112 protein-coding genes and 18 pseudogenes (1 of these 130 cut by a window edge) are annotated in these 115,343 nt (G+C 34.2%); 94 read left to right on the top strand and 36 right to left on the bottom strand.

Annotation, left to right across the window (positions count from 1 at the left end; genetic code table 11):
* On the top strand, positions 1-484 hold the 3' portion of the coding sequence (locus tag DN392_RS07900) for a MerR family transcriptional regulator (RefSeq protein WP_064449548.1). It extends 335 nt beyond the left edge of the window; 484 of the gene's 819 nt are visible here — the last part of the coding sequence; the start codon falls outside the window, past its left edge; the stop codon is at positions 482-484.
* 89 nt (positions 485-573) lie between these two features.
* Here DN392_RS07900 and DN392_RS07895 read toward each other — a convergent pair whose 3' ends face one another.
* Entirely contained in the window at positions 574-1,044 is a 471-nt protein-coding gene (locus tag DN392_RS07895) for a hypothetical protein (protein WP_000955002.1), read from the bottom strand.
* A gap of 335 nt (positions 1,045-1,379) precedes the next feature.
* Here DN392_RS07895 and DN392_RS07890 point away from each other — a divergent pair, with 335 nt between their 5' ends.
* The 7 genes and pseudogenes from DN392_RS07890 (at position 1,380) to DN392_RS07860 (ending at position 8,274) form a co-directional block, all read left to right on the top strand.
* On the top strand, positions 1,380-2,858 hold the full coding sequence (locus DN392_RS07890; protein ID WP_000486647.1) for a SulP family inorganic anion transporter: 1,479 nt from the start codon (positions 1,380-1,382) through the stop codon (positions 2,856-2,858).
* 428 nt (positions 2,859-3,286) lie between these two features.
* Positions 3,287-4,075, top strand: coding sequence for an enoyl-CoA hydratase (locus DN392_RS07885; protein WP_000454176.1), 789 nt, complete (start codon positions 3,287-3,289; stop codon positions 4,073-4,075).
* Between the two features lie 113 nt (positions 4,076-4,188).
* Positions 4,189-4,506 carry a hypothetical protein gene (locus tag DN392_RS07880; protein WP_000720146.1) on the top strand — a complete coding sequence of 106 codons (318 nt, stop codon included), beginning with the start codon at positions 4,189-4,191 and terminating at the stop codon, positions 4,504-4,506.
* A gap of 17 nt (positions 4,507-4,523) precedes the next feature.
* Positions 4,524-4,850, top strand: coding sequence for a nucleoside triphosphate pyrophosphohydrolase (locus DN392_RS07875; protein WP_001277353.1), 327 nt, complete (start codon positions 4,524-4,526; stop codon positions 4,848-4,850).
* Between the two features lie 149 nt (positions 4,851-4,999).
* Positions 5,000-6,049 carry a M42 family metallopeptidase gene (locus tag DN392_RS07870; protein WP_048545609.1) on the top strand — a complete coding sequence of 350 codons (1,050 nt, stop codon included), beginning with the start codon at positions 5,000-5,002 and terminating at the stop codon, positions 6,047-6,049.
* 392 nt (positions 6,050-6,441) lie between these two features.
* Positions 6,442-7,170: pseudogene (locus DN392_RS07865) on the top strand (N-acetylmuramoyl-L-alanine amidase family protein); the annotation flags it as partial.
* Between the two features lie 150 nt (positions 7,171-7,320).
* Positions 7,321-8,274, top strand: coding sequence for a TRM11 family SAM-dependent methyltransferase (locus DN392_RS07860; protein WP_048545605.1), 954 nt, complete (start codon positions 7,321-7,323; stop codon positions 8,272-8,274).
* 182 nt (positions 8,275-8,456) lie between these two features.
* Here DN392_RS07860 and DN392_RS07855 read toward each other — a convergent pair whose 3' ends face one another.
* Positions 8,457-8,603, bottom strand: coding sequence for a YflJ family protein (locus tag DN392_RS07855; RefSeq protein WP_000291377.1), 147 nt, complete (start codon positions 8,601-8,603; stop codon positions 8,457-8,459).
* A 185-nt stretch (positions 8,604-8,788) separates the two neighbouring features.
* Between DN392_RS07855 and DN392_RS07850 the strand changes: the two genes are divergently transcribed.
* The 11 genes and pseudogenes from DN392_RS07850 to DN392_RS07805 all read left to right on the top strand — a co-directional run bounded on the left by DN392_RS07850 (position 8,789) and on the right by DN392_RS07805 (position 15,986).
* Positions 8,789-9,250, top strand: a complete 462-nt coding sequence (locus DN392_RS07850; protein ID WP_000483913.1) for a VOC family protein — start codon at positions 8,789-8,791, stop codon at positions 9,248-9,250.
* A gap of 186 nt (positions 9,251-9,436) precedes the next feature.
* A complete protein-coding gene (locus DN392_RS07845; protein WP_096001673.1) occupies positions 9,437-10,489 on the top strand; it encodes a proline racemase family protein in 1,053 nt (350 codons plus the stop codon).
* A gap of 19 nt (positions 10,490-10,508) precedes the next feature.
* Positions 10,509-11,486, top strand: a complete 978-nt coding sequence (locus DN392_RS07840; RefSeq protein ID WP_000960313.1) for an ornithine cyclodeaminase family protein — start codon at positions 10,509-10,511, stop codon at positions 11,484-11,486.
* 206 nt (positions 11,487-11,692) lie between these two features.
* Positions 11,693-11,989 (top strand): WXG100 family type VII secretion target, encoded by a 297-nt coding sequence (locus tag DN392_RS07835; RefSeq protein WP_000918588.1) that lies wholly within the window; start codon positions 11,693-11,695, stop codon positions 11,987-11,989.
* A gap of 162 nt (positions 11,990-12,151) precedes the next feature.
* The gene (locus DN392_RS07830; protein ID WP_000529668.1) at positions 12,152-12,427 is read left to right on the top strand and encodes a TIGR04197 family type VII secretion effector; all 276 of its coding nucleotides are present in this window, start codon (positions 12,152-12,154) and stop codon (positions 12,425-12,427) included.
* Between the two features lie 40 nt (positions 12,428-12,467).
* Positions 12,468-12,830: a DUF3958 family protein gene (locus tag DN392_RS07825; RefSeq protein WP_000532191.1), complete on the top strand. Its 363-nt coding sequence runs from the start codon at positions 12,468-12,470 to the stop codon at positions 12,828-12,830.
* The gene (locus DN392_RS07820) at positions 12,827-14,467 is read left to right on the top strand and encodes a T7SS effector LXG polymorphic toxin (protein WP_048566937.1); all 1,641 of its coding nucleotides are present in this window, start codon (positions 12,827-12,829) and stop codon (positions 14,465-14,467) included. Before DN392_RS07825 ends, DN392_RS07820 begins: the two co-directional genes overlap by 4 nt.
* Before the next feature lie 24 nt (positions 14,468-14,491).
* Positions 14,492-14,944: a YrhA family protein gene (locus DN392_RS07815; RefSeq protein ID WP_000265785.1), complete on the top strand. Its 453-nt coding sequence runs from the start codon at positions 14,492-14,494 to the stop codon at positions 14,942-14,944.
* 39 nt (positions 14,945-14,983) lie between these two features.
* Positions 14,984-15,181, top strand: coding sequence for a hypothetical protein (locus tag DN392_RS07810; RefSeq protein WP_000964632.1), 198 nt, complete (start codon positions 14,984-14,986; stop codon positions 15,179-15,181).
* 104 nt (positions 15,182-15,285) lie between these two features.
* A pseudogene (locus tag DN392_RS30710) lies at positions 15,286-15,435 on the top strand (hypothetical protein); the annotation flags it as partial.
* A gap of 29 nt (positions 15,436-15,464) precedes the next feature.
* Positions 15,465-15,986 carry a SecY-interacting protein Syd gene (locus tag DN392_RS07805; protein ID WP_000787241.1) on the top strand — a complete coding sequence of 174 codons (522 nt, stop codon included), beginning with the start codon at positions 15,465-15,467 and terminating at the stop codon, positions 15,984-15,986.
* 112 nt (positions 15,987-16,098) lie between these two features.
* Here DN392_RS07805 and DN392_RS30705 read toward each other — a convergent pair.
* Positions 16,099-16,360 (bottom strand): annotated as a pseudogene (locus DN392_RS30705) (tyrosine-type recombinase/integrase); the annotation flags it as partial.
* A gap of 65 nt (positions 16,361-16,425) precedes the next feature.
* On the opposite strand from DN392_RS30705, the pseudogene DN392_RS07800 reads away from it, so the two are divergent.
* The 9 genes and pseudogenes from DN392_RS07800 to DN392_RS07755 all read left to right on the top strand — a co-directional run.
* Positions 16,426-17,664, top strand: a pseudogene (locus DN392_RS07800) (HNH endonuclease signature motif containing protein); the annotation flags it as partial.
* 21 nt (positions 17,665-17,685) lie between these two features.
* The gene (locus DN392_RS07795) at positions 17,686-18,138 is read left to right on the top strand and encodes a YrhA family protein (protein ID WP_000265347.1); all 453 of its coding nucleotides are present in this window, start codon (positions 17,686-17,688) and stop codon (positions 18,136-18,138) included.
* 19 nt (positions 18,139-18,157) lie between these two features.
* Entirely contained in the window at positions 18,158-18,613 is a 456-nt protein-coding gene (locus DN392_RS07790) for an SMI1/KNR4 family protein (RefSeq protein WP_000481673.1), read from the top strand.
* A gap of 423 nt (positions 18,614-19,036) precedes the next feature.
* Positions 19,037-19,123, top strand: a pseudogene (locus DN392_RS30700) (HNH/endonuclease VII fold putative polymorphic toxin); the annotation flags it as partial.
* 11 nt (positions 19,124-19,134) lie between these two features.
* On the top strand, positions 19,135-19,527 hold the full coding sequence (locus DN392_RS07780; RefSeq protein WP_000566923.1) for an immunity 50 family protein: 393 nt from the start codon (positions 19,135-19,137) through the stop codon (positions 19,525-19,527).
* Between the two features lie 506 nt (positions 19,528-20,033).
* Positions 20,034-20,702, top strand: a complete 669-nt coding sequence (locus DN392_RS07770; protein ID WP_149238004.1) for a hypothetical protein — start codon at positions 20,034-20,036, stop codon at positions 20,700-20,702.
* Positions 20,703-20,831: 129 nt separating this feature from the next.
* Positions 20,832-20,979, top strand: a pseudogene (locus tag DN392_RS07765) (DUF4176 domain-containing protein); the annotation flags it as partial.
* Positions 20,980-21,157: 178 nt separating this feature from the next.
* Entirely contained in the window at positions 21,158-21,628 is a 471-nt protein-coding gene (locus DN392_RS07760; RefSeq protein ID WP_000595042.1) for a hypothetical protein, read from the top strand.
* Between the two features lie 3 nt (positions 21,629-21,631).
* A complete protein-coding gene (locus DN392_RS07755) occupies positions 21,632-21,841 on the top strand; it encodes a hypothetical protein (RefSeq protein WP_043308071.1) in 210 nt (69 codons plus the stop codon).
* 98 nt (positions 21,842-21,939) lie between these two features.
* Here the strand turns inward: DN392_RS07755 and DN392_RS30695 are convergent.
* Positions 21,940-22,164 (bottom strand): annotated as a pseudogene (locus DN392_RS30695) (tyrosine-type recombinase/integrase); the annotation flags it as partial.
* 115 nt (positions 22,165-22,279) lie between these two features.
* On the opposite strand from DN392_RS30695, the gene DN392_RS07750 reads away from it, so the two are divergent.
* The 3 genes from DN392_RS07750 to DN392_RS30295 all read left to right on the top strand — a co-directional run bounded on the left by DN392_RS07750 (position 22,280) and on the right by DN392_RS30295 (position 24,227).
* Positions 22,280-22,951: a hypothetical protein gene (locus DN392_RS07750; RefSeq protein WP_088321236.1), complete on the top strand. Its 672-nt coding sequence runs from the start codon at positions 22,280-22,282 to the stop codon at positions 22,949-22,951.
* A 412-nt stretch (positions 22,952-23,363) separates the two neighbouring features.
* Positions 23,364-24,014 (top strand): Yip1 family protein, encoded by a 651-nt coding sequence (locus tag DN392_RS07740; protein WP_000449732.1) that lies wholly within the window; start codon positions 23,364-23,366, stop codon positions 24,012-24,014.
* A 51-nt stretch (positions 24,015-24,065) separates the two neighbouring features.
* Positions 24,066-24,227 (top strand): hypothetical protein, encoded by a 162-nt coding sequence (locus tag DN392_RS30295; protein WP_003304587.1) that lies wholly within the window; start codon positions 24,066-24,068, stop codon positions 24,225-24,227.
* 96 nt (positions 24,228-24,323) lie between these two features.
* On the opposite strand, the gene DN392_RS07735 is transcribed toward DN392_RS30295, so the two are convergent.
* Entirely contained in the window at positions 24,324-24,662 is a 339-nt protein-coding gene (locus tag DN392_RS07735) for a hypothetical protein (RefSeq protein WP_000141760.1), read from the bottom strand.
* Between the two features lie 318 nt (positions 24,663-24,980).
* On the opposite strand from DN392_RS07735, the gene DN392_RS07730 reads away from it, so the two are divergent.
* From DN392_RS07730 to DN392_RS07705, 6 genes and pseudogenes are all read left to right on the top strand, one after another.
* A complete protein-coding gene (locus tag DN392_RS07730) occupies positions 24,981-26,567 on the top strand; it encodes an ABC transporter substrate-binding protein (protein WP_000727698.1) in 1,587 nt (528 codons plus the stop codon).
* Positions 26,568-26,668: 101 nt separating this feature from the next.
* A complete protein-coding gene (locus DN392_RS07725) occupies positions 26,669-27,619 on the top strand; it encodes an ABC transporter permease (RefSeq protein WP_088321237.1) in 951 nt (316 codons plus the stop codon).
* A gap of 6 nt (positions 27,620-27,625) precedes the next feature.
* Complete coding sequence (locus DN392_RS07720; RefSeq protein ID WP_001065305.1) at positions 27,626-28,477, top strand: ABC transporter permease; 852 nt, start codon at positions 27,626-27,628, stop codon at positions 28,475-28,477.
* Between the two features lie 26 nt (positions 28,478-28,503).
* Positions 28,504-29,496, top strand: a complete 993-nt coding sequence (locus DN392_RS07715; RefSeq protein WP_088321238.1) for an ABC transporter ATP-binding protein — start codon at positions 28,504-28,506, stop codon at positions 29,494-29,496.
* A complete protein-coding gene (locus DN392_RS07710) occupies positions 29,489-30,460 on the top strand; it encodes an ABC transporter ATP-binding protein (protein ID WP_064449533.1) in 972 nt (323 codons plus the stop codon). Before DN392_RS07715 ends, DN392_RS07710 begins: the two co-directional genes overlap by 8 nt.
* A gap of 34 nt (positions 30,461-30,494) precedes the next feature.
* Positions 30,495-30,758, top strand: a pseudogene (locus tag DN392_RS07705) (BA_1872 family lipoprotein); the annotation flags it as partial.
* Positions 30,759-30,939: 181 nt separating this feature from the next.
* On the opposite strand, the gene DN392_RS07700 reads toward DN392_RS07705, so the two are convergent.
* Positions 30,940-31,725, bottom strand: a complete 786-nt coding sequence (locus DN392_RS07700) for an ABC transporter ATP-binding protein (protein WP_088321241.1) — start codon at positions 31,723-31,725, stop codon at positions 30,940-30,942.
* Positions 31,726-31,990: 265 nt separating this feature from the next.
* Here DN392_RS07700 and DN392_RS07695 point away from each other — a divergent pair, with 265 nt between their 5' ends.
* From DN392_RS07695 to DN392_RS07665, 7 genes and pseudogenes are all read left to right on the top strand, one after another.
* Positions 31,991-32,620: a hypothetical protein gene (locus DN392_RS07695; protein WP_000913409.1), complete on the top strand. Its 630-nt coding sequence runs from the start codon at positions 31,991-31,993 to the stop codon at positions 32,618-32,620.
* A gap of 466 nt (positions 32,621-33,086) precedes the next feature.
* Positions 33,087-33,707: a DsbA family protein gene (locus DN392_RS07690; RefSeq protein ID WP_000448626.1), complete on the top strand. Its 621-nt coding sequence runs from the start codon at positions 33,087-33,089 to the stop codon at positions 33,705-33,707.
* Between the two features lie 174 nt (positions 33,708-33,881).
* Complete coding sequence (locus DN392_RS07685) at positions 33,882-34,703, top strand: MBL fold metallo-hydrolase (RefSeq protein ID WP_071743478.1); 822 nt, start codon at positions 33,882-33,884, stop codon at positions 34,701-34,703.
* 4 nt (positions 34,704-34,707) lie between these two features.
* Complete coding sequence (locus DN392_RS07680; RefSeq protein ID WP_003192952.1) at positions 34,708-35,100, top strand: nuclear transport factor 2 family protein; 393 nt, start codon at positions 34,708-34,710, stop codon at positions 35,098-35,100.
* A gap of 151 nt (positions 35,101-35,251) precedes the next feature.
* On the top strand, positions 35,252-35,776 hold the full coding sequence (locus tag DN392_RS07675; protein ID WP_071743479.1) for a nuclear transport factor 2 family protein: 525 nt from the start codon (positions 35,252-35,254) through the stop codon (positions 35,774-35,776).
* A gap of 251 nt (positions 35,777-36,027) precedes the next feature.
* Positions 36,028-36,456 (top strand): annotated as a pseudogene (locus DN392_RS07670) (alpha/beta fold hydrolase); the annotation flags it as partial.
* Entirely contained in the window at positions 36,453-37,298 is an 846-nt protein-coding gene (locus DN392_RS07665) for a DUF2785 domain-containing protein (RefSeq protein WP_001285738.1), read from the top strand. The pseudogene DN392_RS07670 and the gene DN392_RS07665, both read left to right, overlap by 4 nt.
* A 158-nt stretch (positions 37,299-37,456) precedes the next feature.
* On the opposite strand, the gene DN392_RS07660 is transcribed toward DN392_RS07665, so the two are convergent.
* Positions 37,457-38,626 carry a serine hydrolase domain-containing protein gene (locus tag DN392_RS07660; protein WP_088321243.1) on the bottom strand — a complete coding sequence of 390 codons (1,170 nt, stop codon included), beginning with the start codon at positions 38,624-38,626 and terminating at the stop codon, positions 37,457-37,459.
* Positions 38,627-39,289: 663 nt separating this feature from the next.
* Between DN392_RS07660 and DN392_RS07655 the strand changes: the two are divergent.
* The 9 genes and pseudogenes from DN392_RS07655 to DN392_RS07615 all read left to right on the top strand — a co-directional run.
* Positions 39,290-39,475: pseudogene (locus tag DN392_RS07655) on the top strand (DUF4176 domain-containing protein); the annotation flags it as partial.
* Between the two features lie 76 nt (positions 39,476-39,551).
* Positions 39,552-39,743, top strand: a pseudogene (locus DN392_RS31145) (hypothetical protein); the annotation flags it as partial.
* Positions 39,744-39,869: 126 nt separating this feature from the next.
* Positions 39,870-40,166, top strand: a complete 297-nt coding sequence (locus tag DN392_RS07645) for a WXG100 family type VII secretion target (RefSeq protein ID WP_000918591.1) — start codon at positions 39,870-39,872, stop codon at positions 40,164-40,166.
* 162 nt (positions 40,167-40,328) lie between these two features.
* Positions 40,329-40,604, top strand: coding sequence for a TIGR04197 family type VII secretion effector (locus DN392_RS07640; protein ID WP_088321244.1), 276 nt, complete (start codon positions 40,329-40,331; stop codon positions 40,602-40,604).
* A 40-nt stretch (positions 40,605-40,644) separates the two neighbouring features.
* Positions 40,645-41,007 carry a DUF3958 family protein gene (locus DN392_RS07635; RefSeq protein WP_048545593.1) on the top strand — a complete coding sequence of 121 codons (363 nt, stop codon included), beginning with the start codon at positions 40,645-40,647 and terminating at the stop codon, positions 41,005-41,007.
* On the top strand, positions 41,004-42,338 hold the full coding sequence (locus tag DN392_RS07630) for a T7SS effector LXG polymorphic toxin (RefSeq protein ID WP_088321245.1): 1,335 nt from the start codon (positions 41,004-41,006) through the stop codon (positions 42,336-42,338). The genes DN392_RS07635 and DN392_RS07630 overlap by 4 nt, the downstream gene beginning before the upstream one ends.
* Positions 42,339-42,382: 44 nt before the next feature.
* On the top strand, positions 42,383-42,577 hold the full coding sequence (locus DN392_RS07625) for a hypothetical protein (protein WP_016133759.1): 195 nt from the start codon (positions 42,383-42,385) through the stop codon (positions 42,575-42,577).
* A 28-nt stretch (positions 42,578-42,605) separates the two neighbouring features.
* Complete coding sequence (locus DN392_RS07620) at positions 42,606-42,890, top strand: DUF4176 domain-containing protein (protein ID WP_016133760.1); 285 nt, start codon at positions 42,606-42,608, stop codon at positions 42,888-42,890.
* Positions 42,891-42,911: 21 nt separating this feature from the next.
* On the top strand, positions 42,912-43,193 hold the full coding sequence (locus DN392_RS07615) for a hypothetical protein (RefSeq protein ID WP_000242739.1): 282 nt from the start codon (positions 42,912-42,914) through the stop codon (positions 43,191-43,193).
* A 103-nt stretch (positions 43,194-43,296) separates the two neighbouring features.
* Here DN392_RS07615 and DN392_RS07610 read toward each other — a convergent pair.
* Positions 43,297-43,869 (bottom strand): annotated as a pseudogene (locus tag DN392_RS07610) (tyrosine-type recombinase/integrase).
* A 359-nt stretch (positions 43,870-44,228) separates the two neighbouring features.
* A complete protein-coding gene (locus tag DN392_RS07605) occupies positions 44,229-45,551 on the bottom strand; it encodes an MFS transporter (RefSeq protein WP_088321246.1) in 1,323 nt (440 codons plus the stop codon).
* Between the two features lie 225 nt (positions 45,552-45,776).
* On the opposite strand from DN392_RS07605, the gene DN392_RS07600 reads away from it, so the two are divergent.
* The 9 genes from DN392_RS07600 (at position 45,777) to dptH (ending at position 61,635) form a co-directional block, all read left to right on the top strand.
* On the top strand, positions 45,777-47,366 hold the full coding sequence (locus DN392_RS07600) for an ATP-binding protein (protein WP_149238003.1): 1,590 nt from the start codon (positions 45,777-45,779) through the stop codon (positions 47,364-47,366).
* A gap of 19 nt (positions 47,367-47,385) precedes the next feature.
* On the top strand, positions 47,386-48,063 hold the full coding sequence (locus tag DN392_RS07595; RefSeq protein ID WP_097949991.1) for a response regulator: 678 nt from the start codon (positions 47,386-47,388) through the stop codon (positions 48,061-48,063).
* Complete coding sequence (locus DN392_RS07590) at positions 48,060-49,028, top strand: tripartite tricarboxylate transporter substrate binding protein (protein WP_149238002.1); 969 nt, start codon at positions 48,060-48,062, stop codon at positions 49,026-49,028. Before DN392_RS07595 ends, DN392_RS07590 begins: the two co-directional genes overlap by 4 nt.
* Positions 49,029-49,164: 136 nt before the next feature.
* Positions 49,165-51,018, top strand: coding sequence for a PDDEXK-like family protein (locus tag DN392_RS07585; protein WP_149238001.1), 1,854 nt, complete (start codon positions 49,165-49,167; stop codon positions 51,016-51,018).
* 68 nt (positions 51,019-51,086) lie between these two features.
* Positions 51,087-51,503 (top strand): hypothetical protein, encoded by a 417-nt coding sequence (locus tag DN392_RS07580; RefSeq protein ID WP_149238000.1) that lies wholly within the window; start codon positions 51,087-51,089, stop codon positions 51,501-51,503.
* Between the two features lie 90 nt (positions 51,504-51,593).
* A complete protein-coding gene (locus DN392_RS07575; RefSeq protein WP_149237999.1) occupies positions 51,594-52,535 on the top strand; it encodes a helix-turn-helix transcriptional regulator in 942 nt (313 codons plus the stop codon).
* 255 nt (positions 52,536-52,790) lie between these two features.
* Positions 52,791-55,067, top strand: coding sequence for a DNA phosphorothioation-dependent restriction protein DptF (gene dptF, locus DN392_RS07570; protein WP_149237998.1), 2,277 nt, complete (start codon positions 52,791-52,793; stop codon positions 55,065-55,067).
* 6 nt (positions 55,068-55,073) lie between these two features.
* Positions 55,074-56,471, top strand: coding sequence for a DNA phosphorothioation-dependent restriction protein DptG (gene dptG / locus DN392_RS07565; protein ID WP_149237997.1), 1,398 nt, complete (start codon positions 55,074-55,076; stop codon positions 56,469-56,471).
* Entirely contained in the window at positions 56,452-61,635 is a 5,184-nt protein-coding gene (dptH, locus tag DN392_RS07560; protein WP_149237996.1) for a DNA phosphorothioation-dependent restriction protein DptH, read from the top strand. The genes dptG and dptH overlap by 20 nt, the downstream gene beginning before the upstream one ends.
* A gap of 31 nt (positions 61,636-61,666) precedes the next feature.
* On the opposite strand, the gene DN392_RS07555 is transcribed toward dptH, so the two are convergent.
* From DN392_RS07555 to dndB, 8 genes are all read right to left on the bottom strand, one after another.
* A complete protein-coding gene (locus DN392_RS07555) occupies positions 61,667-62,038 on the bottom strand; it encodes a hypothetical protein (protein WP_149237995.1) in 372 nt (123 codons plus the stop codon).
* A 4-nt stretch (positions 62,039-62,042) separates the two neighbouring features.
* Entirely contained in the window at positions 62,043-64,058 is a 2,016-nt protein-coding gene (gene dndD / locus DN392_RS07550) for a DNA sulfur modification protein DndD (RefSeq protein ID WP_065704738.1), read from the bottom strand.
* An 18-nt stretch (positions 64,059-64,076) separates the two neighbouring features.
* Complete coding sequence (locus DN392_RS07545; protein ID WP_149237994.1) at positions 64,077-64,256, bottom strand: DNA modification system-associated small protein; 180 nt, start codon at positions 64,254-64,256, stop codon at positions 64,077-64,079.
* A gap of 196 nt (positions 64,257-64,452) precedes the next feature.
* Positions 64,453-65,574 carry a cysteine desulfurase DndA gene (gene dndA / locus DN392_RS07540; RefSeq protein WP_149237993.1) on the bottom strand — a complete coding sequence of 374 codons (1,122 nt, stop codon included), beginning with the start codon at positions 65,572-65,574 and terminating at the stop codon, positions 64,453-64,455.
* 5 nt (positions 65,575-65,579) lie between these two features.
* Positions 65,580-65,960, bottom strand: coding sequence for a DNA sulfur modification protein DndE (gene dndE, locus DN392_RS07535; RefSeq protein WP_149237992.1), 381 nt, complete (start codon positions 65,958-65,960; stop codon positions 65,580-65,582).
* A complete protein-coding gene (gene dndD / locus DN392_RS07530) occupies positions 65,957-67,948 on the bottom strand; it encodes a DNA sulfur modification protein DndD (protein ID WP_149237991.1) in 1,992 nt (663 codons plus the stop codon). Before dndD (DN392_RS07530) ends, dndE begins: the two co-directional genes overlap by 4 nt.
* Positions 67,949-67,963: 15 nt before the next feature.
* Complete coding sequence (gene dndC, locus DN392_RS07525) at positions 67,964-69,532, bottom strand: DNA phosphorothioation system sulfurtransferase DndC (RefSeq protein WP_149237990.1); 1,569 nt, start codon at positions 69,530-69,532, stop codon at positions 67,964-67,966.
* A gap of 2 nt (positions 69,533-69,534) precedes the next feature.
* Complete coding sequence (gene dndB, locus DN392_RS07520; RefSeq protein WP_149237989.1) at positions 69,535-70,629, bottom strand: DNA sulfur modification protein DndB; 1,095 nt, start codon at positions 70,627-70,629, stop codon at positions 69,535-69,537.
* Positions 70,630-70,815: 186 nt separating this feature from the next.
* Here dndB and DN392_RS07515 point away from each other — a divergent pair, with 186 nt between their 5' ends.
* From DN392_RS07515 to DN392_RS07500, 4 genes and pseudogenes are all read left to right on the top strand, one after another.
* Positions 70,816-71,154: a magnetosome magnetite crystal formation protein family gene (locus tag DN392_RS07515; protein ID WP_149237988.1), complete on the top strand. Its 339-nt coding sequence runs from the start codon at positions 70,816-70,818 to the stop codon at positions 71,152-71,154.
* Positions 71,155-71,157: 3 nt separating this feature from the next.
* Positions 71,158-71,408, top strand: a pseudogene (locus DN392_RS07510) (hypothetical protein).
* 8 nt (positions 71,409-71,416) lie between these two features.
* Positions 71,417-72,160: a MerR family transcriptional regulator gene (locus tag DN392_RS07505; protein ID WP_149237987.1), complete on the top strand. Its 744-nt coding sequence runs from the start codon at positions 71,417-71,419 to the stop codon at positions 72,158-72,160.
* A 52-nt stretch (positions 72,161-72,212) separates the two neighbouring features.
* Entirely contained in the window at positions 72,213-72,539 is a 327-nt protein-coding gene (locus tag DN392_RS07500; RefSeq protein ID WP_149237986.1) for a nucleoside triphosphate pyrophosphohydrolase, read from the top strand.
* 272 nt (positions 72,540-72,811) lie between these two features.
* On the opposite strand, the gene DN392_RS07495 is transcribed toward DN392_RS07500, so the two are convergent.
* Positions 72,812-73,780, bottom strand: a complete 969-nt coding sequence (locus DN392_RS07495) for a ParB/RepB/Spo0J family partition protein (RefSeq protein WP_149237985.1) — start codon at positions 73,778-73,780, stop codon at positions 72,812-72,814.
* A gap of 359 nt (positions 73,781-74,139) precedes the next feature.
* Between DN392_RS07495 and DN392_RS07490 the strand changes: the two genes are divergently transcribed.
* The 6 genes and pseudogenes from DN392_RS07490 (at position 74,140) to DN392_RS07465 (ending at position 82,766) form a co-directional block, all read left to right on the top strand.
* Positions 74,140-75,000, top strand: a complete 861-nt coding sequence (locus DN392_RS07490) for a DnaD domain-containing protein (protein WP_149237984.1) — start codon at positions 74,140-74,142, stop codon at positions 74,998-75,000.
* A pseudogene (dnaB, locus tag DN392_RS07485) lies at positions 74,997-76,286 on the top strand (replicative DNA helicase). The gene DN392_RS07490 and the pseudogene dnaB overlap by 4 nt, the downstream one beginning before the upstream one ends.
* A 251-nt stretch (positions 76,287-76,537) precedes the next feature.
* Positions 76,538-77,788 (top strand): hypothetical protein, encoded by a 1,251-nt coding sequence (locus DN392_RS07480; RefSeq protein ID WP_149237983.1) that lies wholly within the window; start codon positions 76,538-76,540, stop codon positions 77,786-77,788.
* Positions 77,785-79,446, top strand: coding sequence for a GTPase (locus DN392_RS07475; protein ID WP_149237982.1), 1,662 nt, complete (start codon positions 77,785-77,787; stop codon positions 79,444-79,446). The genes DN392_RS07480 and DN392_RS07475 overlap by 4 nt, the downstream gene beginning before the upstream one ends.
* A complete protein-coding gene (locus tag DN392_RS07470) occupies positions 79,443-81,182 on the top strand; it encodes a GTPase (protein WP_149237981.1) in 1,740 nt (579 codons plus the stop codon). The genes DN392_RS07475 and DN392_RS07470 overlap by 4 nt, the downstream gene beginning before the upstream one ends.
* A gap of 3 nt (positions 81,183-81,185) precedes the next feature.
* Complete coding sequence (locus DN392_RS07465) at positions 81,186-82,766, top strand: GTPase (RefSeq protein WP_255447884.1); 1,581 nt, start codon at positions 81,186-81,188, stop codon at positions 82,764-82,766.
* Between the two features lie 245 nt (positions 82,767-83,011).
* Here the strand turns inward: DN392_RS07465 and DN392_RS07460 are convergent, their stop codons facing one another.
* Complete coding sequence (locus DN392_RS07460; protein WP_149237980.1) at positions 83,012-83,797, bottom strand: TrmB family transcriptional regulator; 786 nt, start codon at positions 83,795-83,797, stop codon at positions 83,012-83,014.
* 110 nt (positions 83,798-83,907) lie between these two features.
* Between DN392_RS07460 and DN392_RS07455 the strand changes: the two genes are divergently transcribed.
* Positions 83,908-84,675 (top strand): TSUP family transporter, encoded by a 768-nt coding sequence (locus tag DN392_RS07455; protein ID WP_149237979.1) that lies wholly within the window; start codon positions 83,908-83,910, stop codon positions 84,673-84,675.
* Positions 84,676-84,874: 199 nt separating this feature from the next.
* Here the strand turns inward: DN392_RS07455 and DN392_RS07450 are convergent, their stop codons facing one another.
* A complete protein-coding gene (locus tag DN392_RS07450; RefSeq protein WP_098058766.1) occupies positions 84,875-85,762 on the bottom strand; it encodes a DMT family transporter in 888 nt (295 codons plus the stop codon).
* Positions 85,763-86,059: 297 nt separating this feature from the next.
* Here DN392_RS07450 and DN392_RS30290 point away from each other — a divergent pair, with 297 nt between their 5' ends.
* Positions 86,060-86,215 (top strand): hypothetical protein, encoded by a 156-nt coding sequence (locus DN392_RS30290; protein WP_179955921.1) that lies wholly within the window; start codon positions 86,060-86,062, stop codon positions 86,213-86,215.
* 148 nt (positions 86,216-86,363) lie between these two features.
* Here the strand turns inward: DN392_RS30290 and DN392_RS07445 are convergent, their stop codons facing one another.
* The 4 genes from DN392_RS07445 to DN392_RS07430 form a co-directional block, all read right to left on the bottom strand.
* Positions 86,364-86,891: a permease gene (locus DN392_RS07445; RefSeq protein ID WP_016089079.1), complete on the bottom strand. Its 528-nt coding sequence runs from the start codon at positions 86,889-86,891 to the stop codon at positions 86,364-86,366.
* A complete protein-coding gene (locus DN392_RS07440; protein WP_016133784.1) occupies positions 86,888-87,370 on the bottom strand; it encodes a hypothetical protein in 483 nt (160 codons plus the stop codon). The genes DN392_RS07445 and DN392_RS07440 overlap by 4 nt, the downstream gene beginning before the upstream one ends.
* Entirely contained in the window at positions 87,363-87,704 is a 342-nt protein-coding gene (locus DN392_RS07435) for a PadR family transcriptional regulator (protein ID WP_000683187.1), read from the bottom strand. Before DN392_RS07435 ends, DN392_RS07440 begins: the two co-directional genes overlap by 8 nt.
* A 221-nt stretch (positions 87,705-87,925) precedes the next feature.
* Positions 87,926-88,051 (bottom strand): YjcZ family sporulation protein, encoded by a 126-nt coding sequence (locus DN392_RS07430; protein ID WP_000540377.1) that lies wholly within the window; start codon positions 88,049-88,051, stop codon positions 87,926-87,928.
* Between the two features lie 199 nt (positions 88,052-88,250).
* Here DN392_RS07430 and DN392_RS07425 point away from each other — a divergent pair, with 199 nt between their 5' ends.
* The 3 genes from DN392_RS07425 (at position 88,251) to DN392_RS07415 (ending at position 90,418) form a co-directional block, all read left to right on the top strand.
* Positions 88,251-88,496 carry a hypothetical protein gene (locus DN392_RS07425; protein ID WP_149237978.1) on the top strand — a complete coding sequence of 82 codons (246 nt, stop codon included), beginning with the start codon at positions 88,251-88,253 and terminating at the stop codon, positions 88,494-88,496.
* A 664-nt stretch (positions 88,497-89,160) separates the two neighbouring features.
* Positions 89,161-89,745 carry a CGNR zinc finger domain-containing protein gene (locus DN392_RS07420; RefSeq protein WP_149237977.1) on the top strand — a complete coding sequence of 195 codons (585 nt, stop codon included), beginning with the start codon at positions 89,161-89,163 and terminating at the stop codon, positions 89,743-89,745.
* Positions 89,746-89,863: 118 nt separating this feature from the next.
* Entirely contained in the window at positions 89,864-90,418 is a 555-nt protein-coding gene (locus DN392_RS07415) for an HPP family protein (protein ID WP_000368837.1), read from the top strand.
* A 166-nt stretch (positions 90,419-90,584) separates the two neighbouring features.
* On the opposite strand, the gene DN392_RS07410 is transcribed toward DN392_RS07415, so the two are convergent.
* Positions 90,585-90,695, bottom strand: a complete 111-nt coding sequence (locus tag DN392_RS07410) for a YjcZ family sporulation protein (RefSeq protein ID WP_000505686.1) — start codon at positions 90,693-90,695, stop codon at positions 90,585-90,587.
* A gap of 153 nt (positions 90,696-90,848) precedes the next feature.
* A complete protein-coding gene (locus tag DN392_RS07405) occupies positions 90,849-91,115 on the bottom strand; it encodes a YmzC family protein (RefSeq protein ID WP_000432378.1) in 267 nt (88 codons plus the stop codon).
* A gap of 553 nt (positions 91,116-91,668) precedes the next feature.
* On the opposite strand from DN392_RS07405, the gene licT reads away from it, so the two are divergent.
* The 6 genes from licT (at position 91,669) to DN392_RS07375 (ending at position 97,681) form a co-directional block, all read left to right on the top strand.
* Entirely contained in the window at positions 91,669-92,517 is an 849-nt protein-coding gene (licT, locus tag DN392_RS07400) for a BglG family transcription antiterminator LicT (RefSeq protein WP_001219872.1), read from the top strand.
* Positions 92,518-92,663: 146 nt separating this feature from the next.
* The gene (locus DN392_RS07395; protein WP_000873087.1) at positions 92,664-94,556 is read left to right on the top strand and encodes a beta-glucoside-specific PTS transporter subunit IIABC; all 1,893 of its coding nucleotides are present in this window, start codon (positions 92,664-92,666) and stop codon (positions 94,554-94,556) included.
* 95 nt (positions 94,557-94,651) lie between these two features.
* Positions 94,652-96,091: a 6-phospho-beta-glucosidase gene (locus tag DN392_RS07390; protein WP_000049021.1), complete on the top strand. Its 1,440-nt coding sequence runs from the start codon at positions 94,652-94,654 to the stop codon at positions 96,089-96,091.
* Positions 96,092-96,251: 160 nt separating this feature from the next.
* On the top strand, positions 96,252-96,710 hold the full coding sequence (locus DN392_RS07385) for a MarR family winged helix-turn-helix transcriptional regulator (protein ID WP_000198930.1): 459 nt from the start codon (positions 96,252-96,254) through the stop codon (positions 96,708-96,710).
* Complete coding sequence (pssA, locus tag DN392_RS07380) at positions 96,703-97,287, top strand: CDP-diacylglycerol--serine O-phosphatidyltransferase (protein ID WP_149237976.1); 585 nt, start codon at positions 96,703-96,705, stop codon at positions 97,285-97,287. Before DN392_RS07385 ends, pssA begins: the two co-directional genes overlap by 8 nt.
* Positions 97,288-97,309: 22 nt before the next feature.
* Positions 97,310-97,681: an ATP synthase subunit I gene (locus DN392_RS07375; protein WP_064056335.1), complete on the top strand. Its 372-nt coding sequence runs from the start codon at positions 97,310-97,312 to the stop codon at positions 97,679-97,681.
* Between the two features lie 112 nt (positions 97,682-97,793).
* Here the strand turns inward: DN392_RS07375 and DN392_RS07370 are convergent, their stop codons facing one another.
* From DN392_RS07370 to DN392_RS07355, 4 genes and pseudogenes are all read right to left on the bottom strand, one after another.
* Positions 97,794-97,898, bottom strand: coding sequence for a YjcZ family sporulation protein (locus DN392_RS07370; protein WP_075310385.1), 105 nt, complete (start codon positions 97,896-97,898; stop codon positions 97,794-97,796).
* A gap of 745 nt (positions 97,899-98,643) precedes the next feature.
* Positions 98,644-99,819 carry an MFS transporter gene (locus DN392_RS07365; RefSeq protein ID WP_149237975.1) on the bottom strand — a complete coding sequence of 392 codons (1,176 nt, stop codon included), beginning with the start codon at positions 99,817-99,819 and terminating at the stop codon, positions 98,644-98,646.
* A gap of 288 nt (positions 99,820-100,107) precedes the next feature.
* Complete coding sequence (locus tag DN392_RS07360; RefSeq protein WP_149238007.1) at positions 100,108-100,419, bottom strand: ArsR/SmtB family transcription factor; 312 nt, start codon at positions 100,417-100,419, stop codon at positions 100,108-100,110.
* A gap of 91 nt (positions 100,420-100,510) precedes the next feature.
* Positions 100,511-100,661, bottom strand: a pseudogene (locus DN392_RS07355) (IS3 family transposase); the annotation flags it as partial.
* A 244-nt stretch (positions 100,662-100,905) separates the two neighbouring features.
* On the opposite strand from DN392_RS07355, the gene DN392_RS07350 reads away from it, so the two are divergent.
* The 3 genes and pseudogenes from DN392_RS07350 to DN392_RS07340 all read left to right on the top strand — a co-directional run bounded on the left by DN392_RS07350 (position 100,906) and on the right by DN392_RS07340 (position 102,646).
* Positions 100,906-101,541 (top strand): VanZ family protein, encoded by a 636-nt coding sequence (locus DN392_RS07350; RefSeq protein ID WP_064471011.1) that lies wholly within the window; start codon positions 100,906-100,908, stop codon positions 101,539-101,541.
* Between the two features lie 47 nt (positions 101,542-101,588).
* Positions 101,589-101,843 (top strand): annotated as a pseudogene (locus tag DN392_RS07345) (hypothetical protein); the annotation flags it as partial.
* Positions 101,844-101,992: 149 nt separating this feature from the next.
* Complete coding sequence (locus DN392_RS07340) at positions 101,993-102,646, top strand: DUF2306 domain-containing protein (RefSeq protein WP_001080298.1); 654 nt, start codon at positions 101,993-101,995, stop codon at positions 102,644-102,646.
* Between the two features lie 92 nt (positions 102,647-102,738).
* Here DN392_RS07340 and dhaQ read toward each other — a convergent pair whose 3' ends face one another.
* Positions 102,739-103,737 (bottom strand): DhaKLM operon coactivator DhaQ, encoded by a 999-nt coding sequence (dhaQ, locus tag DN392_RS07335; protein WP_000723329.1) that lies wholly within the window; start codon positions 103,735-103,737, stop codon positions 102,739-102,741.
* A 19-nt stretch (positions 103,738-103,756) separates the two neighbouring features.
* Positions 103,757-104,323 (bottom strand): dihydroxyacetone kinase transcriptional activator DhaS, encoded by a 567-nt coding sequence (gene dhaS / locus DN392_RS07330; RefSeq protein WP_000204216.1) that lies wholly within the window; start codon positions 104,321-104,323, stop codon positions 103,757-103,759.
* Positions 104,324-104,501: 178 nt separating this feature from the next.
* On the opposite strand from dhaS, the gene dhaK reads away from it, so the two are divergent.
* Positions 104,502-106,253, top strand: a complete 1,752-nt coding sequence (gene dhaK / locus DN392_RS07320) for a dihydroxyacetone kinase subunit DhaK (protein ID WP_149237974.1) — start codon at positions 104,502-104,504, stop codon at positions 106,251-106,253.
* A 120-nt stretch (positions 106,254-106,373) separates the two neighbouring features.
* On the opposite strand, the gene DN392_RS07315 is transcribed toward dhaK, so the two are convergent.
* Positions 106,374-106,925 carry a DUF4352 domain-containing protein gene (locus DN392_RS07315; protein WP_064471013.1) on the bottom strand — a complete coding sequence of 184 codons (552 nt, stop codon included), beginning with the start codon at positions 106,923-106,925 and terminating at the stop codon, positions 106,374-106,376.
* A 292-nt stretch (positions 106,926-107,217) separates the two neighbouring features.
* On the opposite strand from DN392_RS07315, the gene DN392_RS07310 reads away from it, so the two are divergent.
* The 4 genes from DN392_RS07310 (at position 107,218) to DN392_RS07290 (ending at position 111,827) form a co-directional block, all read left to right on the top strand.
* On the top strand, positions 107,218-107,607 hold the full coding sequence (locus DN392_RS07310; RefSeq protein WP_029437700.1) for a hypothetical protein: 390 nt from the start codon (positions 107,218-107,220) through the stop codon (positions 107,605-107,607).
* Between the two features lie 408 nt (positions 107,608-108,015).
* The gene (locus DN392_RS07305; RefSeq protein WP_000288219.1) at positions 108,016-109,752 is read left to right on the top strand and encodes an S-layer homology domain-containing protein; all 1,737 of its coding nucleotides are present in this window, start codon (positions 108,016-108,018) and stop codon (positions 109,750-109,752) included.
* A gap of 147 nt (positions 109,753-109,899) precedes the next feature.
* Positions 109,900-110,499, top strand: coding sequence for a DUF6241 domain-containing protein (locus DN392_RS07300; protein WP_064471015.1), 600 nt, complete (start codon positions 109,900-109,902; stop codon positions 110,497-110,499).
* A gap of 419 nt (positions 110,500-110,918) precedes the next feature.
* The gene (locus DN392_RS07290; RefSeq protein ID WP_061672072.1) at positions 110,919-111,827 is read left to right on the top strand and encodes an alpha/beta fold hydrolase; all 909 of its coding nucleotides are present in this window, start codon (positions 110,919-110,921) and stop codon (positions 111,825-111,827) included.
* Between the two features lie 289 nt (positions 111,828-112,116).
* On the opposite strand, the pseudogene DN392_RS07285 reads toward DN392_RS07290, so the two are convergent.
* Positions 112,117-112,303 (bottom strand): annotated as a pseudogene (locus tag DN392_RS07285) (IS4 family transposase); the annotation flags it as partial.
* 96 nt (positions 112,304-112,399) lie between these two features.
* On the opposite strand from DN392_RS07285, the gene DN392_RS07280 reads away from it, so the two are divergent.
* Entirely contained in the window at positions 112,400-112,972 is a 573-nt protein-coding gene (locus tag DN392_RS07280; RefSeq protein WP_016133814.1) for a histidine phosphatase family protein, read from the top strand.
* Between the two features lie 188 nt (positions 112,973-113,160).
* On the top strand, positions 113,161-113,544 hold the full coding sequence (locus DN392_RS07275; RefSeq protein WP_016089050.1) for a hypothetical protein: 384 nt from the start codon (positions 113,161-113,163) through the stop codon (positions 113,542-113,544).
* A 318-nt stretch (positions 113,545-113,862) separates the two neighbouring features.
* Here DN392_RS07275 and DN392_RS07270 read toward each other — a convergent pair whose 3' ends face one another.
* Positions 113,863-113,970 (bottom strand): YjcZ family sporulation protein, encoded by a 108-nt coding sequence (locus DN392_RS07270; protein ID WP_000505670.1) that lies wholly within the window; start codon positions 113,968-113,970, stop codon positions 113,863-113,865.
* 310 nt (positions 113,971-114,280) lie between these two features.
* Here DN392_RS07270 and DN392_RS07265 point away from each other — a divergent pair, with 310 nt between their 5' ends.
* Positions 114,281-114,694 carry a hypothetical protein gene (locus DN392_RS07265; protein WP_000120201.1) on the top strand — a complete coding sequence of 138 codons (414 nt, stop codon included), beginning with the start codon at positions 114,281-114,283 and terminating at the stop codon, positions 114,692-114,694.
* Positions 114,695-114,772: 78 nt separating this feature from the next.
* Here DN392_RS07265 and DN392_RS07260 read toward each other — a convergent pair.
* A pseudogene (locus DN392_RS07260) lies at positions 114,773-115,240 on the bottom strand (hypothetical protein).
* Between the last annotated feature and the right edge of the window lie 103 nt (positions 115,241-115,343).

Raw genomic sequence — 115,343 nt, 5'->3', positions numbered from 1 at the left:
AGTGAGTTCACAGGAAATATTAAAGAATGATGAAATATCTATTGAATTTTTTGAACAGCGTTATGTCGTTGTTGCGCCTTGTAAAGAAGTAGGGAGTTTACAGGAGTTACTGTATTATTCCGATTTAGAGAAAATCGTGCAAGATTATGAAGAGAAGATGGAAATGGAGATGGGGATTCTCTACAACGTAAATGCAAATTGGGATGTAGAACCGAAGTATGTTTTTAATAAAGTACGAGATGATGTACATATGGAAGAAATACAAAATATAAAAGTATTACCGAGCGGAAAATATATAACGTTAGCGTATAGTAAAGAAAATGAGGAAGAACGTCGAAATACCATGATTAAATACATAAAAGAAAATAATATAGAAGTAGAGAGTTTTATTGAAGTGGAGTTAGTTAGTGATATTTTTAATGCGGAGACGTATAGTTGTCAAATTCAAATTTTGATAGGGGATAGTGAGAATAAGAAGTTTTGATGCTATAAATTTAGGGAGACGATCCAAAAAGTCTACTTATTAATAAGAGAGACCATCCCTAAAAAATGGGACGGCCTCCTTAAATCGTATTACTTACGTGAAAATCCTTCTTCATCAAGGTATTCCGCAGCTTCTGGATAAGAGTTGAATGTACCGTCTAAGTTTACACCAGCGTACACGTTCCACATATCATCCTCTTGAATAAGAGTTAGGATGTGACCGTCTTCGTTCTTCCATTCTTCTTCTGCAGCAGGTTCCATTGGTGTAACAATTTCTTCTGGCTCCTGTGATAGACGTTCAATTACTTTTTCAATTAATGAACGCAGTTCTTCTTCTGAAAACTCACGGATGTTAATCATGCCTTTATCATCTGTTTTATAACCTTTAATGAAGTTTGCATATACAAAGCCGTTTCCATTTGGATGTAAGTGATAAACAACGTTCTTTTTATCTAAACGACTTTCTTCAAAGTGAAAGTTCACGCGTTTTAATGATACGTTTTTTCTTTCTAATTCAGGGAAAGATTCAATAATCGATAATTTTTCTTCAAAAGTTAGCATAGTGCCTCCAAATATATAATAAAAGATTTAATTTGTTCATTATAACATAGTTATAATAGTTTCCAAAGGTAAGGAGAGGCTTATAATTGAATGCGTTTACGTCACGATACTGTAAAAAGTGGGCTAACGAATATATTCTTTTAGGTGTACAATGGAACGTGGACTTAATCCCGCATTAACGGGCAGTAAGATTCCCACCTTAAATTTCGACGAATGCGAGGAAGTTAGGTGGGAGATCAACTGCCCGTAAAAGCCCGATTGGTTCAACTAATAATCAGTGGGGGAGGAACACACCCACTGATTAAAGTTTCACTTTATATGAAGGTGGTTATTATATGTTTCAAAAAATAGCAAAGGAATGTTTAGCAGGTTTTACTGTTGCGATTGTTGCGTTGCCACTTGCCATTGCATTTGGTATTGCTGCAACAGGAACGTCTGAGGGAGCACTAGTCGGATTGTATGGTGCGATTTTTGCAGGTTTATTTGCGGCTTTATTTGGCGGGACACCGGGGCAGGTTACCGGGCCAACTGGACCGATTACGGTAATTGCGACAGGGGTAATTGCGACGCACGGGTTAGAGGCGAGTTTTATAGCCTTTATGATGGCGGGACTGTTTCAAATTTTATTCGGTGTATGTAAGCTTGGCTCTTACGTGCGATATATTCCGTATCCTGTCGTTTCAGGATTTATGAACGGTATCGCATTAATTATTATTTTAGGTGAAATAAAGCATGTGCAAAATAGTTTTCTACTCGTAGTATTAACGATTATTGTAATGATTGTTTCTGGAAAATGGATTAAAGCCATTCCATCTAGTTTAGTTGCATTAGTTGGTGTGACGGCTTTGCTTCCTTTATTTTCTTCTGCGTTAGAAGGGCTTACAGTGAAGTTGCCGATTATCGGAAACTTATCATTAAATAAGATGATTGAGAAGATTGGGACGATTCCAGAAGCGATGCCGACACTTCATATTCCATCTTTAAGTGGAACAGGCATCGCAGAACTTATTTTACCAGCGCTTAGTATTGCTTTATTAGGATCGATTGACTCGTTGTTAACATCGGTCGTAATGGATAATGTGACGGGTACACGTCATAAAAGTAATAAAGAACTGGTCGGACAAGGTATCGGTAATATGATGAGCGGGTTGTTTGGCGGATTAGCAGGGGCAGGGGCGACTGTACGATCTATCGTTAATATAAGAAGCGGTGGTAAAACAGCGCTTTCGGCATGTATGCATAGTGTTATATTATTTATTTTCATTATGGGACTTGGATCGGTCGTACAATACATTCCGCTTGCTGTATTATCAGGTATTTTAATTTTAACTGGTATTGGCATGTTTGATTGGGAAAGCATGAAGAAAATGCATGTAGCACCAAAAGGTGATGTCATTGTTATGCTTGTAACGATGGTTGTCACAGTGAAGTTTGATTTAATGATCGCTGTTGCATTCGGTATTATTCTTTCGTTCATGATATACATGGTGAAATGTAAAGAACGTAAAGCTTCTATTGTAAAAGAAAAGGAAGCGACGTATAAAATTAAAGGTCCACTTTCTTTCCTAACAGTGGATCGTGTTTTTCATACTTTACAAGACGTAAAGTCTCCAGTTGTTTTACGTATGAAAGATGTGCGCTATATGGATGTATCAGGAGCGATGGCATTGTTAAACTTTGTTGAGCAATCGGATAAAGTAGGTGCGAGTGTGACGCTAGAACAAGTGCCTGCTCATATTGAAAATACGTTAGTAACGATGGCGAGTAATGAGCAGAAAGATAAATTACAGTTTGTAAAAGCTGAGGCTATATAAAAAAACACCCTCGTATGAGAGTGTTTTTTTATTGTATTCAACATCTTTATATCACAATGTTTTGTGGTCATTGAAGTTTGTTAATCTTAGCATTATAGTAACATTCTAGATTAGGAACGTGATATTATAAAAATGTATATGAATTTTGAGAATTCCTTTTTTCAGAAGGAAGAAAAATGAATTTCTATATTTGATTTTTTATATCAAACTTAAGAATACACCATTTCATTGTAATGGTAAATAGATGGAAAGTATGGATAAACCGACTTTAATTGCTATATTTTTTAACGGAATGGTATGTTTTATACGAGGCTATATACAAATTACGAGATTATTAGACAGAAAATTAAGAAAAAAAGAAGGGTTTTTCACCTGCTTTCTATAATTATATAAGTATAATCTTTATGTAGAAAAGAGGGGTATATATAATGGAAGTAACAAGTAAAACAGAATCTGTCATTGTGAAATATGAAGGGCACGTTGCAACGGTTATGGTCAATCGCCCAGAGGTGTTAAATGCATTAGATGAACCAACGTTAAAAGAGCTATTACAAAAACTGAAAGAAGTTGCGGAGAGTTCAGCGCATATTGTGGTGCTATGCGGGAACGGCCGCGGTTTTTCTGCGGGTGGAGATATTAAATCGATGCTTTCAAGTAATGATGAAAGCAAGTTTGATGGTATTATGAATACTATTTCTGAAGTTGTTGTAACTTTATATACGATGCCGAAGCTTGTGATTAGTGCGATTCATGGACCTACTGCTGGTCTTGGGTTAAGTATTGCGTTAACAGCTGACTATGTGATGGCAGATATATCATCCGTTATTGCGATGAACTTTATTGGAATCGCTTTAATTCCAGATGGTGGCGGCCATTTCTTCCTTCAAAAGCGCGTCGGTGAAAATATGACGAAGCAAATTATTTGGGAAGGAAAGAAATTATCAGCAACAGAAGCGCTTGATATCGGTTTAATTGATGAAGTAATCGGTGAGGATTTCCAAACGGCTGTGAAGCAAAAAATTAGCGAATGGTCACAAAAGCCGATTAAAGCGATGATTCAAACGAAGCAAATTTTATGTGAAGTAAATCGTTCTAATTTAGAACAAACATTGCAACTTGAAAAGCGCGGCCAATATGCGATGAGACAAACAGCGGATCATAAAGAAGGCATTGCTGCATTTTTAGAAAAACGTTTGCCTGCATTTAAAGGGGAATAAAGTGAAATTTGAATTAATGGTAGTTTTACTGCCGGTTAATTTAAGGTAAAGGGGAGAAAGTGCTAACACATTTTAGTATAATTGTGTTAGCACTTTTTTTTTAGGAGTAATGTATGAAGAAAATTATCGGTGTGATCGGCATGATTGTAATAGCATATTATGCTTTACATAGTACACCATCTATGGCGGTGCGAACTGCTTTGTTTTTTGAAGGACATCCAAGCGTTGCGTTTTCTGGCGAGGTGACGAAAGAAAAAGATGTGAAAAAAGAAGCAATTCCAGCTGAGTACCAAACTTTATATAGTAAGGAAGAAGAATCAGAGCACTATTTCTTTCCGCACGTAAGGGCACATGGATCAGGAATTGATATGCTTAGTGCGTGCGTGAAGAAAAAATGGTTTTTCTATAAAGCAGAGCTCGGATGTTATTAAATATAGGAGGTTGAATGATGTCAGCATATAACAAGTTAGTAAGAGATCGTGTTCCAGAGAAGATTTTAATGTCTGGAAAAACATATACAGCACAAAAATTAACAGGACAAGCATACATACAAGCTTTAGCGAAAATTGGAACGGAAGAAATTCGTGAATTTGCTTCTATGAAAGAACGTGAACATGCGCTAGATTCTCTTGCGGATGCACTGGAAGTGATCATTTCATTAGCGCGTGCAGAAGGTGCAACAATTGAAGATGTAGAACGTCTTCGTAAGCAAAAAGAAATAGAGCGCGGTGGATTTGAAAGAGGCATTTATTTGTTGGATGTTTCAGAAGAATAGTTTGATAGAAAGCATAGTGTTTATGAATAACGCTATGTTTTTTTGTTAAAGCGAATTTTAATACAATTTAGAAAATTAAGCTATATGAGTAGAGGATTTATAGTAAATTCGGTATACTGAATAGTAGAGAAAATGAGGAGGAAACGACAATGGCACATCATACGAAAGAAACGATGGAACTTATTAAGGAGCTTGTCTCTATTCCGAGTCCGTCTGGAAATACAGAGAAAATCATTCGTTTTATTGAAAACTATGTAAGTGAGTGGAACGTAGAAACGAAGCGTAACAATAAAGGCGCTCTTATTTTAACGGTAAAAGGGAAAAATGATGCACAGCACCGTTTATTAACGGCACACGTTGATACGTTAGGGGCGATGGTGAAAGAAATTAAGCCTGACGGTCGTCTAAGTCTTTCTATGATTGGCGGATTTCGCTGGAACTCTGTAGAGGGGGAATATTGCGAAATTGAAACATCAAGCGGTAAGACTTATACAGGAACGATTTTAATGCATCAAACATCTGTGCATGTATATAAAGATGCAGGTGAAGCGAAACGCGACGAGAAAAATATTGAGGTTCGTATTGATGAGCGTGTCTTTTCAGCTGATGAAGTACGTGAATTAGGAATTGAAGTAGGAGACTTCGTTTCATTCGATCCGCGCGTTCAAATTACAGAGAGTGGATACATAAAATCACGTCATTTAGATGACAAAGTAAGTGTTGCGATTTTATTAAAATTAATTAAGAGATTACAAGACGAAAACGTAACATTACCATATACAACGCATTTCTTAATTTCTAATAATGAAGAGATTGGATACGGTGGTAACTCTAACATTCCAGAAGAAACGGTTGAGTATTTAGCGGTTGATATGGGAGCGTTAGGTGATGGTCAAGCATCTGACGAATATACAGTATCTATTTGTGCAAAAGACTCTAGCGGTCCGTATCATTATGCACTGCGTAAACATTTAGTAGAGCTTGCGAAAACGAACAATATTGAATATAAAGTAGATATTTATCCATACTATGGATCGGATGCATCAGCTGCGATTCACGCTGGATTTGATGTGAAACATGCATTAATTGGAGCGGGTATTGATTCTTCTCATGCATTTGAGCGTACACATGAAAGTTCGATTGCACATACAGAAGCGTTAGTATATGCATATGTAATGTCTCATTTAATTGAAGAATAATTTCATAGAAAATAGAGAGGGCTGATTAAAAATATTATTTTTAATCAGCTTTTCATTTGGTGGGTAATTAATCGCTTTTTGAAATGTATTTATATTTATTATTCCTTATATGTTTATTTTAATAATATAGATAGGAAACGTATTTACTACAGTGATTGAATGTTATAAACTATTATAGGAGTTATTTACCAGTTAATATTTTTAATATTATTTTTATGAAGTACAAGGCAATAGCTGCTGGTATGTTAGCAGCAAGTTTACTAGCTTATCCAGTTAGTAGTTTAGCAGAAACGAAGAAGTTTTCAGATGTTCGAGACGACTCATTTGCAAAAGACGCAATTTACTATTTAGTAGATCGAGATGTAATTAGCGGTATGACAAGTGATACGTTTGCGCAAAAAGTAGTAGTTATTGAAGAAAAAGATAGCTGGATTCGTATCCGTACAAATAGTGGCTTCCAATGGGTGGATACAAATCAATTAAACCCAGTAAAACAAGAAAACTTCTTAGAAGGTAAAGCAATTATTATTGATCCAGGTCACGGTGGAATTGACTCGGGTAATGTTGGTTATTATGAGGAAGAAAGTAAAATCGTATTAGACACATCTTTACGATTACAAAAAATATTTGAGAAAAAGACACCATTTACTGTTAAGTTAACACGTACGAACGATACACGCCCAGGAGTAGATTCTGGCGATTCTTTAAGAAAAAGAGTAGAATTTGCTAATGAAAATAAGGGTGATATCTTCGTAAGTATTCACGGTAACGGTTCTACAGGTAAAGATGGACACGGTACAGAAACATTCTATTATGCAGCAGCACCGACAAAATCAACGAACCCGTATACGGAAGACAGTCGCTTATTAGCAGACAAAATTCAAAAACGCCTTGTAGCAGCACTTGGGACATATGACCGTGGTGTGAAAAAGGATATTTGGTACGTAGTAAAATACAATACAATGCCAGCTGTATTAACAGAATTAGCATTTGTAGATAATAAAAGTGATGCAGATAAAATTGCTACACCAAAACAGAGACAAGCTGCAGCAGAAGCAATTTATCAAGGTATTTTAGATTACTATGAAGCAAAGGGGAATAACGTATCTTCTTTCCGTTAATAAATCAAAAGAGATTGCCAATAGGCAGTCTCTTTTATTTATTAACGTTTCTCTTTATTTCCGGCATGTGATATCATTTAATTTTACGTAAAAAAGATATTCGAATAATTGTAATCATAATAATTTTAAACGATAAAGGATGATAATAGATTGAGTAATCATAGTACAACACCTGCATGTATATATACGTATGCATTTCGTGAGGAGGAGCGTGCTTTATGTTATTTGGAAATGCGCTCGTTCTTTGGAATGGAGTCTCACGTTAATATTTTGAAAAGTGATGTTAAAATTGACCCGAGTAGAAGTGCATTTATTAAAGAGCGCGTTGAGGTTATGTATGAAGGAGACGACTTAGAAAGTATTTTAAAACAAGTGGAACAAATTGATTTGGCGGGAGCGTCGTTTAAAGTTATCTTCGTTAAAATCAATGACCTGGTTGGAGAAAATAAAATTGAATATGGGGAAAGACGTCTCATTGAACGAGACCTGGGCATGCATATTGAAGGAGAAGCGGATGTTCGTAATCCAGAGCGTGTATTCGGGATTGTTCCTCTTGGAGGACGCTGGTACTTCGGACATTATGTAGAAAGTGAACCAGTTTGGTATCATCACATAAAAAAACCGCATAGTTATTCGACATCTCTTAGCACACGTGTTGCGAGATCGGTTGCAAATATCGCTGTACCAAATCCAGATGGAGTAAGAGCAATTGACCCGTGCTGCGGTATTGGAACAGTAGTAGTAGAAGCACTTTCTATGGGAATTAACATCGTTGGTAGAGATATAAACCCACTTGTAGTTCTTGGGACGAGAAAAAACATTGCACATTTCGGGTTTGAAGGAACAGTAACAAAAGGTCCAATCGAGGAAATTACTGAGAACTACGATGTTGCCATTATCGATATGCCGTACGACTTATTTACGCATGCAACACCAGAAGACCAGTTCTCCATTCTTTCAAGCGCGCGCCGCATCGCTAAAAAGGTAGTCGTTGTCACGATGGAAACAATGGACGACATGATTCATGAAGCAGGATTTGAAATTACAGATCGCTGTATTACAAGAAAAGGATCATTTACTAGACAAATTCTTGTTTGTGAATAAGAAAGGAAGGTCACCCGTTTGGGTGACCTTTTTTGTTTGATATTGATGTGTGATTGGTTGGTAGTTTAGATAGATGAATTAGCGAAATTTGTCGGTAAGTCGATATTCCATGGCGAATCGTCGATAAATTTAAAAAATCGCTGATATATTCCGAGAATCGTAGATATCGTTACATTAGTATATTACTGTTCTTTTAATTTCTCTTGTTGTACAAGTAATAAATTGCGTAAAACGTGTCCGCGGTAACTTTCTAGTTTTCGTCCTTCATGATAGCGCACACCTAATTTTTTTAATTCAGCTACGTACCAGCCTTTTGTTCCGTAGTACATTAGATCACTTCCTTTTTGCTTTTGAACAGTATATGTGGAGGGGGGAGAGAATTTTCTTTTTTATTCAGCATTAGTGCTACAAATTTGAAAAACATGTAAGAAGAATATGATATCACTTCTATTTTTAGTTTATAAAAATAGGCTTCATAGTAAGAATTTCTAAAAATATAAAGGGGGAATATGCTTTGTTTCCAGGTACTTTATATGAAACACATGTTAAAACAAGAAATTTAGAAGTAGCAAAAGAATTTTATACTAAACTTGGATTATTTCATGCTCGTACAATTGAAGAACGACGTGTAGCATTCTTTTGGTTTGATAAAGATAATAAGAAGGAACAAATGCTGGGCATTTGGGAGGTATCAGAAGAGGAATTCCATAAAAGTCACTTTGCATTCAAGGTTAATTATGAAGAAATCATTCATGCAAGAGAATGGCTTCTTAATAAAGGAATAAAACCAAGAGCTGCTTTCGGTCTTGAACCGTCTGAGCCTATGGTTCAGACGTGGACACCTACTGCGAATCTTTATTTTTATGATCCTGACGGTAATTCTTTAGAGTTTCTATGCTTACTTCCTGAAAAGAAAAACGTAAAACAAGATGTCATGTATTTAAGTGAGTGGGAAAAATTACCGAGTGAAATATAAATTTGATATTGGCTCAAATCCCGCAAAATAATTTAAAAAGGAACCATAACTTTGCTCAAGTAGTGACGTTATGGCTTTTTTGTTTTGTGCGGGCTAAGAGTCACTCACTGTCTACTGTATAAAAAAATAGACAGTAGTGTATGCTTTTTTTTACAATGTATACAAATTTATACCCTATGCGTTGGCATGATATTTGCAATAAAAATAGTATCAACATATAGGGGAGAGATAGAAATGAAGGTTAGTAAAGTGTACACGACAATTGATGCTCACGTAGCTGGGGAACCGCTTCGAATTATTACAGGTGGCGTGCCAGAAATAAAAGGAGAAACGCAGCTAGAAAGACGCGCATACTGTATGGAGAATTTGGACCATCTTCGCGAAGTTCTTATGTATGAACCGAGAGGACATCATGGTATGTACGGTTGTATTATTACTCCGCCTGCAAGTGCTCACGCTGATTTTGGCGTATTATTTATGCATAATGAAGGTTGGAGTACGATGTGTGGTCATGGCATTATCGCTGTTATTACAGTCGGAATTGAAACAGGTATGTTTGAAGTGACAGGTGAGAAACAAAAGTTCATTATTGATAGCCCTGCTGGGGAAGTGGTTGCGTACGCAAAATATAACGGGAGCGAAGTAGAGTCCGTATCATTTGAGAATGTCCCTTCATTTGTATACAAAAAAGACGTTCCTATTAAAATAGATAACTATGAATTTCAAGTAGATATCGCGTTTGGCGGGGCTTTTTACGCTGTTGTGGATAGTAAAGAATTCGGTTTAAAAGTGGATTTTAAAGATTTACCTGCTATTCAAACGTGGGGCGGTAAAATTAAACGCTATATTGAGAGTCAAATGGAAGTAAAGCACCCACTGGAAGAAGATTTAAAAGGAATATACGGCGTTATTTTCTCAGATGAACCGAAAGAAAAAGATGCAACTTTACGAAATGTAACAATTTTCGCTGATGGGCAAGTAGATCGTTCTCCTTGTGGCACGGGAACTTCCGCAAGAATCGCAACTCTTTTTGAAAGAGATGCTTTACAGAAGGGAGGAATTTTCGTCCACGAATGCATTACTGACGGGAAATTCGAGGGAGAAGTATTGTCGGTAACAGTGGTAGATACATATGAAGCTGTCGTTCCGAAAGTAACGGGTCATGCATTTATTACAGGGTTTCATCAGTTCGTTGTAGATCCGAGAGATGATTTGAATCGGGGATTTTTGTTAGGATAGAAGGAGGAGGTGGAAAGATATGCTAGTCATAAGCGCGAACGAACAACGAAACTTAGTAAATATGAACGAAGTCATTGAATACGCGGCGCTTGCTTTAAAAGAATTTTCCGCAGAAAGAACGATCACGCCGATTCGCGGCTCATTACCATTTGCGAACGAGCAAAATACGGCATTAATTATGCCTTCCGTAGCGGAAGGGCTTGAGGCACTTGGCTTAAAAGTAGTAACAGTAGTCCCCGAGAACAAAAAGATAGGAAAGAAAACGATAAACGGGATTGTGATGCTATCAGACTTTCAAACGGGAGAACCGCTCGCACTTTTAGAAGGATCCTACTTAACAATGATTCGAACAGGCGCCCTATCAGGAGTAGCGACGAAACATTTAGCTCGTCATAACGCCAAAACTTTATGCATAATCGGGACAGGAGAACAGGCGAAGGGAATTGCTGAAGCTGTATTTGCGGTAAGAGATATCGAAAAAGTCATTTTATACAATCGAACAGAAGAAAAAGCGTATGCATTTGCGCAATATATACAAGAGAGATTCAATAAACCAGCTTATGTTCACACAAATGCAAATGAAGCAATAAGCGAAGCAGACATCATCGTCACAACTACGAACGCATCCACACCGGTCTTCTCAGAAAAACTACAAAAAGGCGTCCACATAAACGCCGTCGGCTCATTCAGACCGAACATGCAAGAACTACCATCCCACGCCATCGCAAGCGCAAACAAAGTAGTAGTCGAATCAAAAGAAGCAGCACTAGAAGAAACAGGTGACCTTCAAGTTCCGATACAAGAAGGTTTATTTGAGGCAAGCAACATTTACGCCGAGCTTGGTCAAATTATAAGTGGTGAAAGAGCTGGTAGAGAGAACGATGAAGAGATTACTGTTTTTAAATCGGTTGGTTTGGCGGTAGTGGATATTATCGTTGCGAAGTATTTGTATGAGAAAGCGGTGGAGAGTGGCGTGGGGAATAGGATTGAGTTTTGAGAGACTGCCTTTTGGTGGTCTTTTTTTGCGTAAAATCTTGTAAAGCAAGAAAGAGTAGAGTATTTCATGATTAGAATTGAATATTAATATTCTAATATTCAATAGAAAGATAAAATATTTTAAAATTCATAATAAAATATTATAATATATTTAGTAAAATTAACCAATTTATATTTTGCTCATTATGTATTAAAGGGGAAATGAAAATGGCTGGACAAATTCGCATGTCACCAGAGGAGCTTAAATCGAAAGCGGCTCGATATGGACAAGGTGCAAATCAAATTGAGGACATTTTAAGTCAACTACAAAACCTACAAAATGAATTAAGAGGAGAATGGGAAGGGCGTGCTTTTGAAGGTTTTGACCAACAGTTCAATGAATTAAAGCCAAAAGTACAAAACTTTGCACAGCTATTGCAAGAAATTAATATGCAACTGAATAAAACTGCAGAGGCTGTTGCTTCTCATGATGAAGAATTATCACGTAATTTCGGTTTGAAATAAAAATTGTTTTACTCTATATAACAAGCATTTCAAATGAGCCATACAGCTTATAGTGTATGGCTCATTTGATTGCATGCCTAGAGCGAGTGATATTGATAGGGATATATATTTAATGAGATTTCTTTGATGCATTTGGAAAACTTATAGAAAGGGTTTGAAAGAATGGGACAATTTCAAAGTAATTTACAAACAGCAACGCAAATTGCTACGAAAATGGGATCAGCCTCTGATAGGATTCAAAGTGCAACCAGTCGTTCTATAACAAAGGCGACGCGTACAACGTTGTCTGTTAATTTCAAAGCACAAGAAGCGAATCAGCAAGTTTTAGACTTGACGAAACAATTTTCCGATGCCTTTCAACAAGCGGTTGATAATATTCATTCGGTATCTAATGAATTTGAGAGAATGGATAACGAACTTCACAACACTTTTCGCTAATGTGACAACCTACGTAAAGTAAAATAGTAGGAGGAAAAAGATGGGTCGAGATATTGAAAACAAAATTAAAGAGTTAAATCTAAAGTTACGAAATGTATTTGAAGAACAGGACCGAAATCAATTCGCGATTCAAGCTCAGGAACAAGCGGAAGCAGATTTTTATGAATGTAGAAGTCGAAATCGTCGTTTGTTTGATCGAATTTTAGGAACTTGGCATGGTGATAGAGAAATGTCTCAGTTTTTTATGAATACGTATCAAGATGCACAACATATTGAACGAAAAGTCACATTTGAATTGGAAAACAAAAAAGAAACGTTGCTTAAAGAAAGACGAGACCTTAGTGATTTAGAAAACGATCTTTCCTATCAACAACAACAATTAGCAAGGGAGGTCAATGCATGAGTTTAAATATGTATTTGGGAGAAGTACAAAGCCAAACTCAAAGCATGAATGCTGTATGTACCGCTACCATTCAAGGTATGGAACAAGCCATTCAGTCGATTGACGCTTTTGCAATTGATACTGTTCTACAAGGACAAACTTATAGCAGTGCAAAATCATTTTTTGTACAAACCTTTCGTCCTTTAGCGCAAGGCATCATTTATCTGTGTGAAGAGTTAATTCGTCAGAACGATGCTTTTCCAAGTCAATTTCAATCACAAGTCGCTTCCACAGATGTAATTGAACAAGAAATATTAGAACAAATTCGGGAAATTGACCGAATGATAGCAAGTACAGAAGCACTCAATCAAACTATGCCAATTCCAGGTATGGACGCTATGGTAAATCTTTTTACTGTCATGAGGCAAAAACTGCAAGAAAAATTAGAACATCTATATGAATTTAATTATACTTCTAGTAGTAATTATGATACAGCACTTCAACTAGCTGCTAGTATCGCACAAGGTTTAGCAGAGGTACAAAGTGGAAAAGGCTTTAGTCCTGCAAGTGGTACATTTAGTACGCAAGGGTTGAATATGGAGTGGACAACTTCAATTCAAGCGATTACAGAAGAGAGGGCACGACAAGCTGCCAATTCAATTGAAAAAGGTGAAATGTGTGGGAAGCTACCTGAAAAATCTACTGGTGAAAAAATTTGGGACGGTATTGTAGATGGTACGGGACAAGCAGTTAGCGATACAATAGACGGAATAAAAGCTTTAGGAGATTGGGAAACGTGGGAAAACATGGGGAACGCTGCTTTGCACCCTATTGATACCCTCAGTACGATGTATAATGTATTGTCAGATTCATTTATTAATGATGTAATAAATGGAGATGCTGAAAGTCGTGCTAAATGGGGAAGTTATGCTTTAACACAAGTTGGATTAGGACTTATTGGTGATAAAGGATTAAGTAAAGTATCGAAGGTAGCAACTACTGCAAATCTAACAAAAGGTATGTCCAGAGTAACTAATTCTGCTAAATATAGAAATGCAATAAACGTATTAAATAATTTTAATTTAAACATTGGAAACCGTTTTGCTTATGCTGGTATTGGGGGAAGTTCTTTAAAATCTAGCTTTATTGATACTTATCAAACAGCTAAGGATAAGCTATCACCTTATCAATATACTAAGAGGACTATGGATGGTGACGTTTTTGTTGGTAAATTATATGGAGAAGATGTAATTCTTAAAGATGTTAAAGTTGATGAAATTACTTACTCTAAGAGAACTCGAGAAGAAGCTGAACAACTTCGGAAGGAATTTGATAGGAGTGTGAGAAAAGATTTTCTTAATGCATTGGTAAATGATCCTGTTAAACTGAAAGAACTCAAAAAAGCGGGAATAACAGATGCTGATATAGAAAGGATGAAAAGAGGAAACAATCCAAAAGGGTGGCAAGTACATCATAACCTTCCTTTAGATGATGGAGGAACAAACGACTTTGGAAATTTAACATTAATACAAAATCATCCATATCATAAAGCTATAACTAATACACAACGTACGTTAACTAGACACTTACAAGAGGGAGATAGTGTAGACGTAAGCTGGCCTATACCAAAACATAACATCTATCCTAAGGGAGAATAAATAAACTTAGAAAGGGATTTTTATATGTGGAAAAATCTGATTTTAGAAATTGAAAAAATAGAGAAAAGTTTTAATGATAAACTGAATACACCAGCAACAGATAGTGAAGTTAAGAAATTAAGAGAACGCATGAAAAAGAGTTTTAATGTTGACCTACCGAGTGAATATGAGGAGTTTCTTAAAACTGTAAATGGATTAGATTTTAACGGGCTAGTACTTTATGGAGTTGACTCTTATTTGTTAGATACAGAAAGGGACGAATCAATTTGCGGGCTTATAGAAACCAATGAGATTTGGTATGAAAATGAATTTCAAAAAGAGTATCTTTTCTTTGGCGATTCAAATATTGCGTGGTTTTGTAAGAGCTTATTAGACGGTACTTATTTAGAACTTGATAAACCATCAGGTACGGTAATGAACACATATAATGATTTTAATACAATGCTTGAGGAAGCGTTAAAAATAACTCTTCTTTAATAGAAGGTATTAAAAATTATGTTTCATTTTTGAAAGAATATGTTGTGGCAGACAGAAGTATCCGTTCTAAACAAAAAGCTATTTTCTATTATAATACTACTTGTAGTTGCTATTTTATCTCCTTACAACTTATTTAAAAAGATTTATTTTATTATTGGTGTTCTTATTATTGGCGCAATTTCACTTGGTGCAAATAAACTCTTTGAACTGGTACACAGTAAATTTAATAAGAAATGATATTACTTATGTGATAGGGAAATTCCCCTCTAAATCTTTAAGGATTTAGAGGGGAATTTCCACAATATGATTTTACAGGATTACGTGGAACTAAATTAGTTCATCACCATATTGGTAGTGGTGGTGGTGGTCAAGCTGTTGGTGTTCCGCTGCCACTACATCCTGGTTTTGGAGAGATTCATAACGCAGAAAAAGCGATTGGAGCATGGGGGAAAAGATGCAGGATATGTAGAAATGCTTCAGAAATGTATTGAACATCATACATTAGGCGGTAAATAAAAAAATGAAAAATGAAATGAAAAATTGTTTTGATAAAATAATTAGAGAGTGGCAAGATTGTAATAATTCATTGCCAAAATCTTTATGGATAGAAGAAGCAGAGGCTTTTATCTATGAAGGAGAACCAGATACAGAGGGGTACGTATTCTGGAAACCTTTAGAGAAAAATATAATTCATGATTTTGCTGATATAGAAAAAGATTTGGGGATAGAATTACATAATTCAATTAAAGAATATTATAATTCTTATTGGTTTTTAGACTTAGGAGGTAATTATTTAGGTTATGATGTTGAATTAAATCCTGTTATACCAGGAATTGAACTACATGATTTTTATGTATCTTTACAAGGATACCGAGGCGCACATGATAATCAACTGAATAATATTCCTATTGGTATGGAATTTAATGGTCTCTTGGTAGTTGTAGATAATGAAAATGGACAAGTGAAATTAGAAGATTATGAAAGCAGAAGCTTCGAAGTTATTTGTGATAGTTTAGCAGAATTAATTTTAAATCTTTCATAAGATATATTAAAAAATAAAAAGTAAAAGTTGGCTCTTATGAGTCCGCTTTTACTTTTTTTAATATATAGTTTGAATTTACTGTTATATTTTTCAATAAAGTTACTTTTAAAAATTAGATAAGGAGTGTATCAAGGACATTATCCTTTTCTTCCTTATTGATACCAATATATTTAAGTGTAATTTGTAGTGTGCTGTGATTTAAAATTTCTTGTAACATAGCAACATCTTTTGTTTATAGAACCAATAGCCAAAGCTTTTGCGCATGGTGTGAGTCCTAATAGATTCGATACCGGCAAAATCTTTGGCTTTTTGAAATTTTTGATAAGCCTCTAGATCGTATTAATGGGTTGATCTTCTTTTCGAGAAGGGAATAATATTTCACAGAAGGTGTAAAAGGGGATGGTGATTTAGAATAGTATTAAAGATATGGTGAAAACAGGTTCGAAAAAAACATGAAGAAAAACTAGAGCATCTATATGAATTTAATTATACTTCTAGTAGTAATTATGATACAGCACTTCAACTAGCTGCTAGTATCGCACAAGGTTTAGCAGAGGTACAAAGTGGAAAAGGTTTTAGTCCTGCAAGTGGTACATTTAGTACACAGGGGTTGAATATGGAATGGACAACTTCAATTCAAGCAATTACAGAAGAGAGGGCAAGACAAGCTGCCAATTCAATTGAAGAAGGTGAAATGTGTGGTAAGCTACCTGAAAAATCTACTGGTGAAAAAATTTGGGACGGTATTGTAGATGGTACGGGACAAGCAGTTAGCGATACAATAGACGGAATAAAAGCTTTAGGAGAGTGGGAAACGTGGGAAAACATGGGGAACGCTGCTTTGCACCCTATTGATACCCTTAGTACGATGTATAATGCATTATCGGATTCATTTATTAATGATGTAATAAATGGAGACGCAGAAAGTCGGGCAAAGTGGGGAAGTTATGCATTAACTCAAATTGGGCTAGGTCTCATTGGTGATAAAGGATTAAGTAAAGTATCGAAGGTAGCAACTACTGCAAATCTAACAAAAGGTATGTCCAGAGTAACTAATTCTGCTAAATATAGAAATGCAATAAACGTATTAAATAATTTTAATTTAAACATTGGAAACCGTTTTGCTTATGCTGGTATTGGGGGAAGTTCTTTAAAATCTAGCTTTATTGATACTTATCAAACAGCTAAGGATAAGCTATCACCTTATCAATATACTAAGAGGACTACGGATGGTGACGTTTTTGTTGGTAAATTATATGGAGAAGATGTAATTCTTAAAGATGTTAAAGTTGATGAAATTACTTACTCTAAGAGAACTCGAGAAGAAGCTGCAAAACTTAGAAAGGTTTTTCAAAATACTGTAAAAAAGGAATTCCTTTACAGTTTGGCAACTAATCCTGAGAAGATTCTTGAACTTAAGAAAGCGGGTATACCAGATTTTGAAATAGAAAATATGAAAAAAGGAAAAAATCCATCAGGGTGGCAAGTACATCATAACCTCCCCTTAGATGATGGGGGGACAAATGACTTTGAAAATTTAACTTTAGTACAAAATCATCCATATCATAAGGCTATTACTAATACACAAAAAACACTAACTAAAGACTTAACTCATGGAGATAGTATTGATATAGATTGGCCTATACCAAAATATAATATTTATCCTAAAGGGGAATAAATTGAGAAAGAAGGTTTTTATATGTGGAAAGATACGCTTTTAGAAGTTGAAAAAACAATGAAAAGTTTTAACCTCAAACTGAATAAACCAGCAAAAGATACTGAAGTTCAAAGATTAAGAGAACGTGTTAAAGAAAGCTTTAATATTGATTTACCTAATGAGTATGAGGAATTTCTTAGAACTGTAAATGGCTTCGAATTTGATGGTCTGATAATTTATGGAGTTGACCCTTCTTTACTAGAAACAGAAAGAGATGAAACAGTTTATGGACTTTTAGAAAATAATAAGATTTGGTATGAGAATGAGTGGCAACAAGAGTACCTTTTCCTTGGAGATTCAGATATAGCATGGTTTTGTAAAAACATATCCGAAGGTACTTACTTAGAACTTGATAAACCATCTGGTACAGTAATGGAAACATATAATGATTTCAATACAATGCTTGAGGAAGCATTGAAACCAACTCTTCTTTAGTAAGGAGGTAGTAAAAATTATGTTTAACTTTTTGAAAGAATATGTTGTGGCAGACAAGAGTGTTAAATCTAATCAAACACCTATTTTTTATCCTTTACCAAAAGAAGAGATAGCAGAAGCAGAAGATTTGTTGAAAATGCAATTCCCCAAAGAACTAAAACGTTTCTATGAGGAAATTGGCTATGGATTTTTAAAGACTAATAAGACTCTTATTAACAGATTCATGGACCAATTTTCTGTTGTAGATTTTCGTTTAAGACAAGATATTTATGAATATAATCCTAATTTGGACGATGTCGATGATGAAGAATCACTAGTATTTTTTGAAGTATCAGAGATTAGCTTTTTAACAATTAAATTTAAGCAGGAAAATGAATTAGGTCAATGTCCTATTTACTCTGAAGATGAGAAAATAGCGGATTCTTTAGAAGAATTTTTAATGAAAATGGAAGGAAATTCTGATTATTATATTTAATAGATATCAATTCTCTTTTTTAGAGTGGTGCATTATTGGTTCATCATTTTAAGAAATGTTTTCTAGCTTATGTGAATGCGAAGACAAATAATAATTAATTATGAGTAACAAAGGTAAGACTTATGTGTATTACGCATAAGTCTTTTTAATATTATCTCAAAGTTAAGAAGATTGAGGGGGAAAATTCTCATGAATCTAGGGGGGCTAGTTTAAAAGAAATTAAAAGACAATTAAATATACCTAGATTTCAACACCCGATTAGTAAAAAAATGGTACCATTAACAGATAGTAATGGTAAAAGGATATTAAATGATAATAAACAGCCTATTATGACTCGAGAATTTACATATGAAGTAAAAGGTCAATCAAGATCATTCAGAGGGTCATAAGTTTGGAGAAGGTGGAGATCATCCACCGCATCATAATGTAAGACCTGAATACAATACACGAACAGGACAGGTAGATGGTATGGAGGATCATTATTATTTTGAGAAGAGAAATAATAAATAGGGAGTATAAAAATGATTGATCAATTTAAATTTTTAAATCCACAAGCGTTAATTAGTATTTTTGGGAAAATACCAAAGTTGGAAGAATCAGAGTTATTAGATGTGCGTCTTAAAAGAGATGGTCCGACTTTAGTTATTCAATTGATGACAAAGGAAAATGTTGAAAACAAGCCAAAGCGATGGAATAAGTGGGATGTAATTTATGTAGAGATATCTTTCTTTACTATTCATAATTTAACAATAAAAGGTTTAGGGACAGAAAATATAATTGATTATTTTGAAATAAATACGATAGAAGAAGAAGGTTTATTAAAAATTAAGTGTAAGAATCAAATGTTAGTTGAGTGCTCGTTTGAATGGGCAAAGGTAGAAGGAGTAACCCCAGGCTTAATAGGGTTACCATAATTTTGATGGGAAGTAGATAGTTAATTTTTATAATATTCATATTTTAATACTTGGGGGTTAAATAAGGAATGTATAAAGGACATTTGAAACGTTGATAGTATTGCAAACATATGAAGCGGAAATTACTAAAATTAAGATACCTGATTATATACCTGTATTAGGTAATTATGATATAAGTGTCAAAGGTAAGATTATAATAGGTGGGTATGGTTATAGATTCCGCAGGGGTTTCATTTAAGTTTGGGAAGGAATCGAGATAATAGAATGCAAAAATTTTCAAAAATAGTTATATGTGTTGGTGCGTTAATAATGATTATACTGGGCATGATTGTACATGATACATGGAAGGATAGGATTTATTTTTGTTTAGCTGTACTTTTTGTTACCGTACTTTCTTTACTATGGAATATAGTTGCTCATAATATTATGGATAAATTTAGGGGGGAGAGAATGAATAGTTATGAAACTTTTACTGATTGGAACAGTAGCGGGGTGGTTTAATTAACATGAAAAAAAGTATAGATTTTAATAAGAAAGCTTTTGAATATTATATGGCTCTTTACGCTGTAAGTGGTATAAGATCGACTATAATTACTCTTGTGATTGGGATAGCAGATATATTTGTGCTTTTGCCTGCTTTTGCGAATCCTGTTCAACCGATATATATGTACATAATAGTTCCACCAATTGCTTTTTTAAATGTATGGGCAATATGGATTGTTATAAATCCTAGGAAGCGGCAATTACAATACACTCTATTTCGTGGGGTATTTGGCATCGTATGTTCAGTAGGATTATTAGTTATAACCCAAAAGTTTGCATATGGAATGTTAGGATTACAAACTCCAATCTATTTTGTTTTTTCAGTTGGTTTGTATATTTTTGCTTTGAATTATTATTATAAAAATCATATTAAAAAACTTCAGAAACCAATCAAAAAATCAAAATCATCGAAAAAAAACTCTGGTTTCGGAGTAGTGGCGTTTATAGGATTGGGTCAACTCGTTGCTAATATCAGTCTTGGTTTTGCAACACAAAAGATGGTAGCAATTGTATTAATGTGTGTATATTCCATGCTTTCGTTTATGTTGTTTCATTTCATTATGGAATTCCATAGGTATTATTATTTAGGGAAGCATATAGAAGATGGGGGTAGAACACATGAAACCATTTAAAGAGTCTGTATTGAATTTTAAGTATATAATCGTGGTTCTCCTATAGTCAGTAAAGAATGCGGAAAAGAAAAGGGAGAAGCAACATCATGAATATAGAATTACATTTAGATAAAGCAAGGATAGGGAATTATGCAATTTTTTAAAGAAAAGTTTTTACCAAATGGCTCTATTGTTCTGTTAAAAGGAGGGACAAAAAAGGTTGTAATTTACGGAAGAAAACAACTACTTATGGTTGAAGAACCTGTATGACTACATAGGCTGTTTTTATTCAGAAGGATTATAAAACTAATCCACTTAACTAAGGTAGAACAGCTCCTAAGATTGTTGACAAGGGTACTTTTGATAAATATGGATTTGAAGGTATTGCATACGAATTACCTGACCCCACTAGTCGGTGGTTGGTAGAATATGGACGAAATGCTAAACTTATTAAGTAAGAGAGGAGAACGAGTTAAATGATTAAGCCTTTATACGCCGAAAATATTATAGTGGGTGTAAAATATAAAAATAAGCTCAATTGGTATATAAATGAATCGGATTTATGGTGTTTAGATTATAATCAAGCTGGGTATTCTCCTAGTGAATATCCAGAAGAAAGAAAAGGCATTAGTATTTTAAATGAGACTACAATAGCTAACTTTTTAGAAAGAATAGAAAAATATAAAAGATTTACAGAAGATATTAGGTTAGAATTTTTAAGGGAACTAAGAACTAATAGAGAAGAAGCCTATTATGATTATAATCCATGTTTCCTAATAGATTTTGAGCGTTTAATTTTTTATTCTAATTATCCGGAATCAATATCTTTTGAAGAATATATTCCGAATAACTGGAGAGGTTATTTACAGCGATTTGATGAACAAGTACCCTATGAATATAGATACTGGGAAGATAAGAATAAAAGCTATTTAGTTAGAGAGGATTAGGTCATTGAAGAAAATAAATTAATTATGATAAAAGAAACATTTAAGAATGAAGAAACTGGTGAACTAACGCCAGGAGTTACTATAATACTTGATGGGAATGTAAGGGGATTATTGGAAATAATTGCAGGGAAACAAGGTTATTCGGATTATGCAGAAGCTCTAAAAGAAGTAATCTTTGAAGGGATTCATCATTTTGTGAAAAGAAATAAATAATAAGCTGACATATACTCTTAAGGTAAAGGGCAATTCCGAAAGGGATATGCCCTTTTTATTTTGAAAATTTGAAATGTAACTAAGATATTACTTTTTTCTTATTTAGTGATACCAATATATTTAAGTGAAAATCTGTGGTGTGCTATGATTCAAGATTTCTTGCAACATTGCAATGTCTTTTGTTCATAGAACCAATAGCCGAAGGTTTTGCGCATGGTGTGAGTCCTAATAGATTCGATACCGGCAAAGTCTCCAGGGTTTTGAGATTTTTGATAAGTCTAGATCTTATTAATGGGTTGATCTTCTTTTCGAGAAGGGAATAATATTTCACAAAAGGTGTAAAATGGGATGTTGATTTAGATGGTGATGGTGAAGATGATAGTATTAAAGAGGAAATAAAAAAGGCATGGTCAACAGTAGCGGGGTGGTTTAATTAACATGAAAAAAAGTATAGATTTTAATAAGAAAGCTTTTGCACATTATATGGCTCTTTATCCTGTAAATGAAATAAGATTCCACGTAATTGGTCTTGTCCTTTTGGGGGCAGACGTGTTTGTTCTTTTGCCTGCATTCGCGAATCCTTTTCAATTACTCTATGTATATATAGTAACTCCTCCAGTTATTTTTTTAAATTTGTGGGCGATATGGATTGCTATCAATCCTCGGAAACGACAATTACAATACACTCTATTTCGAGGAGTATATGGCACCATATGTTCAGTCGGATTATTGGTTATAACGCAAAAATTTGCCTATGAAGTGTTGCAATTACAAACTCCTATCTATTTTATTCTTTCATTTGGTTTGTATGGTGTTGCTTTGTATTATTTTTATAAAAATCATATTGAAAAACTTCAGGAACCAAGAAAAAAATCAAAGTCGTCGAAAGGAACTGGTGGTGTAAAAGTAGCAGCTATTGCAGCGGGATTGGGGCAGTTAATCGCTAATATAATTCTTAGCATCGCAACACAACAGATGGGGGCAATTGTATTTATGTGTGCATGCACAGTGTTTTCGTTTGGTTTGTTTTATATGATTATAGAACTCCATAAGTATTATTATTTACGGAAGCATATAGAAGATGGAGGGAAAGTACGTATAGGCTTTTAAAGAGGATTTGTTGCATTTCAAGTATATAATCGCATTCTTCTTATGGAAGCCATTCACGAGACTTATAGCAATAAAAGATGTATAAGTGGAAGATTATATTCTAGTAAAACATCTGAAGGAATGGAAATTAGGTTTGTTCTTATTAATGATAAGATTATAACTGTTTATCCCGTGTATTAAAGAATGCGAGGTACTCAAAAATGAAAGTAACTACTCAGCCCATAGTTAAAAATGCAAGGCAATATGGAGGGAATTGTTAAGGAGCACTCCCCCTAAGTTTCAGATGAAATTAAATGATTGAATATTTACATTTAAATAATCGACTATTTATGCTTTAATATTTATATGTACATAACTGGGATAATTAGGGATTTATATTTGATATGTTTTAAGAAAGGGGAATGTTTTTTATATGGAAACTCCAGAAAATCAATTTAAACGTGCACTTAATCCTTGGTTCTCCATTTGGACAAAACCACGTGATACAATGAAAGAAATTTTTATATCCAAACCTAAGAATGTGTTTTTACTCATTTTATTAGGCTCATTCGTACAGACTTTAGATCGAGCATCTTCTAAAAATGTGGGGGATTCAATAAGTAGTCCAGTTTCAATAATCTCAATGGTTATATTCGGTACCTTCGTTGCTTTCTTAATTTATTATTTTTTGCTACCAGCGTTATTTAATTGGGTGGCAAAAAAACTTGGTGGACAAGGTACATTTGAAAAAACACGTTACGCAGTTGCCTATTCTTATATCCCTTACGTTTACTCTCTTATATTAGTTTGGCTGCCTTCATTTTTCTTGTTTGGGATAGAAAACTTTACGAGTGAGACACCGAAAATGGAGAGTAGCATAACTTTAACGATTTTGTTTCTTATTTTTGCCATAATTGATATAGTTATTGGAATTTGGACAATCATTATTTCTTTAAAATGTTTAGGAGAAGCACACCAATTTTCAGCATGGAAAGCATTATTAACAATAATAATATCCTTTATGATTATCATTCTTCCTTTAGTAATAATAGTATTTCTTATAGTAGGGGTTACAATCTTTTAATCATTGATTTGCTTCTTATTTACCCAAATGTTTTCTACGCGCTGTTAGTAATTGTTACAGGGTGAACAACCACATGATTCGGATGTTCCACTTGGCGAAGCGTATGACCTATATGATCAAATTGATCGCCCGTTTTACGGCCTGTTTTTCTTATTATCAGTGTTAACAGGAATTTGTGAAGGCAAACTTGAAAATCAAATATTAAACTATTAAAACCTTAAGGGAGCTGAGTAGATTGTCTTTGTTTGTCCCTTATTTTCCAATTGGAGAATAAGGGACAAATTTTTATGGAGGAGTAAATGCAGCTTTTTACCATTCCCGCCATTCTTCTGTTATATCTTCCTCAGATTCTAAGCCAGCTATTCGTGCAGCTGCATCGATAAATTCATAGAGATCTTCTCTTTCCATTGTTTCGATAAAATGGTCATGTTCGATATTTAGTTCATTTAATTTCATAACTACCTCTTTAACAACTTGCATTACTTCAGCTTCGGTTGGATTCTCACCTAATTGCTGTAAATTGTTAATGTAAGTGTCAAGAGCCGTATTTGTTGCACTTATATTTTCTTCAGTGAAAAATTCCCCGTCTTCATCATACTCAACCCATGCGGTTGTTGGTTTGTTTTTTTTCAATTCATCAAATGTCATGATAACCTCCTAAATATGTTTTTTTTCTTTAATTTCATTCTACATTTTCGATCATATATAACAATCATTTTAGAGGGATTTTCTGTAAGTTGATAGTTTTTTAACTCATTTTGTGAGGTAATCTATTCGTGGTTTTTTTATTTTATTATCCTTATACATATATTTTATGGCAAGAATGCATGAATAGATTTCAAACTTTCTACATTTGCGAAAAAGTTTGACAATACATACGGGTAGTGGTAATTTAAAACCTATAAGAAAACTCGGTATTAATTCCGAGTTTTCTTATAGGTGTAAATAGTCGAGAGGGGTCGAAATATGAAGAAGAAGTTGTTTGTATTACCATTTGTCCTACTATTATTTATTGCATTAGCTGCTTGTTCAGGGGAAAAAGATTCGAAGCAAGCAGGAACTAGTAAATCAGGGACTCCGAAAGATGGAGGAGCGTTAACGATTGGTGTTAGCGATAACCCGGATACGATGAATCCGCTTTATGCGAATGATCGTGTGTCGTTAACTGTGCAGCAAGCTTTATATGCACCGCTGTATCATATGGAAGACGGTAAGAAAAAATTTGTTCTTGCTGAGAGCTTTACGCCTTCAGAGGATCAATTAACATGGACTTTAAAACTAAAGGATAATTTGAAATGGCATGACGGTAAGAAGATTACATCAGACGATATTGCATTTACATTCCAATCTATTTTAGATGAGAAGCAAAATAGTTCAAGCCGTGAAAACTTTATTTTTAAAGGAAAGCCGCTTGAGGTGAAAAAAGTGGATGAGCTAACGACTCAATTCGTATTACCACAAGTAAGTGCATCTTTTGAAGGTGTGATGAATGATTTCTTCCCAATTCCGAAACATGTATTTGAAGGGGAAGCAGATTTAGCGAAGAGTAAGAAAAACTTACAGCCTGTAGGATCAGGTCCATTTAAGTTTAAAGAGTATAAATCAGATGAGTACGTTGCATTAGATCGATTCGATGATTATGTCGGCGGTAAAGCGAAATTAGACTCTATCGTATACCGCGTTGTAAAAGACCGTAATACAGCAAATGTTTCACTGCAAAATGGTCAAATCAACATGAAGATGATTGAGCCGCAAGACTTTAAGAAATTAGATAGCACTGGGAACTTCTCAATGGTGACATTCCCTGAAGGTAGATTATTCTACTTATCTTATAACCAAAATACAGATCTAATGAAGAAAAAAGAAGTGCGCCAAGCAATCGCGTATGCGTTAGATAAGAAAGAAATGATTAACTCTGCATTCGTTTCGAGTCAATTTGCAGAACCAGCAAATTCAATCTTAACGCCAGACGCTATGTATTATGCAAAAGACATTAAAGAGTATAAGTATGATAAGAAAGAAGCGAAAGATTTATTAGCGAAAGCTGGCGTGAAAGATAAAGAAAAAGTACGCGTTATGTATGTAACGAATAATAAAATTATGGAAAGCTTAGCGCTTTATACGCAACAAAAATTACAAGAAGTTGGCTTAGAAGTTGAACTGAATGCATTAGATGCTAGTGCAGCAAGTGATAAAAGCTTAGATAAAGAGAATAAAGAATATGATATTACATTTGGTGGTTACATAATGGGGCCTGAGCCAGATTCATATAAGAGCTTATTCTTAAGTAATGCTGAATACAATTATGCACGTTATAAAAACGCTGATTTCGATAAGTTATGGGAAGAAGCTGCAGTTGAAACAGATAAAACGAAACGAGCAGAACTATACCATAAAATTCAAGAGACAGCTAGAGAAGACTTACCTTATCTACCAATCGCATATCCGAAAGCAGTTATTGCAGTAGATAAAAAGTTTGATGGATTGAAAGAAGCAAAAGCAATTCCAGTTACAATGTTTGAAGATTTATCTAAGATTTATGAAGTGAAATAAGAAACTGTAAAGAAGCTGGTGGAAATCAGCTTCTTTATCAAGTTAAAGCCTAATTGATGTAGGCTAATGAAAGTTTCACTTTACCTTGAGGGGGGAAGTTTGTGTATAAAGTAATTGGGAAGAGGCTTTTAAATGCAATTCCGCTTTTATTTGTTATTTCTATTATTTCTTTTCTATTAATAAAACTAGCACCGGGCGATCCTGTTCGAAACTTTGTCACGCCGAATATGAGTCCAATTGATGTTGAGCGTATTCGCACAAGTTTAGGGCTAGATCAACCAATTTATATGCAGTATATTTTATGGTTAAAAAATATTTTAACAGGGAACTTTGGTTATTCACTTCAAAACCATCGTCCTGTTCTAGATCTTATTGTAGAAAGGTTACCTGCGACAATCGGCTTAATGGGATCGTCTTTACTCGTCTCATTTGTAATCGCAATCCCGCTTGGACTACTTACAGGTGTGAAAAAGAATTCTATCTTTGATCGCATTGTGAACTTTATCTCTTATGTGGGAATCTCAATGCCAGTCTTTTGGTTCGCGTTATTATTAATCTACTTATTCTCTTTAAAGTTGAATTTTCTTCCGAGTATGGGTATGCGTACAGTCGGTCAAGATTCCTTCTTGGATATTGTGCAGCACGGCATTTTACCTTGTATGGTGCTTGCGTTCCAAAACGTCTCTGTTTATATGAGATATATTCGCTCCAGTACAATCCAGCAATTAGAAGAAGACTACGTACAAATTCAATATGCGTACGGTGCTTCAAAGAAGACCGTTTTATTTAATCACGTACTTCGAAACGTATTAATACCGATCATTACAATTTTCGGATTATCTATTCCAAGTTTAGTAGGCGGGGCGTTTATTACGGAAACAGTATTCTCATGGCCGGGACTTGGTTCGCTCGGGGTAAATGCTATTTTTAGATTTGATTATCCGATTATCATGGCAATTACATTATTATCATCATTCATGTTAATTCTCGGTAACTTAATTGCTGATATTTTATATGGCGTAGTAGATCCGCGCATTCGAATGAGGGGGTGATTTGGAATGAATAATAGGAGATTTCAAACGATAAAAAGTAGTTTTACGAAAAATAAGTTTGTACTAATGGGAGTTATTATACTTGCGGTTTTAACGATCGCATCCATTTTTGCATTCGTATCGCCATACGATCCTAGCAAAATGTCGATTCCAGATCGTTTACAAGAACCGAGTATGAGTCATCCTTTCGGCACGGATGATTACGGAAGGGATTACTTAACGAGGGCATTATATGGCGGACGCGTTTCGCTTGCGGTCGGTTTTCTTGCAATGGTTGTATCTATTACAATCGGAACCGCAGTCGGAACAATTAGTGGATATTTTGGCGGAAAGTTAGACAACTTCTTAATGCGAATTGTGGAAGTACTTATGTCAATTCCATCATTCTTCTTAATGTTACTATTAAATGCTTATTTAAAACCAGGAATTACGACATTAGTTCTTATTATTGGATTACTAACATGGATGGACACCGCTCGTATTGTAAGGGCAGAAACGTTATCCGTAAAAGAGCGTGAGTACGTTTTATATGCAAAAGTATCAGGACAAAAATCACTTATGATTATTGTAAGACATATCATTCCTAACATTTTATCAACCATTATTATCGCCGCGACATTAACAATTGCGACATCGATTTTAATGGAATCATCACTTAGTTTCTTAGGTTTAGGTATTAGAGAACCAGATTCTTCTTGGGGCAGTATGCTAAACAATGCGCAAGGATATATTGGTGAAGCTTGGTATTTAACGCTCTTCCCAGGATTCCTTATCCTTTTAACGGTACTTAGTTTTAACGTAATTGGTGAAGTATTGAAGAAAGCTTTCGCGCCAAAAGGAGCTGGAAATGAAAACTAAAATGTTAAGTGAAAGGAGTGAGAAGCGTGTCTGAAAAACTATTAGAAGTGAATAATTTAAAGACTTCTTTTTTCATAGAAAGCGGAGAAGTAGAAGCAGTTCGCGGCGTTACATTTCGTTTAAATAAAGGAGAAGTAGTTGGTATCGTTGGGGAGTCTGGAAGCGGAAAGAGTGTGATGGCGAAGTCTGTTATGTCTCTCGTTACATCACCAGGGAAAGTGAAGGAAGGGGAGATCCTTTTTCATAATGAAAATATCCTTTCTAAATCCGAGAAAGAATTACGCTCTATTAGAGGAAATCAAATTTCACTTATCTCCCAAGATCCAATGTCTGCGCTAAATCCGGTCGTGAAAATTGGAAAGCAAATGACGGAAGTAATTATACGGCATCAAAAAGTGAAAAAGAAAGAAGCAGAGAAAATCGCAGTCAACTTGTTAAAACAAGTCGGTCTTTCTTCACCAGAAGAAAGGGTAAAACAATATCCGCATGAACTAAGCGGCGGTATGAAGCAGCGAGTTATGATCGCAATGGCGATGTCTTGTAACCCAGACCTTCTCATTGCGGATGAACCGACGACAGCGCTTGATGTAACGATACAAGTACAAATACTAGATTTAATGAAAAACTTAAAGAACGAAACGAATATGGCGTTACTTCTTATTACGCATGACTTAGGAATTGTCGCGCAAAACTGTACGCGTGTCATCGTTATGTACGGCGGGCTTATTATGGAAGAAGGACCTGTACTTGATATTTTCCAATCGCCGAATCATCCATATACGAAAGGCCTATTAAACTCTCTGCCAAAAATAGCGAACGGCGTAAAAGAAAGACTCGCTCCTATTCAAGGTGTAACACCAAACTTATTAAACCCACCACAAGGTTGCCCATTCGCAGAGCGTTGCCCGCATGCGATGGACATTTGTGAAAAAGAACGTCCACCATATTTTGAAATCGGAAACGAAAGACGTTCCATGTGCTGGTTAAACGATAAGACAGTAGGTGAATCACATGCATGAAGACAACTTAATTGAAGTTCGGAACTTAAAAAAATACTTTCCTATTAAAAAGGGACTATTCGGCAGAAAAACGGAACAATTAAAAGCAGTCGATGACTTAAGCTTTACTATTAAAAAGGGTGAAACATTCGGGTTAGTAGGAGAATCGGGCTGCGGAAAATCAACGACAGGAAGAAGCATCATTCGTTTACACGATGTCACTTCAGGTAACGTTTTATTCGACGGAACAGACATCGCAAGTTTAAAGGAAAGTGAACTAAAAGAATATAGAAAACGAATGCAAATCATTTTCCAAGATCCATACGCATCATTAAACCCGGCAATGAATGTATTCCAAATTATTAGCGAACCAATGAACATTCACGGCTCTTACGAAAAAGAAGAACAAAAAGAAATCATATTAGATCTTCTAAAAAAGGTAGGTTTAAAAGAAGAACACTTATATCGCTATCCGCACGAATTTAGCGGAGGACAAAGACAGCGCATCAGCATCGCGCGCGCACTATCTGTAAAACCAGATTTCATCCTATGTGACGAACCAATCTCAGCACTAGATGTCTCCGTCCAAGCGCAAGTCGTAAACATGCTGCAAGACATCCAAGAAGAAACAGGAGTCACATACTTATTCATCGCACATGACTTATCCATGGTAAGACACATATCAGACCGAATCGGAGTCATGTACTTAGGAAACATAGTAGAAATTGCCGACAGTGAAGACCTATACACAAAACCGGCACATCCATACACACAAGCACTACTCTCATCTATGCCAGAACCAGATCCAACAAACACTGGCAAAGAACGGATCATCCTAGAGGGAGAAGTACCGAGCCCACTAAACTCACCGTCCGGCTGCAAATTCAGAACGCGCTGCAAATTCGCCACTGAAAAATGCGCGCAGGAAGTACCGAAGATGGTAGAGATTGCGAAAGGGCATGAGGTGGCTTGTCATTTGTTTTAGGGGGAGAGCACTAGGGGGGACCTGGTGCTTTTTTTCTTTGCAGGGGTATTACGATTTACAAACGCTTAAAGCTGAAAAAGGAAATGTGGAAATTCCTTATGAGGCAGCAGTTGAAGAAGGTACGATTTTATTGCAAGTCACAAAAGATGATAAGGTCATTTATGAAGAAGAAGTCACTTCTCAAAAAGAAGGTTTGCTTTCTTTTGAAGCGCCAAAATCCGGATCATATGATTTAATTGTACTTGTGAAGGGTGAAGAAGAGAAAGCGAAAGGAATTCAAATACATACGAAGCTATGAAAAAACGGCAAGCGGAGTATACTCGCTTGCCGTTTCCATTTCCAGTTGGTTCTGGCATAACAAATGCTCATCAATTTCAAGAAGTGAACGTAAAGTAATTCCGAAGTATACAATATTTTACTTTCAGCGATGTAATCCCTAATAAAAGATTCAATAAATTTCATAATATAAATATTTAATTCTAATCATTAAAAATCCTACTTTTTCTTACTTTAATTGTTTCTAAAATATAAAGAAGAATACCTAAACCAAATATTTTTTCAGCATTAGAAATATTATTACCTAATTTAATAATCGGTACATTTAAGCCAAATCTTTTACTCCATTCTAAAGGCATATATCCCCTCCTGCAGTTTATTAATATACGATCATCCATTGTATGAAAAGACGTTTCGAAAAAATCAAATTCCACTTCTATCTCAGAAATTTTTATCTCTTTTTCATTCATCAAAGAACCACGTACCATTCCAAATCCTTGTATCATATTTTCTTTAAACATACCTACACAATTATAATTCGAATCATAAATAGCCCAATCATAATTTTCAACTCCACTTTGAAAATATGCAAGAATTTCTCCATCACTTGCTTCCAATCCAAAAACTTCTTTATTTTTTAAAATAGGTAATGTTGAAGAAATCATCTTTGTTCCTGCTACATATCTTCCATCAGGAGTATATAAACCTAAATGTTTATTATTGCCGAGTAATTCTAACAAAACATAAGTATCAATATCCCAAAATGTTAAATCATTTTTAACTATATTTTTTTCTAGTAAATTTCCTTTTCTTAATTGCCAAAATCCAATACTAAAAAATACAAGAGAAGCTATAATAATTAAGATTACTGGTCCCCAATTAATATTACCCCAAGTATTATACATACCAATTAATCCATAAAGAAAAAGCCCAGTTCCAATTAAACACTTCAACTTCCCTCTTTTTTTATAATACTCAAATAATTCCACAAAAACACCTCTATCAGTTGGTCTTAATATTTCAATTACCCTTCAAATAGGGGTCACATTACCGAAAGTGAAAAATTGTATGCTAAGGGTGTAAAAACCTATTATAGCAGGTTTTATAGACGTTATATTTATCTTTATAATAAAAGAGGACGTGGAGTAACTTGATTATTCTTAATCATTCGACAAGATGCAACAATTTAAGATCATATTTTTTGCTATGATAAGTAAGAAATTTACATATCGTGTTATTGGGGGATAAAAAGAGATGTTGAAAAAATTTACTACATGTATTTTAGGTGGCGCTTTAGTATTCAATTTATCTGGTTGTGGCAATACATCCGACAAAACTTCTTCAGAATCTAAAGAAACTAATTCTAAACAAGAGGAAAAGAAAGTGCAAACAACTGATGAGGCGAAAACGAAAGAGAATACAAAGCAGAAAAATACAGAACAAACAAAAGAGAAATCAAAAGTAAAAGAAAAAGAGTATGCTGTAAACAAGGATTTTCATACGCCTAAATTTGATGTAACTGTAAAAAGAGTTGTAGAAAGAGATAAGGTTGGTAAAGAAAGTATAGGATTCCAAAAACCTGAAGATGGACATGTCTTTATTGTTGTAGAAGCAGAAGGGAAAAATATCACAAACGAACCGATGAAATTAGCCGTTTTACCATCAGTGGATTTAGTGGATGAAAATGATAATGCTTACCAAAGTGATGTGTTGGCAGCTAGTAGTTATGCGGTTGAAAAAGGCGAGACCTCTACTATTACTAAGGGATTAAAACCAGGGGAGGTAATGAGAGAAAGTAAAGTTTACGTGATTAATAAAGAAAAATTTGACAAAGGAAAATGGTATGTAGTTGTTAACAATGAGTATAAGGAGCAAATTAAATAGTGTTTATTTATGAAGAGGAGATGGCTCCTCTTTTTTTGTTACAAGTTAACACAAAATTTCGTTATAATGTAGAAATTTAATGTTTTCGAAAAAAAGAATTGACTTCTATATCTGTTGTAACTAAAATAGTTACATAAAGATGTAATCAATTTAGTTACAACTAATATCTGCTAAAAATATGATTTGTATATTTAATTAAGGATGGTGGTCCATACGTTGCCACCCGGTGTAGAAAGTTACTAACACATTTAAATCAATGCATATTCCAAGCTTTAGTATTTTCTGTTACGGGGCAATAAGGTGCAACGTTATCTTTTGTTAAAAACCTTGGTGGATCTTTCTTTGGAAATATTAGTTTTGGGGAAATATAGTAAGGTATCTAAAAAAGAACAAGGTATAAAAAGATTTACTTATATAAACCAAAAATTTAGTTGAGCTGGATAATAAAAAAAGGTAGGAGATTTAAATGGAGACGAAACAAGATAACCTTATTTACGTATGGGATGCATATTGTGGATGGTGCTATGGTTTTTCAGAAAGTATTAAAGGATTTTACAAAAACCACACTGAAGTGCCATTAACGGTTTTATGTGGAGGGTTATTTTTAGATAATTTACCAATGAAAAACTTCTCATATATAGAAGAAGGAAATAAAAGAATTAATCAACTTACAGGTGCTGAATTTGGTCCTTCATATCAAAAATTGGTGGAGGAAGGGACTTTTAAAATGAATTCGAAAGATGCTGCAATTGGCTTTTCAGCTTTACGCTCATTAGCGCCAGACCGTTTATTAGAATTCACTTCGGCTATGCAAAAAGCGTTTTATTATGAGGGCCAAAGTCTGAGTGATCCTGAAACATATCGCAAAATTGCAATCGAGCATGGTTTGAACCCTGAACAAGTATTAGAACGTTTAAACGCTCAAGAAACAATAATAGATGTCCAAAATGATTTCAATAAAGTTCGACAGCTTGGTGTTAATAGCTATCCTTCATTACTTTTACAAAAGGATAATCAAATTATTCCTATTGGTGGTGGCGTAATGACGCCGGATAAAATTGAAGCGCGTTTTAAAAATTTATATTAAGAAAATTTAGGATATAGTAGCAAACATGTTATCTTAGGGCACCTGACATTCATCTCCGGAATATTCGCCGGTACTATTACACTTTCAGATGAATGGGAGTGGGAGATTTTATCGGAACAAGATAAAAAATATGATAATTAGTTAATAACTTTAACAAAAGGAGAATAACATACTATGTTTAAAACAATCGATACAAATCAAAAAGATGTGAAATTAACGGTGTTTAGTTCGGACGAAAAAAGCTTTATGGTCACAGCAACATTAGTTGAGAAAGCAGGACATGCATTTTTAATAAACTCAAAATTTATTCAATCTGATTCGAAAGAAATTGTTGAGTATCTGAAAAAAAACAACTTATCTTTAGATAAAATCTTTATTATTCATGGGGATCCAGACTACTACTTTGGATTAGAGAGCATTAAAGCCGTTTACCCAGAAGCTATAGCGTATGCAACAGAGCCTACTGTTGAACATATCGTTCATTCTGTCTTAGGGAAATTAAAAGTTTGGAAAGACGCCCTTGGAGAAAATGCACCAAGTAACGTAGTATTACCTCAAGTGTTTAAAGAAAAAACAATTGATTTTCAGGGGTTAACATTTGAACTAGTAGGCTTAGATCATTACAGAACTAGCCTATTTAATAAAGAACTAAAATTATTAATTGGTGGTATTGATGTCTTTAACGAAATACATGTATTCTTAGCGGATACTAGCTCAAAAGCGGCTATGGAGGCATGGATTGAGAACTTGAAAGTATTACAAGCATTACATGCTGACATAATAGTGCCTAGCCATGGATCAATTGAAAAATCCTTAAATAATCAATCACTTACTGCGACAATGGATTATCTAAGAACTGCGGTTCAAGCTTCTGAGGAAAGTAAAACTTCAAAAGATTTTGTGGCAAAACTTGAAGCAGCATATCCAGGCTATGCAAATAAAGGTGTATTAGAATTAAGTGCAAAAGTTGTAACAAAAGAAATGCCTTGGGGTTAATGCCATGAATAAATATCAAAAACTATTACATGAAACGTATGTGTTAACTGGCGAAGGAAAATTGGATGCTTTCAAAACGTATTTAAGTGAAAATGTATCATGGACAGAAGCTGCTGGGTTTCCATATGCGGGGACTTATATAGGTCCAGATGAAGTAGTGAAAAACGTACATGAACGCCTTGGCACAGAATGGGATAACTATAGTGCAAAGGATGAAATTTATACATTTAATAATAATACTGTTATTGTTTATGGGAAATATAGTGGGACATATAAAGCAACAGGGAAATCATTTATAGCAGATTTTTGTCATCTTTATGAGTTTGATGAGAACGATAAGGTTAAGAAGTTTATTCAAATTGTGGACAGTGCAACTGTTAATGAGGTATTAAGTTAGAGTTAATCGTTTCTAATATGCGTTGTATAGGGTAATGTTAGGATAAATGAAATTCCTAACATTACCCCTGACATTACATTTCGGGGAAGGTTTCTCCTTCTTCAAGCTTTTTATAGAAGAGAACTTATTTAAGTAGAAGAGGTAGGTATATATGAAATTAGAGAAAAGTTTAATCATAACAATTATTTCTATATTTATTTTAGGAGTAGTTTCGACTTTGGTATATCAAGCTTCCACCGGTAATAACAAAGGTAAATCAATCAAGAGCGAGAATGTCGCTTCTGTATCAAAAGAAGTAAAAGAAAATGACAAGAATAAAAAGATGGTAGTTGATTTCTATAATGAAGTTTTTAACAAACATAATATCGATATTATCCCTAAATATGTTAGCGAAGATTATAAGCAACATAATCCTTTTGTTGCTGATGGACGAAAAGCCTTCATGGATTTCTTTAAGGAGGATTTTGTTAAAAATCCTAATTCCTCTGCAGAGATTAAACGTGTAGTAGCTGAAGGGGATACAGTTGCTCTTCATGTACACTCTCGTACTAATTCTCAAGATAAGGGAGTTGCTATAGTGGATATATTTCGTATCAAGGATGGAAAGATTGTCGAACACTGGGATGTAATTCAAGAGATTCCAAGTGAAACAGCTAATGATAATACGATGTTTTAGATAGAAGATATATCTAATAATTGTTTAATTGATAGTGCTGTATAGAATTTAGAAATTTATATAATAAGTTATCAAATTTGGAAATCATTTAAAAATAGCATATTAAATGATGGCACAAATTAATACGAAATAGCTCTTTAATAAAAAATCCTACTCATTAAAAAATGAGTAGGATTTTTTATTAAAGAATAGTGCTAATTTTGTGGTTCGGCACCATCTAAATTTGGAAACCATGAAAGTATAGGGACTCTGCCAGCCTTTATCCACTGAACATCTGTGGTATGGTTTTGGTTGACGCTGCACCGGAATATAAAGAACTTGCCTATGAAAAGGTTCTACCCGAAAATCTGCTTGCAAGAAATAGGGAATATTACGAGAATCCTATGTTGAATAGTGAGAAGATTGATAAAATACAAAGTTATAAGCAAATCGTTGATCATTCAAATCAAAGTAACCTCCCTCTTGCAATTATTACAAGAGGTTTACCTGACAATGTTGAAGAGGGATGGCCATCTCAAGAAATATTGAAAATTGAGCAAAAACTCCAAGCAGAATTCCAATGGCTATCAACGTCAAGCAAGTACCGGATTGCTAGTCGAAGTGGACATTATATTCATCATGATGAGCCCGAAGTTGTTATAGAGGAGATTATGTTAATGTTGAAGGAGATGGGGAAATGAGCGATACAAGGATTAAATTGATGCTGGATTTACAAAGAATTGAGAAGGATGAGTATCAGTTACACGAAGGTGAGCAGCATCAAGATTTCTTACCTTTGTTACTTCAATATATTGGAGATCCTCAGCCAGAATTACGGGATAACCTGATTTATTCGATGTTTTATATGTGGATTAAGGAAGAGAATAGATTCTGTGAAGAGGAGTTACGAAGCCTCTTAACTGTTCTGACTGATGAGAACCATTTGTTCTATGGTATTGGTAGCGAGGATGATCAGTCAGTTTTTACAAGGACGTTCTCTGCCTTACCTATCGCTTTGATTGTGCAACGCCACAGACAGAATCCATTTTTTAATCAAGCGGAAATTGAGCAATTAATGCATGTGATGCTCCGTTATTATAAAGAGGAGAAGGATCTGCGAGGTTACCTTTCAGTAGGAGGCTGGGCTCACAGCACGTCTCATGGTGCGGATGTTTTTGTTGAGCTGGTGCAGTGCGAGGAGAGCAGCGTCGCAATGCTGCGTGAGGTTCTTGTCGCTATTTCTGGCATGCTTCATAATGGTAGACACATTTTTAGCGATGAGGATGATGAGCGGTTGGTAAACATCGTGGATACGATGATTGACAAAGAGTTACTTCCACATCAAGAAATCGCTAATTGGATTAGCGGCTTAGCGCAATGCTGCAATTTGCCGAGAAGTCGCAGTCAGGTGATTGCTCGCGTGAACAGCAAGAATTTTTTACGCAGTCTCTATTTCAGAAGGGGACAAGATAGCCGAGGGAATGAGCTTAACACGGTCATACTTGGTACTGAGGCAATATTAAACAAGTTTTCTTTCAGTTAAAGGGTTAGAGGGGCCGTCCCCATCGCTATCAACTTAAGAAGAATAAACGCCACCAAAACAAAAAAAGCCCCAAATTTTTCTTAAAAATAAGTTGGGGCTTTTGAACCAGAAAAGTATGTTTTTAACTATGAAAACTACGATGAATTTTTCCTTTTTTCCTACTTGCTAAATTCAGCAAGTAAAATATTTTTAAAAGGATTAGGACTGTCAGTTCTACCCAAACTATTCCAATTGACGACCAACGTATGCTTGCCTCCAAGTTTACCTCCAACAAGAGTAGTAAACCCTAGAATGCCACCTGTGTGTCCCCATATCGAGACACCGCTTGGAAGCTTAGTTTCATAGATTCCAAGACCATATCCATCGATTCCTTCTTTTCCTGTAGGAACTGTAGTAAGCATTTGTTTTAGTTGCTGTTCTTTCAGTAATTTGCCACCGAGCAAGTAAGAGAAGAATTTGTTTAAGTCGTCAGCAGTAGAAATCATATCTCCAGCAGAGCTACCTGCACTTGGGTTATAATAAGTAACGTCTTTTAGCTCACTTGCTCCGTCTGGTTGGTCATATCCACGGGCATGGTTGGTGCCTGGAATAACGCTTGAATTGCCAGGTAGGAATGTATTCGACAATTCAAGTGGTTCAATAATACGATTTTCAATCTCTTCCGCATAGCTGTTTCTGGTTACTTTTTCAATAAGAATACCCAGTAATACGTATCCTGTGTTTGAATAAGACCAGCCCTTTCCTGGGTCAAAGTCTGGGGGCAAAGAAATCCCCATCTTCACTAACTCTTCATCCGTATACGATTTTTTTGTATCCGTAAAATCAGCGTCTTTTGACCTTGAGTATTCAGCGATACCACTTGTATGGTTCAATATCTGCCGGATAGTAATCTGGTTACCATCATATCCATTTCCTTGAATGACACCAGGCAACCATTTTTCGATGGAGTCGTTTAGATTCAGGCGGTTCTCTCCAGCTAATTGAAGTACAACTGTTGCGGTGAACGTCTTCGTCACACTGCCAATGCGAAAGCGAAAATCTGTTTTCATTGGTTTCTTGGTTCTCAGATCCGCTATCCCAGCGGCATAACCCCACGTTCTTCCACCCTCAGAAGTTTTAGCAAGTATTCCCGGGTATCCAAGTTGCAATGTATCCCGCATTGCTTGCTTGACGGAAGTACGATCTCGTTGAGTATTTGTTTGTAACGAACTAGATACATTTTGAGTGGGCTCTGCTTTTACAATTGAGGTTGGTGTTGTATATAACAGGGAACTTCCAGCTATTAAAAGGGCCAGACTTGCACAAGTAATTTGACTACGTATTTTCATAAGGCATTCCTCTCCTCTATTCATATTGTATAAGTGTTTGCTTACTGTTCCTTACTTCCTGACAAGACTTAGGGAAAGGCCCTCACGCATATAGATTAAAGCCCCAGTACAAAGGTATCTATCAATACCAACAATTTTAGCCATTTAAATCTCCATCCCTTCTATAACAAAATTAGTCAAAGGTATGAAAGCATATTATGTACCCGTAGTTATTGTTAGGATTAACACAACAGGAGACATAACCCCAACCCATATTTTACTTTATTTATCCATAATATGTATTGAGAAAGAATGTAAATTCGAATCCTTTCCGTACCCCAGCTATTGATCGTTTGTTTCACCTATTATAATTAGTTATTTAGAATTTCATAATAAAAAACTGTAAAAAAATAACGAGTCCCTTAACGAACAGGAAGTGGTCGAAAAATATGTCTATAGCACAATTTTCTTTTTTGATATGGTGACCCCATCGCCATATCAAAAAAAGAAAAGCATATACCCCAAAACGAAAAAATGAGCTTTTTTGTTACAAGTTAGTACAAAATTTCGTTCTGGGGTACTATAAAATTTTAGCTTGATGGGCATGTGGCAGCACCACATCGCCATCAAGTTAAAAATTTTTTTCACCCAAAACAAAAAACGAGCTGAATTCACATAAATAACTATGGAAGAAAACAAAAACTTAGGATTAAAGAACTTGTGATGTATGACTATATTGGCTGTTTTTATCCAGAAGGATACATTAATCCTGATTATACATTTGTATTTAATCATGAGGATATTGAAGGAATTATATTTGTAGGTTTTATAGATGAGGAAGAAGAGGCATTTGTAGGATTGCTTAATTGAATAGGATCTAGAAACAGGTAATCTTCAAATTTTGATAAAACTAGTAATCTCCACGCCGAAATTGGTTAAATTATAAGGGGGAGAAGGTGGTCACGAAAATGATGAAGAGATTACTATTTTCAAATCAGTTAGTTTGGCTGTAGTAGATATTATCGTTGCGAATTATTTGTATGAGAAAGTAGTGGAGCGCGGGATGGGATTGAGTTTTGAGGGACTGCCTTTTGGTGGTCTTTTTTGTATAAAATCTTGTAAAGTAAGAAAAAGTTGAATATTAATATTCTAATATTCAATAGAAAGATAAAATGTTTTAAAGTTCAAAATAATACATTATAATATATTTAGTAAAATTAACCAATTTATATTTTACTCATTATGTATTAAAGGGGAAATGAAAATGGCTGGACAAATTCGTATGTCACCAGAGGAGCTTAAATCGAAAGCAGCTCGATATGGACAAGGTGCAAATCAAATTGAGGACATTTTAAGTCAACTACAAAATTTACAAAATGAATTAAGAGGAGAATGGGAAGGTCGTGCTTTCGAAGGTTTTGATCAACAGTTCAATCAATTAAAGCCAAAAGTACAAAACTTCGCACAGCTATTACAAGAAATTAATATGCAGCTTAATAAAACTGCAGAAGCTGTTGCTTCTCATGATGAAGAATTATCACGTAATTTCGGTTTGAAATAAAAATTGTCATACTCTATATAACAAGCATTTCAAATGAGCCATACAGCTTATAGTGTATGGCTCATTTGATTGCATGCCTAGCGCGAGTGATATTGATAGGGATATATATTTATTGAGGTTTCTTTGATGCGTTTGGAAGACTTATAGAAAGGGTTTGAAAGAATGGGACAATTTCAAAGTAATTTACAAAAAGCAACGCAAATTGCTACGGAAATGGGATCAGCCTCTGATAGGATTCAAAGTGCAACCAGTCGTTCTATAACAAAGGCGACGCGTACAACGTTGTCTGTTAACTTCAAATCACAAGAAGCGAATCAGCAAGTTTTAGACTTGACGAAACAATTTTCCGCCGCCTTTCAACAAGCGGTTGATAATATTCATTTGGTATCTAATGAATTTGAGAGAATGGATAACGAACTTCACAATACTTTTCGCTAATGTGACAACCTACGTAAAGTAAAATAGTAGGAGGAATATGATGAGTCAAGATATTGAAAAACAAATTAATCAAGTAAATCAAAAGTTACGAAGTGTATTTGAAGAGCAGGACCGAAATCAATCTGCGATTCAAAAACAGGAAAAAGTAGAAGAAGATTTTCATGCATGGAAGAATCAAAACCATCGTTTGTTTGATCGTATTTTAGGAACTTGGCATAAAGATAGAGAAATGTCATTGTTTTTTATGGATATGCGTCAAGAAGCACAATACATAGAACGAAAACTTACATTTGAATTGGAAAGCCAAAAAGAAACATTGTTTAAAGAGAAACGAGATCTTAGTGACTTAGAAAATGATCTTTCATATCAGCAACAACAATTAGTAAAGGAGGCTAATTCATGAGTTTAAATATGTATTTGGGAGAAGTACAAAACCAAACTCAAAGTATGAATGCTGTATGTACGGCCACCATTCAAGGTATGGAACAAGCCATTCAGTCGATTGACGCTTTTGCAATTGATACTGTTCTACAAGGACAAACATATAGCAGTGCAAAAGCATTTTTTGTACAAACCTTTCGTCCTTTAGCACAAGGGATCATTTATTTATGTGAAGAATTAATTGTTCAGAATGATGCCTTTCCAAGTCAATTTGCATCAAAGGTAGCTTCAACTGATGTTATCGAACAAGAAATAAGAGAACAAATAAAGGAAATCAATCAATCGATTGCAAGTATAGAAATGATGAATGCTGTTACACCAATGCCTGGAATAGATGCACTTGTGGCTGTTTTAGTTGAGATGAGAAAAAAACTTGAAGAAAAACTAGAGCATCTATATGAATTTAATTATACTTCTAGTAGTAATTATGATACAGCACTTCAACTAGCATCTAGTATTGCAACAGGTCTTTCAGAAGTCCAAAGTGGAAAAGGTTTTAGTCCCGCAAGTGGCACATTTAGTACTCAAGGATTAAATATGGATTGGACGGGGGCTATTAACAAAATTACAGAGGATAAAAATCGTAAAGTTGATAATTTGATTCAAGAAAGGTCAAAAGATGGGATTTTGAGTGGAAATTCAGGGAAATCAGATGATAATTACATTTCTTCTAAAATAAATAGTATGTTTAATACTAAAGTTGATTCAAATAATCATTTCATTTTTAAGGAATCTGGTGCAGTGGTTGGGGATCAAGATAAAAAAAGTAATGTTTTTGCTAAAGTGTTGAAGTATGAAACTGACATACAACTACCCAAAAATGTAAATACTTTTTTTGGGGATTTAACATCCTTTGATAAAATTGGTGGAGAAGCAAAAGGTGCATTGATAGATGCTGGTTTTAAAGCAGGAGATTTTACAATTCATGAACAGTTGTTAAGGGCTGAAGTTAAAGCTCAATTTGGTGGAGGTATAGGTGGAGAAGCAAAGATTGCTGGTACTTTTAATGATATTGGTGTAGATCATGATTCCGGAAAATTACATGTTAAATTGGGAGATGCTGAGGCTAGTGTTTTCGCTAAAGATGGTTATTATGGTTTTGGTGCAAAGGCTGATTTAGCTAAGGTTGAGGGAGAAGTTAAACTAGAGTTGCCTTTTACTGATTGGAAATTAGTTGTTGGTGGGGATGTAGCTTATGGTAGTATAGGTGGAGAGGCCAAATTTGGATTGAAAAATGAATTCAGTGTTGGTCTTGGTATTGGTTTAGGAATAAAACTTGGAGTAGAAAAGTAGAGAAAAGGGTTAGGATGTTATATAATTTATAAGGGGGAAGTTTTTTGCTTTCATTGCAGGTGTTTAAAAAGCTTTTAATTATTTTCGGTCTTATTGCTGTTCCTTCTAGTTTATTAGCTCTTTGGTTTGGAGCAGATGCTACTTTTAAAGAGAAAATGATATTATCTCTAATTTTTGGAATAGTGATGCCATTAGCCTTTTTTATTTTTTATAAAATTACATCATTATTTTTAAAATAATGATTAGTTTATTTAGGAGGAGTTTTGTATGGGAAATATACACATACCAAAATTACCAATTGGAGGCGAATTATTACCAATTGGTTCTGTAGTTCTTATAGAAGAAATTAATCAACCTCTTATGATTTATGGAAGAAAGCAACAACAAGCTGATAATAAATTATGGGATTATGTTTCTTGTCCATATCCTCATGGTAATTTATCAAAAGAATATAATGTGTTTTTTAATCATAATCAAATAATTCATTTATTATTTAAGGGTTTCGAAACTGAGGATGAATTAGAATTAAGAAGTAAATTATCTGAGTTTTAGTGAAAATGGAGAAAATATAATATGGTTTTAGGAATTTCATATTCTGATATTTTTCGTATCATAATTATTGTTTTGGTTTTTTTCATTTTTTGGAGATTGAATACTTGGTATAATAAAAAATATAATGTTCCTAAGGTTTTTCAATGGTTTCCTAGAAGATGGGGAAAAAGAAAAGTTTCAGAGCATTTGTCTCAACTAGATAAAAAGTTAGAAGCTGAAGGTAAAGGTATCTGGGTTACAATCTATGCTATAGATTTGTACATTGTAACTATTCCTTGTACAGTAAAAAAATATAAATCTTAATACATATATGTGTATAAAAAAGACCTTTTATTTTAAAATAAAAGGTCTTTTTTATACAGTTTCATTATTTTTTATGATGATTGAAATAGTAATTTTAAGTAAATTAAATTTGAAATGCATCAAGAATATTATCTTTTTCCTCTTTATTAATTCCAATATATTTCAGGGTGATGTGTTGTGTGCTATGGTTAAGAATTTCTTGTAACATAGCCACATCTTTTGTTTGTTTATAGAACCAATAGCCGAAGGTTTTACGCATGGTATGAGTACCGATAGATTCTATACCAGCAAAGTCTCCAGCTTTTTGCAATTGTCGATAAGCCTGGATCTTACTAATGGGCTGATCTCCTTTTCGAGAAGGAAATAACCAGGTATTATCTAGAGTTTGAGCATACGAATAGACTTCATCAAAGATAGAAGTAAGATTAATCATGCGTTCTTTCTTTGTTTTTCCTTCTTTGATTTTAAATTCTTTTCTCTTTTTCCGTTTTAGTTTTACTATGGTTTGTGTTTCTAGTTGGAGTAGATCATTTACGCGTAATCCGGTATGAATGCCAATAAGAAAGAGAATATAGTCTCGTTCGGAACAATGATGTTTAAGAGCTCATTTCATATCTTCGAGCTGTTCTTTATTTCTAATGGGTTGGACATCAATAATATGTGATTTTTTATTCATAGATTTTCGACCTCTTTGTTTATAGGATTTTGAATGTATACTTTTGTTATATGAATTGAGGATATTAAGGGAATTGTTGAGAAGGCAATATTTAAGGGGAAATGAAAGTAAACTAATATTAAAAAGTTTGCTTTCAAATTAGAAATACACTTATTAGACACTCTAAGTAATAAATTTGTTCCACTTTAAGAGGAAGGAGAATTTTGGGCTTGTAAAATAACAATGGAACTACGTGTTTTTTCGTCATACAAAAAACCTCTACATATAAGTAGAGGTTTTTAAATTATATATGAATGAATTATGCTTTTTTAGATAAAGCAAATCGAGTTCAGGTAAACGAAGAACATAGAATACATAATTTAACTAGATTTATTATTAACTAAACTATCCCCACCACCAAGCTCCGCCTCAATCTGCGAAGTCTTCGATGACTCATCCATACGCCAATACGTAATAAAGCTTATCGCGATACATCCAGCTACGTAGAAATAGAATAGTGATTCCATTCCGATACTCTTTAGCCATAGTGCGATGAACTCTGCTGTTCCGCCAAATATCGCAACGGTTAGTGCATATGGTAAACCTACGCCAAGTGCGCGGATTTCAGTTGGGAAGAGTTCTGCTTTTACAATTGCGTTAATCGATGTGTAACCAGTAACGATAATAAGACCGACCATCATGAGTAAGAATGCTACGATTGGTTCTGTCGTTTTTTCCATGAAGAAGAAGATCGGCGCTGTTAGTAATGTTCCGAGAATACCGAATGCCATTAATAGTGGGCGGCGTCCGATTTTATCGGATAGTAACCCTGCAATTGGTTGAAGTACGACGAAAATAAGTAGTGCGACAAAGTTAATCCAGCTTACAACTTCTTTCGGAAGACCGACTGTGTTCACCATGAACTTTTGTAAATATGTTGTGTACGTATAGAATGCGACAGTGCCTCCTAATGTTAGACCGACTACTGTTAATACTGCTTTCGGGTGTTTCATAAGCGCGCGAACGGTTCCTGCGCTTTCGCGTTTTTGTGATTTTATGTTTGCAAACTGTTCTGATTCATCCATCGTGCGGCGAAGCCATAATACAGCTACTGCGCCCATCGCTCCAATAATGAATGGAATGCGCCAGCCCCAAGATTTCATATCTGGTTCGCTTAGTAATTGCTGAAGAACAATTTGAACGCCTAACGCAACCATTTGCCCGGCAACGAGCGTTACATATTGGAAGCTTGAATAAAAACCACGGCGACCACTACTAGCCATTTCAGATAAATACGTTGCGGAAGTGCCGTACTCTCCGCCAAGTGATAGTCCTTGAAGTAAACGGGCAAGAACTAAAATGATTGGCGCCATAATACCGATACTTTCGTAACTAGGTGTACAGGCGATAATTAAAGAACCACCGGCCATAACTGTAATGGAAAGCGTTAATGCTGCCCGGCGTCCATGCCGATCTGCATAGCGTCCCATTAATAAACTTCCGATAGGACGCATTAAAAATCCAACTGCGAAAATAGCCGCAGTGTTCAGTAACTGACTCGTTGGATCTCCTTTAGGAAAGAACTCTGCTGAGAAGTAAACAGCGAAAGCAGAGTAAACGTACCAGTCGTACCATTCAATTAAATTGCCGACAGAACCTTTGAAAATATTGCCGGCGACTCGGTTAGATTTTGCTTGAGCCATACTAATTCCTCCTCTTACTTATAAATAAAATGATAATCATGAAAGCGTGTTCAATGTAGTTGAATTGTACTGTCTATAGAATGAAATCTCAATATTATGACAATTTTATTCTTTTTGTACTTTATGTACATGGAGAGTTTTTATAGTTGCTTCATTATTAGTTTTGTCATAATAATAGAAAAAGGAGATTGATAGTTTTGAATATTTTATCAAAGGATATGAAGTATGAAGAAATCACGCAAAGTGTCATTACAAACGAAAATAGTAAGCTTAATTATCGCGTTAATTTTATTTGTCGTTCTCCTATTAGCAGGAATATTTGTTTACATTCAGTCCGTTGATACGAAGCGCCAAGTGGAGCAGCTAGCACTGCAAACAGCGAAGTCGCTTTCTTTTATGCCTGCTATAAAAGATGCTTTTCAAAATAATGAGCATAAAAGTATGATCCATTCTATTGCGGAACAAGTTCGTGAGCAAGCTGGTGCAGATTATGTCATTATAGAAGATCGTTATGGGGTTATGTATTCCCATTCTAATTCGGAGTTAATTGGCACAAAGAGTAACAATCCATATAACTATGAAGCACTCACTTTTGGTGGTTATTATACGCTCGAAGGAAATGGTGTAAATGGCCCGGCTTTAATGGCGAAAGCACCGATTATTGTTCAGAACGGAGACTACGATCAAGTCGTAGGTGTTGTGACAGTAGAGTTTTTAATAAAAGGTATTGAATCTAACATACTGAGCAGAACGAAAGAAATTATACTCTTTTCCTTAGCTGTATTATTAGCCGGCATTGTTGGTGGCATTCTTTTAGCACGTAGCATTCGTAAAGACACACTCGGTTTAGAGCCGAATGAAATCGCAGCGCTATACCGGGAACGAAGTGCGATACTACTATCTATAAAAGAAGGGATTATAGCCATCGATCAAAATGGTTTTATTACGATGATGAACACGTCAGCAGAAGAGATGCTACATGTAAATGGTGATTATATGCAACAACACATTTCAAAAGTGTTACCGGATTTTAATATGGAAAGAGTGCTAGAAAACGATCAAGAAATCGCGTTTCAAGATAAAGTGTTTATTTTAAATAGGACACCGATACTTGAAAATAATAATACGGTAGGCGTTGTATGTAGTTTTAGAGATAAAACGGAATTACAAAACTTAGTGAATACAATATCTGAGGTAAGAAAGTATTCCGAGGATTTACGCGCTCAAACGCATGAATTTACAAATAAACTTTTTGTCTTATCGGGATTACTTCAGCTAGGACATTACAAAGAAGCGATTGAATTTATCCAACAAGAATCTAATATTCATCAAAGCCAAAACCATATTTTATTCCATCAAATTCATGATGCGAAAGTACAAGCTATTTTATTAGGAAAAATCGGAACAGCGTCTGAGAAGAAAATTGATTTTCATATTGAAGGTGATAGTGCGCTTCATCCGTTACCAGAGCATATAAAAGTTTCGCACCTTATTACGATACTTGGAAACATAATCGACAATGCGTTTGATGCGGTGAGTGAACGAGAGGAAAAGAGTGTTTCCTTTTTCGTTACGGATATTGGACACGACATTGTGTTTGAAGTGATAGATAGCGGGATCGGGATACCAGCAGAAAAAATAAGTACCATTTTTCAAAAAGGGTTTTCAACGAAAGGAAACAATCGTGGCTACGGACTAGCAAACGTGAAAGAAATGGTAGATCTACTAGGGGGAACAATTGAAATTCAAAACGAGAAAAATGGGGGAGCTATTTTTACAATTTACCTTCCGAAAACATTGAGAGAAAGTACATGACAAACAGGGGGATGGGCATATGTTGAAGGTTGCAATTGCAGAAGATGATTTCCGCGTCGCGCAAATTCAGGAAGAGTTTTTATCAAAAATAAAAGACGTAAAAGTGATCGGAAAAGCATTGAACGCGAAAGAAACGATGGAATTACTACAAAGGGAAGAAATCGATTTACTTCTATTAGATAATTATTTACCAGACGGAATCGGTACGGACTTATTGCCGAAAATCCATGCTGATTTTCCGAACGTTGACGTCATTATGGTTACAGCGGCAAATGAAAACCATATGCTAGAAAAAGCAATCCGAAATGGCGTAAGCAACTACCTTATAAAACCGGTCACGTTAGAAAAATTCGTTCGCACAATTGAAGACTATAAAAGAAAGAAGCAATTATTACATAGTAACAATGAAGTGAATCAAGCGCTCATCGATAACTTCTTCGGCACTTCGCAAACACAAGACATAAAAAACTTACCGACCGGTGTGGATCCGTTAACACTGCAAAAAGTGAAAGGGATTATAAAAGGATTCGAAGAGGGGATTACAATAGAAGAAATGGGAGAACAAATGGGGGCCTCCAGAACAACCGCAAGAAGATATTTAGAATACTTAGTAGCGACAAATGAATGCACAGTAGAGTACACATACGGCATTATCGGACGACCAGAACGAAAGTACCGAATAGGACGAGGACTATGAAAAAACGATTATTACTATGTATATGGATCATGACAGGAGTAATAGTTGGTTGTTCTTCGGAAAAAACTCAAACGAATACAGTAAACATAGACAAAGTAGAAATCGTTGCGCCAAACGTTCAAGGAGCAGGGTGGGACTTAACAGCAAGAGCGATGCAAAAAACGCTCACAGCAGAAAAAATCTTCACAAAACCAATAACTGTCACAAACAAAGTAGGTGGCAGCGGTGACGTCGGATGGAAATATACGAAACAAAAAGGTGGTCACGTACTGGCGATTAACTCAAGCTTACTCATAACGAACAACCTACTAGGCCACAGTAAACTAACATATAAAGACTTCACACCGCTCGCAACATTAGCATCGGACTGGGAAGTTGTTGTCGTATCAAAAGAATCAAACATAGAAAACGCAAACGAACTAATGAAACAACTAAAACAAAACAAAAAAAACTTCAAAATCGGCGTTGCTCCAGGTCTAGGAAACGACGATCACCTATCCTTCGTACAAGTAAGCAAAGCATTCGGCATAAACCCTGCCGAACTACAATTTTTCGTCTACGAAAACAAAGAAAAAATCATAAACGCCCTAACGAACAAACAAATAGACGCCGCAACCATGACCCTATCCGAAGCCGAAAAACAATACAAAGCCGGCAAAATAAAAATACTAGCCGTATCCGCACCAAAACGACTAGACCGACTATCAGAAATCCCAACATGGAAAGAACAAGGAATCGACGTCATCTTCCAGCACTGGAAAGGAATTATGGGCCCGAAAGATATGACGGAGGAAGAGGTTGCTTATTGGGATGGTGTTATTAGGAAGATGGTTGAGAGTGATAGTTGGAAGGGGATTTTGAGGGAGCGGGGTTGGAATTCTTATTATAAGGATAGTGGGGAGACGAGGGGGTTTTTGGAGGAGAGTAGTGGGTGGTATGGAGGGATGGTTAAGTTTAGTGATTAATGCATGTTTATTTGTAAGAAATAGGATATGTGACATAAATGATGCCACATTATAAGTTATAATTTACTTATAACAATTTATTAAAATGATTATTTAGGAGAATTAATTCACAAATTTATAAACGGCGGTGTGAGGAATGGATTATAATTTTGAGATTTTATCATTGTTAGATAATTCAATTGAGTTTGAGAAGCTACATAGTAAGTTTAATCGTTTTAACCCTTTTAAAATATTGAAGGTGGATAAATTTGAGATTAGGCATTCTAATATGATTGCTTGGTTACTTGATCCTACGGAGAATCATCATTTAAGTTCTATGTTTGTAAATAAGATCCTTTCTAGAACGTTTGTAAAAGCGGAGAATGAGGAGTTAATTGGACAATATAATTTTATTAAATTACATAAGCAGTCTCTTCAAGATTTGGAAGTGTTTCGCGAAGTACAAACGAAAAATAATAAACGAATTGATATTTTGGCAATATCAGAGGCGCAAAAGGTTGTTATTTTGATTGAAAATAAATATAAGTCATCTGAATCGGATGGACAATTACAAAATTACATAGATTTTGTTAGCGGAAAATATGCAGGGTATACGATCATTCCAATCTTTTTAAGTTTAGATGGTAGTGCGCCGAGTCATGAGTCGTATCTTACTTTAGATTATGGAGATATATTAAATATACTAAAAGGGCAATTAGATATTTATAGTGAGTATACGTCTAGTACGATAAAAGATTTTCTTTCCTACTATATTGATATATTAGAGGGGGAACTTGTTCGTGATGAGGAAGACATTGAACTAGCGTTAACAGTGTATAAGAGCCATAAGGCCGCTGTTGATTTTCTATGCTTAAATGGTAACGGAAAAGTAGTTGGAAAGTTTGTTAATAAAGAGTTGTTAAGTGCTGTGAAGAAGTTGAACGCTGAAGAAAAGGAAGATCTTCGCAAAATTTATAAGAAGTATGCTGAAACGCTTCATTTTATACATGGAGCTGGCAATAGCGTGATGAGAGAGGTATTTTTACAATTTGTAGAGAAAAATCAAATACCGGAAGATTGTTACCATGAACATATTCGCATTCCATCTTTCATTTTTGAAGAATGGAAACAACTTGATGAGATTGTTGGAGTCCCTAATCATGAGTGGTGGCTAAACAATGCTCTTATAACTTGGTTTGAGAGAAAAGCAGATGGGCGTATGAAACTTATCGTTGAAGTTGGGCCGTTGGAATACAAGCAGAGATTAAAGTTATTATGCAAGTTAGAGGAAAATGGAATTACTATTAAAGAAAAATCAAAAGAAGCTGGATCCATGTATACAAGAATTTATGCTGGATATGAAAATATAAGTGATTGGGCAGATCAAGATGAAATTCTCCGTGTGATGAATGATATGTATAACAATGCTGATTTTAATCAAGTGGTGGCAGCTATAGGCGATACTATAAAAGGGCTTGTATACGGAGAAGAAGATTCTTCTTCTTCTGAATTTGTTGCGGTAGAGAGTAGCCAAACAGACGCGGATACTTTAGCTAATGCTTTTCAATTATTCATCTATGAACAAAAGTTCCAAGAAGGTTTTTACAATATTCATCACCGACTACCATCATTTATTATGCCGGGGTTTCGCAAACTAGAAGAACAATTTGGAACACCGAAATGGAATTGGTGGTTAAATAACTGTGCAATTATGTGGTTTGAACGCTTGAAGGATAATAGGTTGAAACTGACGCTAGAAATTGGACCACTAGAATCACAAAAGAGATTAGCGCTATTAACAAGGCTTGAAAGTAAGGGGAGAAAAATAAGCGCGGCAGCGAAAAGGCCAGAAGCTTCGTATACAAGAATTTACACAAATACAAGTAGTATAAGTAATTGGTCAGATGAAGACATCGTTATACAGGCTATGAACGAGTTATTTAATGATGCGGACTGTCAAAATGTTATTCAAATGTTAATAGACATTGCTAAAGAGGAAGTTCATATTTAAAAGCAATGCCAAGTGCAGAGGAATGTACTTGGCATTTGTTTTAATGTAATAAAGGAGATTAGTCATTAATGAAATTAGCAAAAACAGAGATACAACAATTTATTTTAAAGCAATTGGAGCTTTGTGAGTTGAAAGAAATAAATGTCGAATTCGCAGTTCGAGGGCTAGATTTTGATCCGAACATGTTTATTCGTGCAGGAGAGAAGGGCTTAGAAATAGGGTTTTATAGATTAGTATGGAATAGTCCTGCCGTACCAGATATGATACGGTTTACGCATCATATATTATTATGGGAACATTTAGAGAAGTTAAGTGACAGTGAGAAAGCGGTAGAAATGAAAGAGAGTATTCGTATGGTGGCTGATTTTAGAAAAAGGCAGTATCAGCAGTGTCAGTTTTGTAATACAAAGACTTTGCCAGAACATCTTTTTGAAGATGGTGTATGTCAGGGATGTGCTAGTGAACATTTTGGGGTAATATATTGATTTTTTAGAAGTAATTATAGAAATAATTTAAAAGATAGTTCTATTCTTTTATACTTAAATGAGGATGGATGAATAGAAACGAGGAATTATATGAGCAAATTAAGTAACTGTCTATACATGATTGAGCTCCTGCATGCGAGAGGGAAAATGAGAATTAGTGAATTGGCAGAGTTATTAGAAGTAAAAGAGCGAATGGTCCGCATTTATCGTGATGATATTGAAATGGCAGGTATTAAAATTGAAACAACGAAAGGCAGATACGGTGGCTACTCCCTTTCAAGTACATCGTTATTTCCTATTAAAAATATGTCCCAACAAGAGCTAGATGCGTTAACGTTCTCTATTCAAAAACTAGTTTCAAAAGGTAATGACATTTATTCACGGGACGCACAAGTAGCATTAGATAAATTGAATGCCGTTCGGAAAGTGGAAACGAATAAAGACCGTCACATATACTTTGTGCAAAGATCGAAGCCAAACTATGCATTTTCGAATGAAAATCAAAAATATGTACAACTACAAGAAGCGTTATTTACAAGAAGCAAGGTGAAAATTCAATATGAGAAACGGTCTGGTGAAAGATCAGAACGAATTATCGATCCGTACGGCTTTGTACACTATAACGAATTCTTTTATTGCCTAGCCCTGTGTAATGATAAAAAGGAAAAACGTATGTTTAAACTATCTCGAATAAAAGATATTAAAACTTTGTATGATACATATAAAATACCCGCTGATTTTGATATTCGAGAAGAATTTCCGAAATTCGGCATTATGAAAGAACCGTTAGAAGTAGAGCTACTCATCTATCCGCCATTCGCCGTATCCGTACCAGAATCCATTTGGGGAGAGAATCAAAAGATAGAACATAATGATGATGGTAGCATCCTTTTCCGTGCGACGATGAGCGGGAAAGAGTCGATTAAGAAGTGGATTTTGGGGATGGGTGCTTCGGTTAGGGTGTTGGAGCCTAAGGGCTTGAGGGAAGAGGTTGTTGAGGAGGGTAGGAAGTTGTTGGAGATGTATGGTTGATTGTAAATGAATGGATAGGATATACGAATTAAAATTGAAAGTGACGTTATAAGTACCGGTTTTAGTGTTACCATAAATATATATTAAGATTTATATATAATTTTACAAATCTTTTATAAAATATAGATAGTAATTGGGAGTATGATTGTATATTTGGATATTTTATGTAATTTACATACGATTATTAATTAATTATAAAAGAATATGATAAAATATTATTAAAATACTAATAAGATGGCGTGAGGGATAGTAAATATGTCTGAAGAAAAATATTTTTTAAGTTTTATAGAGCATATTAATCAAGTTGCAGCGGTTAATGCGAAAAAAATGGAAGAGTTAATATATGAAGACCCAGCAAGTGCAATTGTGAAGGCTAGGTTATTTGCTGAAGCAATATTGAATGAGGTGTTCACCCAAGAAGAAATAAAGGTACCTTATATTTCTTCTCTTTATGATAAAATTTCCTACCTTGCAAAAGAAGGTTATATAACAGCGGAAGTACAAAGGGAGTTTGATACAGTTCGTTTGACGGGGAATAAGGCAGCACATGATGGTTCGTTTAATGACATTACTGCAGCTTTTAAATTGCATAAGGTCATGCATAATATTGCCGTTTGGTTATATGAAGTATATTCACCAGAACAATTGAAAATACCTGCGTATGAGCATCCGAGACCAGTACAAAGTACTGAGGTGGACATACAAGAAATCGTGAAAGCACAATTTATGCAGTTAATGGGTGCTACTTATAAGGAAGAAAATAAAAAAGAAGAGGCTATTATTAATGAAGATTTAGTGGGCGAGAGTGTCTTTTGTAAAGACCTTCCTGAGGGAGGAAGTTATTTATTAAGAGAGCTAAAAAGGTTACAAGATTCATCACAAGAGGCTATTGAAAACGCAAATGCATTTAGTCAATTTAAAAAATATATGCACGTGGAGAGAAAAATCCAAACTGATTTAGAGCGTATTTTGGTGAAAAATAAGGAACTTAACTCGTCTAGCTTAATTCTCCTTTGTGGTAGTGTTGGAGATGGGAAATCTCATTTATTAGCGTACTTAAATGAAAATAAGCGAGAATTACTAGAAGGATATGAAATTTTTAATGATGCTACGGAAAGCTTTTCTCCTAACAAAAATGCAATGGAGACTTTAGAAGAAATACTCCAAGGTTTCTCAGATCAATTGATCGGTCAGTCAAATAAAAAAGTTATTTTAGCGATTAATATGGGAGTTCTTCATAACTTTATTACATTAGAGCATCAGGAGTTTACTTATACAGCTCTGACTGAATTTGTTAAAAAAAGTGGACTGTTTTCAACAAATATTACAACTTGTTATAGTGAGGACTATTTCGACCTAATTAGTTTTGGAGATTATCACTCATATGAATTAACAGAAAAAGGACCACAATCAAACTTCTTTTTAACACTATTAAATAAAGTATTTAGTCAGGAAAAAAATAACCCTTTTTATTTGGCGTATCAAGAGGATATGAAAAATAATGTTCGTACAATGATTCATGAAAATTATGAATTTATTCAAGAGGCTAATGTACAAAAGCAAATTATTAATTTAATTATTCAAACGGTAGTAAAATTTAAATTGGTTATATCCGCGCGTGCCTTTTTGAATTTTGTTGCTGATATTATTATTCCAGACAATCTGGAAGTAATGAAGGAGCTTCCAGAGTTTGAAGTGTTAGAACATGCAGTTCCTAATCTAATGTTCAAAAGAAAAGAGCGATCTCCAATCTTAAAATCTTTACATGAATTAGATCCGGTGCATAGAAGATCTTCTTATATTGATCAAATTATTATTGATTTAAGTACCTTAAATCAATGGGATACTATATTAAATCGTTGCGTGCCATCAGAAAGGGCAATGGCTTGGTTTACTCCTTTTATAGTTGAAGAAAAAATAGAAGGATCATCTTTTATTGAATTCTCAGAGACTGTTATTCGAACGGCATATTTAATGGATGAGAATTTCTCTCGAAAAATAGAAGATGATACGTATCATAAATATGTAAAAAAATTGTTTGACTTTAATTCAGGAAATAAAAAAGAAATTAAACTATTTTATGAAGAAATAAAAGATGCGCTATTTAAATGGAAGGGAAGCCCTAAAAAAGGCTATATTTATTTAAATAAATCAAATAATAGGTATAGATTAGCCCAATTGCTTAATTTAAAACCCTTAACTGATCACCTGAAGTCAAATCCAAAAGCTGTATTGGAGTCCTTTAAGGCATCTATATTATTAGCTTATCATAATGGTAATAGGCAGGAGAGTATTCTATTGGAAATTGACTATCAATTATATTGCTTGTTAGTAAAGGTTCGTCAAGGTTATTGTCCTAATAAGAAAGATGAAGAAGACGCAATTAAATTTACAGAGTTTGTTGAGAAAATTATGAGATTTGGTGAGAAAAAGACGGAGTTATTAATCCATTTTCCAAACGATGCTCGTTTTTATAAACTAACTCGAGATGATTATGATGAGTTTGATGCTTTTGTATTTGAAAAGGAGTAGTTAATAATGAAGACAATATTAAAGATAAATGTTCTGGAAGAGTTATTGCGTAAGTATAAAAGGCATCATGTTGGAAATGTTGTTGACATATTCCCGTTCAATTCAAAAGGAACCGCAATCCGTGGGAATTTTAATGAGGCTATGGGAGAATATGTTAGAAATATTTGTTGTTTGCAATTAATAGACCAAAAAGATACTAGGTCAGAAATGTTGTTTTCTTCCTCGTCTTTAGTTGATCAGGTTATGGAAAAGATAGAATATGATGAAGAGGCTGCATATGATTTAGAGCGTTTTTTAAAACAATATTTATTTGGTCATGACAATAAAATTAGACCGATTCATCCATATTTATTTAATTACATGCCGAAATCAGAGGGGAAAGGCTTGTCTCAATACTCTCAATTTATAAAAGATATACTAATTTCTGATAGAACTAGTGTTAGTTTTATATTTAATAACAAAGAGTCGGAGGATATTTTAACGGAGTTAATACTAAGTAATTTAGAGGTTTCCACTAAGGAAGAAATTATGGAATACCAGGTTTTAATGGGAAACATAGCAACTTTATATCAAGAGGATTTATTATTTTTAAGTAAATATAAAGATTACTTTTTGAAGTCATTTGTATTGCTTACACATTTCTATACTTTCACGTATTTATGCCAATTGGTTGTGAAATTTGGGCAATTCGATGTAGCTAACTATTCTGAAGCAACACCGCTATATTATGCTTTAGAGTGGGAATCCATTAATAAAAGAAGAAAAGCAGCAGATGAAATAGAGGGTTTTAAAAGAATTAAGACGAAAGCACCTGATTTATTTGTGCATTTACATACAATGTCTCAACTTAGTTGTCACGAGTTGCAAGATACTGATCAAGATAAGAAATTAAGATTTATGACTTATACTGAACTTAAAGAATTGATGAATGAAAAAGGAGAAGATAATGCAGAACAATTTCTACTAGATATTAAAGAGTGGATTGCTAAATATAGTGCAATAGAAGAAGTTTCGAAAGGTAATGTGACACAGAAAGAAGAGCCTCAGAATTTATCACAGGCTTTTAATACATTGTTTAAGTGTTTAAAAGAGGGAATGAGTACAAAGACTTGTGAAGAGTTTGGAGCAAATGTTGAAGATCTAGGTGCAGGTGTCTTCTTAAAAAATAGAGGTAGTATCGGGGCTGTTTTTAATATGAGCCATGAAATGTTACTACTTTTAACTGCTGTATGTGTTAAAGAAGAGAGAATGCCGTTAAATTGTTTATTTGAGGAATTTTCTAAACGAGGTGTGTCTTTTGATAACCACTCTCGTAAGTTAATTATTGAACTATTTGATTCGCATAATATTTTAGACAAAAAAAGTGATAGTGGTGATGCACAGTATGTCAAACGAATTTTATAATTATATATGTGAGTTGTTATTGGTTGATTTTAAAAATCGCTCAATAAAAGCCGGGGATAGGTTTTATTTACAACTGGATAAAGTAGAGGACGTAGAGAATTTAGTAGAAGCATTACAAGAGCAGGAAAATGTTAAACAATTTGTTTATAAGCATGAAAAAGGCGAACCGTATAAAACATTTTCAGTTGAAATAAAAAATGTTCAACTTGTTATTGCTTATACAAGTGAAAATGTGAAACCAGATTTCTTAGTTACTTTACGAAATCAAGTTGGTGAACAAAAAGGTGTGTGGAAAGATACAGCTTTATTGAGTATAGTTTCAGAGCAATTGGATTCAATTCAGGGAGGGAGTAGTGATCTTCAAAAGGATGGAATGCCGTTGCATCCTAATTCTATAGTAAAGGGATTAAAGCAAGAGATTGAAAGTAGTACACTTGATAAAACTGCTTGCAATATCCTTATAGAAAATATGAATATGATCAAGCGAGAACTAGCGTATCAACAAATAACTTTCTTTGAATTTGAAGAGATTTTTTCTGTTCTTGCAAAAGGTACGATAGAGGATCATGACTATCAAAAATTTTCTATGTTTAAAGATGAAGACTTGTCTACTTTCACAGGTAATAAACAAAAAGAACGTTTAAGTAAAAATAGGGAACTATACGAATTTGTTAGAAAAATACATGATTTTGGATTAGGAGCAGAAGAATTAGAAAAAAAGTTTTCTCCAGAAGGTGCTAATCAGTTAAATCATGAAGAGTGGAAGAAGATGAAGTTTTCTAATGTTTATAAGTTTTACGAAGATTACTTAAATCGTCAGCGGCAGGTATCGATTTCTTTGAAAAATTTATCAATTAAGGAAGGACTAAAATTTTGGGATAAACCGCAAAAAGAGACTGCCGCAGGTGAAAGAAAAAGGCATATAATTATATTTAATTCGGAAGGTAAAGAGGAAATTAATATCAATGCTGCATTTTTAATTAAGGGTGGCGATGTTAAAAGCTTATCAAATAAATTTGTAGTGGTCCCTAGGGCTTTTCAAAAAGATGTAGAGGTGACTGTCGGAAGAACAAATCTTAATGTGGCTATTAAAGTCGCAAATAATAAGGCGACATTTACCAGATTGGCTTATAAGCATGATAAAAAGTCTACTTTAGGGGCAGAATTATTTATTGTTATATTACCAGTAGAATCAAATGTTTTAGAATCCTTTAAAACGGCGTACTCAATTGCTCCTACTAAGAGTTTGATTGAGTTAAAATATGGAGAAGAAGAACTTACATTTGGCCAGGGATATAACAAACAAATAATAGAGGTATATGAAGAGAATAGTATTTTTGATTTTGATTTTGATGATCAGCTGGTTATTTTACCTCAACCTGAAGCTTTTAATGATGCAGAAGAAATGACAATGAATATTCGTTTACTTAAGAACGAAGTGGTCATTCCAATTATATTGAAAAATGAGTTGCCGGAATCTACCCCGATTAATGGAGAGCGAATTTGGAAATTAAAGCGTGAGCAGCAAAGAGATTTTGAATGGATAAATAACCGTTTGCGTTTTGGGAACAGAGAATTTTATTTAAGCCCAGAATATAAAAATTTATTCGAATGGGAGTACCAATGGATTGAGAATGGATTTAAGTGTGCTGTAGTAGAATCTGATGCATTAGTCCCTGAAGAGGTGTCTATTAGTGATGAACTAAGAGAAGCTTATAGTAGATTTTTAACTTACTTTAAAAGTAAAAAAGGTATACCAAGTTTATGTTATTACAGTGATGAGCTAGTTAAAAGAGCAGAAGAATATTTGAATGCTTTTATACAAGAGATTAAAGGTTTTGAAGAAGGTCATGAAGCGGGCAAGCGCGGACGGGATTTATTTAAGTTAGGGACAGTGATGGGGAATAATGTAATTAAATTCACACCGTTCCATCCAGTTATGGTCGCTTTTCAATTAAAAATGAATAATTTACTTTCAAATGAAGAAGTAGATAATAGTATTTTACAACGATTAAAGCCAGATGGACTAGTTCCATATATTTATAACGATCGAGATCAATTATATAGACCGGATAATCAGAATATCGCATTAGAGTGGATGGACTTTAAACCAGTTAATCAGGTGTCAGTATCGGATGCGAATCAATATTTAGCAAAAGTAATTGAGGATAAAATTCAGCAGTTTGAAGGACATTTTGGTTATTTATTTAGTGAGTACTCTAAGGCACCGCTGCAAATTAATTTAATCAATATTGAAAACGATCATGAAACTTTTAGAGGTATCGTAAATTGGATGCTTGAAAGAATTAGATCAAAAGGGCCTGAAGGTTTAAAAGCTGTTGAAGTTACGCTTTATAAAGAAGAAGGCCAGGACAGTGCATTTGATAATTTCTCAAGAATAGAATCGGTAGAGGAGTTTCAAACAAAATTTAATATTAATTTAGGCGCAAAACAGCAGCATGAACCCCAGGATATATTGCGATTCATTCGTGAAAAGCTATTTTATTATAAAAAAGAAATGGGCGAAGAATATAAGTATGCTCATATTTCTTTCTATAAAATGCAAGCGCAAGAGCGATATGCATTACAATCTATGGATGAAATGTTATCAGGTTTAGCAATTGATGGGTTATACACTACAGTACCTTCAATGAAGAGTAATGAAAACTATAAGAGTGGTTTCGGTGTTAAAGCATATGCTGTAGAGGAAGAGAATCTTTTAACTCAAACAACGTATTATTTTAATGAATTATGCGCAAACCTTCATAATGGCGGAAATAATACGTATCGAAAAGGTGAAGCGATTTTCTCTAGAACAACGAGTGCAGATGAAAAAACTCTAGAAGATATTTTTAAATCTTCTTATTGGGTAACGTTTGTAGACCCAAGTTTCGATCTGGAGTTCTTTAATGATTACGAGCAAAATCTAGTTGTTATTCATTATAGTGATCAATATTCATCTTCAAGTAGATATGATGCTATTACTGTAACAGACAAATCGCAACAATATCATTTTGTTATTGAAGAATTTTTAAAGGAAAAGCAAGTAGAGAGTAAAAAAGAAAATGTAGAAAGTACTATTAAAGCATTTAATACTTTTAATGGTGAATGGTTACTTCGTGTTATTGGTAGTAAGGGCCATTACTCTAGAGAAAAGTTGAGTATCATTTCCGCCATAAAATTTTCTTTAGCTTACTTTGAGCATCGTGATATTTTATGGGTGCCGATTTCCTTAGAAGAAGTTTTAAGAGTGGCCGGTACTGTTAATTTAAAGAAAGCAGACGGGATATTTACAACTAAAAACTTAGGGAGAAATGGCGTTCATAGCGATGATTTACTTTTAATAGGTTTAGAACAAGTAGAGAATGATATAATGATGCATTTTTATCCTGTTGAAGTGAAAATTGGTGCTAATAAAAATGATGTATTAGAAAAGGCAAGAAAACAAGTTAAGCATACGAAGAAGTTAATCAATGATGCACTAACAACTAATTCTTTTGCTAGCCGTTTCTATCGTAATTTCTTTGCTCAACTTTATATTTCTAATGCTAATAAAATATTTAAAAGTAGATTCTGGGAAGAGAAAAATTATGAATTGAATAATAAAGTGGTTGAGAAGCTGCTAAAAGATCAATTTACTATTTCAAATAGAATAGAATCATCGATTGGTGAAGGAGCTATTTTATCCTTCCAGCGAGACGCTTATCATAGAAGTGCTAAACTGGATGAAGGGATTACGCTATTAAACCTTCCAGAGTTTGATGGATATAGTGGTCTTATACAACCAATGGAAGATATGAAGAATTGGATTCAAGAAACAGAAGGCGATTTTATTAAGGAAGAATTACTTTCTCATAAATATACAGGTGCCTGTAGCGAAGTAGAAAGTGCGTCATCTTTCAGCTCAGAAAAAAATGAATTAGAGGCTGATGTAGAGGTAGAAGCAAATCCTGAAATTATCGATTCTAATGAGGTTACTAAAGAGAGAATCGATAATACAATAGAAGTTCTTGAAGAAACAAAAGAAAGAGAGCCACAACAATTAGAAGAATCCCGAATTCTAATTGGGAAGGCAGAGAACTCGAATAGAAAGATTTATTGGGAGTATGGTAATAAAGGATTGGCGAATAGACATTTGTTGATCTCAGGTAAATCCGGACAAGGTAAGACATATTTCATGCAATGCTTATTATTAGAAAAATCGAAGCAAGGTATTCCAAGTATTGTTATTGACTATACAGAAGGATTTTTACCAAACCAATTAGAAGATGAATTTGTAAAAGCAATGGGTACAAAGTTAAAACAAAAGATTGTATATAGTGAGCAGCTTCCGATTAATCCGTTTCAAAAGAATGAAAGGGATATTGGAGGAATTACGCTTCCGGAATCTAATACGGATGTTGCTGAAAGAATTAAGAGTGTATTTGCTGCTGTATATAGCACATTAGGTGTGCAACAATTAAATGCGATTTATGAAGGTACTCTTAATGGGTTGGATAAGTATGGAGACGATATGAGCCTAATAAAGCTTAGAGAATGTTTAGAAGAAGATGGTTCTAGCTATGCTAAGACGGCTTTATCTCAAATAAGACCGCTTATCGATCGTAATCCATTTAGCCATGAAAATACAATAAATTGGAAAGATGTTGTAGATAGTAATGGTGAGATTTTTATTATTCAGTTGACTGGATACCCTCGAGATGTTCAATTAATGATTACAGAATTTATTTTATGGGACCTTTGGAATTATTCCGTAAGGTTTGGAAATAAAAATAATCCAATGCCTGTTATAATGGATGAAGCACAAAATCTTGATCATACGGAAAAATCACCTTCTGCACGAATTTTACAAGAAGGACGTAAATTTGGATGGTCTGCATGGTATGCAACTCAATTTTTAAAATCTCAATTGGCTACTGATGAATTAGCAAGGTTACAAAATGCTTCACAGAAGGTTTATTTTGCGCCGCCAGAACAAGAGATTTCTACAATTGCTACTAGTCTATCTAACGAATCTTCAGAGAAAAAAGAATGGGAGAATAGACTTTCAACATTGAAAAAAGGTCAATGTATTGTACATGGACCTGTGTTACAAGTAAATGGTGAATTGTCTCAACCAACTGTAACTGTGGTTGATATTATATCTTTATCTGAGAGAATATAAAAAGGAACCACTTTGGTGGTTCCTTTTGCTTTTAGTTTAATACAATAATACGGTAATCTTCTAATGAAGATAAATTATCTATTTCTTGTTTGATGATCTTTAGCCCATATTCTATATACAAAAGCATGCTTTGTGTGATTTCATCTTCATTTAAAGCAACTTGCATTTCATTAATAATTAAATGTTTAAAGAGTAAAAACTCTTTATCTTTAATAATATTATCTGGGATTGTCCATTTGGTTTTTCCGTCTTTAAAGTCATCATTTATTTGTCCTGTAGCGTTAGCAATACCTTTTGCTAACGCTATTTTTACCCCCTGTGGTCGATCAATCTCAAGTACTTCACAGAGTAGGTCAAGGGTTTCTTTACCTGTTCCTGAGAGGTTCATTCTTCTATTTGCCATAATATCACACCTTTATAAAATCAAAATACCCATCGCGGATAACTGTATATTTCTTTGATTGGTCATAATCAAGCATGTATTGCTTATATGAATGCTCTTGCATGAAATTAATATAGTCTTGGGTAATTTCTGTATCCGTAGATAAGATAATTACCTGTTCACTAAGCTCTTTATAGTAATGGTTAATTAAATGATTTCGATGATAACTGTCTAAGCGTCCTAGTGGTGTATCGATTACCATAGGAAGAGCTAAATCAGAGGCTTTTGTTAGGGCCCAAATTAGTGACGAGGAAATCATTTGCATTTCACCAGCAGATCGGTCTTGAATACTAATTTCTTGATTACGATCGTTGTACAATCTAACAGTATACGTTGAAATATCGAATTCAATTTTTCCAAATTCATCTTGTTTACGGAATAATCGACTTAACATTGAAGAAAATTCTTCGCGAATAAAGCTTGCTTTTAACTTTGTCATTTCATGTACATATGAATTCATAGTATGAATCAACTTTTTGACATAAATTAATCGTTTATTTAGAGCATCATAATCTGCACCTTGATCAGAAAGACGGGTTAGCTGGTTTACAACGGCTGTTCTTTGTTCTTTAATTTTATTTAACTTTGCAATAATTGATTTATATTTTAAGTTAAGTTCCCCTAATTTTTTAGTTAGGATATCAATACGTTCATTTTCTGCGCTAATATCAATCGTTTCAGGTGCATTTCTAATTTCAATTTCTAATGCCTCTAATTCAAGATTCAGCTTCTCAATTTTATTTATTAAATCTATAACATAACTATTATTTCTAGCAGGGAGATTTACAAGGTAGTTATAGTCTTTATTTGAAATATCGTGAATATCTACGTGATCTTCGGATATATCTTTTTCGATATTATTTTCTTTAACCCAAATTTCTCTCCCGATTTCCTTGAGTTGATTTAATTGCTCATTTGAAAGGGGAGGAGTGAATGGTTGGTTTAATAATTCATCCATAAATTTTTCATAAGGCATTAAAGAAGCGTCTTGTATCATTTTCTTTTGACGAATATCATACTCTAATTTTAATCTATTCTGTAGTACTTTAGTTTTTTCTTTTAGAATGATGTTTATAGCGTTATTGTTGAAATAGTTTTCAAATTGCTCTTTAGCTAGACGTAACTCAGTTGCTAGACCTGATTGTTTTTTTACAATAACCTCTCTTGATTTGGAGTTAGTTGTAATTTTTTCATTACGTTCATTTTTCACTTCATTGATTAGATCGTCGAATTTCTTTCGTTCAGAAGATATAAGTTCTTTTCGTTTTTCTAGATGTTGGATTTGCTCTTCGTATTCTTTTAAATTGGCATCTAAACTTTTTAGTTTATTTTGGTCAACCGCTTTGGCTAAATTCTTCTCTATGCCAGTCTTAATAGAAGAGAGGTCAGATAGTAATAATTTATAGGTTTCCATCCCAGTAATTTTGTGAATAGCTTCTTTCATTTCCTCGCTATTTTGTCGTAAAATGATGTCTTTAATTTCTTCGCCATCAAAAATGAAAAATGGTGCAGCGTGATATGGAATCATTTTATCCATAAAGCGATTAAATGTATCTATATTATCAATACGTACAGTTTTACCAATCATTGCACCAGGCTTTTTCACAGTTAAATCACGGTTTTCACTAATTAACCTTTTGTTGTGATCAAAGCCCCATTTAACTTTAAGAGTCCATTCTTCATTTTTATCCGTTTCAATAGCAAGAGTTACAGAACAATCTCTCCCACCTTCGTCAAAGAAGGTATTGTTAATAACATTAGAAAATACACGTTTATGCTCAGCAGGTGAGAATCCTCTTTTTCCGAATAAAACATATAAAATTGCTTTTAAAATTGTAGTCTTTCCAGCTCCATTTAGGCCACCTAACAAGATAATATTTTTTTCGCCTTCTTCACGTACCTCTTTTGGGATATAGAAGTCAACTTCTTGATGCCCATAATACGTTTTATAATTATCAAAAATAAGTTTTTTAAATAACATTATGTAGTCACCTTTACTTTATTTTGCATAAAAATCAATTAAATCTAGGTAATCTTTTTTTCTATGATTTTCACTCGTGTTTTCATATGAAAATTTTTCAGCAGAACGTAATAAGTCATATGCTAGTTTTGTTGATAGTTTATTTTCTTTACAAATTTTTGCTAGTAATTCTAGCTCTTGTTCTTTTAATTTATTCATTTTTACCACCTTTAATATGAGCATGAAGTATAGGAATATCTTATATATAATATTACCATATTTTAATGGGTGTTTAAAAATAGAGAAAGTTGTGATTTTAAGTAGGAAGGAGCTATTAACGTAGATATAAAATTACTAGATTAGTAGTTAGTAAGGAAATAAAGAAAACAGAAAGGGATATACCTTTCTGTTTTCTTTATAGATTATTAAAAACATCCAACTCTTCTAAACTAGTAGTAGAAGAAAGTGAGAACCTAATAGTAGAACGTAAATCATCCATAGATAATCCGATAGCTTGTAATACATGACTTGGTTTACTTGAGCTACAAGCCGATCCAGTAGACACGGCAGCTACTGGAGAAAGAGTTCTCACAAGCGTTTCGTTGTTTACACCTTTAAATATAACACTTAATATTCCAGGTATTTTATCTTGAATATCATTGTTAAACTCAATATGATTTTGAAATTTGGTTTTAAGAATATCGGCTAATTTGTTCTCTAGTTGCTCTAATTTATAAATGTTTTGTTCCAAATTAAGATATGCGATTTCTGCAGCTTTTCCCATTCCAACAATATTATGGACGGGTAGTGTGCCACTGCGTATATCAAGTTCTTGTCCGCCACCGTGAAGTAGAGGAGTAATTTGGATTGGTAATCCTAAACTATCTTTACCTATTATGGTTACCCCAACACCTTTTGGACCATGAAACTTATGAGAAGAGCAGGATAAAAAGTTTATACCGTCTATATCTGAAAGAGAGAATTGTACTTTTCCAACTACTTGTGTAGCATCTGTATGGAAGAATACTTCATTCTCTTTACAGATTTTTGCGATCTCGTTTATTTGGTTTAGAGAACCAAGTTCGTTGTTCCCCCACATAATTGAAACGAGAAGGGTTTTTTCTTGTTGAATAGCTTTAGTTAGTTCTTCCAAATTGATTCTTCCAAATTGATCTACATCAAGATATGTGACCATATAGCCATTCTCTTCTAAAAATTTGCAAGTTTCTATAATAGAAGGGTGCTCTACTTTAGAAGTAATAATGTGATTGCCTTTATCTTTATGATAATGAGTGATGCCTTTCAAAATAAAGTTATTACTTTCAGTAGCACCACTAGTAAAAATTACTTCATCAGTTTCACAGCCTAATAATTGAGCTACATGTTTTCTTGCTGTTTCGACAGCTTCTTTAGCATTTTGGGCTAATCCATAATATTTACTTGAAGGATTTCCGAATTCTTCAAGTAAATAGGGTAACATTACTTCTTTAACTTCAGGTAATAGTTGTGTTGTGGCACTATTATCAAGATAAAGCATAGGAATCACTCCTTACTGTATTTTAGCAAGTTTATTGTGAATTTCTCGTTGTTTCCAGCATGTTTATATTCGCTGTCTAATAAGTTAATTCCGCGTTCTAAGTGAGCGTTGAATAGGGTAGGGAAGTATTCAGTATCAGACACTTCACGTCCCGCATGCTGAGTGATTAAACATTTATAAATAAAATCATATTCTCCAGTTAATGTGTGGCGATTGATTTCTAATCCGCCCGCTTCTTTATCAATTGAAATCTCAGGTGAAGTTGGATCAGTTAAAGATAATCCAACTGCTAAACGAGCTAAAATGTTTGGCGTTAAATTAGTAGGAGCTTGTAATTCTTTTAGTTTATCTGATACTCTTTTAGAAATCTTTAAACGGTAGTTCATTTTTCTTGCTCCTTATTAAAGTTGAAATATTGATCTGTAACATTCACTTTTCGTAGGTCTGTATCAAATTCTAATAAATATCCATGGGATACAAAGTTTTTCAGTAAATTATAATGTTTTTCATCAACTTCAGAGTTGGTTGACAAGATTAAGACTTGTTCACCACATGCAGGGATGAAATCTACTAAAATATTATGTTTATGTGTTTGATCCAGACGGCCTAGAAGTGTATCGAATATAAATGGAACACGACGACCAGAACATTTGAACATTGCCCAAATTAATGATAGTAAGAGAATTTCTTTCTCACCTGCTGATAAGGTCTCTTTTGCCACATGATCGCGATTATTATCATATAAAGTTACTTCAAACGTGCTAGAGTCAATGCGTAAAGAAGAAATATATTGATGTTTACGCATTAGTTTATTCAGCATTTTTGTAGCCTCGATTTGTACTTGTTGTAGTTTCTTTTGATGTTGTAACATTTGAAACTCTGTACTTAATTTCATAATGCTTTGGGCAATTAAGAATGTATTCCTCGTCTTATTGCTTTGTTGTACAATATGATGTTTTGAATCAATTGTATTTTTTAGTGCTGTTAAAGTTTCTTGGCGTGTTTCTAAAATATTCAAGTTTTCTTCTACTTCTTTTTCCAACTTAAAGATTTTCTCTTGTGTTCGAGTCATATTTTCTAACATTCGTGTAAACTCATTTGTAGAATCATTAGTAGAAATTTTCTTTCTTAACTCTTGTGCTCGAAGTAAGCTTTCTCTATTTTCTTGAAGCAATTGAATATATGTGTCATGAGATTCTTTTTCAACTTGCTGTGCCGCCACTTCAAATTGTGTGCGTTGTGTTGGTGAAACCCTATGGATATACTCGACATCTGCATCATTAGGTTTAATAATATTGAAAATTTGTTTTCTTAATTCCGCTGCTAAATCATTAGGAGATGAGACTCCAGGTAAACTTTTAACTAATTCAAGGGTACGTTCCTCAGTTAGCTCTGAAGTTAATTGGTTTGCTAGTGATAGTTTTTCTTCATTTTGTAATTGATTTTTAGTAGCTAGTAACAAGTTTTTGTTTAGATAGAACGGTAAAAGAGTTTGAATAAATTCTCGGACTTTTTCAGAATTAGCTTTTCGATGTGTCTCAATTTCTAAGACTTGTCTATTGAATGTTTCTCGTTCTTCTTTAATTAAACCACCGTGTGTTTCAAAATCTTTTTTCAATAAAGAATAAGATTCTTTTGATTCTTCTATTTGTTGTTGAGCGGATTTGATTGTGTCTTCGAGATCTTTAATGTTTAAAGATTGTTCTTTTTCTTGACGCTGAAGGGTAATGATTTCACTTTCTATAGAAGAAAGGTGTTTTTGATCAATTTCTTGTTGCAAATAATTGGTTAAATCTCCTTCTAAATTTCGGAATAAATCTAAGTTGAATATAACAGTAGATAATTCTTTTAAATAAGAGGATAATTTATTTTCATTTATTATTTTTGAAATTTCTTCGCCATCAAATAAGCATAGATCAAATAATTTAGGCGGGAAATTTTCTCTCAGTCTTGATTCGAAAATATCTTTTTCAGCATCATTTAAATAATGACCATCTTTTTTTACAGTGAATTTTTCTTTTATGGCGCTGTTTAAAATGTTCCAAGATCTTTTGAATGTATAAACATGGCGTTTGTAATTTTCTACTTCACTAAAGGTAATTGTAATACTAAAAGGATTTGTCTCATCTTTACGAGCAGAAGCATTTAAATATCCATGGACGCGCTTATAGTAATCATTATTCTCTGTCTTATATCCATAACCAAAACAACCAAATAATCCTAGTTTGATGGAATTTAAAAATGTTGTTTTCCCAGCACCATTTTCTCCACCGATTAAAATTACTTTCTTTTTGGGGGAGGAGATAGACAGATCGAAGGTATTTCTTTCCGTATAAGCTCCTATGTTTTCTAATTCTAGTTGTTCAATTAACATAAATTTAACCTCACCCTACAAATGTAAGTAGTCTTGCTTTAGTACTTTTTCAATTTCGTTCATTAATCCACGACGAACTTTATAACCGGAAAAATCTTTTTCAAGTGATATAAGTTTTTTTAGTGCTTTAAAGTCTACGTTGTGTTTGCTACATAATGATTCTAAATCTGTAATTTGTTCATTATCAAATAAAGGACGATCATCATACTCCCAATTTAGGTCGTATCCCATTGCCTCTTTAAAAATGCTAGGTAAAGAATCCTCCCAATCACCATTTTCTAACCAGTAACGACGAATAACACGTAATTCTTCTTCTTTAATTAATTCAAAATCCTCTTCTTCAGGATGTTGTAAATCTCTTTGGACAATAAGAAGTCTGCGTAAAATCTCTTTTCGTGAGTTCAGTGTAAAGGGACCTAAACCAAGCTGTCCGATTTGATTATCATCAAGCTTTACTAAAATTTTTGGATCCTCAGGAGAACTTAAATCAATGTTGTTTATTGCTAAATAAGATTTTAGTTCATCCCTTTCTAAAATTGTAAATTCTTCTAATTTAATCATTTGTTTAGGGCGACTAGATTTTTTCGGAATGATTACGTATTCAGTATCATCTTTTACTTCAGTTTTTAGTGGATTAAAGTAAATTTGACCACCTTTACGGTATTTCATACGAAATGTTCTATCATCACGAATTCCAGCTAACCAATTTCTGAATTCTAATAAAGGTTTCATCCAATCTGATCCACTAAGAATGAAGCCGTTTAATGCTTTATCTTCGTTTACTACTGTACATACCCAACAACCAAAGCGACTATTTCCACATGAACCAGCACTATCTTTAGTGGTTTTATCTACAACAAGAGGGCATTCACCACTACTTGAATCTTGATAAAGCTTATTTAATTCATGGTTATCGTTCCCCCAAGGAGACGGGTTTTCTAGTAAGTAGTCCCAGACGTTATTTAAACTAAACTGTCTAATCGGTGCAAAAACATATGCATTTGTTAGGGTCGAATGGCGCATTAAATCTTTACCTTCAACAGTATGGGACTTAAGAACGTTATCACGAGTAGCACTTTCATTTTCACGTACGCCAAGGACCATAATTACTTCACCAAACGTAGAAACTTTGTCCATTACAAACGCATTTGCAGGTTCAATTTTTAAACGATCAGTACACCAGCGAAATTGTTGGTTTGGTGATGGATAGCCTTTTCCGATAATATTAGCCCAAAATGATTGTTCATATTTTGGTTTTACTTTATGTGTTTCGATAGGAAGATCACGTTTTAAAGCTTCTTCTTGGATTCGATGTAAAGTAACATTGATAGACTGAATAATTAGCGGTGTTTCTACAAGTGTATCTGATGAGATTACGTATACTTTCTTGTGTAATTGTTCTGTAGGTAATTCGCTTAAAGCTTCAAAAACAAGTTGAACGACAACTGTGGAATCTTTTCCACCACTATAACCAACAACCCAAGGGCGGTCGTCAGCACGATAAACTTTTTTTATATGATCTTTTGCTTCAGAGACAAAATCATTTTTATTATTTATTAAATCAGAAATGAGATTATTTAACATTATCATGCTCCTAACTGGAATTTCTCTTCTATCTTTTGTTCTCCTTCTGTCAAAAGAAGGCCTAATTTTTCTTTTAGTTTGTTTGCGGTTAAAGTGACAGTTTCTTTTGTCTTTTGTATACGACCATTTGTATTGAAAGCTCGTCCTAGCCAATCGGAAGTATTAGAACGACTGTAGTCGATGTCCGCTAAAAGAGAAATGTATTTTTTCCAATCTTTTGGATGATTTTCAAAAACATATTTTCCTACTAAACCAACAGATTCAATGAATACTCCATGCCCGACAATATAATGCATTCGAAGTTCACGGGGGCTTAGTTCTTTTTTGTAAACTAAATTCCATTCGACTATTGTATCACAAAGAATGTTCCAAAATTCTTTTAAGAATTGTTCTTCTTTTTTTGTAATTAAGTCACCCTTTGTCTTTCCTAATAATCGAAGGTTTGTATTAAATATGTGATTTAAGGCGAGAATCTTCGGTGAGTTTTTAGATAAGTTGACTTTTTCTTTGTCAGTATATCGAGATAGTAATTCATTTTTCTCGACAATTTCTTTTGTAACTAATGCTAACTTGTCCCTATGATCATATAAAATACCGATAGATGAAGTTGTATTAACTGCGTGTCGATTAAGATCTGAGAAAATTTGTTGGGAATTTCTTAAACCTTGATCATGATAGAACACAACTGAAATTGTTTCATGTCCTAACTCTGGTGAAAGTTTTATCGCTTCTTCGATAGCTGCTCTTCGGTGTTGTCCGTCATTAATCAGGAACTTAGAATCCAGAGAGATACGAAGTTGTCCTAAATCTTGAAATGACTGATCAGAACTGAATGGCTGGAATTCAATATCACCATCTATAGATGCTGTTAGCGATGAAAAAACATAATCATTTTGATTCTCAATGATATAATTTGTGATTTCTGGGATTCTAATTTTATTTATTATCCTTTGAGCTCGATGTTCAGCAGGGATTTCTTCCTCGTCAAATAGAAATATTTTAGGAATCAAGCGTAAAGGGCACATTACAACAAAGTACTCTTTACCACCTTGTTTTCCACGTAAAGCGGGGAAGTTATAGCTAAAACCATAATCCATTCATTACATCTCCAATCTTTACGTACGTAATTTATATTTTTTATTATAAAATAGATACAAGTGTTCGGCAAGAATAGTAACTTGATTATATGAAATTTAATATTTTCCATTAATGGTGCTTGCCCCTCCCCCAACGTCACCCCCTAACCTAAAGAAGACAAATCAAAAAGGGGGGACAAAACCAACATGAAGACCACCACAAAAGAAAAAAGAAACACCATCATCATGCTACTACTTTCAGCCGCAATAGGAATCTTTTCACCATTACTCATGTACATCACACTGGCACGAAAAAAAGAGGTGTACAAATACCATTGCCGAAAGGCGTTCAACTTTCATTTGTTAATCTTTCTTCTATTTAATATTAGTTCGCGTATTAGTGATGTTTTGTTTTGGATCGTATTTGCTTTTGAGGTAGTTCAAGTAATCTTTGTGGCGTGGAAAATAATACGTGACGAACCATATCGTTATTTCATTCGAATTCCGTTATTTAAAGAAGATAAGTATGTGGTGGAAGGAGAATAGGCGATGAAGCAAGAAGTGGAGATAAGGGGAAAGCGAATTTTTATTATGGTTGCAGTGTTGTTTATTGCGATTTATATCGTTTTAAGAAGACGAAAGTATGAGTACTTTTATGATGGTATTAGTGAATATGAAAATCGTTATAGAGGTAATGTTCCTTTTTATTACTCTTTGTGGGTTTGTTTCAATATTGTCGGCAGAATGAGATGAGTTTTTCTCATATGCTTCAGTATGTGAAAGATAAGTTATCAGAGTAGGTGATGATATGGCGTGGATGATTAGTGAGTTTGCAAGTGTTGGGGATGTTACGGTGCGGACGCTTCGTTATTATGACAAAATTAATTTATTAAAGCCGAGCGATTATACTGAAGGCGGGCATCGGTTATATACGAAAGATGACTTGTATGTGCTGCAGCAAATTCAATCGTTTAAGCATCTCGGTTTTTCGCTTGGTGAAATTCAAAATATTATATTGCAGCGTGATATAGAGACAGAAGAATTTCTAAGACAAATGCATTTTCAAAGGGAATTGCTTTTGGTAGAGCAAGAAAGAATTGCGAAGGTGCTTTCGCATATGGATGAGATGACGAAGAAGTTTCAAAAAGAAGAACGAGTGGATGTCGCTTTGTTTTCTTCGTTTCTGCAAACTTTTATATGGGAGAAAGAAAATAAGGAATGGTTAGAGGAACACTTTTCAAAAGAGAGTGTTCAAATTTTTTATAATAATAAGGAACTAAAAGAAAAGTTTGATCGGCGTTTTATGGATGTGATAGGGAAGCTGAAAAAGTATAAGGAAAAAGAGATGGATCCGAGTCATCATGACGTTCAAGTTACCTTGAAGGAATTTATCAATGTAATAGAAGAGATAACGAATTATCTTGATACACCTCAAAGTGATATAGAGGATATAATCCAAAAATCAAACCTTCCACTATCCGAATTCCCAACTCTCTTCACAACCGAAGAAGAAAACTATATAAAAGAAGCAATGAAGCAGTTTAACACCTAGTTAAACTGCTTTTCCATTATAATAGAAGAAAAACCAAACGGAGGAAACCCACATGTCAACCTACAACAAACTAATCCGAAACAAAATCCCGCAAATAATAAAATCCAACGGAAAAACACCCACAACAAGAATCCTAAACGAAGATGAATACATAGAGGAACTCTGCAAGAAAACACAAGAAGAACTAACAGAATATATCGAAGCAAAAACACAACCCGATAAACTCGAAGAACTATCCGACCTACTAGAACTAATAAACGCCCTAGCCGAACACGAAGGCACAACACTAGAAGAAATCAACAACATCCGCAAAAAGAAAGCAGAAGAAAGAGGCGGCTTCTCCAATCGAGTTTTTTTAATCGAAGTAACCGATAAATAGCCTCCTACTAAATAATAAATTACTAAGAAAAAACAAGACAAAAACAACTACACGTAGTAGCAGCTGAAAATTGGTATTTCTGTTTGGTGATAATATCAATTTTTCTTAGTATAGATGCTAGAAAAGAAGAGGATATATGATATCATCTTCATACATAATTTGAAAGAAGGACAGCAACGCTTAAATAAGTGTTGCTGTTTTATTAACTGATAAAATTTAAATAATATATCAATTTTTTTCAAAAAAACATAATTTCAGTATCGAGTAGGGTTTTAGGACTTTTTATTGATATTAACTAATATAGTATGTTCTTGATACTTTTTAAGAGAAGTGGAAAATGTTTTTGGGGGAGGAGTGGGTGAAATAGGCGATAATCCAATTTTATTAGAAATTATGTTTATTTTTCTTTGTAAATCTTTCTTTTGTACGGGAGTAAGGTGATTAACAAAGTTATGACAGCAACTATCTATTACTTTATCGAATAGACGGAGAACTTTATCAAATATATATTGATGTACGGAGAGAGTGTATTGTTGTTTTAATAATCTTGTAAAAACGATACCTTTTAGTCTTTCGTTATTTAAACTTTCATCTCCAATCATATCGTTAATACAGTCTCTTTGTAAATCCTTTGAGGATTTATTAAATTCATCAAATATGGTAAGTTTTTTTATACTTTCTACATTGTTAGCATTTATGCTACGTTTGATATAAATATCAGCTACGTATTCTTTATTTTCAGGATGTATATTTCTTAAATGATGTATTTCTGTTAATCCATGTCTTCCAGCTCCAGATTGTTCAGCTCTAATTTTCCACTGAGTATTAACATCTTGGCCATTGATATATTTTTTTACAGTATTTTTTTGTATATTACATTCCTTGGCTATGTCTGCTTCTGTATAACCGTAATCGATTAAAAAACTAATCATGCGTTCTACCTCATAACCTGTTTTTTTCTTGGATTTTAATTCAACCCGGAGACGTTTTAGAACCCTAGAGTCTTTTGAGGTGAGTTTTTCCACTTTGCATGTTACGAATGGAACATTTAAATGTTTTAAAGCCCAAAAACGACGATAACCTTCGACTAGTATAAAACAATTTGAATTTTTTTCTTCTACAATAAGTGGTTCTATTAATCCATTTTGTTTAATGCTTGTAGCAAGACTAAAATCCTCTAAATTATTCCGGAATTCATCTTCTAGTTTAATATATTCTAAAGGGATATTTTTAAATTTCAAAATAAACCACCCACTTATTTTAGGTTGTTATTAATGGATATTCAAAAGGTGATTTGTACGATTACTTAACTTATAAATTTATTGTTGCAGGTAGTACAAAGAGAGCGAATGAGTTTAAGCTACTAAAAAGAAGAACGAAGCATCCTCCAAAATAGAACTATCCTAGCCCCTCATAAGCCCCTTACAAGCCCCTACCAAGTAATAAATCACTAAGAAAAAACACAACAAAACAAAAACACCAACAAACACCGTAGTAGCAGTCAAAAAAAAATTTGAAATAACACGCCAAAAACCCGGCCATCCTCCCATATATATTATGAAGAGGTTTTCATTTTTGAACGGAGACGGGAGGAATTGGGATGGCGGTGTATCGTAATGTGCAGGTGAATTTTTGGCAGGATGATTTTGTTTTGGATTTGACGCCGGAGGAGCGGTATTTTTATGTGTATTTGTTGACTTGTTCGAAGACGACGCAGTGCGGGATTTTTCCTTTTCCGAAGCGGTTAGCTGAGATGGAGACGGGTTATAATCGGGAGACTGTTGATAAGCTTGTGCAGCGCTTTGTTGATTATGGGAAGATTCTTTATGATGCGGATACTCGGGAACTATTCGTTTTGAATTGGCTTCGTTATAATCCTGTGACGAATACGAATGTGGAGAAGTGTGTGCTCCGTGAGCTGAAGGGTGTGAAGAATAAGGAGTTTGTACATATGTTTCTTCAGAAGTGCGTAGAGGAGGAGCTGCATGTTCCGATGCTTTTAGCACATTTCGGTATGCCAGGTGATTTGGCTATGGATGATGTTGATCCGGTTTGTGAGGAGACAGAGGAAGAAGAGGTTATAGAGGAAGAAACGGGAAGTCGCGTGTTTTCTTTTTATGAGCAACATTTTGGTAGTTTGTCTCCGTTTGCGGTGGAGGAACTGAGTGCGTGGATGGATGATTTGTCAGAGGAGCTTGTGCTGAAGGCTCTTCAAATTGCGTTTGAGAATAATAAGCGGACGATTGCTTATGTGAAGGGGATTTTGAGAGGGTGGCATGGGAAAGGCTTTACGAAAGTGTGTGAGGTTGAGGCGGATACGGCTAAGTTTCGGAAGAAGGAGTCGTCTGTTAGTACGGGGGAGACGGAGGAGTTTTTGGCGAGGTGTGAGGAGTGGGAGAAGAATGCGCCATCAGAGGAAGAGTTGCAGCGCTTTTTAGCGGAGCGCGGGTGGCGTCCATGAGTATTCAAAATGTGGAAGCGGAAAAGACGGTGCTAGGTTCTCTATTGCTTGATGGAGAGCTTATTAAGGAGTGCCGTTTGACGGAGCAGTATTTTTCGATGCCGGTGCATAAGTCTATATTTCAGTTAATGTGAAAAATGGAAGAAGAGGGGCAACCGATTGATCTTGTGACGTTCATTTCTAGGATAGATCCGAAGTTTTTGGAGGGAATCGGGGGAATGGAGTATTTTATAGGGTTAATGGACGGTGTGCCTACAATTGCTAACTTCTCTTATTATGAGGGGCTTGTTCGAGGTGCCTGGAAAATGTATCAGGCAGGTGTTCTTGGGCACAAGATGGGAGAGCGTCTTATTGCGGAGAAGAGTGAGAAAATTATTGGTGAGACGATTACGGCACTTTGTGAGTTAGAGGAAAAGGATTGTGTATGTGAGTTTGATTTGAAGGATGCGCTAGTGGATTTATATGAAGAGCTTCATCAAGATGCGAAAGAGATTACTGGTATTGAGACTGGTTATACATCGCTAAATAAAATGATGTGCGGATTGCAGGAAGGTGATTTTGTCGTTCTTGGCGCGCGTCCTTCTATGGGGAAAACTGCGTTTGCGCTAAATGTTGGACTGCATGCGGCGAAGTTTGGAGCGGCGGTTGGATTATTTTCATTAGAGATGAGTAGTAAGCAATTGTTAAAAAGGATGGCGTCTTGCGTAGGTGAAGTGTCAGGAGGTAGGCTGAAAAATCCGAAGCACCGTTTTGCGATGGAAGATTGGGAAAGGGTGAGTAAGGCGTTTGCGGAGATTGGTGAATTACCGCTTGAGATTTACGATAACGCAGGCATTTCGGTGCAAGATATTTGGATGCAAACTCGTAAGTTAAAGAGGAAGCACGGTGATAAAAAGATTTTAATTATTGTAGATTACTTGCAGCTTATTACGGGCGATCCGAAGCATAAAGGCAATCGATTTCAAGAGATTAGTGAAATTTCTCGTAAGCTTAAGGTATTAGCACGTGAATTAAATGTTTGTGTAGTGGCGTTGTCGCAATTATCTCGTTCGGTAGAAGCACGGCAAGATAAGCGCCCTCTTTTATCTGATTTAAGAGAGACAGGACAAATTGAGCAAGATGCGGATGTGATTATGCTTATGTATCGCGAGGATTATTACGATAAGGAAACGAAGCAGAAAGAGATGACAGAGATTCATGTGGCGAAGCATCGGAATGGGCCTGTGGGGAGTTTTAAGCTGAGGTTTTTGAAGGAGTTTGGGCGGTTTGTGGAGGGGAAGGAGTAAATAGAAAATTATTGAATCGGGAAAGAAGATCATCCGCATCCAATTTGTGTTGGGTGCTTTATTTGTTTTTTATTTAGTAACTAATAGGATAAGAAAGAGTATGACATTAAAAAGTATTAAATTAATTTAGGAAAGTAAAGGTATTTGAGTTCCGAAAAAATTTTTTATAAGGGGAACTGGAAATAATAGTCTAATAAGAAAAAATAGAATAAAATGGAACAGAGGTAAAATAGAGAGTGTGGGGATGAGAAATGAGTTCATTTGCTTATGAATTAGAAAAACTTTTGGATGAGATGGTAGATGCACATTTGACGGATCGCGAAATTATCCAAAATTACGGAAAAGATGAAGAAGCTATTGCTCGAGAAATGAAGAATTACCATGATAGCCTTATGGAGACTTGTAGGAATAATGATTTGCCCCTTAATAATAAAATGAATTTCATTTTAGCTCTTTGTAGTAAATTAGAATATAAAGAAGAGTTATTGTTAGTTCTGTTCAATTTTATTCAAAATGACGATTATATTTTTGAAATTAAGGATAATAAGATTCGGCCTAAAAGTAGAAGTAGTTGGGCAAATTATATTCAACTCAAAAATAGAATAGATGAATTTGAGGAGAAATGGAATTTTATCTGTAACGCTGAAAAAAGTTACGATACATTAAAAAAATTAGTATGCAAGAAGGAAAATAAATCTGGTGAACAAATATCAAATGTTGATAAGAAAACACTGGCCGATTTATATTATGAGAACGTCCAACAAGAGAAAATAATAGATGAAAATATAGAATATATACATTATTTCTGTACTCAAAACGATGAGAGAAAAAAGATATATCCGTATCTTATGTTTAGAATAATGATAAATTATAGAAAGAAAATATGTAAGAATTATTCCGAAGAAATGAAAAATCCTAATTTTATAAATCCTGAAAGTTTGTTTATATATCAAAATTATAATATTGAAGAAGATAATGGGAAAAATTTTAAACAACATAGCAAGTATATAAATTTATTCTTCAGACTTTGTGAAGAGTTTTCTCATGTTGCAGATGTTGAGCTGTGTAAATACCAATTTGAAAAACTGTTGAACTTGAATAGATGGGGAATTGAACAGAAGGAGGAACGAGTTTTTTCTCATAGTATTTACTCTTTAGTGAAAGGTAGAAGTGGTTTTTTATATTGGGGAGAAAATAATTTTGATGGTGACATAATCGATCATATAAGTGATGAAGAATTAACGGCGATACAAGTAGAATTAATTCTGTACTTTGATGAAAATGAATTCTTTGTAACTGAATATATGGAAAAAATGAAATTAGGAAGAAAATATGGCTTGAATTATATAGAAAATGTTGCAATTCATATAAGAAATATAATTGATGTAGATGAAAGTTTGGAAATAGAAGTATTAGAGTTTCTAATAGAATGTGAGTTGCGCGATAGAGTAGATGAAAAAGTTGAAACATATATAACGAGATTTATGGAGGAAGTGCGATGAATATTCAAGAATTGAAACAGATTGAAGAGATTTCAAAAAATCTAGGGTTACAAGAAATTCAATCAAATATTAATAAGGTTATAAACATAGTAGAAGAGAAAGGTGTAAAGCCAGTAATTATAAATACGGGATTGTTAAAAGCGGGAAAAAGTTCTTTATTTAATGCTTTATGTGATAAAGAGGAATTTAATAGTGGTGTTATTAGGACAACAACAGTTAATAAAAAGGTTGAACTGCCAGATTATGTTCTTGTTGATACACCTGGGTTAAATGCTAATGAAGAAGATACAAATGAAGCATTTGAAGGATACAAAAATGCAGATGTAATTATCTTTGTTCATAATATTGAGGATGGAGAATTAAGTCGAGTAGAATGTGACGCCATTCATGAAATTTCTAGTATATTTCAAGGTACAGAAGGGTTTTTAAATTCTTCTATTTTAGTTTTATCTCATGCTGATCAAGTTGAGGAGGCCACGATTAATAAAATAAAATCGGTGATACAGAATCAATGTGAAAAAATATTTGAAGGTCAATTTGCTCATATAATCTCTGTTAATTCAATTGGTTATTTAAGAGGGGTGTCTGAGGAGAAGCAATTATTAGTTAAGGCAAGCAATGTTTTATGCTTGAAAGAAATATTAATAAAAGAAGTAAATAAAGAAAAGAAGCAAACATATTTTAAACAATCTGTAAAAAAATCGTTAGAGAAAGTGATGGGAAAGGTCACGATAGAATTGCAAGGAGCTCAGGAGAGGAAAGTGGAGATAGATAGTATAGTGAATCAAATATATGCGATGGAAAAAGTGAAAAAAGAAATACTTGGAAAAGTAAAATATACCATCAACGGGTTGCAAGATGAAAAAGTAGTTAGAAGTAATTTTTTAACTCCTTATTTTTCATATGAAGACAGCTCGTATTGTGAAAATTATGATTCTAAATATAGAGCAAAAGAGGAAGCTCAAAAAGCGTGTGAAAAGGCAATAAAAAATGCAGCTTCTGCAGCAAGAGAAAGGGCTTTAGGATTGGTTGCGGACTATCAAAATTTTATTGCTCCTGACGGAAAAATAAACTCTGTAAAGATGGAGTTGTATAAAACATACAACGAATTAAAAGAAATATATTACAGTGTGATAAAAAATGCAGATAATATACCTGTACTTGAACTGAGTTTAAAAAAAGATGGAGAAATTGATAGATTAAAAAGTAGTGTTGAAGAGGCATATCGCCGGGCAAAAATAATACGACAGGATTTCTTCCATTCAGCAAAACATTATTTAACTAGTTATTCAAGTAATATGTGGATTGAAGAGAGTACGACATATAAAGAGGTTAGAGGGATTTTTGGAGGAACTAAATATAAAGATGTTAATTGTTATAATTGGGAAATTAAAGGCGCTATTGATGATGTGAGAAGTCATGCTAAAGAGATGGTAGAAGATGTGGAAATCTATGCTTATGATGAAGTGAATGAATTATATAAATGTTATATTGCTGATTTTATTAGTCAGTTTAATGATGTTTATCCATTTTTCAAAAAGCAAATTGATCATCAAATTGCTCAAATGAAAAAATGTGTTACTGATAGCGAAATGTTGGAAGAAAGAATAACATCTTTAAAAATAATAAACGAAGAATTTGAAGGTATGCATATATGAATTTAGAAATTGTAAATATAATCAATGAATTTCAAACAAATGTAGAATTGGCAGGAGAGAAATTAAACCAATTTTCAAAACGTATTCATCAAAAAGATCAAAACATACATACAATTATTCAAGACTTTCATCATTTTTTTAGTGATATAGAAATAAATGAGAAAAATAATGAATTTATTGGTCAGTTACATGAAGCACTACAGCAATACAAAGAGAGAAGTGAGACGTGGTTGCAAGTTGTTAAATCACATATCGATGGTCAAGAATTCATTAATCAATTCGAAAAGTCGGTGTTATTTGTTGTTTTCGGAAACGTCAATGTAGGAAAAAGTTCAATTGGAAATTTTATTGCTGGTAGTACAAAGGAAGTTTCGGATTACTACAAGCAAATACCACCATTTTTTGTATATGATTTTGCAGGTGGAGTTAATTCAAAAGAGCCTGTACAGCTACCGAATAATCGTTTTAAAGAAAATGCTACGGAAGAAACAACTACTATACAGTATTATACATTGAATGAAGGATTGACATGGGTAGATTCACCTGGAATTCATTCTATTAATGGAGAAAATGAAGATTTGGCAAAACGATATGTTGAATATGCTGATTTAGTATTATTTGTTATGTCATCATCATCTCCAGCTAAATATGATGAGTTCGTAGAAATGAGTAGATTGATGAATAAACAGAAGCCGATGCTTGTTGTAATTAATAAATCAGATGTATTAGAGTATGATGAAGTTGATGGAGAAATTGTTCAAGCACTAGTTGCGAAGACTAAAAAGGATAGGGAAGAACAGGAAGGATATGTTAAGGAGTTATTTGTAAAGAACCCATCAATAGATTATATGCAAGGTGTGGAAAGTATTAGTATTAGTACTCATCTGGCACGGAAAGCTTTAGTTGAGAATGATTTAGATTTGTTTATTGATAGTGGTATACCTGCATTTTATAAAAAACTCGGCAGTCTTGTGAAAGAAGAGGCTTTATTATTAAAGCAAAAAAGCCCGAGACAAAGAGTGAATAGTATAATAGAAGATATTATATATGGTGTGAAATCTGAAAGTAATAATATGGACGGAATTCAGCAAATGAAATCAGCATTTCAATCAATAAGTAATAATATTAGTCAAAAGATAGAAGAGGTAAATAATTTACAAAATAAATTGGTTAGAGAAGTTCATTTGAATTCTATTCGGGCTATTGATATGGAAATTTCAAAAATGAGTATGGCGTTACAAAGAGAGGAAAGTATTGAATCGCGTGGTGAAAATATAATTCAAGTAATTACGGATAACTTTAATGAAACGTTAAAAAAATCGGTATCCCAATTATTAAAAGATTTTACATATGAAAATATGAAAACATTAAATATAAATTTGAATGTCAATTTAGAAGCTAGATATGAAGAATATTCATATAAGGAATATTCGGTTAAAGAATATAATAGGGACCCAAAAGGAATAGTTGAACATATTGGTGCGTTTTTTGGAGCAGAATATAAAGATATAAAGATAGTTAACAATACAGTTGAAAGAAAAGTGGCAGTCGGTGATAATGCTAAGGAAGTTATTGATAGTATATTTTCTATATTAGAGAAGGAGCTACAACCAATTGTAACTAAAACTTTAAGTAATATATCAGAGAATTATTTTAAAAAAGAAAAAGAAATTGTAGCTAGCATAATAGAAAAATTAAATGAAGTAGAAATAAAATTAAAAAATGAAATGATGTAGGAAGTGAAAATTTTGAACACAAAAATTCGTGATTATAAAAGTGAACTGTTGTTGCAATTAAAGAAAACAATGGAGTTATATGAAAGGGCAGATGTTGAAATCTCTGTTGATGAGAGTTTTAATAAAATCGATACGTTATTGCAAAGAGTAGAGCCGAGTTTAATGTTTTATGGGGTCTATAACGCTGGGAAAAGCACATTGTTAAATGCCATATTTGGTGAAATGAAAGCAAGTGTTGCTGATGTTCCAGAAACACATCAAGTTTCGTACTATAAATGGGGGAATTTTCATTTAGTAGATACGCCTGGTGTGAATGGACCGATAGAAGATTTCTATATTTCTCAAGCAGAACTGAAAAAACACGATATCATTATGTTTGTTATTGATGATAGTGATACGTTTGATAGTAGTTTTGTAGCTGAACAATTAGTAGAAATTATGGCTCAGAATAAACCGTTAATTATTGTTTTAAATAATAAACAAAGTAGTGACAATGAAAGACTAGAAAAAATTAGAGTTAAATTATATCAAAATATTTTAAAAGCAGCACAAGTTAAGCATTTGACAGGAGATATTTCGGAAAGATATGAATTTATTGTAGTAAATGCAAATATGGCGTATAAGGGAAAAGTAGAGAATAAAACAAAATTATTACAGTTTAGCAAAATACAAAATCTTGAGATCCTTATAACTGAGCAATTAAAAAAAATTAGTGGTGTCAAATTATTATTAACACCACTAGAGTTATTGGTAGATGTAGTAAAAGAGATATCAAATGTATTAAATAATAATATGTTTGGAAGTGAAAAAAAACAATTTAAAGAATTGCTCGAAGATATAGAAGGGCAGAAAAATCTTTCTTTAAACGAGCTACAAACATTTATAAAATCGGAAAGAAATAGATATCAAGAGTTACTGTATAATCAAATTATTTCAGGAAATGATATTGAAGCAACTCAATTAGATCTCTCTAATCGTGTAAATGGATATATTAAAGATAAAGTAAATACATTTGCTCATGTATGTCATACAGAGTTTGATTCTTTTATTAAGACGGCAAAAATTAGAGTAACAGTAAATTTTGAATCTACAAATTCTAGTGGTATTGAAAGTTCAATTAATAAATCGATGATTACATCTAATGATAATAATGAAGGCACAATAGAGAAACTATTGAGTATAGTACCGATAGTGGAGACGTTACCGATGCCTCCTATAATTAAAATTGGATTACTTATTACAGGGATTGCTAAGCTATTTAAAAAAGATGATATGTCAAAAAATCTAGATAGGATACAGGCAGAAATAGAAGCAAATAATATTTTACAACGTGAAGCAATGAATAGAAGAATTAACGCAATGCAGGAGGTAAGAACACAATTAAATATTCAACTGCATAAATTTGAAGAAGAAGCATTGACAATAGCGAAAGAAAGTATATTGAAAATATATGAACAGGTTACTGAGGAAATAGGCAAAATGTTAGTTGATGCTGATGAGAAGTTTGAGGCAATGTCTCGAATAGGTAAAGAAATCAGTGAAATTGAAACGATGTTATTATCCATAAAAAATGAGATTAGTTAATTGAAGTGAAAGGAGGCTGTTATGCTTTACTAAGCATAGCAGCCTTTTATATTAAAAGCTTAAAACACCAGTATCGTTTAGATAAATACTGGTGTAGGGCGTGAAAAATTATTTTTCCTGGGGCATGTTCATCTATCTCAGTAAAATGCCTATTCCACATTCCCTTTAAAATCCACCTCAGCAATCAACATACTTACTAATATAAGTGTCGCACCTAAAATTCTTTGATTCTTTGAATATGTTTCTTATTTTTCCATAAAGAAAGATCTTCTCTCTGCAGTAATCCATTGCTGCAAATCATCTTGGCTACGTCGGACAAGTCGATTTACTAAAACATCATGCCATACATAATCCTCTAATAGGTATATATGAACGGGGTCATCTGTATAAAAAGCAATATTACGCTCTTCAAGTGATGGTCCATAAATCATCTCTTTAGAATCTATCGATAAAATAAACCAATGTTCTGTAGAACGGGTTTCTGTATAGGGTGTGATACGATGGGCTTCTAAATTTTTAATGGGATTTTCAACATGTAGGGTAATACCTTGTATTGTAACTTTATCAGCTACTTCAGATAGATCTTCTTTTAACGCTTCATACATCTCATCCCACATTGAAATGACAATACGTCGTTCTGCTTTTTTTATTAATGCCTGACAATAGCTAATGATTGTTTTATTGTCTTTTAAAGTAATCACTCGATTATCTGTTTTTTCCTCGGAAGTTTCTAGTTTTTTTAATGAATCACTGATTCCTTCATAAGTAGACTGCCATTCTGATTGAGCCTTCTGTAAAAAGACTTCAACCGGTAGAGGTGAATAGCGAGTGGTATCATTTATTTCTTCCTTCATGACAATTCCTTTTTCTACAAGGTTACCCAAAATCTCGTAAATTCGTGCTCTTGGGACACCTGAATCCTTACTCACTTGGTAGGCTGTGACAGGCCCCTGTTTAACAAGAGATACATAAGATTTAGCTTCATATTCATTAAAACCCATTTTTTTAAGCTGTTGCACTATGTAGTCCACTTTTTTCGTCCTCCGATGTTTTCTTTTATATTTCAACGTTACAATAACTGTTTACATTTAGCAAATTATTAGTTACTATTCTGATAGTGACTAAAAGGGAGGCTACTAATATGGATTTTTATTTAGACCCATCTGTATTAATGATTTTGATTGTTTTTGGATTTGTAGCTGCATTTATTGATTCAGTTGTAGGTGGTGGTGGATTAATCGCCTTACCAGCTTTATTATTTACAGGATTGAATCCAGCAAGTGCGGTAGCCACAAATAAGCTAGCATCAACAATGGGGAGTGCAACTAGTAATATTGTGTTTTATCGTTCTGGTAATCTTGATTTGAAATCGGCTTTAAAATTATTTCCAATCACTTTTATAGGCTCTATAGTAGGTGCATGGACTGTTCATTTAATGAACCCAGAAGTACTGAAGCCATTGATGCTGGTAATGCTTGGTGCAGTCGCTATTTATACGATATTCAAAAAGGATTGGGGTAGTATTTCTACTCATAAGAAATTATCTGGTCGACACGTCATTATTTTTACTTTTTTTGTTTTTACTATTGGTTTTTATGATGGATTTCTAGGTCCTGGCACAGGTTCATTTTTAATGTTTGCTCTTTTATTTATTGGGTATGATTTTTTAAAAGCAGCAGGTAATGCGAAGTTTCTTAATTTAGGAAGTAATGTTGGTGCATTGTTAATATTTATGTATGTAGGGCAAGTAAACTATGCGTATGGTTTTATAATGGGGATTGCTCAAATTGCTGGAGGGATTGTCGGCTCCAAATTTGCTATAAAAAAAGGAAGCGGGTATGTTCGTGCTCTTTTCATTACAGTAACTTGTTTATTGTTAGCGAAAAATCTGTATGACTTTATTCAGTAAGTAATCAAAGAACGTAGAAAAGGTCAAATATGTAAACTACATCAAGTATAAGAAGATACTAAGGAGAAATTCCTTTTAACATTTTTTCGATGCTACCTTGTTTGAAGATAGCATCGAGAAAGAAAATCTAAGTGAAGAGCATGAAAATAATATAAACTCATATTTTTCTAGGGTATGTTTATTGATCATAGTGAAATGTTTACTCTATATTCTTCTTATAATTAGGACTCAACAAACTCTTAAAATCCAACTCAGCAATCAACACACTTACTAATATAAGTGTCGCCCCTAAGTATCCTTTTCCAGTAAGTGTTTCACCCGTGAAAACGAAAGCAAAGCCTGCGGAAAAGACAGGTTCTAATGAAAAGATAAGTCCGGTATGTGTGGGCGTCGTGTATTGCTGGGCAATTACTTGCACGATGAATGCGACTGCGGTGCAAAATATGCTTAAAGCTAATATGATTAGCCATGAGTCGATCGTGCTAGGAAGTTTTGGTGTTTCTATAATGAATGAAAAAATAAGACTAAATAGGCCGACGAAACCGAGTTGTATGACTCCAAGTGCAATGGAATTTACATGTTTCGTTACGCTTCCAGTAATGATGACGTGGATCGCATAAAATAGGGCAGACAGTATGCAAAATATATCGCCGTTACCGATCTTGAATTCGCTCGTTAATGTTAATAAGCCAATTCCTATTATCGTTAAAATGATTCCTACTATAACTTTCTTTTCAGGAATGTGTTTTAAAAATATAGCTGATAATATCGGAATGAAAATGACTGTGAGACATAGTAAGAAACCAGCATTAGAAACACTCGTATACTTTGTGCCGAAAGTCGCGAAAATGTAAACAATAAATAAAACAGAGGCTAGTATAAATGCATATTTTACAGTTTTAAAATCAACTTTGAATAAATGTTTGTAAAATATTAAACCTGATAAAAGAAAGGCAATAATAAATCGTAATGCGATTAAATTATATTCTTCTATGCCATCAAGTCCAAGCTTTGTAAGTAGGATGGATGCACCCCAAAAGAATGTAACTAGTAGTAGTCCTAAATCCGCTTTTAATTGTAGTTTCATTTCTATTCCCTCGTTATGTATAAAATTTATAATCCCATACCCCTATCCCCATTTTTATTTTAATATTAATTCTGAATATTTGAAATAGAAATTTATCGACGGTTTTTTTCATAACAATTGGGAAGTAATAGCATGTATATAAAAAGCCCAGTTTAGAAGGGCTTTTTACTATGTAAAATTTCATTTGTTTTGTTTACATAATATCTTTACAATTATTTGATAAAATAAAGTCAACTGCGTATTGTGAGGGTGGGTGGTTATCCCTTCTTTCTATTTGGAAGGAAAGGAGGTGATAATATGGACTTTTTGTTTGACCTTGTAAAAGAGTTTGTCAAAGCGACTGTGCGCGAAGTTTCAGCGTATTTTTTGCGGAAGCAACTTCTAGATAAGGACAACAAAAAACCCACTCTGCGCCGTAGGAAGCAGAAGGGTGGGTTTCGTAAAAAGAAATAACTTATAATAACTACCACCCTATACGGTAGCAGTTAGGGAAGAGATGTTAGCGCATCTCTTCTTTTATTATATGCTATTTTATTTGATGTCATACTTATATAGTATTCTACCGAAAATATATCATATTCCTATTTTATGGTCAATTTGATTACATTTCCTCCGTAACATCATACCGAAGCAACTGTCCCTGATCATAAAACCTTTCGAAAATAAGTCCCATTACATAGAAAAATACGAGACCGAAACCAACATGAATAAGTGTAAAAGTAGCGCCAAATGAAGAAAATTCATATACGAGAATTGGCAATTTTGCAGTTGTCCAAACGCCTAAGAAAAATACGATGTACCGAATGCTTGCGCCTTTTTTTAATAGTAGTGCTGCCATTGGGAAGGCAACGTAGAGAGGTCCAGCTGCAATTCCGCCTAATAATAAAGAGAATAAGATTCCATATATGCCGGACTTTTCTCCCATATATTTCATGAGCGTTTCTTTCTTCACCCATTGATCAAGTAATCCTACAAATACTAGGACAGGGGGGAGTAGAAACAACATATCTAAAATGCTATTCCCCGTTAATTGTAATGCGCTCCATCCTAAAGATTGATTTATAAAAGTTAAGACAAAGAGCCCCAGTAATAAAATGAAAAAGAAGCGATATTTTTTTAGTTCCTTCATACCATCACCACCCAAATGATATAGGAGAATAGGAGTGACATGAGTAATGCAGATGCATTACGTGCGTAAGCAAAACTTCGTCCGAATATTTTTTGTTCCATCGGCAATGTTGTAATTCCTACTGACATAAATGTAGACATGAGTGCCGCAACTTGAGGTAGACCTGCGCCGTGTTGTAATAGCGTATTACCAAGTGGGAACACGACGAAGCTTGGAATAAGTGCAACGGAGCCGAGTATCGCTGAATAAACAATACCTAACAATCCAGACTGTTCTCCAAGGATGGAAGAGATGAAAGACGGTGTTAATATAGAAAGCGATAAGCCGACGAAAAGCATAATAGATAGCATGGCGGGTAGAAGATTGCGGAACATTTTCCATGATTTCATTAGAGCATCTTTCGTTTTTGTGCGGTCCTTCATAAAAGAAAGCCCCGTAAGAATAATGGCTAAAGTGTAAAGTATCACGCCGTTAATCATGATCAGATTCCTTTAAGTCTTTATATTTATCTAAGAAAAAGGATAAGTTCTTCATTTTTTCTTCAATATCCATTTGGAAGTCTGCCAATTGTTCCTTTCCAGCAGGTGTAATTTTGTACATCTTTCTCGGTTTGTCTTGATGATCTGTACTTACGTAAGATTCAATTGCACCTTCGTTTTCTAATTTTTTTAGTGTGCGATATAAAATGGCACTATCGATTGGATTGACTGGAAGTTCTTCTTCGCACTTTTGCAATAATTGCCCACCATAGTTATCCCCCTCAGCTAAAAATAACAAAAGAAATGCACCTGTATGTCTTCCTGTATGTTTCATGAATAGACCTCCTAGAATGAATTAGGATTTATACTGTTAATGACAGTATACTGTTGTTAACAGTATATGGTGCATGAAGTGTTATGTCAATTTTAAAATGTGCGATTTTTGAGGGGGAAGATAACAAGAACAGTGTGTTCTTTAGCGCGGGTAAACTACGGATGGGGAGGGGGTGTACATCCAAACACACAAAAAAAAGACACTCTCAAGAGTGCCTCCCCTTAGCAGCCGAATCCGCCGCCCCAACAACTAGCTCCAACGATGATTAATAAAATAAAGAGTACAACAAGTAAAGCAAATCCGCCGCCGAAACCACAGCCTCCACCACAACTACCGCCATAGCCCATATTAACTCCTCCTTCCATAAAGACCATTAATTAATGGATTTAATTTACTTTATGTTTTTACGGATAAACTTGAGCAGGTCCTTTTGAAAAATAAAAGATACTTGGGATTTTATAAGAGTTGACAACCTTATTTTGTCACCGGTATTGGGTCGTTTACATATTGTATTTTATTCTGTGTATTGGGGGAAGGAGGATCTGTATGGCTAATTCTGAAATGATTTTACGCTTACTTACGGATTTAAAGATTGAACAGCAAGCTTTAAAAGAGCAGTTGGAAAAAATACAAACAGCTGTGACTATTCTTGAAGAAAAATCAGCGATTGTGGAAGAGAAACCAACGACTATTGAAGAAAAACCAGCTGTTGCTGCTGCAAAGCAAAGAGCTCATTCTGGACACCCAACATCTTTTCGTGCTTGGAGAGCATCTGCTCAAAAGAATTCATAAAAATATAAGAAAAGAAGACATCGATTACGATGTCTTCTTTTGCTTGTACAATCCAAATGCGATAAGAAGGTATATATCCATATTGCTTTAAAAATAAGAAGAAAATAACGATTGTCGACTCCTGTTTTAGTATAGCATGTAATAATAAATAATCTTATGCAATTCTGCATATATGTAGATTGTATGATGTTAATCTTATATATTTTAGTTGTCTGTTATTTGTTTTAATTCATTTACTTATATTATTTTTTGAGCGCCCCATTGGTGGGGCCTTTTTTTATAATTGTTTTAAAGTGGAAACCCCTGAAGCATAATGAGGGGTTTCATAACTAGGTAAATGATTATTGGTGCTTAATGAGATGAGGTTCAGGATATTGCGTCTGAATTTCTTCTAAATGGATTACTATTTAATTTTAAACCGTTCCCCATAAATGATAAACCATGCCGAAAACAAAAAAAGCTAGTCCTACAAACAAAACGATTAAAGCAAGCATTCCATTTTTATTATGTTCCATACATTCAGCTCCTTTTTAGTTATATACAAAAAATCCTTTAGTCGTAATTATGGCTAAAGGTTTTGATCTTCATACTTTATAGTTTATAAAAAAGTTGTACTTCTGTATTAATTTGGAATATGATTGTTTAAAGAGTAGGTGATGAGTACATGCAGGAAACAAAACAATTCCCGCTTATATCTGGAAATCTCTCATTAGATTTAGTAAATACAGAGCTAGTTAGGCGTGGACAACGTTATGATTTATTAATAACGGATGAAGATGTATTAGAATGGCTATATGTAATAAAGGTTAATCTGCCTTTTTGGAATGAAAAAACACTTATAGGGATTCAAGAGCGCATGAATCAAGTTACATCTAGCATATTAGAGGTAAGAGAAATACTGAGAAAACAGTTTGAGGCAATTGCTGATCAGCACGAAATTTCAAATGATTTTATTACGTATTTAGAAAAACAAATTGAGAAAGCACCATTTACATATAAAGTCATTGCACAGCGTCTAGTGCCTATCCCAGTTGGAGAAATTGAGGATGTACTTGTATCGTTAATTGCATTTGATGCTTTAACGTTAATAGCAGAAAATGAGCTTATTTCTCTTAAAGGGTGTTCAAACCCTGACTGTGTTTTATTATTTATAGATAAAAGTGGAAAGCGAAAATGGTGTTCTATGAAAATATGTGGGAACCGGAAAAAGGTAGCAAAATTCCAGGATCGAAAATCTGGAGAAGTTTAGGGAATCAACTTATAACAGTTGATTCTTTTTTTCTGTATTTTTAAACTAACCCCTAAAGTGTGAATTGACTGGTTATTTTGTTCGGGATATAATTATTGATAAATAAGGGAGGCGAATGATGGATAATATAACAGCAGCTAAGCAGAAAGAGGCTCAACCAATAAGTGTAAGGTATTTTGCAAAAATGAAAGGGAAAGGAAGAAGTCCATTACAAGTAAATATAAAGGACTCTTTAACGGGATTATTGGGGGGATTTTTAACGATTCTCACCTTAACATATTTAACGAGTATAACTTCTACAGAATTGCTAATGGCTCCATTTGGAGCGAGTTGTGTATTAGCGTTTGGAGTTTGGAATGCACCGCTATCTCAGCCACGTAATATTATTGGAGGACATTTGATTTCAACTTTCATTGGTCTATCAATATATCATTTGTTTGGGAATGAATATTGGACAATTGCTTTAGCAGTTGGTATGTCGATTGCTATTATGATGTTAACAAGAACAACACACCCTCCGGCAGGGGCCGATCCAATTATCGTTATTTTAGGAGCATATAGTTGGAGTTATTTAGTAACGCCAGTTTTAGTTGGTTCTCTTATTATTGTAGTTATTGCTTTATTTATTAATAATATGAGTAGTAAAAGGAGCTATCCAACTTTTTGGGTATAGTTTGTAAAGTGAAAAACAATATAAATAATTATATTGTTTTTACTATGTTTCATTTTTTATATAGAAAAAGCCTTTAGTCGTAATTACGACCAAAGGCTTTCATTCTCATGCTTTTTAGTTTACAAAGAAAAGACACCCATATAAGAGTGTCTTTTCCAATAGTTTTTTAGCAGAAGCAAGAAGCTCCAACGATGATTAATAAAATAAACAATACAACTAATAGTGCAAATCCTCCAGAAAAACCGCAGCTTCCACCGCAACTACCACCAAATCCCATAATAGTTCCTCCTTTAATAAGAGGGGAAAACAAAGGGTCACTCATGTTTTTTAACGGATTCCATTTACTTTATGTTTTGAAGTATAAACATGAGCAGGTCCTTTTGAAAATAAAAAAGACACCTTGAGTTGCCTTTTGTACAATGTAATTTCATTAATATTCGTTAGCATAAAACTCTTTTATTAGCTTTATTTCATTTGTATCTGGGTTAAATTTAAATATTTTAATTTGATTAGATTCGTCTTTATAGGCAAATGTATTATCGCCAACTGGGGTCATATTGCTGGTGTTTACGATAGGGTCACTACCATGGTCAGTAATTTCTACAGGTTTCTCACGATCCCAAAATGCAATGACAATGATCAAGATGATAAGGCATATACGGATGTTACGTAGTTCTCTCGATACAGTATTCTCCATTCGATATTCTCCTTTGTTGTTTAATAGATTTTGTTAATAAAAGAGATAATTCTTATGAAAATAAATAAAAAAGACACTGTAAAGTGTCTTTTTTATTTGAGTTATGCGCATTGCTTAATAAGACGCTAGTTCCTCAGTATGAATATGAGTAACTATGTAGGGTAGTTTTATTATAACATTTTAACCATTACTGGGTCTATATGGAATTTTATTAATGGTTATGTTTGATTATTCAGGATGATAAACATGGTGAAATATGTAAGTTATCTACGGTAATTGTAAAATATAATTGTGTACATAACTTGTAATGGATGTAAGCAACAGCTGATCGATTGTTAGTATTTTTCTTTGTAAAAAAATATTCAATAATTTATCATTGCAACCGCTTACTCTTTGTGTATAATAAAGGTAAGTTAATAAGTAAAAGGATTGTTACTGTTCGGCAGGCAAAACCTAAATTGATCTAGAGGCTACGGGTGTAGTGTGGCTTTTGGAATCAGTTTAGGTTTTTTTTATACCTTTTGTGACTTTAAGAAGAAGAAGGCGGAACAATATGAGAATCCATAAAATCTTAAATAACAATGTTGTTTGTACGATGAAGGATACTGAGACAGAAGTTGTACTGATGGGCAGAGGTTTGGGATTTCAGAAAAAAGTAGGCGATACGATTGATGAATCTAAGGTAGAAAAGACCTTTGTGCTAGAAACAAAAGAATTATCAGAGAAACTTGCTAGGTTGCTAACTGAAATTCCTGTAGAAAGTTTAGAGATTACAGAGAGAATTATTCAGTTTGCTAAGACTGTTTTGCCGGGGAGTTTAAGTGATTATATTTATCTTACATTAACGGATCACTTAAGTTTCGCCTTAACTCGGCATAAAGAAGGAATGGATCTTAAAAATACTTTGCTTTGGGAGATTAAGAGGTTCTATCAGAAAGAGTTTGAAATTGGTCTACAAGCTTTGAACATAATTGAAGAAGAGACTGGGCTTAGACTTTCTGAAGATGAAGCAGGGTCAATTGCACTACATTTCGTTAATGCGCAGCAAGGAGAGCCGGCGATGCAACAAACGGTAGCGATGACGAAAATCGTCCAAGATATTTTAAATGTTGTAAAGTATCACTATAAGATGAACTTAGATGAAAGTTCATTTAATTATAGTCGGTTTGTAACGCATTTACGGTATTTTGCTCAGCGCTTAATGCAGAAGGAATTGAACTCGGCCGATGATGATTTTTTATACGAGCAAGTGAAAAGTAAGTATGAAGAGGCGTATTGTTGTACAGAAAAAATTGAAGCGTATTTACGGAAAGTACATAATAGTCATCTTTCAAAAGATGAAAAAGTGTACGTAACGTTGCACATTCATCGTGTAACGAAACGCAATGAATTATGTAATTGAATAAACGGGATTGTTACTGTTTGGCAGGCAAAACCTAAATTGACTTGTAATGGAGTGATTCGTATGTATCACGTCGTTATGGTTAGTTTAGGTTTTTTCTTTTATAAAAATAATAAATGGGATGATTGTAAGGAGGGGGAACGATTATGAAGTATGAACAGTTGGCAAAAGACATATTGAAACATGTTGGAGGAAGAGAAAACATAAATAGCGTTGTACATTGTATAACTCGCTTACGATTTCAGTTAAAAGATGAGGGGAAAGCAAATACGGAAGTACTGAAAGGTATGGAAGATATTGTGACGGTTATGAAAAGCGGCGGGCAATATCAAGTTGTAATTGGTAACCATGTATCCGACGTTTATAAAGCGGTTATTGTTGCCGGAGGATTTCAAGAGACAGAGGAAGAAGACGCGAGTGATAAGAAAAAGAGTAGTCTTATAGATATTCTTTCTAGCATTTTCACTCCTATTTTAGGAGTGTTAGCTGCAACTGGGATGATTAAAGGATTTAATGCATTATTTGTAGCGTTAGGCTGGTTAAGTACACAGTCAGGAACGTATCAAATATTAAATGCGGTAGGCGATTCGTTATTTTACTTCTTCCCGATCTTCTTAGGATATACAGCAAGTAAAAAATTCGGGGGATCACCATTCATCGGTATGGCAATTGGGGGAGCGTTAGTCTATCCGGCTTTATCCGGTTTAAAAGCAAGTGAGCCATTATATACGTTATTTGCAGGAACGATGTTTGAATCACCAATTCATATTACGTTTTTAGGCATACCAGTTATTTTAATGAACTATGCATCATCTGTTATTCCGATTATTCTCGCTGCTTATTTTGGAGCGAGAGTAGAACAGTCTTTAAAGCAAGTGATTCCGGATGTTGTGAAAACATTTGTACTACCATTCTTAACGTTACTAATCGTTGTACCAGTTACATTTCTCGTTATTGGCCCAATTGCGACGTGGGCAGGGCAGTTTTTAGGACAGGCAACGCTTTGGGTGTATCATGCAAGCCCATTAGTAGCGGGTGCTTTACTCGGTGCTTTCTGGCAAGTACTTGTCATATTTGGCCTTCATTGGGGCGTCGTTCCGATTGGCTATAACAATTTAGCAGTAAACGGTGTGGATCCGATACTAGCGCTTATATTTGCTGCTTCATTTGCTCAAATTGGTGCGGTGCTTGGTGTTTGGATGAAAACGAAAGACAAGAAATTAAAAACACTTAGTATTCCAGCTTTTATTTCAGGTATTTTCGGTGTTACAGAGCCAGCGATTTATGGTATTACACTTCCGCTTAAAAAGCCGTTTATTATGAGCTGTATTGCTGGAGGAGTTGGCGGCGCAATACTTGGCGTATTTGGTACACAAGCTTATATGACAGGCGGACTTGGTATATTTACGCTTCCGACATTTATTAGTCCAAAAGATGGGATTACAGCTGGATTTTGGGGCGCAATTGTTTCGATGGTTGTTTCTTTAGTAGTAGGTTTTATTCTAACTTACTTATTTGGTTTTACGAAAAAGAAAACATCTACAGAAACAGAGGAAACAAGTAATAAAATCGCTGCATCAAACGATGATGAAATAATTTTTAGTCCTTTCCATGGCGCCGTTATGTCGCTTCAAAATATTGACGATGCTGCATTTGCATCAGGTGCGTTAGGTGAAGGAGTTGCGATTGAGCCTTCAGAAGGAAAGTTGTTTTCACCAGTTTCAGGTACGATTTCTGCGCTATTCCCGACGAATCATGCGATAGGAATTACGGCGGATTCAGGTGCTGAAATATTAATCCATATTGGAATGGATACTGTGAAATTAAATGGCGAATTTTTCTCTTCTCATATTGAACAAGGAGTGAGAGTAGAAAAAGGGCAATTACTTATTGAGTTTAATATAGCTGAAATTCAAAAGGCGGGTTACATTGTGACAACACCAGTTGTTGTTACAAATTATGATAAATATAGCATCAAAAAAACGGAGATAGAAAAGATTCAAGCAGGAGATTCTTTACTAAAGTTAGGAGTTAAATAGTAGTTACATTTCATACAGGTTCAAACGAAGAAAGGTATTCTTTAAAACTTACAATGCCTTTCCTCGTTCATTCTTATATAAAGGAGTTTTTCTATATGTCTAAAGTTAATTTTCCAAAAGGTTTTTTATGGGGTGGAGCAACTGCAGCCAATCAAGTTGAAGGCGCATATGTAGAAGACGGAAAAGGATTAACGACGGTGGATCTATTACCAACTGGTGAAAATCGTTGGGATATTATGAAAGGAAATATTCATTCCTTTACACCGGTAGAAGGAGAGTTTTACCCGTCACATGAAGCAATTGATTTTTATCATCGTTATAAAGAAGATATTGCACTGTTTGCAGAAATGGGATTTAAAGCGTTACGTGTATCGATTGCTTGGACGCGTATTTTCCCAAGTGGTGAAGATGAAAAGCCAAATGAAGCAGGATTACAGTTTTATGATAATTTGTTTGATGAACTGTTAAAGCACGGTATTGAACCAGTCGTTACGATGGCTCACTTCGATGTGCCTGTGCATTTAGTAGAAAAGTATGGAAGCTGGAGAAGTAGAAAGCTTGTAAACTTCTTCGAGACGTACGCAAAAACAATTTTTAATAGATATAAAGAGAAAGTGAAATATTGGATGACGTTTAATGAAATTAATATGCTTTTACATTTACCTTTCATGGGAGCAGGTCTAGCATTTAAAGAAGGTGATAATAAAAAACAAATTCAGTATCAAGCAGCGCATCACCAACTTGTCGCAAGTGCGTTAGCTGTAAAAGCATGTCATGAAATCATTCCAGATGCAAAAATCGGTTGTATGCTTGCGGCAGGTGCAACGTATCCGTACACATGTAATCCAGACGACGTACTTCGTGCGATGGAACAAGACCGTGAATCATTTTTCTTCATTGATGTACAAGCAAGAGGAGCATATCCTGGATACGCAAAACGCTTCTTTACAGATAATAATGTAACAATTGAAATGGAAAAAGAAGACGAGGAAATTTTAAAAGAGCATACAGTTGATTATATTGGTTTTAGCTACTATTCAAGCCGAGCAACAAGTACAGATCCAGAAGTATTAAAAAGTATAACGAGCGGAAATGTATTCGGTTCAGTTGAAAATCCATATCTTGAAAAATCAGAGTGGGGATGGACGATTGATCCGAAAGGCTTCCGTATTACAGCGAACCAACTTTATGATCGTTACCAAAAACCTTTATTTGTCGTTGAAAATGGCCTTGGTGCAATCGATCAGTTAAATGGTGAAGACGAAGTGAATGATGCATACCGTATTGATTACCTTGAGAAGCATATGATTGAAATGTCAGAAGCCATCCAAGATGGAGTAGATATTATCGGTTATACAAGCTGGGGTCCAATTGACCTTGTAAGTGCTTCTACTGGTGAAATGAAGAAACGTTACGGATATATATACGTTGATAAAGATAATGAAGGAAAAGGTTCATTAAAAAGATCGAAGAAGAAAAGTTTTGATTGGTATAAGGAAGTAATTAAGACGAATGGTGAGAGTTTGGAGTCTTAAGTATGAAAAGGAGACATCTTAATGGATGTCTTCTTTTTTTTATTGTGAATAAAGCATGGAAATCGATTTCCCTTTACACAAACATAACGGTATAATATAGTTAAGTTAAGTGAACTTAACTATTGAATGAAACAAAATAACAGCATGGAGGAAGAGTGCTATGACTAGAACGTATAAAGAAATAATTAATGAAATGAACCGAGCTTATAATGAATTCTACATTTTACTATTTCAGGAGTTGAAAGATGAGTACGGTCTTACAGGACAGCAAGAGAGTATGTTATTTCATATTCATTTAAATGAAAACACGACAGCGAATCACATTGCGACTACTTTTAATATATCGAAAAGCGCTGTGAGCCAAGTTTTATCGAAATTGGAAAAGCAGAAGATGATTTCAAAACAAGTAAATCCTAATAATAAAAGGGAGTATTTCCTTACACTTGGTCCAAACGGTAGTAAGTATATGGAGCAGTTGTCTGAGTTAGATGATGTATTAATTGAGAAATACTTTTCAAAAATCGATATCGGTGCTTTAGAGCAAATGACGGATACGTTAACGAAAATAAATAAAGTGATATTGGAAGAAAAACAGAAGGATCTTGATTGTAATGAGTAAGAACTTAGATGAGGTAATGAGTAGAAAGGAGGAGAAGCGTGTGATGAGTTACATACCAAATATGATGACGATAGCAAACTTTGTGTGTGGGCTTTTGGCTATTCACGCTGTTTTCGTTCACGATATGTATGGTGCAGTTATGTTCATTATTACAGGTATGGTATTTGGTCTGTTTGATGGTATGGTTGCTCGGAAACTAGATTCTGTTTCGGAAATGGGCGGAGAACTAGATTCATTTGCGGATTTAGTGACCTTTGGTGTGGCACCGTCTATTCTTGCATATAGTGCCTCGTTAAAAGATTTGCAGTCTATCGGGATGCTATGTGCGCTTGTTTATAGTGTTTGCGGAATGCTGCGGCTTGCTAGATTTAATACACAACAAAGCAAACTCCCGACGTTTATCGGAATGCCCATTCCATTTGCGGCAATGTGTCTTCTTATTTTATGCCTCCTAAATAACCCAGTTTCCGTGGCATTTGGCACATGCGTACTCGCTTATTTAATGGTGAGCAAAATCAAATTCCCCCATTTTAAAAAGGATATATCGGAAAGCTTGAAGTCCGAAAGATGGGATTAATAGGAAAGATAAGGAGCATAACATGATTCGTATGGCATTAAGATCATTCAACATACAAATATATTGTTTGCTAGGCGTGATGTTATTGGGATGGTTGATGACACCTTTCTCAGCCCAGTTTGTAGGGATAAGCATTGGCCTTTTAGTAAGTATGTACTGCGCCTGGATTTTAGGAAGGCGTATCGAAAAGTTCGGAGATAGCATCGTAAAAAAAGAAAAAGCACCAATGCTTGGCATGATGAATCGGTTTGCAGCCGCCATACTCGGTGCGATTATTATGTATGAAATTGAACACCGTGAGTACATGTGGACATTTGCAGCTGGAATTATGGGTGGGTATTTCTTAATTATTATTAATTTAGGGTATTACAGTATGAGGGATGCGAAGGAATAAAGTCTGTGTAAATAACTAATTTGGATGTAAAAGCTAAAAAACCTTCCTTTATAGAGAGCTTTTTATTACAAAGAAAAGACACCCATATAAGAGTGTCTTTTCCGATAGTTTTTTAGCAGAAGCAAGAAGCTCCAACAATGATCAATAAAATAAACAATACAACTAGTAAAGCAAAGCCGCCGCCACAATTACTACTACAACTACCACCAAATCCCATAATAGTTCCTCCTTTAATAAGAGGGGAAAACAAGGGGTCACTCATGTATTTTAATGGATTCAACTTACTTTATGTTTTTCACACAATAATTGAGCAGGTCCTTTTGAAAATAAAGAAAAGACACCCTAAGGTGCCTTTCTCCGACTTGAACCATCTTAATTTTAATAATATTGGACTTCCGTCCGAATATTATTTTACCATGTTAAGTTGTTTTTGAAAATGTTCCATATCGATAATTGCAATAAACGGTTTAGTTTTGGAATTATGTATCTGTCTAAACGTTGAAATTAATAAAGGAACGATATACTTGAGGGTTTTTATGAGTGATTACAATCATACTATTAAAAAGAACCCCATAAATGATAAACCATTCCACTAACAAAAAACACTAATCCTAAAAACAAAACAATTAAAGCAAGTACTCCATTTTGATTATGTTCCATAAAATTAGCTCCTTTTAGAATTATTTTTATCCCGCTTTAATGGGCAGTAAGATCCCCACCTCGAAATTCAGCGAAAGCAAAGAAGTTAGGTGGGGGATCAACTGCTCATAAAAGTCCGATTGGTGAGGGCTGATAATCAGTGGGGGATGAAAAACCCCCACTGATTAAAGTTTCACTTTATATACAAAAAAGCCTTTAGTCGTAATTATGGCTAAAGGCTTTGAGCATTATACTTTTTAGTTAATAAAATCGTATAAGAAGAATTTATAATGTTTTTTATCGAATTTGGAACTGACAATGTACTAGCTTGATAATGAAGCCTGGCTATTAGAATTGAAAAATTTTAGTTTTATTATAATTAATAGAAATGAGAGTAGTGTGAATATAAATCCGCTCCAAATAAGCTGGTGAATACCTAAGTTTGAAATGAACCAGCCTCCAATAATGGTTCCTAAAGTAATTCCGAGATTTGAGAACGAAACGAATAGACTGTTACCAAATTCAGGTGCTTCTTTAGCTTCACTTATTAACCATGTTTGACCAACAATTAATCCACCAGCATGCACGATTCCCCAAATGAATACTATAAAAATCATTGGAACAAGGTAGGAACCTAAATAATAAACCAATATGTAAACAATAGAATATAGAATAGGGAATGATATTACAGTGTTTATTATGCTTTTTTGTAGGAGACCACCAAATAAATGATTACCTAAAATCATAACTATACCAAATATGAATAGCATGATACTGATGAGAGATCCATTCATGGAAGTTACTTTTGCAAGGTACTCAGCGAAGTAACTGTATACGGAAAACATGGCTGCAAAAAGGAATGTGATGGTTAAAATATTTAACCATAATCCTGGTTTGCCGAGTATACGAATTTGTTTGCCGAAAGACATCTTTTCTTTAACAGGCATAGAAGGAAGTAGGAGTAGTATTCCAATGAATGCAACAGTGTTAACGAATGCTCCGAATAAGAAAGCAATTTCGAGTGAAAATTGGTCTGCAAGGTAAGAGGTTAGTGGTACACCTAAAGCAAAGCCAACAGTAATTCCCATGAAAACTTTTGTAACCGCTTGACCGCTCTTTTCTGGAGGGACAAGTTTAGCAGCTGTTACAAGAGCGATTGAAAAGAAGAGTGGATGAAGCGCTGCCGGTAAAATACGAAAAATAAGCATGATTTCAAATTGTGTTGTATAAGCGTAGATTAAATTTGAAATAACAAATATGAAAATTGCTGTTAATAAAATTATTTTGCGATTAATACTAGAGACGAGCAGAATTAAAAACGGACCAGAAATAGCAACAACTAGTGCAAATATACTTACTAAAAATCCAGCTTGTGTAGTTGAAATTCCGAATTTTTCAGTGATTTGTGGTAATACGCCGACAATACCCATCTCGGTAGTAATAATTCCGAACACACCTATTGCGAGTGTCAGAATAAGTAAAGGATTTACTTTTTTCATTTATAAAACTCTCCATTCGTATCATTATTTTGAAAGTAAATTCATTAACAAAGAAGCATTATTATAAGCATGATTGGATGCCAATATTATCAGGATTATGTAATTTAAAATACAATAACAGATATCTAAATAACTAGATATGATATGTTAAAAAAATTTCTCCTTTCGGTGTTTCTTGCTTTTATAGGCAGTGCAATTTATAAAAAAAGTAATTGGATACCTGTAAAAAAGCAGAATGTGTGAAAGCTAATAATCAATTAGTATGCTGATTGATCATTAGCTTTCATTTTATAATTCGTTTTGGACGTATTCAGAAAACTCTCGTATTGTTTTTTCATTTCGACGATAGTAGGTCCATTTTCCAATTCGGTCAGACTCTAGTAAGCCTGCTTTTTTCATAGTTAATAAATAACTAGAAATAACCGATTGGGCTAAGCCAGTTTTAAGCTGGATATCTCCTACACATACGCCAACTTGAAAGTTAAGGTCTTGTTCTAGATAAGGTTTTTCATCGAAATGGTTTTCTGGATTTTTCAACCAGGATAAAATTTGACATCTTGTTTCATTTGACAATGCTTTAAAAATTAATAAAGGTTCCATAAGGATATTATATCTACTTTTATAGATTTGTAAATAGGTTTTAGTGATTTTAAGGGAAGAAGGTATAGTTGATCCCCTTGAATAGGACATTCTAAAAAAGGTGATTTCTGTATGCAAACAGGAGTCATCTTCTTTAAATTCCATTGATATCTAGAATGATTATAGTACGTCATATATTTCTTCATTTCATGTTTTAACTGAACAAACGATTCACATGATTTTATATATGCTTCATCGGTTAAAGTGTTAAGAGGATTACGTGCAAAAATGATAATCTTGTTACGTTTAAGCATGTTGTTGCCTAGCTATCAATGGCGGATTCCTAAGAAGAGTAATAATAAAACCAAACTGAAGATTTAAGAAAAATTTTATGTTTACCCCACTTTTTATTTTAAAAGTTTTTCCTATCCTATAAATGAGTTACATCAAGAAGAAGGCTAAAAACGACAAAGTCATAGATGAAAATGTAAAGTTAGGGGATTCTACATGCATACAGAAGTTTTGATTAGTTATTTGTATACTTATTTTTTTACTATTATTTTTTGTATTATGTTTCAAATTGGATTTTATTTTAAAGCGAAAAGAACTGTATCTATTCGGCATTTTCTATGGGTATATGTTTTTCTATTCTATCTTTCGCTAGTATATGGGGTGACGCAAATTGCGACTGTATGGGATATAAGTAGATATGAAACGTGGATTCGTGTCAGTCAAATTAACTTGACTCTATTTGATACGGCAGGTAGTACGACGTATCTTTTAAACATTGTACTGTTTATGCCGTTCGGTTTTTTATTACCGACTATTTGGCCGCAGTTTAGAAAAATGAAAAACACCGTATGTGCAGGATTCTTTTTTTCATTGGCAATTGAGTTAAATCAATTACTAAATAATAGAATTACAGATATTGATGATTTATTTACGAATACCCTCGGGGCGATTGTTGGGTATTTAATATATAGAGTTTTATTTAAAATGATATGTAAAAGAGAGAAAAAAAAGCTTGATACTAACACCTCTCTAGTCATAAAATACGAGGCTATTTTTTGTTTAGTGTGTTCATTTGTAGGTGCGATGTTAATTTATCATCCAGCTTTATTTGGAAGACCTGTCATCCTTTAGTGAGGTGATTATGTTCTTGTGCTATCTCGTTTATAAAATGATTCTCGTATTTCTTCCAATCAGCACAAGATTCGCTCTATACGTTATTAAGCTATTCAGCAGACTGTAAGATGATCAGTAATCGTACTAGTGAGATTGAAATAAAGGCTGACAGTTTTTATCCAAGCTTTTCATTTATGTATGATGCGCAAGAATTATTTATTATTGGTGGAGAAGAGAAATGGTCTGATACCCATTATATAAAAAGATTTTTTCATCTTGAGCAGATTACAGATGAGCTAACTATTGATTTAAGAAAATGAGAGATGAGAAGGAATAAATGAATAAACCCTCAAGTATAGAACGATATACTTGAGGGTTTATTATGTATGAAGAAGGCTTTTCTATTTTTCTCTAGAATGAACAGTAATGTATAATCTAATTCCTTAATGTAATAAGGAGGCAGTAAAATTTGAACAGGAAAATTTGGTTTGTATTTACTTTTTTTGCTCTTTTAGTATCTGGTTATGTTGTTGTCCAATATTTTATTATGGATGGATTTCAAACAGGACTTGTAAAAGCGAAGCTTATGTTTGGATCTAAATTAAGTGAATTCTGGTATATGATGTTATTTATACATATTACAACTAGTATAGTAGCATTAGTAATTGGTCCTTTTACATTATCGACTAAATTTAGAGAAAGGAATATCAACCGTCATCGAATAGTTGGGAGAATCTATATGGTTGGTATATTATTAGGAGGCGTTTCTGGACTATATCTATCCTTTTATGCTACGGGAGGATTGGTAGCGAAGCTAGGTTTCGGTTTGTTATCCGTATTTTGGCTAACATCAGCATATCAAGCGTTACATAGAGTTAAGAATAAAAAAATTAAAGACCATCGGAATTGGATGATTAGAAATTATTCTTTAACCTTTGGAGCAGTTACATTAAGAATTTGGCTACCGTTGTTTATCGTTCTATTTGGAATAGAGCGGTTTGAACTTAGTTACGCTATTATTGCTTGGTTAGCGTGGGTACCCAATTTAATTGTTGCAGAATTATTCATAAGAAAAAGACTTAATAAAGGAAAATACGAAGGAAATGAGGATTTACATTTTTGATATAAATTTGCTGTAATATTGAGGGCGGAATTTTTTAAATAGCTGAATTACGTACAAAAATAGGATGGCCCATTGAAGCCATCCTATTTGTATTACCAACTAGCAGTTTCCGTACTTTCTTTCAACCACTTCACCCAATCCAAATCCTCTACCTTAAGCAAACTGAGCGAAACACCCTTCATATCTAAAGAAGTTAGCAGTGTACCAACTTTTACGAATGTAATCTGTAAACCTTCCAGCTCACATAAACGGCGAATATCATTTGCGAAAATGTATTGTTCCATTAATGGTGTTGCGCCGAGTCCATTAATGAAGATGGCGAAGTTTTCACCTTTTCTCCAGCGATAAATGCTTTTTAGTTTGTTCATTAGTTCGATCGCTAATATTTCAGAAGAGGATAGTGCTTCTTTACGGTAACCTTTTTCACCATGGATACCAACGCCATAAAAAACTTCATCGTCGTTTAATGTGAATGAATCTTTTCCTTTCACTGGATCGTTTGCAGGTGAAAGTGCGACTCCTAATGTGTGTAAGTTTTTGATGACAGATTGCCCAAGCATTGTTAATTCTTCTAAAGAATGGCCTTCAAGAGCGGCCGCACCAAGTATTTTTTGAACGAAAACAGTACCAGCGACGCCGCGTCTTCTTTTATTAAACGAAGCATCATCTTCAATTGAAACGTCATCATTTACGATGATATGGTCAATTCGTCTTCCTTCTTCTTTAGCGATTTGTTTAGCCGCTAAAAAATTTGCTACGTCATCTTTAAAGTTTTTGATGATGAATAAAATACTCTTATCTTTTGGCATGAGGCGGGTTGCAGCTACAATCTGTTCCACTGTAGGCGGAGTGAAAATATTGCCGTTTACTGCTGCCGTAAGCATACCTTTTCCTACATACCCAATATCAGCAGGTTCATGTCCGCTACCACCGCCGCTTATGATAACAACGTTTTGCTTCAGTTTTTCTATATCTTTTACATAAATGATGTTATTTGTTTCATCGTAATTTACTTTTTCGTTATGTTCAAAATAAAAGCCATGCATCATATCTTGAACAATATTTTCTACATCATTCATAATCTTTTTCATTGCTTTTGCCACCCTTTAATTACTTTGCTGATTGTTCCAGTAATAGTAGTAATTGATTGTTTATCATATTTTTCATGAGAGAAGACATAATGGAAGGATCTACTTCGCATTTGCTTTCAATCCAATCTTTTATCGTTCCAACGAAGCCGTGACTATAAAAGGAGGCAATCGTATTTTTTGTCTCATCAGAAAGGCTGAATCCACAGCTCATAGATAGTTCATCAATAATCTTCATATATAAGTTTTTCGTATGCTCAAATAAATAGTGATTAAACGAGTTTTGCTCAATGACTTTAAAAGCATTTCGGTAAAATTTTTGATTTTCATAAAAGTAATCAAATAATAAATCGAAAATGTTTTCCCACGTTTCATAGTCGAGAAAGTCGATAATGTTTTCTTTCGTTTCTTCTCTATAAATCCAGCTTAATAGTTCAAATTTATCTTTAAAATGATAATAAAAAGTTTGCCTACGCATTTGACAGTGTAACATAATATCGCTCACTGATATTTTATGAAATGACTCTGTTTCCATTAAATATTTCAATGAATTCGCGATTATCTTTTTAGAAATTATAGAAGAGGTCATCTGAATCATCCCTAGAATGTTAGTAATATGAAAATCCTACCTACAAATGAGAGCGGTGTCTTTAGACAGATTGTCCATTTTGTCCGTTTACTATAAAACGCTTTCATTTTAACATGAGTAGTAAGAAGAAGATTTCAAATATATCACAATATATTAAAGGAATTGAGGGAGAAGCACAATGAAAAAGATTATAAACAAACCAGAAACATTAGTAATGGAAATGTGCAACGGAATGGTTATGGCTCACCCAGAGCTTGAGCTTTTGAAAAAATATAAAGTTATTAAGAAAAAAGAAATGAACGAAAATAAAGTAACGTTAATTAGTGGCGGTGGTAGTGGTCATGAGCCAGCACATGCAGGTCTAGTCGGAAAAGGAATGTTAGATGCGGCAGTGTGCGGAGATGTGTTTGCTTCGCCTTCACAAATTCAGGTATACCAAGCGATTAAAGAGACAGCTAGTAAAAAAGGTACGTTGTTAATTATTAAAAATTATAGCGGCGATATTATGAATTTCAAAAACGGTGCGCATTTAGCGACGGAAGATGGAATTGAAGTCGACTACGTAAAAGTGGACGATGATATTGCGGTAGAAGATAGTTTGTATACAGTAGGACGCCGCGGCGTTGCGGGGGTTATTCTCGTTCATAAAATTGCCGGCGCAGCAGCGGAAGCAGGTATGGATTTAGGAGCGGTGAAAGCTGTCGCAGAAAAAGCAGCGGCTAACGTGCGTACAATTGGTTTAGCGTTAACTTCTTGTACAGTTCCAGCGAGCGGATCACCTACTTTCACACTTGCGGAAGATGAAATGGAATACGGCGTAGGTATTCACGGCGAACCAGGAATTAAACGTGAAAAAATGTTGTCAGCAGATGAACTAGCTAACCGTATGACAAATGATCTTGTAAAAGATTTAGGAGTAAAAGATGGCGAAGAAATTGCGCTTCTAGTTAACGGTTTTGGCGGAACACCACTGCAAGAACTTTACTTATTTAACAATGCAGTTACGAGAGAATTAGCTGCTAGAAACATTAAAATTAATAGAGTATTCGTTGGTAATTATATGACGAGTATTGATATGGCCGGTATGTCTTTAACAGTAATGAAATTAGATGATGAGCTAAAAACATTACTATCTAAAGAATGTAATACACCAGCGTTTAAAGTAGATGGACCAGTTGAAAGTGTAGAGTACGTGAATGTACTTGAAGAGACAGAAGAGAAAGAAGTTTCCTTCGAAATAGAAACAGCGGAAGAGCACGCTGTTATTAAAAATAATGTCATTACATTAAACAACATGATCTATCTCGTTGATAAAATGAGCGACGTTATTATTAAAAACGAAGTACCGTTCTGTGAGTTAGATACGCACGCTGGTGACGGAGACTTCGGAATGAGTGTGGCAAAAGGATTTAAGCAATTAAAACGTGAGTGGCATTCGATTGTAGATCAAGAAAATGTTACTATCGGATCGTTCCTTGACGGTTGTTCGATGATTATTATGGAACATTGCGGCGGCGCATCTGGTCCAATTTGGGGCGGAGCATTCCGCGCAGCTAGTAAAGCAGCAGGCGAGAAGCGTGAGTTAACAGTGAAAGAATTCGCTGAAGTGTTGCAAGCAGCACTGCAAGGTATACAATCTATCGGTGAAAGATCGTTCGGCAGAGGAGCAGTAGTTGGTGATAAAACACTTGTTGACGCACTTGCTCCATGTGTAGACTCTTGGTTAGCTAGCGCTTCAAACGAAGAAGACATGAAAACTGCCTTTGAAAAAGGCGCAGAAGCAGCGGTTAAAGGAGCAGAGTATACGAAAGAAATCGTAGCTCGCATGGGCCGCGCCGGTACAGTTGGTGAAAGAAGTTTAGGCTATCCAGATGCAGGTGCGCATGCACTTGGAGTTATCTTTACGGAGATTGCTGGTAGTTTGAAATAGGAATGTGAAGATCCCCTCTGCCTTGTGGTGGAGGGGATTTTTATAGTTGATATGTAGAAGACTTCTTTCGGTACTTTTTGCTTATTTGAGAGATTTCTTCAATCAAATTGTATTTTAGACTTAGCTTTTTTGTGATTGCAGCTTATCGATTTTCCAGTGTGCTCCTAGAGGATCTAAAGAGCTTTCAATATAAAACATATATTCATCTGCGGTACTTGGTACTTCAAAAGCTATTTTTAATTCTACCGTTTCATTTGGTTTAACTTGTATATCAGAAGGGTTTTGATCAAGCATCTTTCCTTCATAGGCCTTTCCGTCTTTTTCATCTTTTAAGTTATATTTTAATTCTGATAGTCCAATCGTTTGACCTCGTACATTTTTTACAGAGACATTAACAACGATAGAATCGTTGCTATCATTTAAATATGCACTTTTAACGGCGGTCAAGTAATAGCCTCCCTTAACACTCTCACCAACTAATAAAATACCTTGTTCCAAGCGGCTCATATCTTCTTTTTCTTCAAAATTTATTAATTCTTCATTTTCATTTTTTGCGGTTGGTTCTTCTATTGGACCATTTTTAACGGCACTATCTTTTTTATCTTTTGTGCAAGCAGCCGTAACACTGACTAATACTAGAATTAAAGTAAGTAATAGGAATGATTTTCTCATAAAATTGATCTGTCTCCTTAAGTTCTTCAATTTTGTGCAGCTATACATATAAGATTAACATAATGTCTCATTATTGGCTCGAAATAGGGAATCTTTTAGACACCTTATTCTTTTTACTTTTAATATACATTCGATTGGGTCTCACGATATTTGTTAATCTTTTAAATCATTGTCTTAGTAATACCGAGGGTTATTATAGATATATTAATCATATAATTTGTCCCTATCAAAACGAACGTTTCTTGCATCTAATATATTGTAAATATATTTTATTTTGAAAGGATGTGATTATATGGCTCATAAATCTACTGGAGTGTTTCGAGTTCCAGTTTCTGAAAATGGGATTATTCCAACTGCTCTCAACATTATGTTAAACAATGATTCACGCTGCCATACTAGTAATGTAACGGTAACTGTTAAGAGAAGTCCAAACACTTCTTTCCCAACTCAAAATGAATTAGTTGAAATCTCTCGTACTTTTGTTTCTTTAGAACCAAACAGAACAACTAAGATTGTGTTATTTACTCCAGAATTCCAAATAGAAGATTTTCTTGATGTTATTATTAGTGGAAATAAAGATGATGTTAAGGATGTTCTTGTATATTCTTTCTTAGCAGATTCAGCAGGTCACAATCTGCCATCTACTGTTTTCAGAAATGCAGAATACACTTTTGCTTGCTGACACCGTGATGATGTATTCTTTACTGTTATATATCTGAAGGGAAATGTTAAATAGGAGTTGATTTAACTTTTATTTGGGTTCTCCAAAGAAGTCTGTTTTAGCCAAATAAACAAGGAATCGACTAATAGGTTCCTTGTTTATTTGCATTTAACATGAAATTTCGTGTCAACGATTCCGAAAGCAACTTGGTTATAAATGATGTTTTCGACATAAGACACCATAGCCCTTTATATATTCGCAAGTAAAACAACATAATATCACTATGAATTTTTATAACAATATGAGTTTTTGCATATTTCAAAACTTAATATATCCTTCAAAAAATTTTAATAGTATAATATGTTTTGTCATATTCTTTTAGATTTTTCGACAAAATATAAAATAGAGAACGTATTGGGAGAAGGAATTATGTACACAAAACTATTAAAATCAATTACATCATTAACACTTATTGGTGGCGCTTTATTATATACGAATGGCAGTGATGTGAAAGCTGCTGAGGCGGGTATTTTTTCTGATGTGCCTACATCGCATTGGTCGTATCCCGCGATTAAAGATTTAGCGAGTAAAAATATTATTTCCGGTTATGGAAATGGAAAGTTTGGTTTTGGAGATGTTGCGACGAGGGAGCAAGTAGCTGCTTTAGTGTATCGAGTTATGCTACCGAATAAACAAGGCGGAACGTTTAGTAATAATAATACTCTTTACATATTAAAAGACGGATCTAAGTTTAATAATCCTTATGGTGATATTAATCAGAACTCTACGATGTTTCCTGAGGAAATTTTAATGTTAACGAATGCAGGGGTATTTAAAGGGGATGAGAAAGGGAATTTTAGACCGAAAGCTCCTGTGAATCGCGCAGAAATGGCACAAATTCTTACAAACGCTTTCCATCTTTCTGCGAAACAAAAGCATACATTTAATGATGTTCCAAATGGTTTTTGGGGTGAAAACGCTATTAGCGCAGTGCAGTCAACCGGAATTGTTTCTGGTACAGGCGAAGGAAAATTTGAGCCATCTAAAACGGTAACACGTGAACAGTATGCACAGTTTTTATATAATACTTTGAAATATAAAAAGCCTGAAGTTGCGGTGCAAGATACAGGGGATGCGGCATTATTAGCAGCATTTAAAGATGAAGTGCAAAAGCGTATTAATGCGTACGAAACGAATATTACACTTCCATATAAAACGAAAAATAGTAATCAGGAAGAAGTAATGAAGACACTTTTCAACGCCTATAAAGAAGTCGCAAGTAAAAATGAGTATACAAATTATAATAGATCGAATGTTTCATATGGCATTTCTGGATCACCTGGAAATTATACGTTTACGTTAAAGATTACATATCGTGAAACGAAAGAACAAACGGAATATGTAATGAAGCAAGCAAAGGCGATCGTTTCTTCTATTACGCAAGTAGGAATGGATGATCATGAAAAAGTGAAGGCAATTCATGATTATGTCGTAAAGCATATTTCTTACGATACGTCTTATAAAGCTTATACAGCATATGAAGCACTCGTAAATCGTTCTGCGGTTTGCCAAGGTTACGCACTATTAACCTATCAATTATTAAAAGAAGCTGGAATTGAGAATCATTTTGTAGTAGGAACTGGAGACGGTCAGCCTCACGCTTGGAACTTGGTGAAAATCGAAAACAAATGGTATCACCTTGATACAACATTCGATGATCCGGTGACAGATGAACAAGGTCGCGTAACGTATTCTTATTTCAACTTATCTGACGAGCAAATTGCAAGAAATCATGAGTGGAACCGCGGGGACTATCCGCAAGCTACAACAAATTATTATAGTACATTAACAAATAAAATTGCGGCAGGTGGTACGAAAATCCCTGCATATCAGCAAATATTAAAAGATACAAAGTTAAATTATTTAGGAAATGAATACATCGTAAATAACTATAATGAGTTCAAAAATAAAATGCAGCAACGTTATAACGAAAAGTCACCAAAGATCGAAATCCTTTATAAACAATCAATGGATGGCGCATTGCAAGATGTGAAAAAAGTAATTGGAGAAATCGGTTATCCGCAAGGGGCGAACCGTGTTTCTTATAAAGCTGAGCCGTATAATGCAAAAGAAGGATATTCTTTAGTGACGATTACGTTTATGTAGTGAGAATAAGAAAAAGCATCTGTTTCAGATGCTTTTTTTATTTTTATCCGACAAAATATGACAATGTATAAATGACTTGTTTGCTACCATGAGGTGAGAAATCTTACATTTTGCTAAAATAACTAGTACATACCGGGGGCATACAATATGAAACGAAAATTACTTACAGCATTAGCATGCGGTACATTATTTATGAGCATGGCTGCTTGTAGCACAAATGAGAAGACTGCAACTGAAGCAAAGCCTAAACAAGAAGAAAAAGTTCAAACCAACCAAAAGCCACAAAAAGATAGTTACGTAGTAAGTGAAGAGCAATTATCTAAAGCGGCACAGATGATTGGAGAAATCAAAAACGAGCAAACTATGAATGATATGATGATACATATGTCTCTCCAAAAACTCACATTCAATGGGAATAATCTTCATGTTTCCGGTACCCGTGATGTAGGGCGATTTCAAATGACGAAAGAAAACATTCAGTACTTAAAAAACAACTTAAATGTTATCAATAATGATGAAAGAAAAAGATATGAATCTATTTTGAATAAATGGTACCGTGGAGATTTCGAATCTGCAGTTGAAGACTATAGTGAAATTCATTATTTACGCTCTGGAAAAAAGCAAAGTATGGAGGGAGCTAAACTAGCTAAAAAAACTAATAGTGATGAAAAAGAATTTATTCTCCATTTCTTTGGTCAAGAGGGGTTAGATGTTCATAATAAAGAGTGGAAACATGGAGAGTTATAGAAATAAAACTGAATTGCATACCAATAAGAAGTACAATGCTTTTACCCTGCAATATGATATTTGCTTCGGAGATAATGTTACACCGGTTTAGCATGTGGTTTTACCTTTAATTAATAGCTTGTTCCCTTGTTAATCATTGTATGGATTACAAAAATATCTAATACAGAAGACCGGCATACATAAACTATTGTATTTCTCAATAAACAAAACAATTTAATGTGGTAAAATAATAGTTGGATGGGAGTCCAATACATATTATTAAAATTAAGATGGTTCAAGTCGGAAGAAGGCACCTTAGGGTGTCTTTTTCTTTTTTCCAAATGACAGTTTTGACCTAAAGAAGTTAAATCTTCAATGGATGATTCCCATGAATATATAGATAAAGTTCATCCATATATTTGTAGAAAGGAGGAATTCAAATGAAGAGAGATGATAATAAGATTGGTCACTTTACATCTGAAAAAGGGAAAGAAGATTTTCAAATTGCCTACGATGAATCAATGGCACTTCTTCCAGAACCTAACGATACGAAAGATATAGAAACTACATATGGCACAATTCGTACTTATTATTTTACTAAAGAGGAAAATAAACATAAGGAACCAATACTTTTACTCCCTGGACGTGGTGCATCTACTCCAATGTGGGTACCAAATTTAGAAGGGTTAAGGGAGAAAAGGCCTGTTTACACAATAGATTTACTCGGTGAACCTGGAATGAGTGTGCAAACGAAGGTGATCGAAAACCAAAAACAACAAGCAGAATGGTTAAATGAAGTAATTGAAGGATTAGGTTTAGAAAAAGTGCATATCGTGGGTGTCTCCATTGGAGGGTGGACAACAATGAACTTGGCTAGATATAATCCTGAGCATATTGCGACGGCTAGTTTATTGGACCCAGTCTTTGTATTTGCGCAAATATCCATAAAGATGATTCTAGCATCTATTCCAGCTTCCGTTCCTATTGTACCTAAGTTTATAAGAGAAAAGATGTTAAGCTATGTTTCTGGGGGAGCAGAAATAAATGACGATGAGCCTATCGCTAAGTTAATCGAGTCGGGTATGCGTAATTATAAATTGAAAACACCAGCACCTGATCTATTTAGTAAAGAAGACTTAAAAAATATCAATATTCCAGTGCTTGCATTAATGGCTGAAAAAAGTACAATGCACAATTCGGTAAAAGCAGTTGAAACTGGGAAAAAATATGTGAAAGATATCGATATAGTGAACTGGAAAAATGCATCTCACGCAATCAATGGTGAGTTCTCTAACGAGGTTAATGCTAGAATTCTTGATTTTGTAGAAAAACATGCTAATGATAACTAAGTTGAACGTAGAAGATATGTTGTCATAACAACTTTATCTTAGGGGAATGTAGCTCATTTTTGGTTTTGGGATATTTTACTTCTTCTATATTTATGAATATGTATAATTACATAAAAATTCAAGGGAAAAGAGAGTATACTTTCTTATTGTGTAATAAAGATAAAGCCCGCCTACGGAAATAGGTGGGTTTTTTTTACATATAAAGAAAAGACAACTGTAAGGTGCCTTCCTTCGAGTTGAAACATTTTACGTTTCATAATACGTATGAATTTCCATTCGAATATTATTTTACTAGGTTAAGTTTTGTGGTAATCATCCTTATCGCTTCATATTCACTTAATTCTTTTTTTCTTTTGTAAAAGAATTTGGTGCATTTTAAACATTGTAGAGGAACATAGGAAAATAGTGATTATCTTTCTATATAGTTGGCACTCTAATCGCTCCTGTTTTACATTACGATAATGGTCTATTTCGAATTCGCAGTTTTCTGTTATTTTTAAGGAGACTGTATTGGATATATATGCTAATATAGGGGGGCGATTATACAGAAAACTGAAAAAATAGAGGTAATTATGAAAACTTTTATATATATGGTGAGACACGGGGATTCACCAAAGTTTGGAAAAGAAAAAACAAGAGGATTAACTGAAAAAGGAAAATTAGATGTTCAACGAATAACAGATGCATTACAAGATGAGGGAATCGACGTTGTTATCTCAAGTCCATACGATCGTTCAATTCTAACCGTTCAGCAGTTAGCGAAGCAAATAGGACAAGAAGTTTTAGTATTTGAGGACTTAAAAGAAAGAATTTTTATTGCTGAAGAGGAACGAATGTCGGATAAAGAATTATTCCCTTTAATAAAAAAGTCATTCTTAGACCCCGACTTTGCTTTAATGGGAGGAGAGTCTAATGTCGACTGTCAGAAACGTGCTATAAAAGTCTTAAAAGAATTATTAAACACCTATCGAGGACAGAAAATAGTATTAGGCACTCATGGAGCTATAATGACTTTGATGATGGGGTATTATGACAGTAAGTATGATTTGAATTTTTTACTACAGACATCAAAACCAGATATATATAGGATGGAATTCAATGGACAGGAATTGGTGGGAGTTAAAAGATTGTGGGAAATTTCATAGATTGACTTTATTCATCCATAGCTTCTCCCAATGACGTGTATTATAAACAATAGGGTTACTGCGGTAACTCTTTTTCTTATGGCACTGACGGGGGATTGATTTCAACAATCTAAAAAATTCGGTTCCTTAGCGTACAAAATTCAAGTTTTGTTCTTGCTATCTCGAGGTGAAATGGGAGGGAATGTTTTTTGGGCAGGATACCTTTAAAAATTTTTAAAAAATTAATCGTATTTTTTTTCTTATGCGGTATTGTTGTTTATTCTATATTTCAGATTATTTTTGTCTGGAGTGTTTCGACAGGATTAGGGAGGGATGATATAGTCGGATTTTCTGATAATAAGTATGTAATTGGCCGTCCACCTGTTAGCTATAATTTATATAAAAAAGATAGTGGAGAAACTATATTAGATAATGTTATTGGTTATAAAAAGGGGAAAACTAAAAGCTATGTTCGAAATGAAGTTGAATTTGTAGTGATAGATGAGATAAAGGGTAGCTATGAACTGTATAAAATAGAAAATGCTTCAGAAAAGGATATAGAACGGATGAAAGAAATGAAGAAATTAGAATAATAGAGACTATCTGAAAGGTAAAGAAGCACACTTGTTATTGTTAGATCTAAAAAATGGTTTAGACTGATAACTGATTTTTGTTTCATGAAAAGAGTCATTATTAATATAAAGTATTAGGGGTTCAGTCCCATTGTCATCGAGCTAAAATTTTATCGTACCTCCAGAACGAAATTTTGTGCTAACTTGTAACAAAAAAGCTCATTTTCTCGTTTTGGGGTAATTCTGAATTCTTAAGTTGATAGGCATGGCTTCTGCACATTGAGGGGGGATTTTTTTATGAAGAAAAGACACTCACATGAGTGTCTTTTCGATAGTTTTTTAGCAGAAGCAAGCAGCTCCAACGATGATTAATAAAATAAACAATACAACTAATAAAGCAAATCCTCCGGCGAAGCCACAGCCGCCACAACTACCACCAAAGCCCATCATAGTTCCTCCTTTTAATAGGAGGGGAAAACTAAAGGTTCACTCATGTGTTTTAACGGATTCAATTTACTTTATGCTTTTACGAATGAATGGAGCAGGTTCTTTTCAAAATAGATTTATTTATTCTTAGAAAGAGTTCAAGGGCAAAATAGGAGAATCTATATTATTCATTAAGAGGGAATAAGTGAAAAATAAAATATCCAAAAATACAGATGGAAATCCGCTTTTATACCTTTCATTAAAATAATACTAGCATTATATATTATAAGGAATACTTGTCCTTAATTGTAAATGAAAGGGGGGAATTGATATGAGTTATGGCTATGGTCATCCTCCTGGAAAATGTCATAAACATCACAATGAAACTTTGTCAACGGGTGTATTACGTAGACATTCCGCTACGTTGTTTCTTACTGTGGAAGCTATGAATGTTGATCCAGATGATACTCATACAGTAACTGTTGAAATGTTTGATTGGTCATCGGGTTCTCCGGTATTGTTACCATTAGTAGACCCTTCAACACAAACATTGGCACCTAATCGATATGTTACTTTTCGTTCAGCAGCTCTTCCTCCAGGAGTTTTTGCTTATGAAGTAAGAATCATTCGTTCGAAAGATAGAGATGTTGTTACGAATGTTTTTGGTCTTAGTGCAATCGTATTTAACCCACAAGAAGGAAATAATGTTTTACAACATGATTTAGCAAAATTAGACCTTAAATAGATTTTGTAAAAGTCCATTTATTGGACGTGATTAAACAAAAGGGTAGAATTATATCCTGCTCTTTTGTTTTAACATCAACTATATTAGAGTTTTAAAAAAATCTTTCATCATTTTAGCATCTTTAATGTTCACCGTCACACCTTCTACTTTATCTTTCTTCTCATCTTTAGCAATCGTAATTTGCTCCTTATTATCAACCCAAACAAGAAATTCTTTTTTTGCGTCATCTTTATATGTAACGGTTATAGTAGAATGTGCAGATTCTCTCTTTTTTTGATCTAAAGTGATTGTTTTAGGTGTTCCATTTTGAACTGCTGAAACGATAGATTATATCATTTCTTCGTTATCTGCTTGAGATTTGGAAGTAGTATGATTTGTTGTTTGGAGTATTTCAATGTCTGTAATATTAGCGGAATTTAATTGAAAGGTATTTTTTGTATGTTCTTGCTTAACTTGTGAAGCTTTATCTGTAGCCGAGGTACTTGTACAACCTATTAAAGTGAAAGATAGAGCGGTTAGAGCGCATATATAAGTGATTTTTTTCATAGTATCCCTCCTTACGAAAAAAATACAACAATTTTCTGTTAATTGAGGTAGTAATTGTAAGGGAGAATACGAGATGTTTTAAAGTGGAAAATTAAGCTGTGCT

Source organism: Bacillus sp. BB51/4, from assembly GCF_008368845.1.
GTDB classification, from domain to species: domain Bacteria; phylum Bacillota; class Bacilli; order Bacillales; family Bacillaceae_G; genus Bacillus_A; species Bacillus_A wiedmannii.
Note: the sequence above shows the minus strand (reverse complement) of the source record. Positions and strands in the feature narration are given on the sequence as shown.

Bases quoted from the DNA above. Each gene is read 5' to 3' on its own strand.
- DN392_RS07620 (WP_016133760.1), top strand. From the start codon at position 42,606: ATGGGAAATATACACATACCAAAATTACCAATTGGAGGCGAATTATTA.
- DN392_RS07855 (WP_000291377.1), bottom strand. From the start codon at position 8,603: ATGTACTACGGAACAAAAGGCTGGTACGTAGCTGAATTAAAAAAATTA.
- DN392_RS07420 (WP_149237977.1), top strand. From the start codon at position 89,161: ATGCAGGAAACAAAACAATTCCCGCTTATATCTGGAAATCTCTCATTA.
- DN392_RS07790 (WP_000481673.1), top strand. From the start codon at position 18,158: ATGTTTAACTTTTTGAAAGAATATGTTGTGGCAGACAAGAGTGTTAAA.
- dndE (WP_149237992.1), bottom strand. From the start codon at position 65,960: ATGAACTACCGTTTAAAGATTTCTAAAAGAGTATCAGATAAACTAAAA.
- DN392_RS07360 (WP_149238007.1), bottom strand. From the start codon at position 100,419: ATGGAACCTTTATTAATTTTTAAAGCATTGTCAAATGAAACAAGATGT.
- DN392_RS07645 (WP_000918591.1), top strand. From the start codon at position 39,870: ATGGCTGGACAAATTCGTATGTCACCAGAGGAGCTTAAATCGAAAGCA.
- DN392_RS07845 (WP_096001673.1), top strand. From the start codon at position 9,437: ATGATATTTGCAATAAAAATAGTATCAACATATAGGGGAGAGATAGAA.
- DN392_RS07500 (WP_149237986.1), top strand. From the start codon at position 72,213: ATGTCAACCTACAACAAACTAATCCGAAACAAAATCCCGCAAATAATA.
- dhaQ (WP_000723329.1), bottom strand. From the start codon at position 103,737: ATGAAAAAGATTATGAATGATGTAGAAAATATTGTTCAAGATATGATG.
- DN392_RS07680 (WP_003192952.1), top strand. From the start codon at position 34,708: ATGAATAAATATCAAAAACTATTACATGAAACGTATGTGTTAACTGGC.
- DN392_RS07575 (WP_149237999.1), top strand. From the start codon at position 51,594: ATGAGCAAATTAAGTAACTGTCTATACATGATTGAGCTCCTGCATGCG.
- DN392_RS07690 (WP_000448626.1), top strand. From the start codon at position 33,087: ATGGAGACGAAACAAGATAACCTTATTTACGTATGGGATGCATATTGT.
- DN392_RS07435 (WP_000683187.1), bottom strand. From the start codon at position 87,704: ATGAAACATACAGGAAGACATACAGGTGCATTTCTTTTGTTATTTTTA.
- DN392_RS07665 (WP_001285738.1), top strand. From the start codon at position 36,453: ATGAGCGATACAAGGATTAAATTGATGCTGGATTTACAAAGAATTGAG.
- dndA (WP_149237993.1), bottom strand. From the start codon at position 65,574: ATGCTTTATCTTGATAATAGTGCCACAACACAACTATTACCTGAAGTT.
- DN392_RS07450 (WP_098058766.1), bottom strand. From the start codon at position 85,762: ATGAAACTACAATTAAAAGCGGATTTAGGACTACTACTAGTTACATTC.
- DN392_RS07600 (WP_149238003.1), top strand. From the start codon at position 45,777: ATGAAGAAATCACGCAAAGTGTCATTACAAACGAAAATAGTAAGCTTA.
- DN392_RS07265 (WP_000120201.1), top strand. From the start codon at position 114,281: ATGAGTTATGGCTATGGTCATCCTCCTGGAAAATGTCATAAACATCAC.
- dndB (WP_149237989.1), bottom strand. From the start codon at position 70,629: ATGGATTATGGTTTTAGCTATAACTTCCCCGCTTTACGTGGAAAACAA.
- DN392_RS07300 (WP_064471015.1), top strand. From the start codon at position 109,900: ATGAAACGAAAATTACTTACAGCATTAGCATGCGGTACATTATTTATG.
- DN392_RS07780 (WP_000566923.1), top strand. From the start codon at position 19,135: ATGATTGATCAATTTAAATTTTTAAATCCACAAGCGTTAATTAGTATT.
- licT (WP_001219872.1), top strand. From the start codon at position 91,669: ATGAGAATCCATAAAATCTTAAATAACAATGTTGTTTGTACGATGAAG.
- DN392_RS07270 (WP_000505670.1), bottom strand. From the start codon at position 113,970: ATGGGCTTTGGTGGTAGTTGTGGCGGCTGTGGCTTCGCCGGAGGATTT.
- dndC (WP_149237990.1), bottom strand. From the start codon at position 69,532: ATGTTAAATAATCTCATTTCTGATTTAATAAATAATAAAAATGATTTT.
- DN392_RS07375 (WP_064056335.1), top strand. From the start codon at position 97,310: ATGATTCGTATGGCATTAAGATCATTCAACATACAAATATATTGTTTG.
- DN392_RS07395 (WP_000873087.1), top strand. From the start codon at position 92,664: ATGAAGTATGAACAGTTGGCAAAAGACATATTGAAACATGTTGGAGGA.
- DN392_RS07675 (WP_071743479.1), top strand. From the start codon at position 35,252: ATGAAATTAGAGAAAAGTTTAATCATAACAATTATTTCTATATTTATT.
- DN392_RS07830 (WP_000529668.1), top strand. From the start codon at position 12,152: ATGGGACAATTTCAAAGTAATTTACAAACAGCAACGCAAATTGCTACG.
- DN392_RS07405 (WP_000432378.1), bottom strand. From the start codon at position 91,115: ATGGAGAATACTGTATCGAGAGAACTACGTAACATCCGTATATGCCTT.
- DN392_RS07660 (WP_088321243.1), bottom strand. From the start codon at position 38,626: ATGAAAATACGTAGTCAAATTACTTGTGCAAGTCTGGCCCTTTTAATA.
- DN392_RS07815 (WP_000265785.1), top strand. From the start codon at position 14,492: ATGTGGAAAAATCTGATTTTAGAAATTGAAAAAATAGAGAAAAGTTTT.
- DN392_RS07870 (WP_048545609.1), top strand. From the start codon at position 5,000: ATGGCACATCATACGAAAGAAACGATGGAACTTATTAAGGAGCTTGTC.
- DN392_RS07290 (WP_061672072.1), top strand. From the start codon at position 110,919: ATGAAGAGAGATGATAATAAGATTGGTCACTTTACATCTGAAAAAGGG.
- DN392_RS07280 (WP_016133814.1), top strand. From the start codon at position 112,400: ATGAAAACTTTTATATATATGGTGAGACACGGGGATTCACCAAAGTTT.
- dptG (WP_149237997.1), top strand. From the start codon at position 55,074: ATGAAGACAATATTAAAGATAAATGTTCTGGAAGAGTTATTGCGTAAG.
- DN392_RS07305 (WP_000288219.1), top strand. From the start codon at position 108,016: ATGTACACAAAACTATTAAAATCAATTACATCATTAACACTTATTGGT.
- dptF (WP_149237998.1), top strand. From the start codon at position 52,791: ATGTCTGAAGAAAAATATTTTTTAAGTTTTATAGAGCATATTAATCAA.
- dhaS (WP_000204216.1), bottom strand. From the start codon at position 104,323: ATGACCTCTTCTATAATTTCTAAAAAGATAATCGCGAATTCATTGAAA.
- DN392_RS07590 (WP_149238002.1), top strand. From the start codon at position 48,060: ATGAAAAAACGATTATTACTATGTATATGGATCATGACAGGAGTAATA.
- DN392_RS07445 (WP_016089079.1), bottom strand. From the start codon at position 86,891: ATGAAGGAACTAAAAAAATATCGCTTCTTTTTCATTTTATTACTGGGG.
- DN392_RS07635 (WP_048545593.1), top strand. From the start codon at position 40,645: ATGAGTCAAGATATTGAAAAACAAATTAATCAAGTAAATCAAAAGTTA.
- DN392_RS07310 (WP_029437700.1), top strand. From the start codon at position 107,218: ATGGCTCATAAATCTACTGGAGTGTTTCGAGTTCCAGTTTCTGAAAAT.
- DN392_RS07875 (WP_001277353.1), top strand. From the start codon at position 4,524: ATGTCAGCATATAACAAGTTAGTAAGAGATCGTGTTCCAGAGAAGATT.
- DN392_RS07640 (WP_088321244.1), top strand. From the start codon at position 40,329: ATGGGACAATTTCAAAGTAATTTACAAAAAGCAACGCAAATTGCTACG.
- DN392_RS07890 (WP_000486647.1), top strand. From the start codon at position 1,380: ATGTTTCAAAAAATAGCAAAGGAATGTTTAGCAGGTTTTACTGTTGCG.
- dptH (WP_149237996.1), top strand. From the start codon at position 56,452: ATGTCAAACGAATTTTATAATTATATATGTGAGTTGTTATTGGTTGAT.
- DN392_RS07555 (WP_149237995.1), bottom strand. From the start codon at position 62,038: ATGGCAAATAGAAGAATGAACCTCTCAGGAACAGGTAAAGAAACCCTT.
- DN392_RS07880 (WP_000720146.1), top strand. From the start codon at position 4,189: ATGAAGAAAATTATCGGTGTGATCGGCATGATTGTAATAGCATATTAT.
- DN392_RS07430 (WP_000540377.1), bottom strand. From the start codon at position 88,051: ATGGGCTATGGCGGTAGTTGTGGTGGAGGCTGTGGTTTCGGCGGCGGA.
- DN392_RS07695 (WP_000913409.1), top strand. From the start codon at position 31,991: ATGTTGAAAAAATTTACTACATGTATTTTAGGTGGCGCTTTAGTATTC.
- DN392_RS07515 (WP_149237988.1), top strand. From the start codon at position 70,816: ATGAAGACCACCACAAAAGAAAAAAGAAACACCATCATCATGCTACTA.
- DN392_RS07885 (WP_000454176.1), top strand. From the start codon at position 3,287: ATGGAAGTAACAAGTAAAACAGAATCTGTCATTGTGAAATATGAAGGG.
- DN392_RS07585 (WP_149238001.1), top strand. From the start codon at position 49,165: ATGGATTATAATTTTGAGATTTTATCATTGTTAGATAATTCAATTGAG.
- DN392_RS07580 (WP_149238000.1), top strand. From the start codon at position 51,087: ATGAAATTAGCAAAAACAGAGATACAACAATTTATTTTAAAGCAATTG.
- DN392_RS07385 (WP_000198930.1), top strand. From the start codon at position 96,252: ATGACTAGAACGTATAAAGAAATAATTAATGAAATGAACCGAGCTTAT.
- DN392_RS07455 (WP_149237979.1), top strand. From the start codon at position 83,908: ATGGATTTTTATTTAGACCCATCTGTATTAATGATTTTGATTGTTTTT.
- DN392_RS30290 (WP_179955921.1), top strand. From the start codon at position 86,060: ATGGACTTTTTGTTTGACCTTGTAAAAGAGTTTGTCAAAGCGACTGTG.
- DN392_RS07685 (WP_071743478.1), top strand. From the start codon at position 33,882: ATGTTTAAAACAATCGATACAAATCAAAAAGATGTGAAATTAACGGTG.
- dhaK (WP_149237974.1), top strand. From the start codon at position 104,502: ATGAAAAAGATTATAAACAAACCAGAAACATTAGTAATGGAAATGTGC.
- DN392_RS07440 (WP_016133784.1), bottom strand. From the start codon at position 87,370: ATGATTAACGGCGTGATACTTTACACTTTAGCCATTATTCTTACGGGG.
- DN392_RS07595 (WP_097949991.1), top strand. From the start codon at position 47,386: ATGTTGAAGGTTGCAATTGCAGAAGATGATTTCCGCGTCGCGCAAATT.
- DN392_RS07720 (WP_001065305.1), top strand. From the start codon at position 27,626: ATGAATAATAGGAGATTTCAAACGATAAAAAGTAGTTTTACGAAAAAT.
- DN392_RS07835 (WP_000918588.1), top strand. From the start codon at position 11,693: ATGGCTGGACAAATTCGCATGTCACCAGAGGAGCTTAAATCGAAAGCG.
- DN392_RS07425 (WP_149237978.1), top strand. From the start codon at position 88,251: ATGGCTAATTCTGAAATGATTTTACGCTTACTTACGGATTTAAAGATT.
- DN392_RS07795 (WP_000265347.1), top strand. From the start codon at position 17,686: ATGTGGAAAGATACGCTTTTAGAAGTTGAAAAAACAATGAAAAGTTTT.
- DN392_RS07740 (WP_000449732.1), top strand. From the start codon at position 23,364: ATGGAAACTCCAGAAAATCAATTTAAACGTGCACTTAATCCTTGGTTC.
- DN392_RS07350 (WP_064471011.1), top strand. From the start codon at position 100,906: ATGCATACAGAAGTTTTGATTAGTTATTTGTATACTTATTTTTTTACT.
- DN392_RS07730 (WP_000727698.1), top strand. From the start codon at position 24,981: ATGAAGAAGAAGTTGTTTGTATTACCATTTGTCCTACTATTATTTATT.
- pssA (WP_149237976.1), top strand. From the start codon at position 96,703: ATGAGTAAGAACTTAGATGAGGTAATGAGTAGAAAGGAGGAGAAGCGT.
- DN392_RS07820 (WP_048566937.1), top strand. From the start codon at position 12,827: ATGAGTTTAAATATGTATTTGGGAGAAGTACAAAGCCAAACTCAAAGC.
- DN392_RS07895 (WP_000955002.1), bottom strand. From the start codon at position 1,044: ATGCTAACTTTTGAAGAAAAATTATCGATTATTGAATCTTTCCCTGAA.
- DN392_RS07810 (WP_000964632.1), top strand. From the start codon at position 14,984: ATGTTGTGGCAGACAGAAGTATCCGTTCTAAACAAAAAGCTATTTTCT.
- DN392_RS07475 (WP_149237982.1), top strand. From the start codon at position 77,785: ATGAATATTCAAGAATTGAAACAGATTGAAGAGATTTCAAAAAATCTA.
- dndD (WP_149237991.1), bottom strand. From the start codon at position 67,948: ATGTTAATTGAACAACTAGAATTAGAAAACATAGGAGCTTATACGGAA.
- DN392_RS07370 (WP_075310385.1), bottom strand. From the start codon at position 97,898: ATGGGATTTGGTGGTAGTTGTAGTAGTAATTGTGGCGGCGGCTTTGCT.
- DN392_RS07365 (WP_149237975.1), bottom strand. From the start codon at position 99,819: ATGAAAAAAGTAAATCCTTTACTTATTCTGACACTCGCAATAGGTGTG.
- DN392_RS07760 (WP_000595042.1), top strand. From the start codon at position 21,158: ATGATTAAGCCTTTATACGCCGAAAATATTATAGTGGGTGTAAAATAT.
- DN392_RS07750 (WP_088321236.1), top strand. From the start codon at position 22,280: ATGAAAAAAAGTATAGATTTTAATAAGAAAGCTTTTGCACATTATATG.
- DN392_RS07490 (WP_149237984.1), top strand. From the start codon at position 74,140: ATGGCGGTGTATCGTAATGTGCAGGTGAATTTTTGGCAGGATGATTTT.
- DN392_RS07315 (WP_064471013.1), bottom strand. From the start codon at position 106,925: ATGAGAAAATCATTCCTATTACTTACTTTAATTCTAGTATTAGTCAGT.
- DN392_RS07410 (WP_000505686.1), bottom strand. From the start codon at position 90,695: ATGGGATTTGGTGGTAGTTGCGGTGGAAGCTGCGGTTTTTCTGGAGGA.
- DN392_RS07470 (WP_149237981.1), top strand. From the start codon at position 79,443: ATGAATTTAGAAATTGTAAATATAATCAATGAATTTCAAACAAATGTA.
- DN392_RS07825 (WP_000532191.1), top strand. From the start codon at position 12,468: ATGGGTCGAGATATTGAAAACAAAATTAAAGAGTTAAATCTAAAGTTA.
- DN392_RS07805 (WP_000787241.1), top strand. From the start codon at position 15,465: ATGAAAAATGAAATGAAAAATTGTTTTGATAAAATAATTAGAGAGTGG.
- DN392_RS07545 (WP_149237994.1), bottom strand. From the start codon at position 64,256: ATGAATAAATTAAAAGAACAAGAGCTAGAATTACTAGCAAAAATTTGT.
- DN392_RS07605 (WP_088321246.1), bottom strand. From the start codon at position 45,551: ATGGCTCAAGCAAAATCTAACCGAGTCGCCGGCAATATTTTCAAAGGT.
- DN392_RS07390 (WP_000049021.1), top strand. From the start codon at position 94,652: ATGTCTAAAGTTAATTTTCCAAAAGGTTTTTTATGGGGTGGAGCAACT.
- DN392_RS07710 (WP_064449533.1), top strand. From the start codon at position 29,489: ATGCATGAAGACAACTTAATTGAAGTTCGGAACTTAAAAAAATACTTT.
- DN392_RS07480 (WP_149237983.1), top strand. From the start codon at position 76,538: ATGAGTTCATTTGCTTATGAATTAGAAAAACTTTTGGATGAGATGGTA.
- DN392_RS07505 (WP_149237987.1), top strand. From the start codon at position 71,417: ATGGCGTGGATGATTAGTGAGTTTGCAAGTGTTGGGGATGTTACGGTG.
- DN392_RS07770 (WP_149238004.1), top strand. From the start codon at position 20,034: ATGAAAAAAAGTATAGATTTTAATAAGAAAGCTTTTGAATATTATATG.
- DN392_RS07840 (WP_000960313.1), top strand. From the start codon at position 10,509: ATGCTAGTCATAAGCGCGAACGAACAACGAAACTTAGTAAATATGAAC.
- DN392_RS07630 (WP_088321245.1), top strand. From the start codon at position 41,004: ATGAGTTTAAATATGTATTTGGGAGAAGTACAAAACCAAACTCAAAGT.
- DN392_RS07415 (WP_000368837.1), top strand. From the start codon at position 89,864: ATGGATAATATAACAGCAGCTAAGCAGAAAGAGGCTCAACCAATAAGT.
- DN392_RS07615 (WP_000242739.1), top strand. From the start codon at position 42,912: ATGGTTTTAGGAATTTCATATTCTGATATTTTTCGTATCATAATTATT.
- DN392_RS07735 (WP_000141760.1), bottom strand. From the start codon at position 24,662: ATGACATTTGATGAATTGAAAAAAAACAAACCAACAACCGCATGGGTT.
- dndD (WP_065704738.1), bottom strand. From the start codon at position 64,058: ATGTTATTTAAAAAACTTATTTTTGATAATTATAAAACGTATTATGGG.